Source organism: Vibrio aquaticus, assembly GCF_003970385.1.
Taxonomy (GTDB): domain Bacteria; phylum Pseudomonadota; class Gammaproteobacteria; order Enterobacterales; family Vibrionaceae; genus Vibrio; species Vibrio aquaticus.
This window is the reverse complement of the sequence record NZ_RXZH01000001.1, coordinates 115,344-230,686: the sequence shown is the minus strand read 5'-3', so window position 1 is coordinate 230,686 and position 115,343 is coordinate 115,344. Positions and strand designations below refer to the sequence as shown.

Below are 115,343 nucleotides of genomic sequence, written 5' to 3'. Positions count from 1 at the left end.
ATATCCAGGCACCTTCATGTTATATCGAACGCTCATTTCCGCTATTGTCACTGTTTCACTTTCACCAGTTTATGCTAGTGATGAGCTTAATGATCTTATGTCTATGAGTTTAGAAGAACTTTCTATGCTCGATGTAACAATGGAAACTGCGTCAAAGTTTTCACAAAAGTTGACCGATATTCCTGCCGCTGTCTATGTTCTGGAAGGTGAGCGAATTAAACGCAGCGGCGCAACGACAATTGCTGAAGCGTTGGCATTAGTACCTGGGCTAAGAGTGAGTAGTTTTTCCGCTGTAGAGCCCAACGTTTCAAGCCGCGGTTTTCACGGTGGCCTATTTAATAAGATGCTTGTTTTGCAAGATGGGCGCAGTTTATACAGCCCTGTCTACGGTGGGGTATATTGGGCGGACATCGACTACTTGCTCGAAGACATAGAACGTATAGAGGTATTACGTGGGCCCGCTGGCACGATCTGGGGTGGCAACGCTGAAAATGGCGTCATCAATATCGTGACCAAGTCCGCTGAAGAAACTCAGGGCGGGTTGGTGACAGGTACATACAAGCAGTTTGGTAACTATGAGCTTGGTGCGCGACAAGGGATTCACTTAGGTGATGATGTTTACGGCCGTGCATTCTACAAGTTTAAATCAACTAAACGAGACCCAGTCAATAACCCGGTTCGATGGAACGCGCACCATGCTGGGATCGTTATTGAGAAATCGGACGATTGGACACTCAGAGTCGGCGGTGAACAGTCTGGTTATGATGAAGATATCTACAAAGTTAAGTATGAGAATGGACTTTCAACCGACATAAGCTTCGAATCTACCAATATTGATAGCTACTCATACTATGCGCAGTTTGATAAAGCGATGTCGATTTCTGAACAAACAGATGGCCAATACCGATTGTGGTTTCAGAATAACTATGACAGTGCCTATGACGCACCCGGTAAATATTTGACCATAGATGGTGAGGCGAGCTTTGTTACTAGCTTTACCGACGAGCACAAAATAACTTATGGACTTGGCTACCGATTTGTTCATCTAGATTTCACTTATCAGTCACAGTCTTATGACTTTGATGATGTTCATTACTACGTGCGCCTTTACGACATACCTTCAGCTTCCGATAGTATCGTTAATGGATTCATTCAATATGAAGCAACGTGGGGTGAAAAGCTTTCGACAGTAGTTGGCGCCAAATTAGAGTATTTTGAACAAAATGATCATATAGAACTCTCTCCTCAGGCACGGGCTCTTTATTCATTAACCAACGCTCATACTCTTTGGGCAGGTATTGGGCGAAGTGCAATTGCACCTTCTTATATGGACACAAACTCTTCATATATCGCCAATGGAATCTACTGCCCACAAGGTTCTGACTGTAACGCCAATCCAAATGACTACGAGTATTTCTTCTCTTTGACTGAGCCTAGCCAAGCTGAAGAAGTCGAAAGCGTAGTGACATACGAACTTGGACATCGATACGCCTCTGCTCATGTAGAGCTCGATAGCACCATATTTTTTAGTCAGTACAGCCATATTTCTGGTCAAGAATTTGTCAGCTGGCATCCTGACTATTCTCAGATCGATCTTTATCAACGCACCTATGACTATGAAGTGGATTCATTTGGGGTCGAGATCGCGGCACATTGGCGTTTAGCAGATACCTTCACGCTATATGGTGCCTACAGTTATGTTCACCTTGATCAAGAGTGGGCTCCAAGTCATTCAGGTTCAAGTAATGGGAACGATCAAGACTACTATGATATTGATGGTCAACATCTAGCGTCGATACAAAGCCTTTGGAGTGTGACTGATGCCATTGAATTTGATTTCGTGGTGAAAGGTCAGGCAATCGACTATGGTAACTCATGGCAGCTAGATAACTTTTTTGCTGTTGATGCACGCTTAGGCTGGCAAACCTCAGAGAATGCGCCGCTTGTTGAGCTCCTGATAAAAAACATCGGTGAAACCAAAGGCTACTACGAAGACATTTATGGTGCATACAAGCAAGAACAAAATGTGGCGCTGAGGGCGAGCTATGCATATTAATATAAGTCGTGTCAGCAAAATCACTTCATTATTGTGGCTGTTAACCTTGTCACCAATGACGGCTCATGCCAAATACACTCCCGATCAAGTAAAAGCGGTCTATCTGTATCGAATTGCCACTTTCGTACAGTGGGAAAACGAAGCGCAGATGGATAGCATTAACATCTGTGTTCAAGATAATGAAAAAGTAAACACTATTCTGTCCAAACTCACTCAAGATAAGCTCATCCGCAATAAACCTCTTAAAGTTGTCTCGTCTGATTGTGATGTTCTTTACATTAGCCAAGAGCAAAACCTCAATAGAATTGAGAGTGTACCAACCAATACCGTGACGATTGGCGGTATGGAATCGTTTACTGAGAATGGTGGGGCGATTGAGTTAGTTGAGCACAAAGGCAAGATTCGACCAAAAGTGAATTTGGACAACATCAAAGGTTACCAACTATCTTCGAATTTCCTACGTGTCGCAGAAGTTGTAGGAGGACAGCAATGAAACTTCTCCGTGATTTATCCTTAAAAAGTAAATTGATTGTTCCAATCATTGTTTTTACAGGGATCATCTTTGTTGCGTCACAAGGTTACGTATTTTACAACTCGTTTGAAACGCAAAAAGGAAACCTTATCGACCGCGTAAGCGTGTTGGCAAAAGGGGTCGCCTACAACTTACAAGCCGCGATTCTCTTTGATGACAGCTTAGGGGCGACAGAGGTACTTGATGCGTTTGAGGCGGATGACGAAGTCTATCGAGTGAAGCTATATACCTCAGATGGCCAGCTCTTTGCGATGTATGAACGTCAAAATACGGTGGCACCTGTTCCTACAGAACTGCAACGAAAAGAAATTGCGAGTAGCCAGTATTCTATTGCGAACGATTACATCTTTTTGCTTGTTCCTGTTGAGGTCGAAAATGAAACCATTGCACACCTGCGAGTAACGATCTCTAAAGGATCGTTTGAAAAACTCTATACCAATGCATTAATGAACAGTCTGGTGTTCTTCTTGCTCCTTTCTGTCGCGGGTGTGGTTCTGTACATGACGGTGCAAAAATACATTGTTGGTCCCGTTTATAGCCTCAATCTAGGCATGCGTTCGTTTATTGACCGTAAACAGACCACGCTGAATGTTCAACCTGCGGCCAACGACGAGATTGGTGATCTTGTCAATGCGTTCAATACAATGTTGGAGCGTCTCAGTCAGCGCGATCAACAGGTGGCTTTCACCTTAGGGAAATTAGAAGAAGAAAAGTCATTCGCAAACGAAGTGGTTGAAACCGTAAAACATGCATTAATTGTTGTGAACGCGAAAGGAGAGATCATCCATTTCAACCCTGCATCCTGTGATGTGTTCCGCTGCACGGCCGCCTATTTGAAGGGGGCAACGCTGGTGGAGCTCATTCACGAGATCGACACATCAATCATTTCTCATGCTATCAACTCTTCCGAAGAATTTACCGATGAACAGGTCTGGGTCAAAGATGTGTTTGCGAGAAACCAACTGCTTAACATCACTTCAACGAAATTAAGCAAAGTTGGCCAAGTCTTATTTGCGATTCAAGATATTACTGAAGTTGAAGCCGCGTTAAGAAGGCAACGCTTAGCAGCGGGTGTTTTCGAAAATAGCCAAGACGGCTTAATGGTGACCAATGAAGACGATGTGATCACCATGGTGAACCCGGCGGTAACAAGGCTTCTTGGGTATAATCAAGAATCTCTACTTGGTAAAAAAGCGGAAAGTTCGTTCGCTTGGCAGCAGTTCAGCTCATTAATGCCTACGATTAAAGAGTCAGTGAATAATTACGGCCAGTGGCAAGGAGAGATTTGGGAACAGCATCTCTCCGGTCATAAAGTGCCTATGTTCGTCAAGGTCTCTCGAATCGCGAGTTCAGATGGCACTAATCGTTATGATTACGTCTATATCCTCTCTGATCTCTCTAGCTTAAAAGAGATGGAAAGATTGGAGTACCTTGCGCACCATGATTCTCTGACGGGGTTAGCAAATCGAGCGAAGCTCTATCGCGTGCTTGATGAAACGTTACTGCTTGAACGCGATGGAAAAGAGGGGATTGCTCTTCTTTATCTAGACCTTGATGGTTTTAAGGGTGTCAATGATACCTTTGGTCACGATGCCGGAGATGAAGTCCTCAAGCAAGTCGCTGAAAGGTTGCTTGCCATGTTTAGCAGTCATGATTTAGTGGCGCGACTGTCTGGTGATGAGTTTGTTGTGTTGGTCGAAAATACCACCGCCGAAGCGATTGCCAATACGGCCGAAAAACTGATTGAAGTGATACAGCGTGATATCGTTTACAAAGGTCGAGTGCTTAAAGTTGGTGCCAGCGTTGGTATTCAACATTCGGATGCAATAGAGAAAGATCTTGATCAATGGCTCAAAGCGGCAGATACGGCAATGTACCAAGCGAAAACACAAGGTAAAGGCCAATTTGTGCTCCATCAGAGCTAGGTTTGTATTCTGTCTCAAATATGCTCTATGTTTTGTAAAAGGTCTGCTTTACACTATGGGCAATGATTTCAGAAGGTTAGCAATATGAATGTTCTTGTAACAGGTGGCATGGGCTATATCGGCAGCCACACATGTATTCAAATGATCGAAGCAGGGATGACACCTGTTATCTTTGACAACTTATACAACAGCAAATCTAGCGTGCTTGATCGCATCGAGAAGGTATCCGGTGTGCGTCCTGCGTTTATCGAAGGTGATATCCGCAATAAACAAGCGTTGATTGAGGCACTTACATCTCACTCGATTGAGGCAGTTATCCATTTTGCTGGCCTAAAAGCGGTTGGAGAGTCAGTGGCGAAACCGCTTGAATATTACGATAACAACGTCAATGGTACCTTGGTATTGGTGGATGCAATGCGTCAGGCGGGCGTGAAGTCTATCGTCTTCTCTTCTTCAGCAACCGTTTATGGCGATCCTGCTTCTGTTCCAATTACAGAAGACTTCCCAACCAGTGCGACTAACCCTTATGGTCGTAGTAAGTTGATGGTGGAAGAGTGTCTGACTGATTTCCAAAAAGCGAATCCAGATTGGAGCATTACGCTACTTCGCTACTTTAACCCTGTGGGTTCACACCCTACTGGTGAGTTAGGTGAAGATCCACAAGGTATTCCTAATAACCTTATGCCGTTTGTTTCTCAAGTTGCTGTTGGTCGCCGCGAGTTTTTATCTGTGTTCGGCAACGATTACCCAACGCCAGATGGCACTGGTGTTCGTGATTACATTCACGTGATGGACCTATCTGATGGGCACATTGCGGCACTGCAAAAAGTAGGCAAGAAAGATGGCCTACATATCTATAACCTAGGCACAGGTAATGGTTCGAGTGTTCTTGATATGGTTAAGGCGTTCGAACAAGCATCTGGCAAACAAGTTCCATACCAGATCGTAGAGCGTCGTCCGGGCGATATCGCAGAGTGTTGGGCAGATCCGGCGAAAGCAGCGAATGAACTAGGTTGGAAGGCAACACGCTCACTGGAAGAAATGACAACCGATACTTGGCGTTGGCAGTCAAATAATCCTCAAGGTTACCCTGAGGCATAAACCCAGATAGGTAAAAAAAGCCACCTCGATTTGAGGTGGCTTTTTTAGTTACGCTAGATACAAAATAGGCAAAATTGTCTTAGCGTTTAAAGGAAAGATACTGGGCGGTATCTTAAACCTCTTTATCTTTACCAAGTGATAGAAGCCAAACTGAAACAGCTGCCACTAACGCAAAGCCAGATAAGATGATGAATGGCATCGCACCATAACCTAGGATGTGCCAAATTACTGATTCTAAAGTACTCATAACTTAGGTCTCCTTATTGCCAGCCTTCAATGCCATGCATATCAGGCAGTTTGTGAGCGATACCTTTGTGGCAGTCTACACAAGTCTTTTCACCAGATGCTAGGGCAGTAGAGTGTTGCTTCGCGCTACGTGTGCTTTGCTCTGAGAAATCCATGTACTCGAACTGGTGACAATTACGACACTCGAGAGAGTCATTCTTCTTCAAACGAGACCATTCACGTTCAGCTAAGTGAGCGCGACGCTCCTGGAATTTCTCAGGGGTGTCGATGGTCTTAGCGATAAAGTGCGCATAAAGCTCTTTAGACGCTTGTACTTTACGTACGATTTTATCTGTCCACTCATGAGGAACGTGACAATCTGAACAAATTGCACGAACACCAGAACGGTTAGAGTAGTGAATCGTTTCTTGGATCTCTTCGACGATAGGTGCGTGACAACCAGAACAGAATTCTTCTGTGTTGGTTGCTTCCATACCTGTGTTAAATGCGCCCCAGAATAGAAGACCACCGGCAAAGCCCATAAATAAAACCACACCAACGGCAGCTTTACTTGGACTAGCTAGTTTCTTCCAAAACGCTTTCAATAATTTCATAGGTAGCCTCTTATTTACTCACGTGTGCTTATTTAAGCGCATCGACACTCTTGTATTCATTTTCTACAAGCGGTTTCGCGTTTGCTTGAGGAACATGACACTGAAGACAGAAGTAACGGCGAGGTGATACGTCAGCAAGTACAGCATCTTCACGGTTTACATAGTGAGTCACACTGATTTTAGTTGCACCCATCTCTTTGGCGTTTTTCCAGCTATGACATGCTAGACATTTATTCGCATTTAGAGACACTTCGTAGCTACGAATGTTGTGCGGGATCAGTGGTGGCTGATATACAAAGCTGCTGTCTAGTACTTGTTCACGTGGGAACTTTTTAAAGTCGTCTGCAGCGCGAGTTGTTTCTAACTCACTTGCGCCGCGTAACGACTCAAGACCACCGATACCGCCTGGGTTGTCGATTTCAGCAACGGCCGCGCCGCTGATAAGAGCACCAACAGATAACAGTGCAATTAGAAATTTTTTCATTATTAATTCTCCGCCTAATGGCCAAATTCTTGATTCTGACTGCCCTAAAAAGAGCAGTCAGAGCATTCATATTTAAGCGATCTTAGTGATCTTAACTGGACACTTCTTGAAGTCTGTCTGTTTAGACAATGGATCAGTTGCGTCTAGAATGAGCTTGTTAATAAGAATGCGCGCGTCAAAGAACGGTACGAATACCAAGCCTTGAGGTGGACGGTTACGGCCGCGTGTTTCAACACGAACACGTACTTCACCACGTTTGTTAGCCATCAGGACTTCGTCACCACGACGAACGCCACGTGCTTTCGCATCTGCTGGGTGCATATAACAAACAGCATCAGGAACGGCTTTGTAAAGCTCAGGTACGCGACGAGTCATAGTACCTGTGTGCCAGTGTTCAAGAACACGGCCAGTACATAGCCACATATCAAACTCTGAATCAGGTGCTTCGGGTGGCGCTTCATATGGAGCTGAGATAATAAGAGCCTTACCATCTGGTTTACCGTAGAAGTCCCAACCAGAGCCAGCTTTCGCATATGGATCTGAGCCTTCTTTATAGCGCCACAATGTTTCTTTACCATCAACAACCGGCCAGCGTAGGCCACGTACTTCGTGGTAAACATCGTAAGGGGCTAAGTCGTGGCCATGACCGCGACCAAATTCAGCGTACTCTTCGAATAGGCCTTTTTGAACGTAATAACCGAAGTGGTGCGCATCGTCGTTTAGCTCACGAGATTCTTCGATAGGGAACTTGTTGATCACGCCGTTAGCAAATAGCATGTCATACATAGTTTTACCGCGGTATTGAGGCGCCGCAGCAAGTTGTTCTTCAGTCCAAACTTCTTCCATCTTGAAGCGTTTAGAGAACTCCATAACCTGCCACAAGTCAGATTTCGCTTCGCCAACCGTTTCAACTTGTTGGTACCAAGCTTGAGTACGACGCTCAGCGTTACCGTAAGCGCCTTCTTTTTCGATCCACATTGCTGTAGGTAGAACTAGGTCGGCTGCTTGCGCTGTTGCTGTTGGGTATGGGTCAGAACATACAATGAAGTTTTCTGGGTTACGGTAACCCGGTAAACGCTCACCGTTGATGTTTGGACCTGCTTGCATGTTGTTGTTACACATTACCCAGTAAGCGTTAAGCTTGCCGTCTTTTAGCATACGGTCTTGAAGAACCGCGTGGTAACCCGGTTTTGGTGGGATAACACCATCAGGAATATTCCAAATACCTTCGGCAATCTTACGGTGTTTAGGGTTAGCAACAACCATATCTGCAGGTAGACGGTGTGCGAACGTACCCACTTCACGTGCAGTACCACATGCTGAAGGCTGGCCTGTTAGTGAGAACGGGCTGTTACCAGGAGTCGCAATCTTACCTGTTAGTAGGTGGATGTTGTACACAAGGCTGTTCATCCATACACCACGAGTATGTTGGTTCATACCCATCGTCCAAAGTGACATTACTTTCGTGTTTGGATCGGCATATTGCTTAGCAAGATCAATAAGTTGCTCTTCAGAAACACCAGACATCTCAGATGCTTTTTCTACTGTGTAAGGTGCAACTGACTTCTTGTATTCCTCAAAAGAGATAGAAGACATTTTACCCGAGTTAGGGTTTGCTGCCGCTTTTTGTAGCGGGTCATCGTCACGCAGGCCGTAACCGATGTCGGTTGTCGCTTGCTTGAAGTTAGTGTGCTTGTTTACGAAATCCCAGTTCACAGCATCGTTTTCGATGATGTAGTTAGCGATGAAGTTCGCAATTGCAAGGTCTGTTTGTGGCTCAAAAATGTAGCCTTTGTCTGCTAGCTCAAAAGAACGGTGGTAGTAAGTAGACAGGACGTTTACTTTAACGTGTGGGTGGCTAAGGCGACGGTCGGTAATACGAGTCCATAGAACAGGGTGCATTTCTGCCATGTTCGAACCCCAAAGCACGAAAGAATCCGCAGCTTCGAAGTCATCGTAACAACCCATAGGCTCATCGATACCGAAAGTACGCATGAATGCACCTACCGCTGATGCCATACAGTGACGAGCGTTAGGGTCGATGTTGTTTGAGCGGAAACCTGCTTTCATCATTTTAGCCGCAGCGTAACCTTCCATTACCGTCCACTGACCAGAACCGAACATGCCAACGCCTGATGGGCCTTGCTTTTTAAGGGCTTGTTTCCACTTTTCAGCCATTGTGTCGAAAGCAACGTCCCATGAAACAGGAGCGAAGTCGCCGTCTTTATCATACTTGCCATCTTTCATACGAAGAAGTGGCTGAGTTAGACGGTCTTGGCCATACATGATCTTAGAAAGGAAGTAACCTTTAATACAGTTTAGGCCTTTGTTGACTGGTGCTTCTGGGTCGCCCTGAGTCGCAACAACTTTGCCGTTTTGCGTACCTACAAGAACAGAACAACCGGTACCACAGAAACGACAAGGCGCTTTATCCCATGTGATTTTAGTTTGGTCTGAGCTAGCGATCAGGTTAGTAGCTGAAGCTGGTAAGGTAATACCTGCAACCGCTGCTGCTGATGCTGCCGCGTTTGCTTTCACAAACGCTCGTCTTGTCATCTTCATACTTCGCCCTCGGTCTGGGAATGTTGAGTTCCAGTGTTTTTATTTTTTGATTCGTTTTCATCAAGCTCTGTTTCGATTTGGTGATAAACCAAAACCGTGCTCAAAACGTTTGGTAAGTTGTTGATTGCTTCGATATTGTCTGTAATGAACCCTTGATTTTCTGTTTCCATCACGACGACAATTTTGCCCTCTGGGCTGTCGCCATAAATCTCAGCATTTTCGACTTCGCTTATTTGAGCTTTGATTGTTTCTAAGTGCTCTGGAGCACAATGAACAACTAAACTCGAAATATGCACTTCATTCAGTGACATTGAACATTTCCGTTTTAAACTAATTTGCTCACATTGATGGACGAAGTAGGGCAGACTGCTACGCATGCACCACAACCTGTACATTCATCAAGGTTTAGATTTGGTTGCGCGACTTTACCGATCTCTAACTTAAATTGAATTGCCATGGTGTCGCACATATCTCCACAGCTTCGGCATTCGACATTTTGTGTTGCTAAACAACTTTCGAGGATTGTTGCTTTGGCTTCCCACGGGTTGTTTTCTTCTTTATCAAATAGTGATTCCGGACACGCGTTCGCGCATCCGTAACAAAAAGTGCATTCGCCTTTATTAAAGTCCACTTGAGGAAAGCCACCGTCACCATGAATGATGATATTGGTCTCGCAAGATTCAGCACATTTCCCACAACGGGTACATTGCTCAGTAAACTTAGAGGCATTTGCAAGCCAAGGTAATCGGATAGTAGTATCGTCAACGGTACGTTTTGAAAAAAAGCGTCTCTTGGATAGATCTATCAATATTTCACCTGAACTCGTTAATCATTGTTTCTATGGATAAAAGATTGTTCATAACTTTTCATTTATCCGTACACAAATTGTAGTTTTTGACACATTTGTATAAATACCTCTTAGGGGTTAATTCAGGGTTAAATTTGTTTTAGATCAATAAACTTACAGTGACTTGATCACATATTGTCGCGCCAATAATGATTAAGCTTAGTCTTTAACCAACGAATTTCTAGAAAGGCGGTAAGAATCGCATGTTAAAAAATGTGAAAAGGTCGGTAACCACAACGGTAGCAAAGGCGATGGTGTCTATCTTGCTGCTTTCTGTAGCGACCACCAGTTTTGCGATTTTGACCTTGGCTTCAAGCCTTAATGATGCCGAAGCCGTCAATGTAGCGGGCTCAATGAGAATGCAAAGTTACCGCTTAGCCTATGACATTCAGTCGGAATCGACGGACTATGCTGCGCATATAGAAATGTTTGAGCGATCTATTTACTCACCATCAATGAAAGCCCTGCAGCATTGGACGGTACCCGAAGACATTACCCACGATTACTACAATTTGATTGCACGTTGGCATGAACTTAAACAGGTGTTAAGAAGTGAAGATAAACAACGTTATCTTGTGCTAGTGGCAAAGTTTGTTAATCAAATTGATGGTTTTGTGTTTAAGCTTCAAGACTTCTCTGAGAAAAAGCTTATCTCACTAGCTTGGGTTGGTGGGTTAGGCTTAGGCGCGGTTCTGATTATCAGCATTTTTGTGGTTCACTACACACGCCGACATATCGTCAACCCACTCTCATCTTTAGTGACGGCGAGTGAGCAAATTCAGTCGCGCTCGTTTGACATTCAATTGAACGTAGACAGTGACAATGAGATGGGTATTCTCGCTAAAGCGTTTAACAATATGGCAAAAGATTTAGGTCAGCTTTATCGAGGGCTAGAGCAAGCAGTCAATGAGAAAACGCAAAAACTCCAAAATGCGAACGATTCATTACGAGTACTCTATCAATCATCCCAAGAGCTGACCGCGTCTCGTATCACCCAAGACAATTTTGAGGCGATTCTAAAGCACATTGTCAGTTTAGAGGGGATTGCGTCTGCGCGACTCGAAATCAATGAACCTAGCGAAAGAAAAATTGTGTTATCAGAAGGTGAAGAGTGCGTCGATTGTGAAGACCGTTGCCACAATCAAATCTTGTCATTGGACGGTGTAGAACTCGGTATACTTTACTGGAAAGTAGCCTTGCCGTGCCCAGATCAAGCTTTGATCGATAACTTTGTTCAGATCCTTTCACGGGCGATATACTATAACCAGGCACAGCGCCAAGCAGAGCAGCTTTTGGTGATGGAAGAGCGTGCAACTATCGCACGTGAGCTGCACGATTCTTTAGCGCAAGCTTTGTCGTATCTTAAGATTCAGGTGTCTCTACTAAAACGTGGCATGAGTAAATTGCCTGACTCTCCAGCATTAGACAAAACCACACCCGTTTTGACTGAGCTTGATACTGGGCTGTCAGCCGCTTACACCCAATTAAGAGAGCTTTTAACAACCTTTAGGCTCTCAATTCAAGAAGGGAGTTTTGGTAACGCATTACAGACCATGACAGAACAACTTTCTGATCAAACAGACGCTGAAATACGCCTACAAAATCAACTTTCTTCCATCGAGTTAGAAACGAATCAACAAGTGCATTTATTACAATTGATTCGAGAGGCAGTAACCAACGCGACCAAGCATGCAAATGCCACCTTAATCGAGGTTGATTGCGATGAAACTGATAGTTACGTTCGAGTTTCTGTCAAAGATAACGGGGCTGGTTTCGATCCCAAAATAGAAAAAGCCAACCACTACGGTCTGAGCATCATGCAAGAGCGTGCATCAAGGTTAAAAGGCGAATTATCCATTAAGACTGCGCCAAACAGCGGCTGCGAAGTCTATTTACAGTATGCAAAAAATTAAGGATCCCACATTGACAAAAATTAGAGTGTTATTGGTCGATGACCATCCATTAATGAGACGTGGCATTAACCAACTACTGAGCTTTGAAGATGAATTTGAAGTGGTTGCAGAAGCGAGTAACGGTGCAGACGCCGTGGCTCAAAACCATGAACTCAAACCAGATTTGATTTTACTTGATCTGAACATGAAGGGCATGTCAGGCCTTGATACGTTAAATGCGCTGCGTGCCGATGAGTGTGATGCAACAGTAGTGATACTCACGGTTTCAGACAGCCCTGCCGACATTGAAGCAATCGTGAAAGCAGGGGCAGATGGCTACCTGCTAAAAGATACCGAACCAGATGAATTGGTTGAGCTGCTAAAGGATTCGTTACGTGGTAACAAAGCGTACAGCAGAGAAGTCGCCAGCTACTTAGCAGAGCGTGAAAACAGCCCTAGTGTTTTTGACGAGCTAACCGACCGCGAAGTACAAATTTTAAAAGAAGTCGCGAAAGGGTTACGTAACAAGCAGATTGCTGATACCTTGTTTATTTCAGAGTCTACTGTAAAAGTACATATGAAGAGCCTGTTGAAGAAGCTACAAGTACCATCTCGTACGGCAGCTACAGTGCTGTACTTAGAACGTTACGGCGACATCAAGTAACAGTCTCTGTAGATAAACAAAAGGGCGCATCGTGCGCCCTTTTTTAGGTATATACGTTGAAATAGCCGTGATTATGCCGTCATCGGCACAAGAACTAACGTACCAATGATTACCGTCACAAGGCCACAAATGACTGGGACTGACGTACGTTTAACCACCTCAAATGGGCTGATCTTACCCATACCCGACGTAGCAACAACCACGCCTGACACTGGCGAAATTGTGCGTCCCAAGTTAGACGCTTGAAGCATTGGAATAATTAGGAACGCAGGGTTTAGGCCCATTTTCGCGGCTAGTGAAGGAGCCAGTTCTACAAACGCATAGAATGGTGCATTACCCGAACCTGTTGCAATTGCCGCCGCAACTGTAAGGCCCGTTAGAATTAGCATAAGAGCGATGCCGCCTGCGCCTGCTGTTTCTGCAAGGTGAAGTAGGTTATCGATAGCGCCGATAGACATTAGACCCTGTGCGAATACACCAGCAGCAACTAACAACATTACAACGCCTTTAAACGCGTCTGCCATGCCTTGGTAACAAGACTCTAAGTCAGCCAATGTCTTCTCGCCATCAAAGCGTTTCACGACGAAATCAACCACAGCACCGATGAAGATCGAAAGAACAACGATTGTGTAGATATCTAACTGTAGACCAGGAATCGTGCGGCCGTTAAACAAGAACACACCAATGATTGGTAGGAACGGGAGCACAGCGTAGAAAGCTGGGGCGTTCACTTCAATCTCAGACACATCAACACGTTCCATTGGTGAGTTGTCTTTTTTATCAAGGTACTTGTTCCAGAAGAATGCAGCCGCTGCCATCACGATGATTGCACTGATAGAAACAGGTAACACGGTTTGAACAGCAAACACGTCTAATGCTAAGCCTGATTTTTCGGCAGCGATAACCACGTCACCCGAGGTTGGTGAAAGGATAATTGCAGCAGGGGACGCACACACGGCAACGGCGGCAGGACGAGAAATACCCATTGCTGTCATCATTGGGAATAGCGTAGCCATTAACAGAACGCCTAAACCTGTCGCCGAGCTTACAGCTAAAGACATCAAACACGCTACGATGTAAGCCGCAACAAGCAAGACATAAGGTGATTTGATGACAGACAACGGCTTAGAAAACTGTTTTACCACAACATTGTTGGCGCCGATGTGAGTCATATAAGAAGCAAAACCACATAGAAGCATGATTTGCATACCTAAGCCGCCGCCACGATACTGCAGCATGTATTTCACGTACTCAAGAGCGTCTGTAAACATATTACCGGTTGATGCTACTTTCGCAGGCAACACAGTATGGCCAATGATACCGGTTAAAATCAGAAGTAGGACACCGGCAGTTAAAAGTACGCCCGCTGCTTTATAGCCTTTCACAATGAAGTAACCAACAGCTACTGTCACCGCCAACCCAATTAAGAGCTCCAGCATAGATATTTCCTCAACAAACAAGATTATAAGAAAGTGTTTCAAACTATGACAAAGAATGTACAGAATTCTATGTTGGGGTACGAGAGGAAGTTGAGAGTCTGATGATCTAGAACAATAAATGGACTTTTGTATTAATAATGGTGGAACATCATGTGTTTAATACGTTTTTTAGATGTTAAATAGTTTAAGAAAGGTGAGGCGAGAACTTTTAACTCGATCAATTTGTGAAAATTAAGGGTGAGGTCCTATGAAAGAGACAAATGCTTGTAGACCTGGCTTGGATCGCCAAGGGATTTGATATTATTGGATTCGCTTAAGTAAACCGCCTCAAGCGCTTCTGGCATTGCAAGGTAATAGCCTTGGTAGTAATCGATGTTCAGTGCTTGCATGGCGCTCAGTTGCTCAATGGTTTCAATTCCTTCCACAACCACTTTCGCATTAAGCGATCTTGCTACCTTGAGTCCTGATAGCAGTGGGAACTGATCACCTGCAACGTACGCGAGCATTAATGAGCGATCGATCTTAATGATGTGTGGTTTTATCGCTTCTGCGCGTTTACGGTTGGACGCATTAACACCGAAATCATCGACGGCGATATTAAACTTACACTCGTTGAGCTTTTCCATCGCTAATGCCAAGCTTTCTTCATTTTCTGCCGCAAGTTCAACCACTTCCATAACAATTTGACTGTTATCGATTTCCAATGCTTTTAGACGTTTAGAGAGTAAACTTGAATCGATGTTTTCTAATGCTAGGTATTCACCAGCAGAAGGCAAGACGTTTAGAAACAGGTGTAAGTGGCGTAGTTTTGAGCGGGCGAAGTTACGTATGTGAATCACACGGCTTAATCGCTCAACGTTGAGTTTGTCTTCAAATCCAACCTCATCAGAATGGAAAAACAGATCTGGACGAATTGCGCCATCGATTTCGTGTTGGATTCGCACCAATGCTTCTACACCAATCGGTTGGCCACGTAGATCAAAAATAGGCTGAAAGACACTGGTGAGAGTAAGCTCTTTATAAGTAGCGCAAAACTGCGATTGCTCGTTCATAAATAGGCAATCAACAAATTGTTGCTTTGTTGAGAGAATCATAACTACGACAGACCTCTTTCCTCAGGAGCTATATTTCACACATGGTTGTGAATGGCATTCGATATAATATTGGCGTCGACATAAAAGTGTCAATCTATATCTCTTACTTATAGTAGAGAGCATCAGTTCATCGACTTAAGCCAGTTTAGAATTTTAATGTGGAAATTGTAAATTAACACTAGTTGCAAATGAGAACTTCGTCTTTTCTGGACTAAGCTCTCATCATGAAATCAATTGTGTAGGGTCTTGCGGAGAAATATGTTGAATCGGTAGAAAAACGCTAGCTGAGCTGGATGACAGAGTAAAGCTGAATATACTTACGCACCAACTGCTTATCAGTCGCTCGTTTCAATGGGTGAGTGAACTTCACATAATACGGGCTTAGATTGAAGTGTTGTTCTAGAGACAGTGCCAACTGCGAGTCACTTTCATATAACGAAATCCCTTGAGTTCGATACTCATCTATCTCGTCCGGTAGCTCACCTGTCCACCAATGAAGCAGCTCTCGACTTTGTTTACTACGAGAAATCCAATGGTCGGTGAGAAGTAACAAGAGATCGTTAGGTTGAACAGCAAAACCGTATTCTTGCTGCCACTGTGCCACAGACTTAAACAGTTTTTTGCGGCAAGAGGGCCCAGCACTGACCAGGTGAGACGTTAATATCCAAACCGTACCAAGCTCAGAACTGACTCGATAATGGTGAGGTAACTCAGAAGATTGAGTGGTGTCGATGGGTTTGTAATCATAATCATGACCAAACTCATTTAGAGTGCGAGACAATCTGCGGGCAAACGCTAAACCCAAGTGGTGTTCACTCATTCCTTTGTTGTGAATGGTCGGATAGTGCTTCTCACACAAGGCCATACAGTCAGCTTGAAATTCATTAACGCTTTGAACCAGCACATCCAATAACAAGATCTATCTCTCCATAATGAACTAACCTGCATAGTTAGCGTACCATGCACGTGATAACTTTCGTTACACTTAATCGGCAAAAAGATACAGAGCTAGAGGGGTTTATGTCTAAGATTGAATTTACGTCACAACAAAAGCAGGCGATGTCTGCGGAACTTCAACGTTATCTAGAAGATGAATTAGACATTGAAATCGGGCAGTTCGACGCTGATTTTCTTTTAGAGTTTGTAACAAAGAAATTTGGCGCCACGTTTTACAATAAAGGCTTGTCCGATGCTCAAGCTATTTTTGATAGAAAGATCCTTGATGTAGCGGATGAACTCTATGAAATAGAACAGATCAGTGAGTTTTGAGTGTCAGGCGCGAAAGTAAAAATAAGTTCCTTCAAAATTTTTGAACGACTTAATCAAGTTAGCCCAATTTTTTCAATGTAAAGAATGGTAAATAATCTGTTGCATGAAAGGGGGCGCATGTACTCTAATTTTAACAACTGTGACTGAACGTTTAAGGCTAAAGATGGCAACGGAAGTAAAAAACTATAATCGACTATCACGGGCAATACATTGGATATCTGCGATTGTCATCATCGGCATGTTCGCAGTCGGTCTATGGATGGTTGACCTTTCTTACTACAGCGAATGGTACAGAACTGCGCCACATTGGCATAAGTCGTTAGGCATACTTTTAGCTGCGCTGACGCTGTTTAGAATTGTGTGGAAATTTGTTACCGCGTCACCAAAAGTAGAAGGCGTCGCTTATGAAGTCATTGGGGCAAAAGTCGGTCACGCAATTATGTATGGGCTGATGTTTGTCATATTTACTTCAGGTTACTTAATCTCTACTGAAGACGGCCGAGGAATCGATGTCTTCGAGTGGTTTACCGTACCAGCCTTAGGTGCATTGTTTGAGAACCAAGCAGATCTTTCAGGCGAAATCCATTTTTACGCAGCATGGGCGCTGATCCTGTTAGCCGGTGGTCATGCCGTTGCTGCTTTAAAACACCACTTTATTAATAAAGACAACACGCTACGCAAGATGATAGGAGCTTCAAAATGAAAAAAACGTTATTTGCTACCGGACTAGCAATGGTGATGGCATTACCATTTGGTGCAAGCGCGGCGGATTACATGATTGACACCAAAGGTGCTCATGCTTCAGTAAACTTTAAAGTAAGCCACCTAGGTTACAGCTTTATCCAAGGTCGTTTTAACAACTTTGATGGCCAATTTTCATACGACCCGGCAAATATTACAGCATCTAAGGTTTCAGTAACCGTTGATACAACGAGTTTGGACTCAAATCATGCTGAACGTGACAAGCACATTCGCAGTTCAGACTTCATTGATGCGTCTAAGTTTTCAACGGCAACGTTCAACAGTACAAGCGTTGTAGATAAAGGCAACGGTAAGCTTGAAGTGAACGGCGATCTTAACCTTCACGGCGTGACTAAACCAATTACTATCAACGCTGAGTTTGTAGGTGCAGGTCAAGACCCATGGGGCGGTGAGCGTGCTGGTTTCGTTGGTACGACTCGTCTAGAACTTGCTGACTTCAATATTCAAGTAATGGGTTCCTCTAGCTATGTAGATATGGATCTGCATGTAGAAGGTATTAAGAAGTAATCTAACGCAGATGACAAAGAAAGCCCCCGACACGAAAGTGTTGGGGGCTTTTTTGATCAAGCGACTTATTTCCTGACCAAAACCTAGCGACAACGTTGTTTTATTATTTGAATTTACGCTGTTTCAAGTTCTTTCTGTTCCACAACCGCTACACGCTCACCGTAGATAGGGCGAAGAGCAGACAAAACATTCTCACGAGTAATCACACCAACCAATTTGCCCTTATCCAATACCGGTAATACATGAGGTTTGTTAACCTTAATCGACTTAGCACGCTCTTCAAGTGATAGCGTTGTTAGCTGAGTCGCGATGCCCATGCTCGTTGTTGGGTAAAGCTGCTCTTTATCAACACAAAGGAACTCAGCAATATCGACAAGCTTATCGTTGATATCGATAGCGATAACGTCTCTCGCCATAATATCGACCACTTTTTGCTCTTTAGCAGGTAGGTAGTCTTGGCACCAAAGATCGACCATTACATCATGGGCAGAGAAGAAACCAACAAGACGACCTTCAATGTCACAAACAGGCGCACTCACTTGGTGTTGTTCAAGTAGGGTATCGATAGCAACTGGAGTCAGCATTTCTGCACTAAGTACAATTGCATTTGGGTTCATTACGTCTTTTGCTGTGATGTTGTTGTTCATAGTTGTTTCCTTAGCCGATTTAATTTGAGTTGTTGTAATAGATTGAACGTTTGCTGCTTTTAGTTGTGGTCTGCGATAGATTCCCCAGTTCGCGAGGCCAACAAGGACAGAACCGCCAACGATGTTGCCAAGAGTGACTGGAATAAGATTCGCAAATACAAACTGTTGAATGTTTAGGTCAGAGTATTGAGCAGCACTCACGCCGACCTGTTGCCAAAATGAATCTGGAGCAAAATTTTGAATAACAATACCTAGCGGCACCATAAACATATTGGCAACGCAGTGTTCAAAGCCACTTGAGACAAACATCGCGACTGGCATGATAGTCATCGCGGCTTTGGTTAGCGCGTTTGCACTACTGAACGTTAGCCAAATCGCTAAGCAGACCAGCAGATTACATAGAACGCCTAGCGCGAAAGCTTGAACCGGTGTGTGGTGCAATTTGTGCTGCGCAATATTCAGAGCGTTCAGTCCCCATTGACCCGCATCCATTTGGTACAAACCTGCTGCTGTGACAATCGCTAGCAAGAACATCGCACCGATAAAGTTACCGATATAAACCTTGCCCCATATCGACAACATCTTTGTGAAACTGATCTGTTTGTTGGCCCATGAGATGCTCGACAGCACCGAACTGGTGAACAACTCACCGCCACAAATGACGATTAAAATAAGTCCCATACTAAATGCGAGCCCGCCAGCTAAGCGGCTTAATCCCCAACTAGCGTCAGAACTACCGGTCGTGACAGTGATGTAAAACAAAAACGCCAACCCGATAAATGCCCCTGCCATGATGGCTAAACTGAGCGTCATACCACTGCTTTTCTTTGCTTTACTCAGGGCAAACTTTTCAGCTTCCGCCATCATCTCTATGGGTGAAAAGCACTGATTATTCGTTTGAGTTGCTGCCATACGCACTCCAGAACGTCACCTTCATATTCAAATCTCCTATGTTTATTTGCTGCCACTCGTTGGCTGCACATTCAGAATATGGGTCGTTCATCTACAGGTAAAATTGATAATTTTTAAAATCCTTATCAAAAATATTGATATAGCGTCGCGAGAGAGTAGAATGAAACGGCTTGCGTATATATTGGTGAAAACGTGAGCAAAATGAGTTTGTTATGGTGTCAAACTCTAATAATCAGCAAGGATAGGAGTGCTATGCGATATTCATTGAAACAGCTCACGGTATTTGATGCGGTAGCCGATACAGGCAGTGTGAGTCTGGCAGCAGATAAACTGGCGTTAACGCAATCCGCTACAAGTATGTCGCTAGCACAATTAGAAAAGATGCTGGGTCGCCCTCTATTTGAGCGTCAAGGTAAACAGATGGCGCTGACTCACTGGGGAATGTGGTTAAGACCGAAGGCCAAACGTCTGTTACAAGACGCTCAGCAAATTGAAATGGGGTTTTACGAACAACATCTACTCAGTGGTCACGTTAAACTCGGCGCGAGTCAAACGCCTGCAGAACACCTAGTTCCTGACCTTATCAGTATTATTGATAACTCATTTCCTGAGATGCGTATTTCGCTCAAAGTAAAAAGCACCGATAGCGTCATTCAGGGTGTACTCGACTATAAATATGACCTTGGCATCATTGAAGGGCGCTGTGATGATAATCGTCTTGATCAAGAGGTATGGTGTCGTGACCATTTAACCGTGGTTGCCGCGGCACATCACCCATTTGCAAGACAAGAAACGGTCAGCCTCGCCCAACTAGAGCAAGCCAAATGGGTACTGCGTGAGCATGGTAGTGGCACTCGCAAAATTTTTGATAGTTCAATTAACCATTTAATTGAAGATTTAGATGTTTGGCGCGAATACGAACACGTGCCTGTTCTTCGCAGCATGGTGGAACACGGTCAATACATTACTTGCTTGCCATATCTTGATGTCGAACGTTTCATTGAAAGTGGTCAATTGGTTGCACTGAACGTTCCTGAGTTGAATATGGAACGTACACTGTCGTTCATTTGGCGTGCCGATATGGTTGAAAACCCACTGGTTGAATGTATCAAACGAGAGGGAGCTAGGATGATGAAAGGTAAACCATCAGTACTCTAGCGAATTTTTGATATTTCCTATTTCTGTTGAAATAACGATTGCGTCACACAAATATGAAATATAAATACAATTGCATTCATTTTAGTGTGATCTGTGTTGTTTCTAAAAGTGCTTAACTTACCTAGTATGCGGACTTGAACTTTTGATGTGTGATTCACACACTGAGCGAGGCGTAATGAGCACTCTAGTCGCAATTTCATTAACAACCGGCATCTTATCTGGATTATGGGGATGGATAGCAGTCTCACTGGGATTACTATCATGGGCAGGCTTTTTAGGTTGTACCAGCTATTTTGCTTCTCCAAATGATGGCTTAAGAGGGTTATCAGAAAGTTTGATAACCAATATGAGCGGCGTATTTTGGGCGATGGTGATTATCCATGCTTCACAGTTCGCTTCTTTTGAAATTTTAGGCTACATCATTACTGCAGTTGTTGCATTTTTCATGTGCGTACAAGCGAAACAACAATGGCTAGGTTATATCCCTGGTACGTTCATTGGCTCATGCGCAACGTTTGCCGCTTCTGGTGATTGGAAGCTGGTTGTTCCTTCGTTAGTGCTTGGTGGCATCTTCGGATACCTAATGAAGAGCAGCGGTGTATGGTTGCACCAAAAGTCCAAACAATCACAAACTCGTGCGAATTTACAAACTCGCTAGTAGATTGTGTCAACCGAACCTCTTACCTGAAAGAGCGTAAGGTTACCCCCGATTGGTTTGTATCAGCAGTTTTTTTGATACGCGGCATCAAGTTTGATGCCGCTTTTTTATTCTCTAACGCTAGGTATTTCCGTTCGCCATGGTAACCACACGTTTTAGTGTCCATCGCAACAATAATGGAATCCCTTCAACACCACGCTCCTCACATTGAGAAACAATCGCCAGCGCAAGGTCTGGTTTAGCAAATTTCTTCAGTACACGTGCCACCACTTTTTTGGCAGGAATAGGATGATCGAGTGGTATTTTCAGCATGTCTTTAAAGAAACTTTCAAAGCCGTTGTTGTAGATATAATGCTCGATATCACGATCGGGCAGTTCAGTCAGTCTGTGCCTTTGCTGATCATTACCAAGCTGCGCCTTTACTGAAGCTGCGTACTTTTTACCTGCCGCATCACCATCGGTCACTACATGCCAATCAATACCAAATGCTTTCGCTACCTTAATTAAAGACTTCAACCCGGATTGGGCAAACTCAATAATCTGAACCCCTTCAGCGGCCAAGTTATAACCACATTGGTTAGCAAGTTCATTGAATAGCCAAACTTCCGTTTCACCTTCGACCAACAACCAACATCGAGCAAATAATGCCCCAGAGCGATGAAAACGGATATGAAAACCAATGCGCCGAAGTTCATCTTTCCCTAAGTTTTGGTCAGACAAATAGGTAGTGATGGTTCGATCAGACTGCCTGACAAGACGCCGGATGCTTCTAAGGGGAACTTGCCCGAGTAGTTGACCACTGTTAGTTGTGAGTACCTTTTGCATTGGCAGTAATTGCAGCAAACCCCAAGCGCGGGCAAGATGGGTAGGGTGCAAACGACCTTCTGGATCTTCAATGATCAAAAGCGGGCGAGCACATCGGCGCAGCGTCGTAGGGCCTTTTGCTTGCAAATACGCATTGAGAAGGCCCATAAAAAGTAGGCGAGTCGATTTATCATTGGTTTCTTCAACCACCTCGGTGATGCTTTTGTTACTTGGCGCACCACTAAAGAAAATACCATCTCTTTGCTTACGCAGGTCTTTACGAGAGTTGGGTTTAAATGAAAAGTAGTGTTCTACCAACGCATTCATTGAATTAAGGCTACTGCGCATCTCTCCTTTATTCACATGGCCAGGCACCGCCATCAACCGGCGACAGGTATTATTGATCCGTTTTTCGATTCGCGAATTGACATCACTACTGTTATTGATTGGGCGTTCAAAGCGGCGCGAGTCTTTGAGGCGGATCACTGGATGCAGAGACATCAGCTCTTGGGCTAACTTCTCAGAATGATGCAACATCATCGGGTTGCCCTCAATATCTAAGAAGGAATAGCGTGTGACGATGTCATAACCATCTCTAGAGGCACTCAAGCGATAAATGATTCGGTTTGTTCCTTGCTCATCTCGAATCCAAATCGGCTTTATTTTGCGATAACGCCCAGAATGGAGTTCATTTTTATCGGTTGAAACCATGCTCAAGATAATCTGAAGATGTTGAGTTTGAGGATGAGCGATGGAATAGTCCACATGAAAATCGGTCATCTCAAATTGATAAGGAATGCCTTCAGGTGGCAAGGCAACAGAAAGGGCATCGAGTAACGATGATTTGCCCCAGGTATTTTCACCAATCAAAGTGGTGAGTTCATCAAAAGCAATCGATAAGCGTTTGATTCCGCGAAAACCAGAAATTTCGATTCGCTCAAGCTTCATTGAATCACTCCATTACGCTGATACTGATTTAAGCATAATAGAAAAATCCAGTTATAGCAGACATTTAGCTCACAAAGTTGCACGGTTTACAGGGGAAGAATAGTTGCGTCAAATAGCGATCAAACTCAAAGATAGGATGTATATGAAACACTATGTTCAATAAAAGTGTGAAATATAATGAATCTGTCACATTGATTGCGGTACGATGACTCTGAAAAGAGAGATAAATATGACAAATAAAAAAAATAAAACGACACTACTACGAATCGCACATATCAACGATACCCACTCATACTTCGAGCCAACCTCACTACAACTCACGATTAATGTGGATGGCAAAGCGCTTTCACCCTTTGTCAGTGCCGGTGGTTTTGCTCGCATTGCCACGCGAGTGAAACAGCTTAGACACGAAGCACAATCGCAAGACAAAGGCTTTTTGTTTCTTCACGCTGGTGACTGTTTCCAAGGTACGCTTTACTTCTCGTTATTTAAGGGCGAAGCCAATGCCACTATGCTCAATTGCTTAAACATTGATGCGATGGCGCTCGGCAACCATGAACTAGACATGGGTAATGAACCTGTCGCGCACTTCGTTCAGAAAATCGATTTCCCACTGCTTGCCGGAAACTGGGATCTGTCCAACGAGCTTTTAACCAAACCAATCCGTTTATCCGACAGTCCGAATGTGGTCAGTTACAACCCTGACAGCCAAGCTGCAAAATGGATAGAGAAAGAGATTAACGGTGAAACCATCGCCATTTTTTCGTTAGCTCTCGACAAAATGGCTGACATATCAAACCCTGACTTCGATACGCCTTTTACTAATGCGATAGAAACGGCGAAGCAGACCGTAACAGCCATCAATGCAAAAGGCATCAACAAAATCGTTTTGCTCAGCCACATGGGCTATGACGCAGACCTCGACTTAGCCAATCACGTTTCTGGCATTGGCATTATTGTAGGAGGGCACAGTCATAGGTTACAAGGTAACTTTAGTGCGCTTGGGCTAGCCAAAGATGACGATTATGGCGTAAGAGTCAATGAAACCTATGTGGTTCAAGCGGGTTATCACGCGCTAAGCCTTGGACACTGTGACATTGAATTTAATCATGATGGTTCGATTCACTCCTTTAATGGTAAGAATGAGTTGTTGCTTGGCCGCCGATTATTTATTGATGCCAAGATGAGTGGAACGCACGATGAACTGCCATACCAACTTGCACGACAGTTCATCGATAATCACCCAAATGTTTGTGTTTGTAAAAAAGACCGCGAAACCCAGTCGATTTTGGAGCAGCGTTACATTTCTCGCGTTCGTGCACTGCAGAAAAAAATCATTGCGAATGCTAACCATAAGTTGCGCCATATACGTGTGCCTGATGAACAAGGGCCAAGCGATCTCGCGCCTATGGTGGCAGAGTCCTTTGCGTATGTGATGAACAAACAGGGCTATGAGGTTGAGTTTGCGATTCATAATGCCGGTGGCGTGAGAAACTCTCTGAACGCTGGCGATGTATCCGTTGCAGATGTTGCCGGTAAGCTCCTGCCATTTGCCGTTCCAATTGGGGTTTATCAGATAAAAGGACAATACCTGCCGCTTATTTTAGAAGGTGCAATCAATAATGCGCTTAATAATGGCGTAGAAGGCACTGGGGATGGCTCGTACCCATATACCTACAATTTAGACTTCGATTACCAGTTTGAGGCAGAGCAGGGTAAGCGAGTACAGAACCTTAAAGTTCGTAACCAACAAGGTGAATGGCAAATACTTGATCTTAATCGAGTTTACGTAGGTTCTTCTTCCGCATACACAATGAAAGGTAAAGAGGGATACGAAGCAATCCTCAATATGAAAGGCGAAGGTGTTGTCACTTGTGTCTCGATGGCCGATTGCTTTATAGAGCTACTTACAGATAAGCCAGAAGTACTAAATAGAAAGCAAGGCGGTCAAATATCAACCACTGGCATAAAGGTTGCTACTTCTTCTCCTGAGTAAACAAAATGTATGGATATACTCAGGGGAAACTATGTGGAGTCGAGACTGGATTGATGTGGTCGTGATCGTCAGCTGGATTGGCGTGTGGTCCGCACTGACTTACTTGGTGCCTATCAGCGGTGTTTAACCACCAGACAATAAGGCAAACGTAAAAAAGGAGCATTTATTTGCTCCTTTTTTGATTTTATTGCTAGACGAATCACGATTTCAGGAATAAAATCCGCCGTGTTTGGGGAGTAGTCGCCTCTGGTTTACTTATCGTCATCTCGTTAGACGTCGTTCTATCCGGTAAGTATAAGTATGACAACGATATTCATCGGTCATATTTCGACGAGACCAACGTAATCAACTGTTACTTTGCTTATATAGGCTGAGTAGTTTGTTTGTTTGCGGTAGGGATCGTCACACACATCTAAATCCTTCGATCCCTCCGCCTTTGGAGGAAACATGACCCCAGTTACTTATTTCAGCTTTGGTGTACTGACACTTGCGCTCGTTGCACTTGATATCTGGCAAACTCGTGGTGGTAACATCACTATCCGTAAAGCCGCTGTTTGGAGTGTATTCTGGTTCGCTTTGGCATTCTTGTTCGCTGCTACCATCTATCTATTTTGGGATGTATACGCGCCAGGAAGCGATTACACAGCAGAAAAAGCAACCTTGTCATTCATTACTGGTTATCTGTTAGAGAAATCGCTCAGCGTCGATAACTTATTCGTGTTTGCGATCATCTTCCATCAATATGCGGTCCCTGAGCATTTACGCCCACGAGCATTACTATGGGGTGTGATCGGTGCATTGATACTTCGTGGCATTATGATTGCGGTCGGCGCACAGCTTCTTGCAGAGTACCATTGGATCTTGTACGTATTTGCACTGTTCCTAATCTGGACGGGTATTCAGCTTGCTCGTGACAAAGGTGATGACGAAATCAACCCACTACCAGAACGTATCATTCGCAAGTTCGTTCCTGTGAGTGAGAGTTATGCAGGCAATGCATTAACGGTGGTAGAGCAGGGCAAACGTACCGTAACGCCTATGTTCATCGTGATCGCTGTTATTGCGTTCATGGACGTGATGTTTGCACTGGATTCGATTCCAGCTATTTTTGCGGTAACAAGAGAACCGTTCCTTGTGCTAGCAGCTAACGTATTTGCATTACTTGGCCTGCGTTCTTTGTACTTTGTACTGCAAGGAATGATGGATAAGTTTATCTACTTAAAACCTGCGCTGTCATTCATCATGGTGTTCATTGGTACTAAGATGATGCTAGTCGGCTCTGAGTGGGAAATCCCAACGGCAGTGTCATTACTTGTGCTATTGGCAACCATGACAGTGGCGGTGATTGCTTCAGTCATCAAACAGCGTAATGATTTAGAAGAAAGTAAGTTAACTATCGATAAATAAACTAATTAACTTGCGACACACATCCTGCTTTAGTTTGCTAATGTTTGTAAAAAACTTGTGATCTAAAGCAGGAGTTAAAACTAACGATAAAATATTTATTCGCTAAAATCGTGCGTATTTGAATATAAATTCAAATTAAATGAATTGAGCAAAAAAATAGACTGTTAATGCATTGTTTCATTAAAATAACTAATCCGAAAAGTCAAAAATAGTCATTTTTTGAGCCGATAATTATTGCCTATTATTAGCCCATCGAAACGAATTACACGAATTTATAGAGAGGCAATCATGGCAGCACAAGCAATGCAAATCGGTACTATCGAAGCACCTATCTCTATGGATAAAAAAACCTACTCGGTTTCTTTCAAAGGATTGATTGCACACTTATTAGATATTCTATTTACAGACAACAGCGAGCCACGTGCGTACTACGCAAATGACTTGTCTGGTCATATGCAAAAAGATATCGGTCTATATCGTTAATTTAAACGAACAGATTTTAAAAACGCCAGCTAGAGATAGCTGGTGTTTTTTTATGTCTCGCGAAAGTTGTCGGGTAGCAAGGCGGTCAATCTCTTCAAGAATGTAAAATTTGAAGAGGTGAAGAGTATGACTGCATTGTTAGCACTTTCTGTTGTGAGCAGCATATCGGCCGGGCAAATTTGGACTCATCAAGGTCAACCGGCACAAGTAGTGGAGCTGTTTACCTCTGAAGGTTGCTCAAGTTGTCCACCAGCCGATAAATACGTTTCTAAGCTGCAAACTCATAACGAGTTATGGAACGGTATTATTCCCATCGTTTATCACGTCGATTATTGGGATTACCTAGGCTGGCAAGATAAATTCGCAAAACCCGAGTTTTCGCAGCTTCAACGCTTGTATCAAGCGTATGACGTCGTATCGAGCGTTTATACACCCGGCTTCGTCGTTGACGGTAAAGAGTGGCGGGGGTATTTCAATTGGGTAAACCGAAACCTACCAGATAACCACCAAGCCGAAGCGAATCAGTTAACTTTGGTGAGAAAAGGACAAAAGTTTGAGCTTAAGTTTGCAAGCTCACAAACGTTAGACGCGACGATCGTTTTTCTTTCTAATGATCAAACTACCATCATCCGATCCGGTGAGAACAAAGGCAAAACGCTAGAGCATGACTTTATCGCGGTTGCACGCCAACAAGCCAGAAGCGACGATGGGCACTGGCAGTTTGAGTACTCAGGCGATCTCGAACACATTGATGCCGTTGCAGCATGGGTGACACCTGCAGGTAGGTTTGAGCGCATCCAAACGGTAGCGGGGAAGATTGAGTAACCCAAATAGCCATATCGTGCACGTAAATGAATAATGAGTCTGGATATTGCCATCACATCAATTCATGATGGGTTGAGTTTACAAAGCAACTGTTAATCTAATGAATATCATAAGACTTTTGGCTCCATTGACTTTACTCATTTCCTTCTCTTCATTGGCGAGTGAATGCGTACCTTTTTTCCAGCAAACGGCCAAGCAATCTTTGCAAGGCAGAATAGAGACGGAACTAGAGTCAATCAATGTTGAGCAACTCGCTGAACCGATTGATTACTACCTTGCGGCATTGAAATATCGTTATGGAATTGGTGTTAAGTTGGATTTTGAGAAATCGAACGACTTACTCGAAATGCTTGATGACAGCAGTTTTGAACAATACCCTGAGATGATCACATTCAAGTACTACTTTTTAGGCAGTTACTATTATGCTTGTGGGGACAAAAAACGCGGACTGAATCGCCTTTGGTATGCAGCAGAGCACGGTGACCCTAACGCTAAATTCCTCTATCTCTATATTTCATACAATGCTCCGATTGAAGATAAGCTTTCTTTTGATCAATATTTGCGAGGTTTGGCGCAACTTGCAGACGATGGGTATAAGGTTGCTGGGTTCGAGCACCTCTATCAAACACAAGTCAAAGAAATCGACAATTCTAAGTCTAAGATCTGGGCGAGTATGTTTTCTCGTTTCACGACTTTCGAAACATGTGACTTAATGAAATTCTATCAATTTGGGGCAGGGGTCGATGGCCTTGTTGTCGATTGGTCTAATAAGGCCAAACTCATTTATCACTTCTGGCCCGACTACTATATGAACTGTTTAAATAAGGGTTAAGGGTGCAGGGGTTCTTCCTAGACGTTAAAAACAACAAAGGCGCTCCAGTGAGCGCCTTTGTTATATCTGTCGAGAGTAACTGGTGATTACTTCTTACGGCAGTATTCAGCGATAACGTACATAGATTGGCCACCGTTCGCTTTACCAGAAACAAGCTTAGGATCGTCACCAATGCTGATGCCACGGATAACCGTGCCTTGCTTGATTACTTGGTTGGTGCCTTTAACTGGTAGGTCTTTGATAACCGTTACGTCGTCACCTTTTTTAAGTTCAACGCCGTTGCAATCGAATGGTTTGTCGTCTGCAGACATGCCAGTCATTGCCCAGTTCATTTGATCTTCTTCCATGTACATCATGTCTAGCGGGTTGTGCTGAATCCATAATTGTTTTCAACTTATCAATGGGTTGGAGATTTTTGTGAAATTTTTGGGGCAAGTTTGGGGCAACTTTTGGCTGAATTCTCAAAAATGCGTAATCTGTTTCATAAAACTAGGTCATAAGCCTTACGCTGTTCTGGAGAATTGTGTACTCTCTCGGAAAAATTATTACCAGCTAGGTTTTACATGGAAATCCTCAACGTAATTCTCCACAACGTTATCAAAAAAGAAAACAACACCAAAGTTGATTTAGATGATCGCAAGACAGAAAATGCAATCAATGACTCCGCCAATATGCTTAGTAAAGGAATTAATGAAAAGTTTAATTCGACGGGCCTAAATACCGGACACTTCGCCAAAGCAGAAAATAGCGATGATCCTACACCGCACTTTGAGTCCTTATTAAGCAAATATTTTGTAGAGTCTAAGTTCGATGACTTTGTTGCGTTTTCCGTGGCAGCTGCTCGTTGTCTTCAAAAGCAGCTTCAAGGCGCACCAAAAGCAAAAGGTGGCCATATTTGGTTTAACCACTACATCCATCAAGGCCAGCACTTCCTGAGCGTCGTACTACTTCGTCAAAAATCAGTAATGCGAATCGATGAATTAGAGTTAGCACAATTTGATAGTGTTGATTTAGATAAGCTACACATGGCAGCTCGAATCAACCTAAGTAAATGGTCTGATGAAAACGAACAGTCTGCACGCTATATCTCATTCAAGATTGGTAAAGAAGCAAAGAAGGTTACAGACTACTTTGCAAAATTTATCGGATGTGAAGAGTTCACAGAGTCAAGAGATGATACCCGAGCTCTAGTTAAATGTGTAAAAGCATATTGTGAACATCATGAGTTCGAAGATGACAAAACGGAAATAGTTAAGGCTGCTGTACACGAGCAGATTTCAGAGTGGAGTGCTGAGAACAGCGCTATAAAGCTCGACTCTTTATCGACTTACCTTGATACGAAGTATCTACAAGAGGACGACGAAAAAGATTGGTTATTGGCAATTAGTCAAGGTGAGCTCTATGGCCTTAACAATGAGATTACACCAGACAAAACTGAGCTTAATCGTCTAAAACGATATGTCGGAAAAAATAAAGACTTGTCAATAAGCTTTTCTAGTGATCTACTTAACAAATCAGTTTTCTATAAGAAAGGTGAACTAACTATTAAGAAGATTCCAGAGAACCTTGAAGCGCAGCTTGAAAGATAATGTGTAGCCCTGAAAAACTTGAACAGCTAGTTTATCTATTGCAGAACGAAAACACAGTAGTTACAGATGATGGTTTTTTTGAGCTCTTCATCGACGTAACTGCTGAGGTTAAGAGTTTACTTACATGTTTAGATGATGAGTCAGTTCCTTTCGACGTTAACGGAAGTTACTTTAAGGCCGATCAGCTCTTAGAAGGGCAAACATGTAAAGTTGAGCTGGATCCAAGCCAATTGATGCGAGCTGGCTATGAGATTTATTTAAAGTGGGAAGACTTTTTCTCATACCCTAAAAACCTTACTCAGGCACCGGTTTGTTTTTATGTTCACTCGTCTAAGTCAGTTTATCTTGGGGACAGTGAAAACATATCAGAGCCAACGCTCAAATGTTATCTAGATGTCTTGAAACTGATTAACTGCTTGAAAAAGGCGTCAGATCATTCGGAAGATTCTTCATCAGATAAAAAGACATTCATTTTTCTCCATAAAGCGCGAATGAATATAGAGTGTGATTATTCTTTAAAAGACATTGAGCACGGTATTGATGGTATTACTCAGGTAGATACGTGGTTTGGTCAAAAGACTCACAAAGACCAAAGGAAGGCGATTTTTAAAGCTGCACTGTATGATCAGTTGAAGTCAGTTGACTCTAACAAGCGCTTCCAACACCTCATTGCTAATTTTGGTGACATATCCGCTAAGCTCGTCGAAGACTATAACCTGTATGTTAGTGAATTTTCCTTTGATGATGTAAGGCTTGAATATCAAGAGAAAAAGCGCGAATTCATAGTCAAAATTAATGACACGTTTAATGACATTCAGACTAAAGCACTCGGTATTCCTGTATCTATTGGGTTAGTCGCCTTTAGGTTGTCATCGCAAAATATTGACGCTAACGCTAAAAATCTAGCGGCGGACTTCTTGTTGTATGCCGCCGCTATGATCTATGGCCTGATGATGTTTTTGCTTGTTTGTAACCAACTTCATACTCTAAAGTCGCTAAAAAAAGAATACAGAGATCAAGAGGCTCGATTAAAGCGCAAGTACCCAAAGCAACATGGGGCGATTCGGGGAGAATTTAAAGAGCTTGACCGTCGTCACCGCTTTCAAAAATTTCAGCTCTGCTTTTTTCTCTTTCTAGTTGGCGTATTAGTTTACTTGGTGGACCACTACATTCATTTCGATTTGTGGAATTATCTTGTAGATACGTTTCCAGCCTTCAAGACGATTGCAGAATTCCTTGAATTATCAGTTAGTCACGGCTAAGTGATCTAAGTCTGATTAATTGATCCAAGCATTGTGTTTTGTTTGCTCGCATTCCAATATATGAGAACCGTTTCATTTATTGAGGTGTTTTATGGATAGGGCTTTTAACAGAATCACAAATGAAATCTGGTATGCTGCAAAGCTTAAGAAGGAGGGTGATGAATACGTTAATCGACACAAACAAAATTTTGAATGTCCAAACGTATACTGTAATGGCAACGCAGAGCCTGTTGCCTGCCTTTCTATGCGACAAGTTGGCGTGAACAAGTTCCAACCGTATAAACAACCTCCACACTTTAGAATCAAGAACCATATTCCTAATTGTATTTACAGCGACGAGCATGGCGGTAAGGGAAGAATTGATACTAAAGGAAACTATACGTGGGTTCTACCTTACGTAGAAGAAATTACGACACCTCACAGTAAGAAAAAAGACAAACAGCATCAGACGAACCCGTCAAGCACGACTCTAAAAAACAAGCAGCTCTCAAAAAGTAATTCTGGAAGTAGTTCATCCGGTGGAAGTCATCCCCAACGCACTAATTATGTTTCGGGGGCAGCGCATTACTATATTCAAAGTACCGAGGAAGCCAAAGATAAAGACTTAACTATATTTGGTTACACGAGGAAGTATCATCAATATTTTCAAGAGCTTGGTTGGTTTAAAGATTCAAGGTATATAGACAATCATATCTTCTACAAAGCATTGAAATTTACCCAAGAGCCAGTAATTAAAGATGATCTAATTATCGTGACTTTGTATCAGATAGAACCGAACTCCCGTAAACAATTTGAAGTTCACTTAAATACATCTGAATGGAGTCCCAGAGATAAAGAAGGCTGTAAGCTAGAGATAAAGCTAGCTATTGAAGCTGCGAAGAATAAAAGTGCCTTTACGACGGCTTTCTTCATTGGATGCCAGGATCGAAATGAAAAACACATCTTCCACTGTGATTATTCTGAGTTTTTTTGCATTTATATGGGCGAAGAGTTTTCCTTACCTGCTAATAACCGGGGAGTGAAAAAAGATAAAAATAAGCTGAAAGGTCTTTCAGTAGTAAAGCCTGAAACGTTGTCTAGTACCTCGTTAAAGAGATCATATGATAGAGAGCCGACGGAATCAGAGCCTCTAGCTATCGACCCTTCCATAGCAGCCAATAATGATAGTTCATTTCAATCTCAGCAATCTGATCTGATGGTCAATGGTCACGAAAACACTCACTTTGCGAGTGTTATGGACGAGAAACCAGAACCATTTGAACCAATCGTTGATCAAACTGCGATGCTTAGTGAGCCAACAAACAAGCCCTTGACTACGGAGCGCAAGCAAACGCACGTTCTTAATGAGAGTAAACCAACCAGTCCGCAAAAACCTGGTAAACAAGGTGTGTTGTCTACGTTTACCTCCAAGATTAAAGCTATCCTTGGGTTCTCACAGTATTGAAAGCTAAGAACTTTATTCGATAGAATGCCGTGATAACTTCTAAAAGAGCTAGGTAGTTAAGTTGATAGAACACTTTAATAAAGTCTGTGAATTCAGAAGAATTAACCCACCTAAAAAAGGTGCGGGAATAAAAACAAACGATCCGATTACTGCGTCTGTTAAAGGCTCACTTTTGAGCCTCAAAAGCGAACTCGAAACAATGTTCCAGGGCTACCGCGGGCATACTTTTAGGTTCCAAGAATCAAGAGGTGCCACACTATTTCCGTTCGTTACTCACGTCTCGATACTTCCTAAGGGGCAAGAAGTATCAAATGGCATATACGTCGTGCTTTGTTTTGATAAGAATGGGAACGGTGCGCTTGTCGGATGTACAGAATCGAAGTCAAACCGCAAAGGGCTACCGACTATCGAGCGTAAAGTTCGAGGTAGTAAACTCAAAATAGACGTTGACGGAAGCAGTCAGAATACTAAGTACAATAATGTATTCGTAAACCCAAGAGAGTTCATGTACCCCCTAAAAGGGGACTTGCAAGATTTGGTGGAACACATTCGAGCTTCACTTGATCTGGCGCTTCATTATTTGGGTGAACTTACTGAGGAAGATATCCTCGGTGGTGATGAACATGACGGCTTTATACCTCCGAACAAGAAAGATGTAAGAGCAAGAACCCTCAGACAGATCGTTGCGCGAAGAGGCCAGAAAAAGTTTCGTGATAGCTTAATCAAGCAATATAAGCGTTGTGTTTTTACTGACTTTTGTGTGGTTGAAGCATTAGAGGCTGCCCACATCATGCCTTACAATGGTGATGAAACGAATCACGTTCAGAATGGCTTATTACTTCGTTCAGACATCCATACCTTGTTTGATTTAGGCCTTATTTCAGTGAACCCGGACACCATGAGGGTTGTGTTGAACTCGGGGTTACTTGAATCCGAATATGCTAACTTGGATGGTAAGGACGTTAGCAGTTTGATCGCGAATAAAGGGTGTCTTCGAGATCACTTTGATACGACCTTTAAAAAAGATTAATATATAGCCTCGCACTCGCGAGGCTTTTCTTTACCCACCAGAACTCGCCCCCTTCAACGCCTCCCACGCCTTTTCACTGTCTGACATATTCGTGTTCTTCATCCACTTGCCGTAGACATTGGCGATCATCAAAAAGTTACCTTGGTTAACTGATATGGGCAACGTGGCTGCCATGACGATATAGGGCACAAGAAAGTATGACACTGAGACAACACTATTACTCTAAACACCATTCTATATCTTTATTTGATAGTCTAAATCTGTTAGAACTAATTGATATAAACTTGTTGCAGGTAGAGCATGACTAAATTAAATAAAACGCTGAGGTATAAGCAGTTTACTGGAACCGTAAATATCATGCCTGATGGTTCACTGTCAGGTGAAGTTGAAGGCCTAAGAAAAAACCACAAATATGAAGGAAAAACACTTACGGAACTTAACTTGCAGTTTAAAAACCGGGTTGAGCTTTTTTATAATAAACACGCACATTATGGCATTAAAGCAAAATCAAAAAAACGTATAACAACAGTTATACTGCCCTCTGTCGCCGTAGTAACTATCATATTTTTGCTAGTAAACCTATGGCTTTTTTACTTAGAAGGCCTACCATTTAATGCACTTATTTCTGGTGAAATACAACCTATTAAGGAGCAAATGGAGTGGTGGGATAAAGCAAGCTCATTCTTTAATAACATATCATCTCCACTCTTGTCATTCATATCCTTTACAGCGCTCTTATATACTATTCACCAACAGACCGAAAGCCATAAACTTTCACTTAAAGAACTTGCCTTAACTCGTGAAGAGCTCGAAATGACAAGAACAGAGCTTGCGCAAAGTACTATTGCACACCAGAAGCAAGCCGATGCTCACGAGCAACAAGTTTTAGATGCACAAAAACTTGCCGAAGAACAAAGAGAACTAGCAAAGGAACAACAACGCTCAACTCAAGTTCAACAATTTGAAAACACTTTCTTTTCTTTATTAGCCAATCATGAGAAATCACTGAATAAAATTACTGAAAAGAATGATGGACTATCAATTGTTGATCGAGAATTATCTAAAGATAAATTAAAAAGGACAGAAAAAGTCAAGCATTACAACTTCTTTGAGTGTAATGAAATGACAAGTTATTTTATAGTTTTATATCAACTACTAAAGTTCATAAAAACTTACCCACATAACGATAATATACAAGAAGATAATAAGGTTTTAATTGAGAAAAAGTACACAAGTCTAGTTAGGGCTTATATACCCAATAATGTATTAGTATCAATTCTTTTGAATTGTATTATTGATAACAAAACAAGTGCTAAGTATAACAAGTTCGTTGCGTATAGAGATATCATTGAACGCTATTCATTTCTAGAACATGTTTCCATAGATTCTTATAGTGAAATTATAGATTTAAAACTTCTAGGTAACACATATTCAGTGGATAGAAATGCTTTTGGAGAGAATGTAGGATTAATTGAAGAATCAGTTAAATCTGAAGTTATTTTATTCTATAAAAATATTATTCAAAGTAAAATTGATAGTGAAAATCACCTTAAAGAGCATGAAGTAATAAAATTGAAAAAAATGTAACTATGTCGAACTAGTAGAGAACGAAGATCGATTAAATAGCTTGATTTTGTTGGTTCACAAAATAAAAGATAAAGCCAAATCTGCTCTTAATAAAAATAGCAGTGATAGAGGTTTGGAATATATGGAAATTAAGAAATTTGATGAAGAAATTAATAGCTATCGTGACATATTCACTTGTGATAGAGATATTTTATCAAAAGTTCAATTTCAGCATGAAGGTGGCTCTAATGAATTAGGAAATGAAGGTTTTGATAAAATTATTGAAAATGCAAATTATATTATTGGATTGGCGAACAAAGAGACAATGGATAGAAATGATTATCGTAGCTATAGCAATGAGATTAGACGTTTAAATAAAATACTCAGTGGGGCCATTAATGATGAGTTGAAGAAATGCGATGATGACTTCGGACTTAATAAAGACAGTATCTTTTTCTCTGAATTTAGAAAACATATCGATAATAGCTGATTTACCTCTTGCGCTGGAAACTTCAAACGTTACACCATGCTTATTGACCAAAACAACATAGGCGCTCAACTGAGCGCCTTTGTTATATCTGTCGAAAGTAACTTGTGATTACTTCTTACGGCAGTATTCAGCGATAACGTACATAGATTGGCCGCCGTTCGCTTTACCAGAAACAAGCTTAGGATCATCGCCAATGCTGATGCCACGGATAACCGTGCCTTGCTTGATTACTTGGTTAGTGCCTTTAACTGGAAGGTCTTTGATAACCGTTACGTCGTCACCTTTTTTAAGTTCAACGCCGTTGCAATCGAATGGTTTGTCGTCTGCAGACATGCCAGTCATTGCCCAGTTAATTTGATCTTCTTCCATGTACATCATGTCTAGCGCATCTTGCGCCCAGCTTTCAGTATTAAGACGAGTAAGTTGACGCCATGCCGTTACTTGAACAGCAGGAACTTGGCTCCACATACTGTCGCTTAGACAACGCCAGTGGTTAATATCTTTTGGTTCTTCGATTTCACCTAGGCACTTGTCACATACCATGATGCCGTAATCTACTGTTACGTGGCTATGAGGAGGCACAGCGTAAGCAGTTAGTGATGCGTCAGCAGCACATAGTTCACATTTAGATTCACAGCGTTCTAGCATTGTAGCTTCAGAAGACATAGTAGACTCACATTGTTAGGTGTTAATTACGGGCGCTATTATGCACTTTATCCGCAGAAAAGAAAGGGGCATCCGGTAAAGCAAAGGTTTAACCAAAAGAAAATCACCAAACGCTGACTTTTAAAATCCAATAGATAACAAAATTAGAACCATCAAAGGGTTATTGGTGGTGACGGTGTAACAAATTTAGCATTTACTTTAAGTTATTAGTCTTTATTGGCATAATCAGCGCAGTATTTATAGCGAATTAATAGGTCGATTACATTGGAACTGCTTTCCATCGAATTTTTAGGTAAGCCATTACGCTTAGAAGGCTCAATGGCTGGCTGGCAACAGCTGTTTTGGAACAACCAGTTGGTGTCACAATTGGATGCGGATTCGGAGCGTGGGGAATCTGCTCGTCACCAGTTTACGCTAATGAATGGTGAGCAAGAATTGCAATGCTCACTTGAAACCACATTAAAATGGCAGCCGTTCTTAATCGAATATCAAGCCGGTGTGAATGGTGAGACGATTCAACAAGGTAGCCGCGATACCAAAGATATCGAACAGCAAGTGCCTTTTACACCGCCAACGCCAGAAAAACGCTTTAGCTTAATCGGCATTATCTCTCTTGGGATGAAAGCGCTGAAAAGTGCCAAGCTGATCAAAGTGGTTTTAGCTTCAGCAAGTCTCGCGGCTTATTCTTGGCTGTTTTCCTTTCAGTTTGCGCTCGCATTAATCGCTTGTTTGGTCTTTCACGAGTATGGTCACGTAAAAGCGATGAAGTACTTCGGGATGAAGACCAAAGGTATCTACCTTGTCCCATTTTTAGGTGGCTTAGCCCTGAGCGATGAAAAGATAAACACACGTTGGCAAGATGTGGTTATTTCGATCATGGGGCCAATGTTTGGTTTGATATTATCCGTCATTCTTCTGATTGTTTACTTAATCACTGGCGAAATGTTCTTTGCTGGCCTTGCAGTATTTAACGCATTCTTAAACCTATTCAATCTTCTTCCAATCTTGCCACTGGACGGCGGTCATGTGCTGAAAAGCATCAGTTTCTCAATGAACAGTGTTGCGGGGATTGTTTTGTGTACGCTCGCTGCTGCCGGTGGTGTCGTGCTTAGCTACTCACTCGGGCTAACATTATTTGGCTTCTTGCTGATTATGGGGATGTTAGAGATTATCTTTGAATGGCGCGGCCGCCACCACAGTCATTTATTGCCACTCGATCGCTATGGTCAGATCATTTCGGCAGTTTGGTATGTTGGGTTAGTCGCAAGCTTAATTGGCATTATCTGGTTCTTTGCCTCTACTGGTGATCAGTTACTGCAATTGCCACTATTGATTCTAGGTACATAAAACAAAAGGGAGCATCGAGCTCCCTTTTTAATATCAGCCGCAGTTAGGGCTAGAAACATTATAGCTTGGCAGAGTGTTGATTTTCGCCTGCAAGTCTTGAATACGAGTGCTGTGAGAAGGGTGAGTCGATAACAATTCTGGAGGCTGCTGCCCACCTGACGCTTTCGCCATGTTTTTCCATAAATCGACGCTTTGACGAGGATCGAAGCCTGATTTGGCCATCAATTCTAGCCCGACGATATCCGCTTCAGACTCTTGCGTTCGTCCGTATGGCATGAGTACCCCATATTGAACACCCAGCCCTAGTGCTGCCATGGTCGCGCCACGATATTGCGCATATTCAGACGTGCCGAGCGCAATATTGGTGATTTGCAGCCCAGCGTTGGCAATCTGAGACTGTGATAAACGTTCGTTACTGTGGTCAGCCAACACATGCGCTATCTCGTGACCAATCACCGTCGCTAATTGATCTTGGTTTACTGCAACATCAAGCAGACCGGTATAAACACCAATTTTACCGCCTGGTAAAGCAAAGGCATTCACCTGTTTACTATCAAATACCACGACTTCCCATTTACTAAAGCCAGGTTGAGGAGGCACATGTTCGGTGATTGCATTCGTCACACACTGAACATACGCATTAGTTTTTGCATTGGTGCTGACTTTTTGGTCGGTCTTCATCTGCTCAAATGATTGAGCACCGAGGCTACTCATGTCTTGATCTGAAAACAGTAACAGTTGGTTACGCCCGGTAGGTGAGGCGCTACACGCAGCAATCGCTAACGTTGTTACTACGGTGGTACATTTTAACCAGTGTTGCATCGAATTCCCTATTTCAAACGCAATATATTATCGGCAAATCATAACATTAGGTTACAATCCTTGTTAACTGTAGTTCATGATGGATTGAATAATGAGTATTTGGAAGCGTCCAATAGACCTGGATTTACTAAACAAAACCTCACAAAACACGCTAATTGATCACTTAAATATCATCTATAGCGATGTTGGAGAAGACTTTATCAGCGCTACCATGCCGGTATGTTCTTTTACTCATCAACCTCTTGGAATGCTGCATGGCGGTGCTTCGGTTGTGTTAGCTGAGACATTAGGTTCTGTTGCAGCCAACTTCTGTGTTCCAGAAGGCAGTTACTGTGTCGGATTAGACATTAATGCAAATCATGTGCGATCTATGCGCAGTGGTGAAGTTACTGGCACCGCTAAACCCATTCACTTAGGCATCTCGACTCAGGTATGGCAAATCAATATCTGCGATGAAAGAGAGCGCTTAGTGTGTACCAGCCGACTAACCATTGCGGTTAAACATCGTAAACCAACCAAGCAAGAAGCGAGCTAACCACAATGGTGATACATTTTAGCAATGGAAAGATCATTGCCACACCTCATGAAGTTGTCATTAAGCTAGAAGGCAATGCGATGGTAACGCTGCAAGCTCAAGTTGATGCCATAACGTTGATAGGGCGAGGAGCGAATGTCATAGCCGCAAATGGCGTTGAAACTAAGTGGTCCGTTAAGTTAGATAATCAAGAACAACTTGAACAATTGTCACAACACGCAAGCATTGCGATTCAATAGAGTAAATATCTCTTGATCCTTCGGCACCAAATGAGGAAACTCTTTATCAAATAATGGTAAGTGAGATTTCCTCTTTATGAGTAGCCCGCGTTTAAGAGTTCAGTTTGAAACGCTATTTGAACACTATAAAGGACAAGATTCTGATGTTCAGTTAGAAGAGATCACCGAGATCCTTTTCTGTACCCGTCGAAATGCTCGAATTGTTCTCAACAAAATGGAAGAAGAGGGCTGGTTAGAGTGGCACCCAGCCCCTGGCCGTGGAAAGTTATCCCAGCTGAACTTCAAACGCAGCAGAGCCGATGTCAGCGAGAACCTTGCCAAGCGATACCTTGAAGAAGGAAAAATCAGCCAAGCTCTAAAAGTGCTGGATCACGATAGTTCGAAACTCGCTCAAGTCGTTGAAAAATATCTTGGACTTGTGCATCAAGAAGGGCAACAAGTCGTGAGGTTGCCTTATTATCGTCCGCTGTCCAATCTCGATCCTGCCGCCCCGATGCGTCGCTCAGAGCTGCATATTGTGCAACAAATCTTCAGTGGTTTAACCCGTATTGATGAGCATGAACAGCTGCAACCAGACCTAGCTCATACTTGGGAAATGATCACTCCGACACATTGGCGATTTTATATTCGACCGAGTGTTCGCTTTCATAATGGCGATCTTCTTACCGCGGCACATATTGCTGATTGTTTATCAGAACTCAAAGTGAAACGTCTATTCGCCCATATTGAATCTGCCGAGCCTGTAAGCAGTCTAATTGTTGATGTTCGCTTATCGCGTGATGATTATAAATTGCCGCTTTTACTCTCCGAGTCGTGCGCAAAAATAACGTTACCGAAAGAAAACCGTGCCGATAATTTTGACCTTTTTCCAATCGGAACAGGCCCTTATAAAGTCACGCAAAATGACAGCAAGCGCCTTATTTTGCAGGCGTTTGATGGCTACTTTGGGTTTAGGCCGCTACTTGATCGTGTTGAAGTTTGGGTAATAGACGAAGCGCATTCCTCAATGGTCTTCCCAAGTTTATCGAAACCCGTTAGACCTGAGATTGCTGAGTTTAGTGATGAAGTCGAGCTAGACCCAGGCTGCACACTGTTACTGCTCAACCGCAAAGATGGACTAGCCAAATCCAATGACTGGGCGAATTACTTCAGTCAGAGGCTTAACACGCTCAATTTGTTCCAACAGCTGCCTCAAGACAAAATTGTCGAATTAGGCGTATTGCCTGCCCATGGCTTAAAACCGGGTTGGTACCACCACACCAAACAAGGGTATGTTTCGCCACCATCTTACCGAAGCGTGACGATTGCGTATCACGGCCAGCACCCTATGTTCCCAACTTTAGTTAAGTGCATCGAAACACTGCTTAAACAGGATGGGCTTAGTGTGAATTTAGTGACCTACGATCTCACGGTAGAAAACACCGATGAAGTCGATATCTGGTTAAAACCGATGGGCATTTCGACCAATCGTGACGATGCATTGGCCGGTTGGCTGCTTAATTACAGTGACATTGCCGCTTTAAGTAAAGATACCGATTTCGCTCACTGGGCTGAGCTTATTGAACAATGGCAAGCAACGGACAGCCGTGCTTTCCCTGCAAAAGAACTCGGTAAGTCGTTAGTCGAAAAACTCCAGTTGATACCTATGTTCCACTGTTGGTTAGGGGTAAACAAGGACCAATGTGGTTCGCTTCAAAACGCGAAATGTAATGCTCTTGGCTGGTTTGACTTTAGTCAGGTGTGGGTGAAGCCAGAACTAGGCCAGGTTTCGGACGAGAACGCCGATGGCTAAACCCAACAAAAAGCAACCGAGTAAAACGGTCAATATCTATTGCGCGAAATGTAAAGCGCAACTCTTTAAGTACCGTAAAGGGGGAAAAGGGGCGTTAGTTAAATGTTTCAAAGAACGAATTGTTGAAGACTATACCAATACCCCATGCTTTTGTCCTGAATGTGGCGGTGAATTTGCCCGAGACACTTTGGTCAGGGGAACGCCTGCTTTCAAAATAATTGGTGGGAAAGTCACGATGAAATAGCGCGAAGACAGAACATTATGTCATTAAACGCATCGATTAAAAATGAATCTCAAACTGCGTAAAACGGGCCTTTCGAGGCCTTTTTTGATCTCAATTGAGAAAATGAACAAAAACCTCTGTAACTACTACCATTGTTTTTTAATACTGTTAGAATAGCCGCAGTTAATCTTCGGTTTTTCCAAATATAGAGTAAGGGTACACAATGGAACTAGGTCTTATCGTCACTTTCATCATCGCTGCAGCTGTAATGGTTAAGAAAGAGATGACAAGCGCTAAATAAGCCCTTCATTTGCTTCATTTTTAATCTTCTTTTTATGCAAATGAATCTGATAAAAGCTCCTTTAATAGGAGCTTTTTTGTTTTCAGTACACTGACAATCGACATATTCATGTACCAAAACGTAAAAAAGTCAGCATTGCGCTGACTTTTTGCTGTAAACGTTGAATTAGAACTCGTACTTCGCTGTAATTGCCCAGTTACGGCCAGCTTGAGTGTCATCTAGGTCAAGTTCTGTACGACCACGTACATCATCCCAAGCCCAGTACTTCTCGTCCGTTACGTTGAACAGACCTGCACGAAGCGTTAAGTCTTTAACTGGTACATAGTAAGCGGTGAGATCAACAACCGTTGCTGATGGGTTTTCAACTTGATCAGTCGTACCACCGTTATTTGAATCAAGGTTCAAATCGCTGTTTGATTTCTTAGCAATGTAGCTGAGTTGAATGCTTGTTCCCCAATTTTGCGTTGGGGCATCATAGTTTAAAGCAACAACCGCATTCCAAGGTTCAATACTGTTCAGTGCATTACCATTGCCATCTTCGCCCTCAGTGTATGCGATAGCGAAACGAGAGGTAATGCCTTCTTTAATACCAGCCATTGCACTGATATCTAATGTATTACCTAGTTCTACACCTTTAATGATGGCTTCGTCCACGTTCACGTATTGGTAGATGTCTGGGTTACTGCCAACACCTTCCTCAACCACTTTGTTGTCAATGAAGTTGGTAAAGTCGCTGTAGTAGAAGGCAATCTCAGACGAGCTAAATTCCGTGTTATGTCTAAAGCCAATTTCGTAAGTAATACTCTCTTCGGCTTCTAATTGCGGGTTAGGGCGGTTCTCATAAGATGATCCTCCATCATATGAGTAGTAAAGCTCATCAAAACTTGGCGCGCGGAAGCCTTGCGAAATTTGCGCGAATGTTTTCCAGCTTTCATTTAAGTCGTACACCGCACCTAAACGCGCTGTCACTGCCGAGCTTGAGTGCTTATCGTATGTTACGCTTGGGTCAATACCTTCGGTTTTCACATCTGGTGTCGTTTCAAAGCTGTCGAAACGTATTCCTGGTGTTAGGCGTAATGTCTCATTAAGAAGCAGCATTTCGTCTTGAACAAATGCACCGTAGCGTGTTTCTTCTGCATTCGGTTGGTAGAAGAAGAGTTTGTCTTCCGAGCTGTCGATTAAGTTACGTGTGTAGTTACGGTTCTCAATATCTTTCGTTTGATAGTTCGCACCATAAACAATTGTATGTTGAACACTTGCTGTTTCGATGTACTTAGTCGCTTGAATATCAACTTGGACAGACTTTTCATTGTATGTGTAATCTTTATGTTCTGCTCGAAGTGCGTCATCACCCGTCGGTAAATCAGGGGTAGGAGAGCCCGGTGCTATTGGACTAACAGAAGTAATCTCACCATTTCGGTGCGTATTGCCGTTTTCGTCTTTCTTAACGGTTGCGATGCCCCATTCGAGTTTGTCAGCAATCGTGAGGTCTTTTTCTAGAATATGCTTAAAGCCTAAACGTGTTTGCTCTGATTCATCATTACCGTAGTTTTGGTCCCAATCGATGTTACCTAGCCCCATGCGGAATGATGGTGGCATCCCACCAAAGTCAGATAAGAACGTTTGACCAGTCTTCTCTAATTGAGTCTCTGTTTGCTTTTGACCGTACTCACCGACTAACTCAATGCGGTTTTCATCGTTAACTTGATATTGAACCTTAACCAATAAGTTATCGCTCGAAGAGTCTTGCTCGTCTGGTGTACCAAAGTTGTCAACTTCATCACCATCTCGACGTGTATAAGCAACTAATGTTTCTAGATCACCAAACTTATTTGCTAGAGCAACAGACTCTGAAAATTCATTGGTATCAGAGGCATAGCCAAGTTTAACGTAACCACCAAGTTGCTTGTCGTCTGACACGAAATCAGAAGGGTCTTTAGTTTGGAATGCGGCGATACCAGCAATACCGTCACTGCCGTATAGGCTTGATGCTGAACCTTTAACAATTTCTACAGATTTGAACATTTCAGTATCGGTCATAACACGACTAGACTGTAGGAACGAATAGCCAGAATTGTAGCGCGCTGGTTGAGCAACGCCATCAACCAAAATATTAACTCGGTTTCCGCCAAGGCCGCGAATGTTAATGCCTTGAATACCATGTCTGCTATCGGTTTCTACTGAGACGCCAGGGGTGTATTTGAAAGCATCTGCCAAGTCTTTTGCTAGGTTTTTATCGATATCTTCTTCTGTCACGACCGACACCGAACCAGCCACATCTTCAAGCTGCTGCTCTGTACGAGTTGCGGAAACAACAACTTCATCAAAAAGTGCATATTCTTCGGCGTGTGCGGTTGACGTAAGAGCCAAAACGATTGAAGCTGACAGGAGAGTCTGTTTATACATTGTTTTTACTACCTTTAATCCATAATCGGTTTCTATTGAGCGAAACGGATTTTATTGGATCTAAATGATAATTACTATTGTTCTCATTGTTATCTTTGGTTTTTAGAAGCAATGTTTTGGCTTGGGTAATTAACTAAGTTGAAATAAAACAATCACTTAGTGTCTTTAGCCTCAATAATAAAGGTTCAATAGCAATTCAATCAATGTGACAGGTATCACAATATTTTATTCATTAGTGTTTAAGGAATGCGACAGTGCAGAGTCCAATTACATTAGAAGCGCTTCACATATTAGATGCGATAGAACGAAGAGGGAGTTTTGCTGCGGCTGCCAATGAACTTGATCGTGCACCATCTTCCTTGAGCTACCAAATTCAAAAGCTCGAACAAGATTTGGATATCATGATCTTTGACCGATCGGGCCATAAAGCGAACTTTACTGAGGCTGGGAAGCTCATTTTGGAACGCGGTCGACTGATACTCGAAGCGACTGAAAAATTGGTGAATGATGCCAATGTACTGGCTAACGGATGGGAACTTGATTTGACACTGGCCTTCGACGGTATCATTCCTGTTAGCAACTTTTTTGAGCTGGTTAATGAGCTAAGTAACGTCAGCTCAACAAGAGTCAGGCTACAAGAAGAGATATTGGCAGGATGCTGGGAGGCCTTGAACGTGGGTCGAGCCGATCTATTGGTCGCCCCAAAGATAGATACGTTACCTCAAGATGTCAAAGCGGAAACCATTGGTGAGATGGAGATGATTTGGGTTGCCGCGACCAGCCATTATGTCCATAAGCGCAGTGGTGAATTTGATGACAAAGCGCGAGAGAAATATCGTATCATTGCCATTGCGGATACTGCGAGAGAGCAACCGGCACTCAGCGTAAACATCACTCAACGTCAGCCTCGTTTAACCGTGACTAACTTTTCAGCGAAGGTCGACGCCTTGAAACAAGGTCTCGGCATTGGGACATTACCAAAACAGTTAGCCCTAGAGTTGATTGAAAAAGGGGAACTGACTCAAATCAAAGGAACAGAGACGTTTACTATTGATGTCATTCTCGCGTGGAAGCGCAATAAAATTGGTGAAGCGAAATCGTGGTGTATCCAATACTTAATGAAGCACTTTAAGCAGCATTCAAAGATCTAAACAAACAGGGGGAGATACGCTCCCCCGATCCCGTTAGCTCAGTGGCAAACGCATATCCGCTACACCATCTTCAAATTGAATGTCTAATTCGAAGCCCAGTTTTTGAGCTAGCATCAACATCCCTCTGTTGGTTGGCATTGTCATACCTGACATTTGTTTTGTGCCCTTATGGCGGCAATATTGAATGACCTTCTCCATTAACACTTTGCCTAGTCCATTACCTTTGAGATCTGAACGAATCAAAATCGCAAATTCGGCATCCGTATTTTCTGGATTAATTAGCGCGCGGGAGACACCAATAATCGGTGAGTCAGGTCGAGTTTGGCTAACCGCAACAAACGCCATCTCTCGGTCGTAATCAATTTGTGTAAGATTGGCGAGCGCTTCATGGTTAAATTCCCCAACATCAGTAAAGAAACGTTTGTAGAGGTCTTCTTTCGAGACGTTGTGAATAAAGTCAGCGTGATGAGGCTCGTCTTCGGGAAGAATAGGGCGCAATAGGACTTTCTCTCCATCCTTCAGCTCGATTCGCTCTTCATATTCTACCGGATAAGGTCGAATCGCCAATCGCTGTTGTGCATCCCCTTCGTAACGCTTTAACACGAGATCAGCATCAATGATGGTAAAGTTCGAACCATTTGCAAGTACTGGATGGATATCCAGCTCATGAACTTGTGGGCAATCAACCACCATTTGAGAGATACGAACCAGCAACTCCGATAGCCCTTGGATATCCATTGGCTCAGGCAATTTTTGAGGTCGAATCTTGCCATTTTTTATCGCTCTAACAATAAGATAGCGTGCTAACGCCATGTTAAGCGGTGGCAATGCCGAAGCCGCGTCTAACGCTTCATCCCACTCAGAGCCTCCTTGGCCTAATAGAATCACTGGGCCAAAGGTGTCATCATGCTTTACTTTGATACGAATCTCTTCACCTCCGGCGAGCTTTGCCATCCCTTGTACTAACAGGCCATGGATATTCGCTGACGGATAAGAGAGTTTAGTTCGATCTAAGATTGCATCAGAAGCGTTGGCCACTTCAGTGCTGTTTCTGAGGTTGAGCATGACCCCTTGGACATCTGACTTGTGAGCAATATCTGGAGAACGGAGTTTAACCGCAACCGGATAACCGATTTGTTCCGCAACATGCACCGCTTCACTTGAATCCGACGCGATCCATGTGGGAAGTACCTCAAAATCAAAACACTTCAAGAATGGCCCAATTTGATGGGTATCAAGTGATACTGTGTTTTTGTCCAGTAATTTATTTTCGATCCACTGATTCGCTTCTTGAAGTTCAGAAATATGGACAGGTTCAGCCGTTGTCGGTGTCTCCATTAGTTGCTTTTGATTTCTGCGATATTCCACCAAGTGCATGAAAGCAACGACCGCACTTTCTGGTGTCCGGTAGGTCGGAATCCCCGCTTGAGTAAAGATATCACGGGCAGGTTTTGCAGTGAGTTCACCGGACCAGTTGGTTAGAAAGTTAAACCGTTTGTGTCTAGGATGAGCTTTAATCGCCTCTACGACGGCAAGCGCTGTTTGCTCTGAATGTGCGACAGCAGAGGGGCTATGCATGATCAGGATAGCATCAGCGCAGTCAGTATCCATCAGCGCATTCAGTGTTTTGACATAACGAGAATGATCAGCATCTCCAACCATATCGATTGGGTTGTTATAGCTCCAACTTGTTGGCAACAAGCTATCTAATTGGGTGAGGGTATCACTGGATAATTCAGCCAACTTACCACCGCGTTCCAACAGCGTATCAACTGCCATAATAGCGGGGCCACCGCCATTAGTGATGATCGCAAGTCTTTCACCGCGCAATGGTACAGAGTGAGTCAAGGTTTCTACGGCTGCAAACAGTTCGTGGGAGTTGTTCACTCTCAACATACCAGTTCGGCGAATGGCTGAGTCATAGATGATGTCGAGCGTATCGTCTCCACCAGTATGGGCTTTTGCAGCTATCCGCCCTGCAGAAGTTTTGCCTCCTTTTAAGACAAGTATCCGACGGTTTCGAGAGGCCGCACGGGCAGCAGACATAAAGCGTCGCGCGTCTTTAATGGTATCGACATACAGTAAGATCGATTCTGTGTGCGTGTCGGTACTCAAATGATCCAAAAGATCTGAGAAGTCGATATCTAAAGCGTTACCGAGAGAGATAAAGGCAGAAAAGCCGATGTTCTTATCATTGGCCCAATCAAGAATAGTGGTACACATTGCTGCGGATTGAGAGATAAACGCAATTTTACCTTGCTTTGCCGTGACCGGAGAAAAAGAAGCGTTGAAGTTGATCCAAGGAAGAATCATACCAAGACTATTAGGACCAAGAACTCGCATGCCACTTTTCTTCGCGATATCCAAACAAACACTCTGAATACTTTGACCGTCATTGTTGGCGAGGTGCATATCTGCTGAAAGTACAATGACGGATTTTACTTGTTTATCCGCTAATTGTTGGAACAGGAGCTCGTTGTATTTTGCATGGGTGCATAAGATGGTAATATCGGGAACAATTGGTAACTTCTCGACGGAAGCGTAAGCTAGAACGCCACAAACCGAGGAGTACGTTGGCGTAACCGGCATAATTGCGCCATCGAAACCAGCCTGTAAAAGGTTTTTCATAACAATATTGCCTGCGCGCATCGGTTTAGTCGATGCGCCAATGACGGCAACAGAACGAGGTTTAAACAATTGGTTTAGTTGACTCATATCTAGCTCCGAATAGGCGACCACCTCATATTAGCGGACCTAACGGCTAAACTCTTAAAGATTTTGGTGTAGTTTTAGTCAGATCACCTTGGTGCAAGTGAAGATTGTGCCTTGCGTCACAGAGTATTGATATATAATTAAAATGTTGGGTTGATTCTCTGTCTATCTAACGGCATGATTTACAGTAATTTCTAGTTAAGGCATTTGAAAATTTCATGAAAAAAATTGCGATTGTTGGTTTATCAGTTTTGCTTTCTGCATGTGTATCGAGCGATTATGTCACAGACGTGAGCTCAGAAAGCTATCGTGAGGAATACCAAACAGCTAAGGTTGAACAACCGGTTGTTTCACAACAAGGAGTGACCAACGGCATTTCAGAAAACAACGTCCAGAGTGATGTTGTGAAAATGTCACCAGAACAACCTAAGCAAGTAGTGAAGGTTCAACCTCAAACTAAACCTGCAGTGGCAATTACTCCACCGACAGCCAAACAGAAAGCGATGAACCCACGCTACGGTTTCACTATTCAGGTTGTGGCTGTGGGCTCTCAAACTAAAGTTGACCAGTTCGCACGTAAACTTCCACGTGATAACCAGCCAATCTGGGAAAACTACAAAGTAGTGAATGGCACCAAATGGTATTCAGTGCTTTACGGTGATTACGCAACTCGTACTGATGCGAAAAAAGCAATCGGTGAGCTTCCAGCTGAGTTCCAATCACTTAAGCCATTCGTGAAGAGCATTGACGCAATTAAAAATTCTCAATATCCAACACTAAACAAACTGAACTAATCACATTTTAATGAAAAGGGGCGTCAGCCCCTTTTTTTATGACTAAATAAGCATCATTCAAACCGTAAATACCGGTTTTATTAGCTAAAACGATGTAACTCATTGCGCTTTTGATTATGATGTTTAAACCAATCCCTCTGTTGTGTCACGGAAAGAACGATAAATGACTAAAACGACAATTCTACTTCTTTGTGGTGGTGGTTCTTCTGAACACGAAGTATCGCTGGTTTCGGCAAATTATGTTCAGTCTCAGTTAGAGCAAACACCTGAATTCAATGTCATCCGAGTTGAGATGAAAACAGACGGTTGGTATACCGACAACGGTACATTGGTTTACCTCGATACGAACACAGGCATGCTTAACTGTGATGCAACCAGTACCAAACTGGATTTTGTGGTTCCATGTATTCACGGCTTCCCAGGCGAAACAGGCGACATTCAGTCAATGTTAGAGCTGACGGGTATCCCATATCTTGGCTGTGGCGCGGAAGCGAGCACGAACAGCTTTAACAAAATTACATCAAAGCTATGGTATGACGCGCTAGGCATCCCTAACACACCTTACGTTTTCTTGTCTGATAACAATGAAGCAGCATTAACTCAATGCCAAGACGCGTTAAACGAGTGGGGTGCAATTTTCATCAAAGCCGCGCGCCAGGGCTCGTCTGTGGGTTGTTACAAGGTAACGGAATCCTCACAAGTCAAACAAGCACTTAATGATGCTTTTGGCTATTCAGACCAAGTGTTGGTGGAAAAAGCGGTTAAACCTCGTGAATTAGAAGTCGCGGCTTATGAAATTGATGGGGTTCTTCATCTCTCAGCACCCGGCGAAGTCATTGCGCCAGAAGATGCGTTCTATTCATATGAAGAAAAGTACAGTTCAGACAGCCATTCAACGACGGAAGTTGTGGCGTCAAACTTGACTAACCAACAGCTAGAGCTGATTCGAACTAGTGCAGAGAAAGTCTTCACTCAAATGCGACTTCGTCACCTGTCACGCATCGATTTCTTTTTGACGCAAGACGGCGAAATTTACCTGAATGAAGTCAACACATTCCCGGGAATGACCCCGATTTCAATGTTCCCTAAAATGTTAGAGAACAACGGCCATAAATTTGCTGATTTCTTAGCGAACTGTGTACAAACGTCACTTTAATCAATTGGTTTTATCTTCTTAAAGACAACAAGATCTTCTTCAATGTATGCCTTATTGCTTAAATAGTAATAAGGCATAGCCACACTTTGCCATCTGCCTCGTTTTTGTATCTCTTTCACTTTTACACCCTGATTCACAAGCTTACTAAGACCACCAATACGCAGTGATTGCCCTGAAAACTTGACCTTTAGTCCGAGCTTGGTACTTGCTTTACGTAAAATTCGATAGATGGAAGAATCATCGAGCGGAGCCTGACCCAGTAAGCCATGTCGATCGATAGAGGTGAATAACGGCCCAGTGTGTCGAGCCGTTGCATCAATCCACCGAGATAGATATTGGGCAGTATGATAACTAAGTCGGTATTTGGATTGGCCCATTTTGAGGGAGATTTCCCCATTCAAACGGCAAATATCACCAACGTTGAGCTGTTTTAACTCTGAACGCTTTAACATGCACTCGAACATCAAATGATATATTGCTAAATCGCGTATATCTGACAAACGTTTTGAATGCTCCAGTAATTTGGTTATATCTTTAAGGTGTTTTGCGGTAAACGACTCTGCAGACCTAGCATCACTTTGCTTGTTCTGCCTAAACTGAGCCATCAATGTTGTGATGGTTGTAGACGAGCAGGGGTCGGACAAACTTAATGTGCGGTGAACAAGACCAATTGTGACCACGTAACGTTTAAGGGTTGCATACTTCCGACGCTTAGACTCCGACTCCAAAAACAACCTTAATGCAGTAACAGAAGCGGGGAGAGGCCTAACGCCTTTGCCTAAACAAAACTCCGTGAACAGATTCCAATCTTTGCGCATCGCCAAATTCGAATTATGTGAGTATCCGTTGTCGAGCAACGAAATAATATCTGAAATATCAATAGGTTTAGAAAACGCGTCGATATATATTTTTCGAGTCTCATCACATGTGACAACGCGAACGATTTTCTTCATTTATACGCACTATAACCAACAAATGTATGATAAATATACTTGATAAAGAGAGTATTACAATTATTATTAAACTAACTCAATACTAAAAAATTATAACTTATGGCTGCTGCTACTTATCGAGGTTTTACCCTCAAAACTGCTGGAACAACAACTGACGTTTGGCAAGTCCAAATAAAACAACATGTTCTTTCTGGGAGCATGGCTGCTGTTAAGAAGAGCATCGACTGGTTCTGTGATACAGCGACAATCATCGATCCTAAAGAGTTCAGTTCTTTGGCTGAAAAGAAAGCGCAACAAGGCAAACCGGCGCAAGAGAACTTTAACGGCTACACGTTGAAGAATGATACTGGCGACGCAAATAGTTGGTACTGTTTCTTTAATGGTAGGCTTATTAAGGGAGGAAAGCTTGCGATCCAGAAGCATATAGAGGCATACTTGCTTGCTAAGAAAAAAGCTGAACAGCAACAGAAGAAGTAATTTGTATGAGTCTTGTATATAGCACCGATGTAGGTCGAATCAAACCTGAAGAAGAAAAACCAGTACGCGAGAAAGGCGATGGAATTGTTCGAATTCAACGTCAAACTAAAGGCCGTAAAGGTAAAGGCGTTTCAATTGTCACTGGGTTAGATCTTGATGATGCACCTTTAAAACTATTAGCAGCAGAGCTTAAGAAAGTGTGTGGCTGTGGCGGCTCAGTGAAAGATGGCACAATTGAGATTCAAGGCGATGCTCGTGACAAGATTAAAGCGCATCTTGAAAAGAAAGGACACACCGTCAAATTCGCTGGAGGCTAAGCCTAAGAGCAAGTTTGCTAATCTTTGATTATCAAACTAGTTATTAGGTATTTTATGGTAAATCCAGTTATGTTGAATACTGACCACAATACCAAAGCGAGTTAGAGAGAATAGAGCACATAAGATAAGTGCTCTATTAATTACCAAACCTTATTTAACATAAGATACATAATGCGCACTTGGCTTGTAAGCGCAAAGTTGTAATGTCACTTTTTAGCAAAGTTAAAATGTCTCTTTGTTAGTTTCTATAGCTAACCTAACTCTTATGTGAACTTATTCAAGGGACATTGGGATGTTGGTAACTATGAGTGACAAAGACCTTTCACGTTCTTCGAATTTGCACATCAACATCGACATAAACATAAGTCCTCGACAAATTAGACGCTTAACAAATCAACCTAAGCTAGCATGGCGCGTCTTCCACAGAATCTGCGCCAGTCTATCGAGAAACTCCAAATGCATCTGGTTTGAAGGACGCGTCGACAAAGAAAAACCGAGTGTTTGTGCTCGGTCTTAATCAATACAGGGCAAATTAAGTGACGGCGTCACTCTATTTTAAGGCCTCTTTTACCGGTGCAAGCTGCCAATCGTTGTATGCGTATGAACGCGCGCCTGCCATGTATCTAAGATTTAGATTTCGGTTATTAAGCAAAATTTCTACAAACAGGCTGTTCTCACTGCGGCTAACTGGTTCAAAAGTGAGTAAGGCTCCCTTACAGGTGCGTGAGAACTCTAGTGGCGTTCCGTTAGCGAGAATGCTGACGCTTGGGTTATCTACAAAGTATTCATTTATCCCACACTCAACTCCATCCAAATACATTGAAAGCTGTTTAGATTGAGAAACGGCTAGCGTTGGTAATGCAATCGACTCTGCGATAGCGGGCTTTTGCTCTGCTAGAGCAGGAAATGCAGCGCAAGCACTCAATATAAGGCTCATAAAAAGATTATTTGATCGAAACATATCTACGTGTTTTCCGGTGTTCGTCCCATTGCTTAAGCGTATCAGTAGTTTAGTTGAAAACAACGTCTGTAAGCCAGAGTTGTGATTTCACCGTAAAACAAAAAGAGGAATGCAAAGTTACGCGATCACGATGTAGCGTAAATCACTGGCTGACAGTAAGCGCTTGCACTCAGCGCTTACAGACTTGTAAATAAATTACACCCATGCATTCAAATTATATACAGACAGGATAATAAACCAATATAAACCATTGATATTGAAGGCATAAGGCAAGCCCAAGGTTGAATTGGACCTGACTTACAGGAAGCTTACAGAAGTCATATTTGGGTGTGTAGAGGTTTAGAAAAGTACCATTGTGGTCAGGTAACGATTAGAAGCTTTGTCTATTATGGTTATAGTGCGCCAATTTGTTGAGATATAAAAAAAGAGCAGTTCCCTGCTCTTCTTCTCGTTAATCACTTTTTAATTCTTGGCGGCTTCAGCTCTAATTTCTTCCGCAACCACTTTGATTGCTTGCGCCGTACTCATTCCTTCAGCCATTAGCTTTTGGATTTGTTCTACAGCTTTTTGCTGTTCTTCGTGTGTGAGTGGTGGCAGATCATCAAACATAAAAAAGGCTCCCAATAAATTAGGAGCCGACTATATTATGAATTGCGGTTTTAGGCTAGTGTCACCTACTCTACTTCTTTTCTTCTTAATAACTGGTTAAGAAGTTAACGTAGGCACCCATAGAATTTTCATTGGTGTAACTCGCACCGATATCTAACTGGAAAAGGTTCAAAGGCGAAAGCCCGATACCAGCGGTAACCGTATCATCGAGATCGTCATACGCTAAGTTACGCTTCCAACCAGCGCGTAGTTTTAGCTGACGCATGATATCGATCTCACCACCAACTCGTAGCATTTGGGTATTATCATCAAAGTTGGTGTAACGCTCTTCTTCATTCAGATCGTAATCAACACTGATGGTCGCATAATCCGCCACTAAGCCAACACCAACGGTGTAAAGTGGACGCATTTGATAAGCGTAAGATACTGGATCAAAAGTTCGGCTTTGTGTTCCATCGATGCTTGATGTAACTGTCGAACCTGCTAGTTCCGTCGTTTTGATATCACGTGATACTAAGTTAGTTGCTGAAAAACCTACACGTAATGGTCCGTGGAACCAAAGGAAGCCGGCATCCATGTTAAACATGGTTTCACCCGTTCCGTTATCTCTTACATCTTTAATATCGTAGTTATTTAGATTTGCAGTATAAACGTAAGTGTATATACGTTGCAGTTTCGGCGTAATACCAAATGAAATGTGTTGGCCTAAAAAGGTTTGGTATTTCGCTAGTGATATACCAACTTCCGTCACACCGACACCTACTGCATTTACAGCGCTTAACTCAGCATTGATCGCAGGGTTTAGTGCAGGATCAACCGCACTATTAGCGCCATCGTAGATATCAGTTTGCGCAAATGACTCAGCGTAAGCTTTACCAAAAACGTTTGCCGCTATATAACGGTTTGGAATGGCAAATGCGACCACACCACCAAATTCCAATTTAGCTACATCACCTGATAGCGCATCAAGAGTGCCTTCAAGCTCACTAATATTTGAGTAATCACCACCAATAGCTTGGTCAATCAGCCCTGCCGCTTTATCAAGATCATCCACCATCATATGTTCGTCGCTGTAAGACAAACCAAAACTTGGCGTGATCATGCCAACATCATCATTACGACGATAGATTGCAGTTAACGCAGGGTTATAGAAAGGAGCAGTTAGGAAGTTTGCCGACACAACGCCGACACCGCCCATCGCATCGCCACGGGCTTCAATTGCGTAGTTTGCTGCAGAGGCTGAAGACGCAGCAAACATAATAGACAACGACAGAAGTTTTATTTTGTTTTTCATATCGGTATAAACTTTTTTCAATCCTTAGGTTTATATCGACCTATTGTGTATTAACTTGAATTATTCCTCCACTGAAACATCATACGTTTTACTAATTATTTGGGATTGCTCTACAATAATCGGTCCTTGCCAGCGTTGATGGTTCATTGAAACCGCTAATACGTATCGCCCTGGCTCAATTGGGATTGTATCTAACGAGGATGGGTAGTCGGAATCATGGCTTTCGCCCCAAACTTGAACATAGTTACCATCAACATAGTCATAGAGTGCAGTTTCAAGTTTTGGTAATGGGCAGTGGCGGTTAAGCAACGCGTTTTTTTCAACCTTCCACTGTGCTTTAGCATTCCAGCGGATTGATATCTCAGCTTTTGGTTCACCAAGAACAAGCCAAGAACTCCACGACGTTTCATCAGTGGCAGTGACATCTATTCGATATAAGCCCATCTTTACGCGACTGTTTAAATTGTAGCGCTTGATGTATCGAGTGGATTTACGATCATCGGTATTTTCCACGACCGTAAGCGTGTTATCAGTAGAAACGATTTTCGACACCCAACGAGTCAACGCAATGTCTTTAATTGCAACCGGAGAGTCAACTTCGACCAACGCACGATAAGAATCTCGACCTGGGCTTTGAATCTCAGTTCGGCGAACAACGACACTGGTAATCCAATCGGGTAACGATCGATTGTCGAGGCTTTTACCGCAGTCAACTTCGAGAGATTGTAAGAAAAGATCGTTGAGATGAGGAACGATGCTTTGATTTTTTTCGAGTTGCCAGACCTCGACCAAGGATGAAAACATTCCCGGTAAGTCATCATTCAGCAAGTGTTTATGGGCTTGCGTTAATGGAGAGTTGCTTTCAAACCATGGCACTTGTGTTGCAAAGGTTGAAAGAGGTGCGCTCATTAATAGCGCACCTAGTAAGGCTTTCGATTTCACCATTAGGCTTTCATTTTGTAGCCAACACCGCGAAGTGTTTCAATTTCTAAGCCCGGAAGCTTTTGACGAAGTTGAAGTACATGAGTATCAACCGTACGCGTTGTTGGGAAGTGGTTATAACCCCAAACATGGTCTAACAGCTCATCACGTGTAAATACTCGGCCTAAGTTACTTGCTAAGAACAGCAGTAGATCGAACTCGGTACGAGTTAGCGTGATCGATTCACCTTTGTACTCAACTTCACGCGTCGCTTTGTCGATGAGCAGATGCTCAGTGGTTACCTTGCTGTCATCGGCCATATCGCCTTCAGGGGCACGAAGCTGCGCGCGAATACGTGCGAACAATTCAGCTTCTGCAAAAGGCTTTGTTAAATAGTCATTCGCACCTGCATCTAAACCCATTACTTTATCTTTAACGGTCACTAAAGCCGTCAGTAGAATTACGGGTACTTCTTTAATCTTTTTCCACTCAGGCAATTGGCTTACAGAGTCACCATCCGGAAGTTGGCGATCGAGAATCACTAAATCTGCCTTGTCCCAGTACTGAGCCACATCAGCAATAGTTTCTGAATGAAAACATTCATATCCTGCTTGTTCTAGGCTTACTAATAGGCCGTCTGCTAGGTTCTTATCATCTTCAACGAGTAGCAGTGTCTGTTTCACAAGGTATCTCCAAAATAAACGTTGTCGGTGGGCCAGCTAAGGACATTTTTCCGCCCATGCGCCCTACCATTGATTCCACAATGGTTAAGCCTAAACCAAGGCCACTTTTACTTACAAACGGCTTTCTAAGGTGACGCCAATCCTTGGAAGAAAGTTCACCTTGGTCTATGACTTTTACCGTAATCTTTTGTTTCTCGGTCGTTACGTCAACAACCACGGGAGCAACGCCATATTTAACGGCATTACGTATTAAATTATCTATACAGGTGCCAAGCCAATATACATTCAGTTTAGCGGCAATATCTTCGTTGATAACAAAGTCGACACCACCATTAAATTCTTCTTCTACTTTAAACTCTAACCACTCTTGAACAGAAGGTACCCAGTCCGTCGCGAGCGGCTTATTGTCAGATTGTAGGTAATCTTTGCTCGCCTCTGCTAACTGCCTTAGTCGTCTAGAGTCTTCACACAAACGTCTAAACTCATCATAAACAGATTCAGGCAGACGCTCAAATTCACGTCGGAACCCTTCAACAGTTAAAGATAAACTTGCGATAGGTGTTCGTAGTTCGTGAGTCAGTATTTGCAGAATCAACATTCTGCTTTTCATTTCTTGTCGCTTAGTGTTCCAACGATATACTGACCAACCTAATACTAACAAGATATTGGCAATCACTAACGCAACCATACTGATGCGTAAGATATCGGAATGATCTTCGACATCCCAACACAGGTTACCTCTCTGAACAAAACAGCTGTTTGATTCGCTGCGGAGACTCACCGCTAAACCAGCTGTCTCAATATTTTGGCGCCAGATGTGTTCAGGAAAAATCAGGTAATTGTCGCTTTGTCTTAACCACAGTTCGTTACGTTCAACAAACATGCTTGAACCCGAGATGAGCGCAGTAATCGAATCTTCTTTCATGCGCTGCAGTCGGCCAAGTAGCGTTGAGTCTGGTGCTAATGAACGTTCTTTAATGTGCATGTATTGCTGCAAGTCTTCCGAACGCTCTGGAAAAATATCGACATAGCGGCTGGCATAAGTACCACCACCTGGGTGAACCAATGCACTTCTTGCAAACCACTTTTCACTGAGTGTATTGCCTTTACACATCGCTCGCGTGAAGACTAATGGTTCGGTGATTAAAGGGCTTAAAGGCAATTTTCCGGTACAGTGCTGCGCTAAGTAATAAAGCCTTTGAATATCACGCAATGGATAAGCAGAGGTCTGAGGCAGCATTGACTCCGGGGTTAATAACCGTGTTGGGTAGTCTGACTGCAAGCTTCGAATATCATAGGATGCAGTGGCTTTAGCTTGATCGAAAAGATCGACAAAACGGTCAATACGTTCAGGTAATGACTCTGCGTTTACATGACTGCTTAACAGCATCAAAGCCAATGATGCTGCTTTTATTGTCGATTTAATCAAGGCAAAAATTCAATAAATCAGATAGTTAGATTTAGAGTAAAGCATTATGGCAAAAATATAAAATTGAAATGTGATATCAATGTCAGAAATGTTACTCACAAAACAAAAGAAGCCAGCATTAGTGCTGGCTTCTTAGTCTTTTATAAAGCTTATAGTGCTTTAGATATCGCGTCTACACTCTCTTTTGCATCACCAAACAGCATTTGCGTGTTTTCTTTGAAGAAAAGTGGGTTTTGAACGCCCGCGTAGCCTGTGTTCATTGATCGCTTAAACACAATCACATTTTTCGCATTCCAAACTTCGAGTACAGGCATACCTGCAATAGGACTGTTTGGATCTTCTAATGCGGCTGGGTTAACCGTGTCGTTCGCACCAATCACAAGTACGGTATCGGTTTCGCTTAAATCATCATTGATTTCGTCCATTTCTAGCACGATATCGTAAGGGACCTTTGCTTCAGCGAGTAGCACGTTCATGTGTCCTGGGAGACGACCTGCAACTGGGTGAATACCAAAGCGAACGTTAACACCCTGAGCACGAAGTTTTTCTGTGATTTCATGCACCGGGTATTGCGCCTGAGCAACGGCCATACCATATCCAGGAGTAATGATGACTGACTTAGAATCTTTCAACATTTCCGCGACTTCTTCAGCCGATGTTTCACGATGTTCGCCCTGCTCTACGTCATCAGAAATCACCACTTCTTGACCAAATCCACCAGCGATGACACTGATAAACGATCGGTTCATGGCTTTACACATGATGTACGAAAGAATGGCACCTGAAGAACCCACCAATGCACCGGTTACGATCAACAAATCGTTCGCTAGCATAAAGCCCGCTGCCGCCGCTGCCCAACCAGAATATGAGTTAAGCATTGAAACAACAACCGGCATATCAGCCCCACCGATAGACGCAACTAAATGATAGCCAAATGCAAAAGCGATCAGCGTCATAAGGATAAGAGCAAACATGCTGCCGTCAGCTTTGACGAAGTAAATCATTAGCAACGTAGATACCACAACAGCCGCTAGGTTCAGCTTATGTTTGTGAGGTAAGTTTAAAGGCGAAGATGAGATGACACCACGCAATTTACCAAAGGCGACAACAGAGCCTGTAAAGGTTACCGCACCAATGAACACGCCTAAGAAAACTTCAACTAGGTGGATAACATGAGCCGCATGCGCTTCTTGAGGATTCAACGAAGCGATGACTGGTGCATCAATGTAGCTGTTATAACCGACTAACACGGCAGCCATACCTACAAAGCTGTGAAGGATAGCCACAAGTTCTGGCATTTCCGTCATTTCAACTTTTTTAGCGTAGTGAATACCAATACCACCACCGATCACCATCGCGATAATGATCCAAACAAAGCCTTCAGACTCTGGACCAAAGATCGTTGCGATCAAAGCGATCGTCATACCAGCAAGACCGTAGTAGTTACCCGATCTTGCTGACTCCTGCTTAGACAATCCTGCTAAGCTCAAAATAAAGAATAATGCAGCAACAATATAAGCTGCTTGTACTAATCCTGCAGACATTCCCTGTTACTCCTTAATCTTTACGAAACATTTCAAGCATGCGCTTGGTTACGGTGAAACCACCGAAGATGTTGATACTGGCAATCAATACCGCGATAAACGATAAAAACGAAACGACACCATTTCCTTGCCCGATCTGCAACAGAGCACCGACAACAATAATCCCCGAGATAGCATTAGTTACCGACATAAGCGGTGTGTGAAGGGCGTGAGTCACATTCCAAACAACGTAATAACCCACCACGCAGGCAAGCACAAACACAGTAAAATGAGATAAGAATGCCGCTGGCGCGACAGAAGCGACCCAAGCGAAAGCGCCGACACCAATTGCCAGTGCTGCGAACTTCTTAATTGGAGAGGTCGGTTCTTCAACTTTGGGTTCAGGTTTGACAGGTTGGGCTGCAGGCTTCTGCTCTGGCTGAGCGGATACTTGGATTGGTGGAGCTGGCCAAGTCACCTCACCTTCTTTAACGACTGTTACGCCGCGTAGAACGACATCTTCAAAGTCGATGTTGATGTTGCCATCTTTTTCTTTGGTCAGCAATTTTAGAAGGTTAACAATGTTCGTTGCGTAAAGCTGTGAAGACTGAGTCGGCAAACGGCCAACCATGTCTGTATAGCCAACAACTTTCACACCGTTCGCCGTCGTAATGACTTGATCAGCAACCGTGTACTCACAGTTACCGCCATTTGCCGCCGCTAAATCAACGATTACGCTGCCCGCTTTCATGCTGTCGACCATTTCTTTCGTGATCAGCGTAGGAGCAGGACGCCCCGGAATGAGCGCAGTCGTTACGATGATATCAACGTCTTTTGCTTGCTCAGCGTATAATTCAGCCGCTTTCTTGTTGAAGTCATCGGACATTTCTTTCGCATAGCCGTCACCAGAGCCCGAGTCTTCTTTGAAATCGACTTCTAAGAATTCTGCGCCCATTGATTGGACTTGCTCTTTGACTTCCGGACGAACATCAAATGCACGAACTATCGCGCCCAAACTGCCTGCAGCGCCAATCGCCGCTAAACCTGCAACACCAGCACCTGCAACAAGTACTTTCGCTGGTGGAACTTTACCCGCAGCGGTAATTTGACCCGTAAAGAAACGACCAAACTCATGAGCCGCTTCAACCACAGCGCGATAACCCGCAATATTGGCCATTGAAGACAGTGCATCAAGTGCTTGAGCACGCGATATACGAGGGACCGCATCCATTGCCATCACGTTGATATTTTTGCTTGAAAGTTTTTCCATTAACTCAGGGTTTTGAGCCGGCCAGATAAAACTGATAAGGCTCGTCCCTTCTTTAATGAGCGCAATTTCATCTTGATCTTCACTGTAGAGTGGTGCGTTCACTTTTAGGATTAAGTCTGATTGCCACACCTCTTCAGTGGAGACAACCTTTGCCCCTGACTGTTCAAACGCTGCGTTATCGAAACTTGCTAACTCGCCCGCTCCGGATTCAATAACAACATCGAAGCCTAATTTTAATAACTGCTCTACCGATTTCGGCGATGCAGCCACTCGCGTTTCTCCCGCGAGTATTTCTTTTGGCACACCAATTTGCATTAGCTATTCCTTGACTATTCGCAATAATGACTGTTCTTTTTTTATCCAACGATTTTAGATACTTCAAGCATTTTGTTACAAAAACACAAAATATCATTAGTTATAACCATCGGTAATGGAACGCTTGATTGATTCTTTGAGTTATCAGTCGATCATTCACCCTTATTCACAGGTCTTACCAGATTAAATAATATTTCGTTAAAACAACGAATTAGAGCTCAATAGAAACAAAAAGAGCCATCAGCATAACGGCTAATGGCTCTAAAATTTATGATGCTCATCAAGTTGAAAAGAATCTATTGGAAAATATTGTCGCCCATCTGATCAATGAACATCTGTGCCTTTTTCAACATAAATTCATTGGCATCAGTTTCGCTAGGCAAAACATCTGAACGAATAAATCGGTGCGTTTTCGTTTCTTCGCCAAACTGTTTAGTAATACGGCCAGCAATTCGATATTGCCCGCCTTCAGATTGCGCTTCTTGGTAGATCAAATACTCTTTGTATTCAATCGGCTCAACTTCTTGTTTAGGTTGTTCTTTCTTCGTTCCGAATAAGCGTGAAAACAGTCCCACTTAGCGCTCCTTTCTTATTACTTCTTATTTAAGATCGGCTTCTCGAACCACTCAAGCTCGACATCATCATCAAAACTCTGTTTGCTGAAAATGACCGGAATTTCATCTTGCCGATTCTTTCTGCGGTCGTCAACGATCATACTTACCGCAGCATCAACAGCACTCTCAGCGTACTCTTTGAGGGTCACTAAGCGCTCTTCTGGTAACGCTGATAAAAAGTCGATGTCATGTCGAATGTAAACCGGTCGTAATTGACTGAGTGCTAAACACGCGAGATCAGCGAGTTGTTCATGATCGAACTTCTCTACATATTCTTCATTGGCAAGCACTTGACCAACAAGAGTTTCCATATAGTTATGAACATCTACACTTATTTGCATATCATCTAGCTCCTTCTCAGATAGCATACCAAGCTTTACAGCCTATACAATGTGTTCACTTGATGCTACAGGTTGTATAGACAAGCATCAACAATTGAGCGTAATTTACTCATACACGCACTTTTCAATCATAAGTTTAGTAAAAAGCTTGGAAATTCATCAAATAAAAGTATTCTTAACATGCATTTGAACAATAAATTAAATTCCAACTAGGCTAGGTGCATGTCCTTTTCGATCGTCACTACAAATTGGTTCCGTGTTACGTTGCCTCTGCTGTTGTTGACGTTTATTGGAATAGGAATAGATAACGTTATCCTCCTGACCCAATCCAACTTAGGTGTGGTGACCAAGTTTCCTTATATTCTTTTCTGTTCCGCTATCATGTTAAGCCATGCGTTTAAACAGAGCCGAATCGCAATGGTCGCATCTGCCTTAATGCTCTGTTATTGGGTAATTCAAGAAAGGCTTCAGTCGCCGCTCTCCTCAGGTACAACCATATTAGAACTGTCGCTGTTGGCGGCGCTGTTACCCATCGCTCTGCTGCTTGTCTACTCCTATAAAGATTCCAAGCTATTTACCCGCTCATTTGCCAGTTATTTGGTGACACTGTCACTACTTGCGTTCTGGTGTTACCTGATTTTGATGCACTTTTATGATGGCGGGTTCGATAATATCAATGACACGTTCCTATTCGTCGTGCCCACGATATCTAAGCTGCCACTTATCTTAGTGGTCTATTTAACCGCAATGGTTCTGATATTTTCAATGTGCGTATTGAACATGAACCGTAACGTCGATGTGGTTATCTATTCAGCGACCCTGCTCACTTCGATTACCTTTGTATTTTTCCATGTCAGCTTCATATCCAGCACCATGTTCTCTCTCGCTGGGATCTTGCTTCTCGTCTACTTGCTGTCTGCAAGCTATGAACTGGCCTTTACCGATTCACTCACTGAAATTCCAGGACGCCTAGCATTAGAGTCAGATCTGAAAAACTTAGGGCGTACCTACACCATTGCGATGCTCGATATCGATCACTTCAAAGCGTTTAATGATACCTATGGCCATGACACAGGTGATGATGTGCTCAAGCTTGTCGCTTCAAAGATGACTCTCGTTGGAGGCCGAGCAAAGGTGTATCGCTACGGTGGTGAAGAGTTTACCGTTCTATTCAAAGGCAAGTTAGCAGATGATGCAAAAGATCACTTAGAGCTACTGAGAGCGTCTATCGAATCTTACGATATGGTCCTTAGGAATCAAGACTCTCGCCCGAAAGACGATAAAGCAGGTTCAAAAAAACGCGGCGGAAACAAAAGGAACGATGTGGTTAATGTTACGATCAGTATTGGCGTGGCTGACAGTAGCGAGATCAATAAGGTTTCTGAGGTGATGAAAGCAGCCGACAAAGCCTTATACAAAGCAAAGAAAGCCGGCCGCAATAAAGTTTGCTTAGCCTAGAGCATGATGTATTAGTCTGCTTGGTTAAAAAACAGCACGATACTCCCACCCTTTAAATTACTTCCATAGTTAATGTTCAAGCCCAAACCAACGTTATCGATCCAATCGGATTCAAACGGTGGGGTCATTAACCACCCAACAGAGCCTTCATAGTAATAAGGCGTTCCCATTGGTTTACTGGTGTCTCCACCAATGTCTATGCGCCTAAAGCTGGTATAGACAGACTGTAACGAGCGACCAAGCCTACTCACGTTATAGTAAGCTTCAATACCGTTAGCGAAGTACCACCCTTCTGGATTGCCCACATCTCCATAGTTGGCTTCTCCCCAACCTTGGCCAAAAAAGTAGTGGAACGCTGAGGTCACATTCCAACTGCCCCAATTGGTCGGCTCAATGTATTTGAGTTCAGCATGAGGTTCGACTGAAGCCGCCCAAGCATCTGTATTAAAAATCACGCCATCCAGTGCGGGCTTCACGACATCATTAGAAAAATCACTCTGGTATTCATGGTGATTTCTAAAATATTGAAGGTGAACACCGACACCTGGGGTTAACGTCCAATGATCTGACAGCTTGTATTGGTATCGATAAGCCGTAAATGCACCGAGGATGATTTCATGTTGATAGTCTTGAGGATCGTTACTTCTGATCTCATAGTCTTGCTTAGAACCTACGATAGAGAAACGAGTAAAGATTTGGTGCTTGTGCTGTGCGTCTTCATCGCTGAGATCAAACGTGTAAGGCAATGTCGACACACCAATCTGTTGCCTAAGCTTCACTGACTCTTGGGAGCCAATATCTTCATTGTCGAGGTTAAACCATTCATTGGGATCAAAGTCATGGATACCGACCGTGAACACGTCACTGTCGGTTAATACAATTGCGGTAGCAAACGCTTGTTCTAGATAAGATTCAAGGTTGGCATTGCCCTGCGCATTTACTGATGTCGCAGCACACGCACAAGATAAACCGAGATAACGAAATGTCTTCGACGTTACCATTCGCCCTAAGCCTTAAAATTATGGTGAGATTTGAATAAGTTACTTCAAATTAGCAGTGAATACCATTGCTATCCGTTATGGACAATGGAAACGTATTGATTCCTGCCTGACTGTTTTGCGAGATACAACTGTTTATCAACACGATCATAAAGTTCTGAGATCGTTTCTTTACCGGTGGGAACAAGCGTCAACACACCTTGTGACACTGTCACTACGCCTGACACATCGCTATAATCATGAGGAATTGCCAATCCCTCTAAAGCCGACTTAATTCTTTCAGCGTCGGTTTCAGCTTTCTCTTGGTCAGTATGGCCAAGAATAATCACAAACTCCTCACCGCCGTATCGCCCCACCACTTCACCACTGCGAACAAACAACTCTTTCAGCAAGCTGGCCAATTGAATTAGGCATTCGTCACCTTCCGTATGACCGTAGTTATCATTGAAAGGCTTAAACATATCGACATCTAGCAAGATCAAACTAAGTGATAAACGATGCCGACCATGAAGCGCAATCATCTCCGCGAGCTTATTGTCTATGCAGCGGCGGTTTTTTACTTTGGTTAAACCGTCTTCTTGTGCCAACTGTTCAAGCTCTCGGTTTGCTTCAGCCAACTGTGCTGACTTTTGCTTTAATTCACGCCTCATCTGAGCAATTCGCTGCATGGCTATAAGCTTAGAGTTAAGAACGATTTTATCGACAGGTTTCACTAAGTAATCATCCCCGCCGGCTTCAATGGCATTGGCGACCATCGTCGGTTCGTCATGGCTACTTAGGAAAATAATGGGTACCCACTCTGGGTATTGCTCGCGGATCTTAGATGAGACTTCAAAGCCATTCATCTCAGGCATCGAAATATCGAGTAGAATCAAATCAGGTTCGAAGGTGGGGTAAAGTTCCAAAGCCCGAACACCTGAATCAGCGACTTCAACCGTATGACCGAGCTGTTTTAGTCGTATCGCTAACTGAATACGTTCCATTTGCACATCATCGACGAGCAATATTTTCATTGAAGAACCCGTTACATCCACCCTGTACGCTCCGCTAGCAATCAGTTGTTAAGTTGTTTTAGTTTTATTCTGCTCAAAACTAACAGAAAATCACGCGCTTAGGCTAAAAATACTACATGATGAGATATTCCTCCATTCGAGGTTGACATTTAGCCCCAATTTTTTACGATATCGCCGTCATATACACTTATAAGAGAAGATAACCATGTCTGACGTTAATCAAACAGAACAACCGAAAGTAGACTTAGCAGAAGTTTCAGCAGAACTTCGTCAAGTTATTCAATTTGATGAAGTACCAGAAGCAATGCACTACATGGTAACGTCAATCCATGAAGTCTCTGAAGACGCAGTACGAGAAGCTTGGAACGAACTACCAAACAGTGCTCAGAACGTGCTAGATAACTTTGAGCAGTTTCACGCTCTGATTTCTGTCAGCCAAGCATTCGCTGGTATCAATGTAATGGAAGAGTTCCCAACACTTGACCTTCCAAAAGACATGACAGAAGAGCAGAAAGAAGAATACCGTGCTTCGCTACTTGACCAAGTTCTACACAACTGTGTAAAGGATATGGTTAAGCAGATTAAAAAAGCGCGCCGTGACCCAATTCTTAAACGTGATTTCACAGACGTGTTCGCGAAATAAAGAAACAAAAAACGCCGCATCTCGCGGCGTTTTTTAATGGGATAGCACCACGTCTTTTTGCGTAACACTGACCCCTTTCACCTGCACATAAACCGGCAAGCCAACGTCTAGTTCAAGTTCATCTTTTGCCCAAGCCGTAATGGTGGCATTTAGACAGCACTTCTCTGCCAACGCGATCTTAATTGACACACTTTGCCTTTCGTTCCCGTGGGTCTGAGTTTCGATGGCCTTGATTGAGCCCTTTAAAATATTTCGAATAGAGGTCCCTTTCGGCTCTTCGAGCATGATAGACACATCATTGGCCCGAACTTGAAGCCTAACCGATGAGCCCAACTCCCCTTCAACTTTTTGTACCCAAAGAGAAACTTTGTCGGCGAGTTCGATCTTTGACAATGCATACTGCTCGTTGTGCTGAACTAATTTTCCTTCAAATAACGAACTTTGTTCTGAAAATGATTGCCATGGTCGCATCGCCTTTGATGCCCAAACCTCTTCTATTGGCCCAGAAACAGCAATTTTACCGTGTTCTAAAACCGCTAAATGCGTTGATAACCTCAACACTTCGTTCAAGCTATGGGAAACATAGAGAATTGGAATTTCTATGCTTAATGCCAATTGTTCCAGAAAGGGCATCACTTCCCTTTTTCTTGGAAGGTCTAAAGAGGCCAACGGCTCATCCATTAAGAGAATATCCGGTTTTGATAACAACGCACGCCCGATTGCAACGCGTTGTTTCTCACCACCCGACAATTGATTCGGGTAACGCTCGAGCAATGAGCCCAGAGCCAATAATTCAACAATCTGCTTAAAGTGTGTTTCGTCAGGTGATTTCACACCATACTTGAGATTGGTTTTAACCTTACAGTGAGGGAACAAACGTGCGTCTTGAAATACATAGCCGACATTGCGTTTATACGTGGCGACATTAACGTTAGACGAAGAATCAAACAGCGTTTTGCCATTCACTTTGACATAACCTGAATCTGGCGCGGTTAATCCCGCAATGACGTTAATCAGTGACGTTTTACCTGCACCCGATCGACCAAAGATCGCGGTGATCCCCTTTTCAGGTAACACTAAGTCAATATCAAATTGAGTCTCGCCCAAGCGCTGTTTATAGCAAACTTCTATCTGACTCATTGGCGCGCTCCTAATCGACGTGTCGTTGCTTTGCTTAAGCGTTCGGAGATCACAAGCGAGCTCAAGGCAATCACGATCGAAATAATACAAAGGCGCATAGCCTCCGCTTCTGAACCGGGTGTCTCAATAAAATTGTACATCGCCAAAGGAATAGTTTGAGTCTCGCCTGGAATATTGGAAACGAAACTAATCGTGGCACCAAATTCACCCAAGCTGCGGGCAAACGCGAGCATTGTTCCAGTAATGATCCCTGGAATCGTTAGAGGCAGTGTAATAGTAAGAAAGATTTTAAAAGGCGACGCGCCAAGGGTTGCTGCTGCTTGCTCTAGCTTGGTATCGACAGATTCAAGGCTCAAACGGATAGAACGAACCATAAGTGGCAATGAAACGACAATACAGGCGAGTACCGCGCCTTTCCAATTGAATGAGAAGACCAGACCAAAATGTTCGTATAACCAACTGCCTAAAAAGCCTTGTCGTCCCATTGAGATCAACAGCAGGTAGCCGATAACGACCGGAGGAAGCACAAGCGGTAGATGAATGATGCTGTCAACAAGACTTTTTCCGGGAAATTGTTTTCGGGCCAATACCCAAGCAATCGCAATACCTAATGGAATCAGCCACACTATCGCGAAGAAGGCAACTTTGAGACTCAGCATTAACGCTTGATATTCGTACTCGGTTAAAACATCCATCAATTTTCGTGTACCTTTTTGAAACCATACTGCTGAAGAATCGCTTGCCCGTGTGGCGATCGTACAAATTGACTAAATGCTTGCGTTGCTTCTTTTTCGTTTAGTGTCGTCATTGGGTAGACGATAGCGTCATGGGTCGATTCGGGTAAGCGCCCAACAAGGTGAACCTTATCACTTGATAAGGCATCCGTGAGGTAAACGATGCCCAGAGGTGATTCATTACGTTCAACCAATGCCAAGACGGTACGTACATTTTTTGTTGGAGCGAGCTGCCCTGCCAGGTTTGACCAAACGCCTAGAGCTTGCAAAGACTGCTTAGCGTAAATGCCGGCAGGCACCGCATTTGTTTGCCCTAATGCCAGTCTTTGTCCATCTAATGTATCTAGCCAAGACTGAGCGTTAGCTGTCTCAAGATGAGTCGCTTGCTGCCCTACGACGACAAGTTGATTAGACGCAACAATTGTGACAGCGTCACTATCAATGGCCTCTTTACTCAGTAAATAGTCCATCCACTTCTGGTTCGCCGCGATGAAAATATCTGCTGGCGCCCCCTGTTCTATTTGCCTAGCGAGTGATGATGTTCCTGCGAAAATAAGGGTCACTTTCACATCATGCTCTCGTTCAAATTGTGTGCTCAATGCTTGAAGGGCCTGAGTCATTGAAGATGCTGCGTAAACACGAATAGACTCTTGACCAAAACTGGACGAGCTCATCAAAAGTAAAGTGAGAAATTGTATTAAATGACGACGTTTCATTACTGCCTATTTGTTATAAGTCGGGCCACAGTTTTGCTAGATCAACATGCTGCTCTATCGCGTCAGCTATCTGATCAATCGCTTTTTGTTGATTTTGTTTATGGTCAATGTGAGTCAACTCATCAACACCAAGCCAATGGGTAATTTCCCCAAGAGCAGCGGGCGTATCGAAGATACCATGCAAATAGGTACCAAACACTTGATTACAGTCACTGATTGCGCCATCAAGAATGCCCGTTTCCAAGCGAATAGCTTCAGAGCCTCGAACATTAGAAATACCAGCATGAATTTCATAACCACTCACAGGCACAGGTCGGCCGTTTAAGCTCAGCGTACCTGTTACATTCGTGAGGGTTTTACTCGGTTTCAGCTCGGTTTCTATATCAAGGTATCCAAGTCCTTGAGTTGAGCCTGCCTGCCCTTCAATACCCAGAGGGTCATCAATGCGATTACCGAGCATCTGATAGCCACCACAAATCCCCATCACTTTACCACCTAAACGTAAATGGCGTTGTATATCTTGGTCCCAACCTTGGCTTCTTAGGTACTCTAAGTCACTCCTTACTGCTTTAGAGCCCGGCAGAATGATTAAGTCTGCATTTTGAAGGCGCTCACCCTTACCTACATAACGTAAGTTAATATCGGGATTCTGTCTTAGCGCATCAAAATCGGTATGATTACTGATCCTAGGTAAGACAGGTACCACAACACTCAACTTACTTATCTCTCCATTGACTTGTTCAGCGTTGATCGCGTCTTCCGCTTCAAGATCAAAACCATGCAAATATGGAAGGACACCAAGTACCGGTATGTCGGTTTTCTCTTCAAGCCAATCTAACCCCGGTTGAAGCAATCCAATATCACCGCGAAAGCGATTAATGACAAAGCCGACAACACGCTGTTGCTCACTTTCAGATAATAGCGCTAGCGTGCCGTAAAGATGGGCAAAAACGCCACCACGATCGATATCTGCAACAATAATGACGGGCACATCCGCTTCTTCAGCAAATCCCATATTAGCAATGTCGTTTTCTCTAAGGTTGATCTCCGCTGGACTACCCGCCCCCTCAATGACTACAGTATCAAATTGCTGTTGGAGTATTTCGAAAGACTCTAAAACTACCGGTAAGGCTACTTTTTTGTATGACTGATAGCCAATCGCATCAACAGTTGTGGTTGCTTTGCCTTGAAAGATGACTTGAGCACCGGTATCGGTATGAGGTTTGAGTAATACTGGGTTCATGTGAACGCTAGATTCAATATTGCACGCGACCGCTTGAACCGCTTGAGCTCGACCAATTTCGCCACCATCCGCGGTGACGGCACTATTTAACGCCATATTTTGAGGTTTAAAAGGGGCAACATTCACACCCTTTCTCGCTAGTACGCGGCACAGACCTGCCACTAAAACACTTTTACCTGCATCTGACGTAGTCCCTTGAACCATCAGTGCTTTTAACGTCGACTGCATGTCGTATCAAATCCATTAGATTTCTTATTGTAAGCGCCATAATAACGGCTTTTACCAGTTTTACTCAATAAGATGAACGGAATATGAATTACCTGCTCAGCCTCGATTCAACTTCACTCTGTTTTAATAGCACCATCAAACAAACATTGACGAATTAATAAAGGAAATACCCATGAAGAAACTTCTTATCGCGACTGCTGCAACAATGATCCTAGCACCTACTTTCGCAATGGCTAAAGATGGTCATGACAAACATAGCGGCGTTCAATATACCGGCCCTGTTGAGATCGCTTCAGTAAGCTCTCTACTGGAAGACACAAGCATGTTTACAGAAAAAAATGTTGTTGTTGAAGGTGTGTTGGTACGCCAAGTAAAAGGTGACACATTTATCTTCTCAGACGGTAATTCGGAAATTCAGGTTGAACTAGACGATGACATTAATATGGCGAAATCTATTGACCACACGACAAAACTTCGTCTATTTGGTGAATACGAAGGCGGAAATACACCGGAAATTGAAGTAGATCGTATCCAAGTTCTATAATCTACCTGAATTAGTCTCTCGATTGAGTTATTATCTGGCTTGCTTATTGCAAGTCATTTTTATAACACCATTTTAATGTTAGTCGGAGACTACTTTTGAAAAAAATCATTTTGGCCAGTGCCCTAGCATTCGCAGGTATCAGTGGAAGTACTCAAGCGAATAACTTTAGCTACAACTATTTTGAAGTTCGTACCGCCATAGGGCCAGAAATGACAGGGGCAGAGTTTAGCACTCTGTTTACCGACAACTCTCACTTTATTGTTCGCGTAGATTCGCAATTCGACAATGACTACGACCTTGCTGGTGGTATCGGATTCAATGGTCCTGTAAACCAATTTGTTGACGTGTACGGACAACTGCTCATTCACCAAGTTAAACTGACTGAAGAAGCTGGTGGTGAAAGTAACACTCAAGCCGAAGTGAACATTGGTATGCGTGCGTGGTTAACCAACCAAGTTGAAGCAACGATGCGTTTAGGTCGTAACGATGACTCTTCAGTGTTCCATGGTGGTGTCCGTTTCCACTCGACTGAGCAACTCTCTCTTTCTGCTGAAACGCGCAATAACGGCTTGTACGGCCCTCAAGTCACCATGTCGGTTCGATTCCAATACTAAAACGATCCCTCAGGCTACTGACTTAGCAGTAGCCTCTTTATCTCCCTAAAAAGTTTTGACCCACTTAAAATAACCCGTTCCCTTGTAATAAATAGTACGCATGACCATTTAATTGTTTCATTATGTAACGTATAATGTGCGGGCATTTAAACCCCTGGGGATGAACAACGAAATGAACGCCATTTCAATAAAAAACAAACTCACGATTGCTTTCGTTATCGCCATTTTGGTTATGACAGCGATTCAAACCTATATGACCGGCCGTCAATTACTTGATGAAACCTACCGTTCAGTGAAACAGTATGGTACCACTCTGCTAGAAACGAACATTTCAGGCATGGATAAATGGATTCAAGGGCGAATTAACGTCGTAAACGCTGCGAAAGACGCGTTTAAATATTCAGATAACCCAACCAGCTATTTCACCCAAAGCACCAACGCAGGTCAATTCCAAATCGCTTATGCTGGCTTAAGTGATGGTACATTCATGCAGGGTGTTGATTTACCCGTTCCTCCAGGCTATGACCCGCGCCAACGCGATTGGTATACAAACGCCATGTCGAAAGGGACTTTCCATATCACTGAACCCTACATTGATGTCGCAACCAATGACCTCGTCGTAACGATTGCTACCCCGTTTTCAACTAACGGCTATAACGGGGTTATTGGTGCTGACATGAACATTAAGTCTCTGGTTGAAGATATCGTCAACCTGCACGAGACCGGCGTTTACGCATTCTTGGTAAACAGCCAAGGAAAGATTGTTGCACATAAAGACACCTCACTGGCGCTTAAACCTATCAGCCGCATCTCTGACAACTTAAACATTGGTACAATCCAGTCCATCGCTCAAAGTCATGAGATCAAGGAAATTCCAGTCGCCGGTGCTGAAGCCTTTGTCTCTTCACGACTGGTTCCGAATACTGATTGGTACTTTACCGTTGTGATCGATAAGGACAATGCATTCGCCTCATTCCGTTCTGTACTTCGCCAAGCGGCATTTATGGGTGTATTACAAACCATTATTATCGCCTTCATTGCTCTATTCTTCATTCAACGAGCCCTAGCACCTCTGCTAACTCTAAGCAAATCGATGGAAGCCTTGTCGAAAGGTGACGGCGACCTAACGCAACGCATCAAAGTTGAAACAAAAGACGAAATTGGCTTACTGGCAACCCATGTCAATGCGTTCATTAGTAAATTACAACAAATCGTCCAAGACATTGCTCAATCATCAACAGCGCTGGATGAACAGTCGAAAACCAGTACGGATGTTGCACGACAAACCAGTGAAGGCTTGGCTATTCAGCTTAATGAAATGTCACAAATCGCTACAGCTGTTCATGAAATGTCAGCAGCGGCGGAAGAAGTGGCAAACAATGCCCAACTGACGGCCAATTCTGCAATCGGTTCTACTGAGCATTGTAATGAAGGTAAAGAAGTGATTATTCGTAACCAGGAATCGATCACTAGCCTTGCACAGCAAGTAGAGAACGCTGCTAAGGTAATCCGCGAGCTTGAGAAGAATGCACTTGATATCAATATGATTCTTTCCACCATCAGTGACATCGCAGAGCAGACTAACTTGCTTGCGCTTAACGCTGCCATCGAAGCTGCCCGTGCAGGTGAACAAGGGCGTGGTTTTGCGGTTGTTGCGGATGAAGTACGTGTTCTTTCACAACGTACTCATAGCTCGACCAATGAAATTCGTGAAATGATTGAAAGCTTGCAGCAGAATAGTGTTGAAGCGGTAAATTCTATGCAACGTAGCCAAGATCTCGCGCAATCAAGTGTTGATGACGCAAGCAACGCGACCGAAGCTCTAGAGAAGATCGCCCTATCGATCCAAGATATCTCGGATATGGCTTCTCACATTTCAAATGCCGCTTCAGAGCAGCGCACCGTGACAGGCGAAGTGAGTAAGAACATTCAGCTAGCGAACGATGTTTCTGATCAGATGTCAGTACAAGCCGATAGCTCACGCGAACTTTCTGAGCACCTACAGACCATCGCGAAGCAACTTAACAACCAAGTTAAGCTGTTCCGCTACTAGATATACCCTGTCTCTAATACAAAGCCCCGCTACATGCGGGGCTTTCCATTTCTAACGTTCAATGATCTTTCTAGGGATTAACTCTATACCCGGCTGATATCGCTTGGCCGCAGCATTCAAGGCAAGCGCCATCGCACTGTCAGCGATAAGCTCAAATTGCTGAGGCAATGAGTTGATCTTCATCGGCAAAAAGTCCAATAGTCGATTATCACCGAAGGTCGCAAGCTTAACCTTCTTGGCGAGCTCTGGTTTTTCTAACATCACATCTAACACCCCTTCTAATAAGGTATAAGAGGTAGTGATAATCGCGTCTGGCATCGCGCCATTATCAAGCCAGCCCTCCAGTACTTGCTTACCATCAGTTCGATTAAAGTGCTCACCGTAGCCGACAATCAGTTGTTTACCTTTGTGCTTCACAGCCGACTGAAAGCCTAGTTCCCGTTCTTTGGAAACATTCAGTTCAGGCAGTGCACCAATTAACCCCACCGAAGCAACTTGCTCATCTAATACCGACTGAGTTAGCTCAAACGCACCACTAAAGTCTTCACTGATAACGCAAGAAAAGTGTTCATCATCTAGCGGGCGGTCAATGGCGATGACCGGAGTGCCACTCTTTTGTAATTCGAGATAATAATCGGTCGCTTCAGGGATAACACTTGCGACAAACAAGGCATCGACTTTGCGGCTCACTAGCGCCCTAACCACATTTTTTTCAGTGTCCGGCTCATCATCCGAACAGGCGATCAAGATCTGGTAACCTGCTGAACGTGAATTCTGCTCCAACAATTTTGCCAAGCGTGCGTAACTGGTGTTTTCAAGGTCTGGGATAATCAAACCAAAAGAACGACTGTGTCCAGCACGTAACGTACTTGCCGCTAAATCAGGTCGGTAGTTATGTGCATCAACAACTTCCATCACCTTACGCTGTGTCTTTTCGCTGATCCTATATTTTTGGGCTTTGCCATTAATCACATAGCTCGCAGTGGTTTTCGACACCCCAGCAAGCTTAGCAATTTCATCAAGTGTCATATCTAACGCCCCTTTATTGTGCACTGGATCATAATCCATCACGAATGATCAATCTCTAAGTTGAATTATAAGCTGAAACGATTCAGTATAAAAGCTGAAAGGATTCAGCAAGAGATAGAAAGTGACTTGAATCACGATGAATGACCTTTAAAGCCAACCTTTAGTTGAGCGACTTGCTGGATTCTAAAATTTTTCTTTTTTGCTGAATCGATTCAGTTGAATTTAGCAAATACACATTTGAGTATCTTCGACACGATTTGGAGATTCATTTTCAAGCTGGAGAGCCCCATGCTTACACTGTCCAATAAAGATATTACTCTTGCTCAACAGGCAAGTGACAAAATCGAAGCGATCAAAAATATTGCACAAAGCCTTGCTGAAAATGGCTTTGTCGATGGTGGCTATGTTAATGGCATGATTGATAGAGAGCATCAAAGTGCCACGTTTTTAGGTAATGGTATTGCCATCCCCCATGGCACTGTCGAAACCAAGTCACTGGTTAAGTCAACCGGTGTTGCCGTCCACCACTACCCTAAAGGCGTAGATTGGGGCAATGGAAATACGGTTTATGTTGCGATCGGTATTGCAGCAAAGTCTGACGAACACCTAGAGATTCTGAAGCAATTAACGAAAGTATTAGGCTCTGACGGCGTGGAAGAAGCGCTCAAATCAGCGAAGAAAGAACAAGACATCATTCAGCTTCTTTTAGGCCAGACCCAACTAGACGCGGATCTCGACGCGGCACACGTTCAGCTAAACTTCCCTGCCAGCGACATGCTGCAAATGGGCGCTGTCGCATCAGGACTACTCAAAAACAGTGGTTGCGCTGGCAATGAGTTTGTAGCCGATATCATCAATAAAAAGCCTACCCACTTAGGTCAAGGCCTATGGTTGGTAGGAAGCGACAAAGCTGTAACCCGTACCGGTGTTTCATTTGTTTCAACGGCAAATGATTGTCAATACGAAGGTTTGCCAGTGCGCGGACTTATTACCTTTTCAGCCTGTAATGCAGCACATAAAAGTATCTTATCCAATTTGTCGTCCCTTGTTTTTAACAACAAGCAAAACGACCTGCTTGAAGCGAACACCGAGCAACTCATTGCAATGCTAAAAGGCGAAAGTGCCGCACCATCACGCTCTGATGATCATAGTGCAGTATTCAAAATCAAGAATGCTCATGGCTTGCACGCTCGTCCGGGCGCAATGCTAGTTGCTGAAGCGAAGAAGTTTGAGTCAAACATTCGCGTGGCCAACCTTGATGGTGATTCCAAAGAAGTGAATGCGAAGAGCCTGATGAAAGTGATCGCTCTCGGTGTGAAACATGGCCACCAGCTTAAGTTTACGGCTGAAGGCCACGATGCGACTCAAGCCCTTGAGTCTATTGGTGCTGCGATCGCATCTGGCCTCGGTGAAGGTTAAGGAGTCAATATGAGTAAAACCAACAAAGTCGTTACCATCACGCTCAACCCTGCCCTTGACCTTACTGGTTCATTGAGCACATTAACTTCAGGTAGCGTCAATCTTGTCTCAAAAAGCAATCTCCATGCTGCGGGCAAAGGTGTAAACGTTGCCAAAGTACTGAGTGATTTAGGTGCTGATGTCACTGTGACAGGTTTTTTGGGCCGTGATAACACTGAACTGTTTTATCAACTGTTTAAACAAATTGGCGTTTCAAACCAGTTTGTCGAAGTCTCTGGTGCAACACGAATCAACGTTAAATTGGTTGAGCAGGACGAGAATGTTACTGATATCAACTTTCCTGGCGTTACCGTGTCACAGGGCGATATTGATAAATTTGAGCAACAGTTGTTTGAACTTGCGGAAACACATGAGTTCTTCGTATTTGCAGGCAGTCTACCTGGTGGTATCAGCCCAGAACTCTGTGCTCAGTGGATCCAGAAATTACGTCAGCAAGGTAAAAAAGTCCTATTTGATAGCAGTCGAGCGGCGCTTAAAGCAGGTATTGACGCTCAACCTTGGCTAATTAAGCCGAATGACGAAGAGCTCAGCGATTTTGTTGGTCAGCCACTCACTAGTCAAGAGCAGTGTAAAACAGCTGCACAAAATCTTGGTGATAAAGGCATCGAAAACATCGTTGTATCGATGGGTAAAGATGGCGTGATGTGGTTTCACGACAACCAATGGCTGAGTGCTAAACCACCCAAAATGTCCGTTGTCAGCACAGTAGGAGCCGGAGATACATTAGTAGCCGGTTTGTGTTGGGGCCACATGCAAATGTTTGATAAGCCGCAGACACTGCGTTTTGCGACTGCGTTATCGGCACTTGCCGTAAGCCAAATTGGCGTTGGATTAACCAGCCATAAAGAGCTGGAAAACATTATGGACCAAACGAGTGTTCAATCACTTGATTCAAATAGCACTCGAGACGAGAACTAAGGAACAAAAGGTTACCCTATTATGAAGATAGCAATCATTACTGCCTGCCCTAGTGGCGTAGCAAACAGCATTCTTGCTGCCGGTCTGTTAGAACAAGCGGCTCACTCTCTTGGTTGGGACGCTAAGATTGAATGCCAATCTAATGTTATCGAGCCATCGCTTCTGACAGACGCTGATATTGACCAATCCGATGCCATCATTATCGCCGCTGATCGCACCATCGACACAACTCGCTTTGTTGGCAAACCTGTTTACAGTGCGCCGATCAGTGAAGTAACTGTCGACCCTAAAGCATTCTTAACCACTGCATGCGAAAAAGCCTCTCTTTTAAGTCAAGATGAAGCGGTAGCGTCTGAACCGATTCAACAAACCACATCTAACAGCGCTCAGAAGATCGTTGCAATTACTGCATGCCCAACAGGTGTCGCACACACCTTCATGGCGGCAGAAGCCCTAGAGCAAGAAGGTGCTCAGCGTGGCCATCAAATCAAAGTTGAAACACGTGGTTCCGTAGGTGCAAAAAACCAACTTACTGCACAAGAAATACAAGATGCGGATTTGGTCATCATCGCTGCTGATATCGAAGTGCCATTAGATCGCTTCGATGGCAAGCTGATGTACCGCACTAAAACAGGTCCTGCGCTAAAGAAAACGGCTCAAGAGATGGATAACGCCTTTGAACAGGCGACGGTCTACCAACACTCTGGCGCCTCTTCAGCGCAAACTGAAGAAAAGAAAGGCGCTTATAAACACTTAATGACCGGTGTTTCACACATGCTTCCTGTTGTTGTAGCAGGTGGATTAATCATTGCACTGTCATTTGTATTCGGTATCGAAGCGTTCAAAGAAGAAGGCACGTTAGCCGCTGCGTTAATGACCATTGGTGGCGGCTCTGCGTTTGCACTGATGATTCCTGTTTTAGCTGGTTACATCGCATTTTCCATTGCTGACCGTCCAGGTCTCGCTCCGGGTTTAGTTGGCGGTATGCTAGCTAGCTCGACAGGTGCAGGTTTCTTAGGCGGTATTGCTGCTGGTTTCATTGCAGGTTATGCGGCTAAGTTCCTGGCAGACAAAGTCTCACTGCCACAGTCAATGGAAGCACTGAAGCCGATCCTTATCATTCCATTTGTTGCCACGCTATTTACTGGTCTAGCGATGATTTATGTTGTGGGTGGTCCGGTGGCTGGCATCATGACAGCATTAACTGATTTCCTTAACAACATGGGCTCAGACAGTGCCGTTCTACTTGGCTTGTTGCTTGGTGCAATGATGTGTTTCGATTTAGGTGGCCCTGTGAACAAGGCAGCTTACGCATTCGGGGTTGGCCTACTGGCTTCTGAAACGTATGCCCCGATGGCGGCTATTATGGCTGCAGGCATGGTTCCGGCTCTTGGTATGGGCTTAGCGACATTCATTGCGAAAAACAAGTTTGAGAAAAGTGAACAAGAAGCCGGTAAAGCCTCTTTCGTGCTTGGTTTATGCTTTATCTCCGAGGGTGCGATTCCATTTGCCGCGAAAGATCCAATGCGTGTTATTCCAGCATGTATGGCAGGTGGCGCATTGACGGGGGCTCTCTCTATGCTGTTTGGCGCGAAGCTTATGGCTCCTCATGGCGGTCTATTCGTACTACTGATTCCAAACGCCATCACTCCGGTATTTATGTACCTTATTGCGATTGCTGCTGGTACAGCGGTAACAGGCATTAGCTACGCATTACTTAAAGCAAAAGCAGAATCTAAACAGGCGGAAGTTACAACAGCGTAACGGCTAACCATTATTAGCCAAACAAAGCACCTTAAATAAGGTGCTTTGTTTTATTCTACCAGTACAAACTTCGCAACTTTGCCACTTCCACCAAATTAAAGCACGACATACCCATTGTTATTAATATTCAACCTTGCTCACAGCTAATCGCACTAGCTCTTGATATACTAATCAGCCCAAACTATCGATTTTTTGAACAAAGATGCACAAGCGAAACTCAAAACTCGTCTTACAATTTACCCTCGTGCTATGTGCACTTTCGTTTGTCCCGTTTTTATACTTTTACAACCAGCTGTCAATGCTCGAAGTTAAAACCGCGCAGAATGTTGAACAACTTAACCGCAATAAGCTTGAGTATGCAAAAGCCGAATTGAATTCTTCAATGGCGAAGATTTCTTCTTCGATTCGTTATCTCGCGCATAATAACATCCTGCTGCAAGCGATTAAGAACCCTACGCCATCAAACCTTGATGCACTTGAAGACTTTTGGCTTCTGATTGCAAGAACACAAGGCTATTACTCACAATTACGAATCCTCAGTCCAGAAGGGATGGAGCTCGTTCGAGTCAACAGTGGTGAGCATTTCATAGAAGTCGTCGATCAGAGTGACCTACAATTTAAAGGTGACCGTGATTACTTTAAATATGCAAAAACACTCAAGCCTCAGCAAATGGGTACGTTCGGTATTGACTTAGAAGTTGAGAACGGTGTTGTCGTTCGTCCCCTGACTCCAGCATATCGAATCCTCTTCCCTATTTCTTACAACAGCCAAACCATTGGCTATTTTGTCGTTAACCTTGATCTACTTAGGCTTTACAAAAACTTGGCTTATAAAGGACTGGCTGACAATTTACCCAATATAGCGACCGACCAAGGCTACTATCTGATGTCTTCACAAGGTAGCAATATAATGGGCCACCTTCTAAACGATAATTCTGAACAAAATTTAGCGATTCAGTACCCGAGCTTATGGCGTATTGTCCAACTGCGGGAATCAGGTACAGCAAAAGGCGATCATGGATGGTTCTCTTTCACTAAGTCCTCCATTGGCGATAGTGCACGAGAAAACAACCTAATCATCTTCTTAACCACTGACTTCTCTGAAGCTCAGGCGTTTAGTGACCATGAACGCCACGCAATCTACCAACAAGCTGCACTCATTTCGATCATTCTATTGCTCCTTACTTTTAGCTTTGTGACATGGAACTTCAATCACCGTAAAAACAGCCTTGATAGCAAAATTGCACGCGCTGCGATGAATGGTATGTCAGCAATGGTGATCACCGACAGAAACAACCGCATAGTTCAAGTGAATGAAGAGTTTACCCGTGCCAGTGGTTATAAGTTGGAAGATGTCAAAGGCAAGCCACCTTCGCTATTTTCATCAGGCAAACACTCTCAAGACTTTTACATTAAGATGTGGCGAGCCCTTAAAGAAGACGGTCTGTGGGAAGGTGAAGTGGTCAACAAGCGCCAAGACGGATCAGAAATAACGGAAATCCTCCGCATTCAAACCGTCAAAGATAAACAAGATACGATTCAATTTTATGTCGCTTCGTTTATTGATATTACGCAAAGGAAATCGCTTGAGAACCGTCTGCGTGAGCTGAGTTTAAAAGACCCACTCACGAGTTTGTGGAATCGCCGCAAGTTTGATTCTGAGATGCAGACCCATTCTGCCCGTTACCGCCGTTATCAATCGTCAGAGGGTTCTACTCTTGCCCTTATCGATATTGATCATTTCAAACGAATTAACGATCAATACGGGCACGATCAAGGTGATGAAGTCATTAAAGAAGTGGCTGACTCATTAACGGAACAATTGCGCGAAACCGACATCATCGCCCGGATAGGTGGTGAAGAGTTTGCTCTAATCATGCCTCATACCGAGCTAAAAGAGGCTGAGGTCGTTTTGAATCGTATACGCATTGCCGTAAACCTAAACAGCCAAAAAAATGTAACCGTAAGTGTTGGCATAACCGAAATATCGGATGTACCAGAAGAAACCTATAAACGAGCAGATATTGCACTGTATGAGTCAAAATCCCTCGGACGAAATCAGGTCTCAGTACTCTCAGTCGTGGAATCACAATCCTTTGCATAACTTTGGTGCAGCTGCATTGTGCACTGCACCAATTTATATCAAACTAGTTCCCCATCAAGTTAGTAACGGCCTGTTTTCAATAACTTATTCATTGGCTTAATTCTTGTACTATCCTAAGTGATTAAAACATAATAATGACTAGGGAAAGGTTCATGAAAGATACATTGACGATTATTTTGGCTGGTGGAATGGGCTCTAGGCTTAGCCCCCTAACCGATGATAGAGCAAAACCTGCAGTCCCCTTTGGCGGAAAGTACCGAATCATCGACTTTACTCTGACTAACTGTTTGCACTCCGGCCTTAGACAAATCCTCGTCCTCACTCAATATAAATCTCACTCTCTGCAAAAGCATCTCAGAGATGGGTGGTCTATCTTCAACCCTGAATTGGGTGAGTTTGTCACGGTTGTTCCTCCTCAAATGCGTGGCGGTGGTAAGTGGTATGAAGGGACTGCTGATGCCATCTATCACAACTTATGGCTTTTAGAACGCAGCGATGCAAAGCACATCATAGTATTGTCTGGCGACCACATTTATCGAATGGATTACGCAGAAATGCTCAAAGACCATATAGAGAATAACGCCAAACTGACGATTGCCGCTATGGATGTCCCTAGAGAGGAAGCGTCTGCCTTTGGCGTACTGTCGACAGAAGCCAATGGATTGGTTGATTCTTTTATTGAAAAGCCGTCTAACCCACCGAGCATGCCAGAAGATGAAAGTCGCAGTTTAGCCTCGATGGGGATCTATATTTTTGAAGCCGAAACTTTAAAAACCGCCCTTCTTCAAGATGCCGATGATCCAAGATCCTCGCATGATTTCGGTAAAGATATTATCCCTAAGCTTATCGATGAAAGACGCGTCTATGCCTACAATTTTTGCTCTGATCGCGGGCGAGTTGCTAAAGATTGCTACTGGCGCGACGTAGGAACAATAGACTCTTTTTATCGAGCGAATATGGATTTGCTCGAACCTGTCCCGCCTATGAACCTCTATCAAGAAAATTGGGGAGTAAGAACATACGAGCGACAACTGCCACCAGCACGAACGGTTTCTTCCGCTACCGGAAACGAGGGGATTTTCATTAACTCGATTATCGCCAACGGAGTGGTGAATTCTGGAGGCTCTGTTCAGCACTCGATCATTTCATCGGATGTTCGAATTGAAGACAGTGCCACCATTGTAGACAGTATTCTTTTTGATAGTGTTACCGTTGGTAAAGGGTGCAAGCTCGTCAACTGCATCATTGATAAGCACGTTGAGCTTCCTCCTTATACAGAAATCGGCTTAAACCCAGCACTCGACGCGGAGCGTTTTCATATATCGGAAGGCGGCATCGTTGTCGTGCCAGAAAGCTACAAGTTTTAGTCGTTATCAACCTCCCTCTAGAAAAAAGGCCTTGGAATCCCAAGGCCTTTGCTATTTTAGCTCATGATTATGGACAAGTTACTTCATCCCAGAACCAGTTGCTTTGGGTTGGGCTTTCCCATGATCCCGGATTGTTCTTCGCGACAAAACACTTGCTGTTGAATTGGTAGGTTTCGCCATTTTGTGCTTTTGTCACACCCGGCTCCCACGCAGTTACAGTGCCACTACCCGTGTTACCGCCGGTGTCTCCACCACCAGTATCACCGCCGCCAGTGTCTCCACCACCCGTATTGCCGTCACCGTTACCTGCATTTAGGTCTGCAAGTGGCAGATCCGGTTGCTCAAACTTAAACGCGTAATCTACGCCATTAATGTTCACTGTGTAGTTAGCCGGACCGGAAATTGGTAGGTAATACACCATATCTAACTCGTAAGTACCACCAGCTGGTAGCTCTTTCCAAGCCGGTAAGCTAAACGCTACACGGTGCATGGTGCCATCAAGACCACCGATATTGTTTGCACGTGTATGACCAGAAGCAATGACTGCTAGGCCACCACCAGACTGATCTTTCGCGTTATCTGGCGCAGAGACAGGAATATCAAACTGGAATTCCGTGCCACCTGGGATCGCTTGGCCCGTGTTATTAGTGAACGTTACTTTCGGGTTAATTGGGTAGTTTTGGTCACCCACTTTAAAGCCACCGATAGAAACGGTAATGTCTACAGCTTCTGTAGGGATAGCACCCGTTGCGATCTTATTACCGTAAGGAGTCGCAGACTTGAACTTCTCGTACATCGCTTTGGTCATGGTGTTACCCATGTGGTACTCACCATTACCTGTTTTACACGCTTGTTCAGTTGCATCGACCGTTGTGCGCTGACCATTTGCATCAAGCACGTAACAGTTGTAGTCACCCGCTAACTCCCAGAACATGATACCGCCGATTTCTTTATCGATAACGTAGTCCGCTTTCACGTTCACGGACGCTTCATCTTCAGTAGATAGGAATACGCCTTTCTCAGCGTTCCATAACCACGGCGCAACAGCTACGCTGTCGTAGTTGCGTTCATACGTTCCGACAAAACGATCTGTTGGATCGTTCACAGGATCAAGTTTGTATGCGTCTGAGTAAGTACCCCAAATACCATTTTCTAGGTTCTTCGCATGCCACATAGGACCTGAACCCGCACCCATTTCGTTACCTTTAGGGTCGGTATCGTGCCACATGTTGTCGATACCTACTGCGCCATTACCACAGTTGTTCTTCTCACCTTCACCCGTACCTTCTGGACACTGTGATTGGTTAGGCAGTGCTGCACGGCCCCAAAGACCATTTGTACCGCCCGTTACACCTTGCCAACCACGTGTATAGTAAGGAACACCAATGTTAATACGACCAGCTGGCATTGAGCCACGGAAGTAGTGGTAAGCCCAGTCAGTATTTAGGTAACCAATGCCACCATAAGCCGCTGTGCCATAAACGTTCCACTGTGCTAGCTCTGAATCTTCGCCAGTATCAAACAAGGCCGCATTGTGACCAACGTGGTCGTTCCATGCACCGTGCAAGTCGTAAGACATGATGTTGACGTAATCGAGGTACTTAGTCACATCAAATGTTTCCATACCACGCAGTAAGTAGCCTGAAGATGGCGCCGCGATGGTTAGCATGTAGTGATTACCATCTTGCGCTGACGCTGCATCAAGCTTCTCACGTAAGACTTTCATTAGAACTTGGTAAGAGGCCCATAGGTAAGCACGACGTGGCTCCATAAATGCTTTATCGTATGGGTTACCCGCACCCGCCATTGACGTTGGGTATTCGTAATCGATATCCAGACCGTCAAATTTGTAGGTACGCATCATTTCAACAGCAGATGTTGCGAACTTCTCGATACCTGCGTGGTTGATTGAGCCGTCTGCGTTAGTCGTCATCGTGTAGAAACCACCATCTGCGACTCGGTTACCGTCTGCACCAAAGTGACCGCCAGTCTCTGCCCAGCCACCGATCGAGATTAACGTCTTAACGCCGTAACGCTCTTTGTAGGTTGCTAACGCACCGAAGTGACCTTTGAATCCAAGTGCAGGATCGATATCAACGCCAGCCCACTCTTTGCCTGTTGCTGCATTGCTTGGATCGTTCACATCACCGAGGTTAACTTTACCGTCTGGGCCGATGCCGACAAACGCATAGTTAATGTGAGTCAGTTGCTCCCAAGGGATATCTTTAACGAGGTAAGCAGCTTGAGGATCATCACCTGCACGCCAACTTGTGAAGTAACCAATCACACGGCGAGGGTGATCAGCGCCCATTAGCTCACGACCTTCTTCATCATAAGCCGTACAGTAAGGAACATTAACGCCTTCTGTTTGGTAAAGGCCATCTGGGCGACAAGTTGCAACGGTAGGCGCACCATTAACGGTAAGAGAGCTAGAAGAAGAGTTAGTTACCGCACCGAGGTTATCTGTCGCTTTGGCATAAACAGCCAAAGTGCCAGCTTGAGTTGTTGTGTAGTCAAGCGTGTATGGCGCACTTGCTACCGTACCCACTAGGCTACCAGCAACATAGAAATCGACTTTATCAACGGTACCATCAGTATCAGCGGCGTTTGCCGTTAACGTTACTACGCCACCCACATCAACGGTCGTTGCTGATAGTGCAACATCAACACTTGGCGGAATATTGTCAGGGTTAGCCGAAGCAACTACGACACTGATCGCACTTGGTGTACTTTGTGCACCCGCATCATCATACGAAACAACACTGATTGAGTAGTTGCCGACAGAAGCAGTCCAAGCAGCACTGTACGGTGCAGAAGTCGCTTGTGCGACAACAGCGCCATCCACTAAGAATTCAACCTTAGTCACCGTGCCATCAATGTCTGCTGCATTGGCAGAGAGCACCACAACATCACCTTCAGTGATCGCGTCTGTGGCACTTGGTGATGTCAGTTCAGCTGTAGGCAGTTCATTCCCGCCGGTAACATCGCAACTGCCTAACTCTTTCCAATGGCCCCAAGGTCCTGAAGTTTGTTCTGGGTCATTTCCTTGAGTCCAGTAATTGGCTTGGTAACTTTGACCTAAATGTTCGACTTGATCGCCAGTGTTGTATACCGCGGTCGAGTCCCAACCATTTAGAGTGCTACAATCAACAGCCGCATAACTGTTGAATGCCATCAAACATGATGCGCTAATCGTACTGAGAGTAAACACTCTCTTTACCGCATTCCCTTTTGATAAGTGCATATCGCTCTATCCTTAAGTTATTGTTTACACGTATGAACAAGTGGTTTGTATTTACCACCTACTTAGATTCCGATGTAAAATAACCTTAGATTAGCCCCTCTAAATAACACGTCAAAATTCGTTACATTTCAAAACATCTCGCAATTCTTGCTGTCGACCGTGCAACAAACACAAACTTATTTTGCATCAATAACTAATATCTGATTAATTTTATAAATCAAAAAAATAAGCCCCTGATCATCGAATGATCAGGGGCTTATAGAAGAAGATTGACTAGATCTCCTATAGGGATTGTCGAGAATGATTCTCTTTATGCTCTTAGTATTACTCAAGATGATTCTAAGAAACACTGTAAAATTGTAATATCACTTTTCCCCTTTTATCACTTTGTTTCTATGTCGCTTCTGCAGGAGTTCGATTGAAGTGGCGTTTAAATTCGCGAGAAAATTGTGAGGTGCTGTTGTACCCGACTCGCCTTGCCGCATCGCCTACTTTCAGCCCCTCTAATTGAATAAGCTCACGGGCTTTATTCAAACGGACTTTTTTGATGTATTGAATCGGGGTTTCTAACGTGACACTTCTGAACGCTTGGTGGAACGCGGATATACTCATATTCGCTTTGTCGGCCAACTCTTGCACCGTGACGCTGTCGCGGTAATGTTGGTGTAGATGCTCAAGGGCCTTAGCAATACGCGCATAATGACCTTCGTGCCTTGCTAAATCAAACAGCACATGCCCCTCTGAACTCATGAGTGCTCGGTATGTCAACTCTTCCATTATGCTATCAGAAAGAATCGCCGCTTCTAATGGGTGACATAGCGCTGCCATCAAACGTTTGCACACATCCAGCATACCGTCATCCATTGCGACAGCTTTAAGCCCAGCGCAGTCATTATTCACCGTACAGGGTTGATAGCATTGCATCGATTCAAGTTTGTTAACGATTCGGTGCAGTACCTGAGGATCAATATCAATGCTTAAACCAAGCAACGGCTCATCGTTTTCCGCAAACGCTTCACACTCCAATGGCATTGGCACACCAACAACAAGATAGTCATCTGGACCGTACTGAACAGGCTGATTACCCAAGTAGATGTTCTTGCGCCCTTGGCCTAACACGATCACACCAGACTGATAAACAAACGGCTGACGCTGATTCCCCGTACTGCTTCGATAAAAGTACACACCAGGAATCTCTGTCTCAATGATACCTTCAAGGCTGTGTAACGCCTTTTGATCAACGTATTGCTGCATTAGCTTTGCTAGTGTCATCTTAGAGCCCTCACCAAAATTTGTAGAAATAGGCATAACAATTAGAGAAATTGACCTTTAATTAGCTCAATGTCAATACTAATATGCATAACATACTAAGAACGTTCCACACGAACACAAGAGGCAAGCCATGCAATTCACGTACGTAAACCCAACTCAAATTAACTTTGGGCAAGGTCAAATCGAAAGCATTAAATCTGTAATCCCTCAAAATAGTAAAGTTATCGTCATCTATGGTGGCGGCTCTATCAAACGCAACGGTGTGTATGACCAAGTTCAGTCTGCGCTTGAAGGCTACCAATGGATTGAATTTTCTGGCGTTGAGCCAAACCCAACCAAAGAGACGCTAGACAAAGCCGTTGCCCTAGTAAAAGAACAAGACGTAGACTTTATTCTCGCCGTTGGTGGTGGTTCAGTTATTGATGGCTCTAAATACGTTGCCGCTGCAGCGCATTACGATGGTGATGGCTGGGATATCATGGTCGGTAAACATCAGGTGACTTCTGCAGTTCCAGTTGGTGCTATTTTAACTCTGCCTGCAACTGGCTCAGAATCCAACATGGGTGCGGTGATCACGAAAGCCGAGACTCATGACAAACTTCCGTTCATGACTCCTCATGTTCAGCCGAAATTTGCGGTAATGGACCCGGACGTTATGAAAACATTGCCAGAGCGTCAACTGATCAACGGTGTAGTTGATGCATGGGTTCACGTATGTGAGCAATACCTGACCGTCACTCACGGTGCAATGGTTCAAGATGGTTACGCTGAAGCACTATTGAAAAACCTAAAATCATTAGGTGAGCAATTTGACCAGCGTGATAGCGATGCATGGCGTGCCAACCTAATGTGGAATGCAAACCAAGCCCTAAATGGCCTAATCGGTTCAGGTGTTCAGCATGACTGGGCGACTCACATGATTGGTCATGAGTTCACAGCACTTTGGGCTGTTGATCATGCACGTTCACTTGCGATCGTTCAGCCGTCACTGCTTCGCAATCAGTTTGCAGTGAAGAAAGAGAAGCTAGAGCAAATGGGTAAAAATGTATTCGGTTTAGCGGATTCAGACACACTTGCAGAGCAAACCATCCAAGCCATAGAAGCGTTCTATCATTCACTGGGTGTGGCAACGCAATTTGATGGCTACGAAGGTACAAAAGACCAAGCTGTAGAGTCTGTTATTAATCAACTAGAACAACACGGTATGGTGGCACTGGGTGAACACCAAGCCATTACTCTAGAGCAAAGCCGCCAGATTCTGGATTTAGCGATTACAGCGTAGATCCTTTACAGGTAAGACAAAAAAGCAGCGTAAGGCTGCTTTTTTATTGTTCGTTATACTAGTCAAACAAGCTTAGAGCTCTGACGCTGTTTCTTTTACATGGTACATGTAGATAAGATCATCATAGTACTTGCCACCAATCATATAGGCATCTTTTTCACGCTCAGTCAGTGTGAAGCCCGCTTTTTCTAACACCTTACATGAGGCGATATTGCCGTCAGTCACAATCGCATTCACACGTTCTAATGGGAAGTTTTCGCTCATAAAGTCTATTAAGCCGATCAATGACTCAGTTCCATACCCTTTCCCGTGAAACTCGGGTAAAAGCAAATAGCCTACCTCGGCATGGGTTGTTTGACCCTCTGACAAACATAATCCCGTGACTCCAATTGGTGTACCACTCTTCTTCTCACGGATAACAAGACACAACCAATGAGCGCTGGGCCAAGACCACGTCGGCAAACGTGATTCAAAGCGTTCACGTATTTCTTCTGTCGACGGCTTATCAAACGCGTAACGTATCACATCCTCTTCTTGGTTCAGCCGCTCAAAAAGCGCCCAATCTGCCTCAGTGATTTGTGTCATGCTCAGTTGGTTAGTTTCTATTGTGTACATGCAATCTCTCAGTTAGGTTAATCGAGAAGAATGGCCTCTAAGGCAGCTTTAGACTCTTCGACAAGGGTTAACAATGTCTCTTTTTGAGAAAAATAACAACTTAAGGAGTTAATATCTTTTTCGATAGTTTGGCAGCAGTCAAAGAGTGCATTCAAACCTAAGCTTCCTGATGAACCTTTAAGCTTATGCGCCAATGATTTAGCTTCACTGTCTGTTTCTGCGCCCTCTAACAAGCTAAGAATCTCATCGGCCCCAACTTTGAACATCTCCATGATATCGCGCATTTTCTCTTTTCCGAGTACGGACATATCGGCTTCGACCACACGCGCGTCTATAATATTGCGTTGTTCCATCTCGACTTTCTCCTCATTACACGGCACCTGCTCTAGCAGTAATGTCTTCCCATCCAGGCTGTTTTGTATCAACTGACACAGCGCATCTTTATCTAAAGGCTTAGGCAGATAACCATCAAAACCGGCAGAAAGGTAGCTTTGGACTTCTTCGTTATAAACGTGTGCGGAAACCGCCACCATTGGTGTTGGGTTTAACTCTGCTTCGATTTCTGCACGCTTAAATTCAGCTAAAAGATCAACACCGTTGCAATCTGGTAAGTTTATGTCCATTAAGACTATATCAAAGCACTGCTCAGCAAAAACTGCCTTTGCACTCTGCCCATCTATCGCGGTGAACACTTGGTGTCCCATGCTTTCTAGGAACCCTTCCGCAACCATGCAGTTCACTGGATTGTCTTCGATAAGCAGGACTTTGGCATTAATCGGGCACTCTTCGCTGGTCTCAACATTTTCAAACTCTTGACCAACCAAGAGCGGAATCGAGAACCAGAATCGGCTGCCTTCACCGAATGCAGAGTCTACTGATAACTCGCCACCCATGGCTTCGACAATACGTTTACTGATTGCCAGCCCAAGGCCCGTGCCACCTTTAGAGCTTAGCCCGCCTGACGCTTGGGTAAATGCATCAAACAGTGTGATTTGTTCTTGCTCTGAGATCCCCACACCCGTATCTGACACTTCAAACAGCACATGACCTTCATGATCGAGATCCAGCGAGACATAAATATCAACATGCCCCTCATCGGTAAACTTAATCGCATTGCCCACTAGGTTATTTAAGACCTGGCTGATTCGCGTAACATCGCCAAGCCAGAATTTTTCGACGTCACTCTCAATGATAACGTCTAGATCTAGCGATTTCTCTGTCGCTCGCCCGGCCGCAAGGTGCTTGGTGTCATCGACCATTGAGTAAAGATTGAAATCAACCGGACGAATCTCTAAATGACCCGCCTCAATTTTTGAGTAGTCTAAGACATCGTTTAAAATAGCCAACAAGGTGCTGCCACTTCGGTTAATCACATCAACGTAGTAGCCCTGCTTGTTATCAAGTTGGGTATCTTTAAGTAATCTAGCCGTCCCTAACACCCCATTCATCGGAGTGCGAATTTCGTGACTCATCGTTGCCAAGAAGGCTGACTTAGCACGACTCGCTTGTTCGGCTAATGAACGGGCTCGGGCATGGTTCTCAACCTCTTCGTTAAGTCGCACATTAGCGTCTTGGAGCTGATGGGTACGCTCAGCCACAAGGTCTTCTAGGTGGCCTTTATGTTCTTCAAGCTCGCGCTTTGCTTTCGCTTCACTTTCAGCAACAACTTTTAAGGCGTGTGCCGTATTACGGGCAGTAATAATAGCTTGCCCCATACGTGCAAGTTCATCATTCCCTTTGACCGTCACATCCACCTGCAGTTGACCTTTAGCAATCGACGATAAAGCAGACGAGTATTCCGCAAGTCGTTTAAGTACGGACACATACACCACCTTCCAAACAATCAGAACTACTATCACCATGCCTAGTACCGTGATAATGGTCAGCGTCAATTGGGCGTAATCCAGTGTCGTTTTAAGCTCAGCGACCGCGCGGGTTGTTGCAAAGTTCGATTCATCGACGAGTTTATTCACCGTTGTGTTCAGCGTCGAAAACTGCGTTAGCGTATCTTGCATCAATTGCTGAGCTAAAAGATCGTTCTCGTGGCGTTGGATCAAGACATCGAACACCACTTCTCTTTTCGCTAACTGACTCAGCAAATCCGACATTTGAATCGAACGCGTTGGGTCTTCTACTGCTTGAACACGACGTTTCATTATCGATAGATTGCTGGTGAATTCTTGGCGTATGGTATGGATACGTTCGAGATCAGAAATGGTGCGGGTTTCTTCAATGTGATTGAGAAGCTTGAACGCCAGAAGATGAAGTTCATGTAAACGTTCCGAGAGATCCAAATCTACTTCAACCAGTGCATCTAGTGCTCGATAGGCCTTCTGAATCTCATTTTTATCGAGTAGATCATAGACGTGAGTGACGTTCGCGACCGCAATTGTTGACGTATTGGCGACTTGAGTTCGCGTTAGCTGCTCCAATTCTTGCGCCAGCTTACGTAACTCTTCCGTACGTATAGACAGGTCTTGATCGAGCGATAAACGCTGTTCAACACTGATGCCAAGTTTGGCCAGAGTATCGATAACGACTTGTAAATCCGCTTCAAGCTTACTCAGTAGAGATGAATCAAACGAGTCTGACCCCAACTGTTTAATGTGTGTTAACAGTGATTCAAGCTGCGAAAACAGCGCTTTACCCGCTTGCTGACGCTCTGCTTCAGATTTTGCGTTAGACAGGGTTTGGACCGAAGAGATAATACGCGAGCTGAGCACGGAAACTTGCCTTGCCTCTATCATCGACGGAATAGCCGAGTTTACGACATTGCGCTCAGTTTTCGCGACAGAACTGAAACCTGATACGCCTATGAAAGCAGACAGCATAACCAGCAATGCCATGGCTAAAAAGGCAAACAACAACTTTCGGCCAATACTGGCTTTGGCAAGTAACACGATGAATCTTCACTTCTTTAGTCAGCGATAATGCGGTATATTTTGCAGTGTTTATTGAGCCTTTACCAATGAAATACGACATGTCTTTGATCTCTGCGACCAAAAAGCGAGCCCTATACTTCACAGCATTACTCTTTGCTGCCTTCGCTGGCCAAGCGAATGCGAACGATCCTTTGCGTGTTTGTGCAATTTATCCTCACCTCAAAGACTCTTATTGGCTCTCTGTTAACTACGGTATGGTTGATGAAGCGCGCAAACAAAATGTCGACTTACGCGTTCTCGAAGCTGGCGGCTATCTCAACTTAGAAAAGCAGAAAGAACACCTGTCGTTATGTTCGCTGTGGGGCGCTGACGCAATTATCATTGGAACAGTTGCCCCTGATCTTTTCTACGATTCACTCAAACAATACAGTGGCAGCATTCCTATTTTTGCTACGGTCAACAAGCTACTGGTGGACCAAAAAGATCAGTCACTTCTCAAAGGTGAAGTCGGCGTCGATTGGTATTGGATGGGCTACTACACTGGCGAATATCTCAAATCCAAGCACCCTAAAGGCTCAGGCATCGCCAACGTTGCTCTCTTGCCCGGCCCGAAGTCTAGTGGTGGTACAAAGCCTGTCTTGCAAGGTCTTTACTCAGCCATCAAAGAAAGTGATATCCGTATCATCGAAACACTCTGGGCCGACAATGACAAAGAGTTACAGCGTAACCTAGTGCAAGCAGCTATCGATAACCCTGACACGGATTACATCGTTGGCAGTGCAGTTGCCATTGAAGCAGCCATCAGTGAATTACGCAGCGCGAACAAAATTGATGACATTGGTTTGGTGTCGACCTATTTAAGTCATGGCGTCTATCGTGGACTGCTGCGTCACCGAGTGGAATTTGCGCCAACAGATAAGATGGTACTTCAAGGTCGTTTATCGATCCGCCAAGCGGTGAGCTATTTAGCAGGCAAAGAGTACGACAAGATTCAAGCGCCGATTATTGAATCTCTAACACCCAATTCGCTAAACCCAAAGGTGATCGAGCAGTCTCTGTCGCCTTCGGAATATCGCCCTACTTTTTACGTTTATAACAAAGAATAACAATTCAGGAAGTCTACATGGAAAAAACGACTCGAACCCTACCAGAAAATAAACACATTGCTTTAGTTGCGCACGACAACTGTAAACCTGAGTTACTGCGTTGGGTTACGGAAAACAAAGAAAAGCTACAAGGCCATTTTCTCTACGCAACAGGTACGACAGGTAACATGCTGAGCAAAGAGACCGGCCTGGCGATAAAGAGCTTGATCAGCGGCCCAATGGGTGGCGACCAACAATTAGGTGCGCTTATTTCCGAAGGGAAGATTGATGTACTGATCTTTTTCTGGGATCCACTTAATGCCGTCCCCCATGACCCAGATGTAAAAGCACTATTGCGTATTGCAAGCGTTTGGAACATCCCTGTTGCCACCAACCGCGCAACAGCAAAGTTCATTTTTGAATCAGAGCTCATGGCTAAAAAAGTGGATATTGAGATCCCTGACTACGACGCGTATCTTTCGAAACGTACTTAATTGAATTATTCGCTTTAATTATGAAACCAGTCCGATAATCACTATCGGACTTTTTTATTTACGACAATATTCCATACCGAGCACACACTTCCAACACATTTGGTTATTTAATTTAGCAAAAGTACGTAAAACGTTTGCGTAATCGCTAACCTTCTCCGAACCCTTTTTTGGGGCTTTCATCACACATTTAGCCCTGTTATAGTTCCTATCAGTTAATCAATTAGACCATTCGAGGCACGGAGCTTCCTCAGTTATCTCAAGAAGAGAAGAATTGGTACCGACAAATGTTCGGCAAAAATTAAGAGGGTCAAATTATGGATATGGTTGAAATCTTAGGTTATGCAGCGTCTATCATGGTTGCTATCTCACTAACGATGAAAGATATTGTAAGACTACGTGTTCTTAACTTCATCGGTTGTGCGCTATTTACTGCATACGGCCTAATGATTGACGCATGGCCTGTCGTGGTAACAAACGGATTCATCGCCTGTGTTAATGTTTACTTTCTTGCAAAAATGCAAAGCGAGAAGAAACAAGAACAAGCGAAAAGCGCCGCGTAACAACTCTTTATTCAAAAAAAGACGCGATTCAAAAAAGACGTGATTCAAAAAAGCCCCTGAACAGTTCGCTGCTCTGGGGCTTTCTTTTACCTGGAGGAAGAACCCACTAGTTGTTTGAGACTATGAAGCGTACTTCTACTCGGCGGTTACACGCTTTACCCGCTTTGGTTTTGTTGCTACATGCAGGCACGTACTCACCATAGCCACGGGTAAAAATAGAATCCATCGCGACATTGTGACGAACCAATTGTTGTTTAACTGCTTTCGCTCGTCTCATTGAAAGGCTGTCGTTAAACGTTGGCGCGCCCGTACTGTCGGCATGGCCATCGATCACAATATCTATCCCCGGCTGAGTCGATAAGTAGCTTGCCATCATATCAAGCCAATACTGGGAGTCTGACGAAACCAAAGAGGACCCGGTATTGAATTTAATGGTATCAGTCAGTTTTACCATGACATGATTACCCGGTAACAGCTCATAGTCGACGCCATTGCTGAGCAGGAAATTTTGTAGATTGCTGTAGCTTTGGGTACGTTGCTGACCCATAGGGCCTTTTACATCTGAAGGTGAAATGTTGGTTGGTGCACCCCACTCTGGGTATCTAACATCAAAGTCAGTACGTGGCGCTGTATCGAGCATATCGCTGCCGATCATCGCCATTTCATCCGTCATATTGCTACAACCTGACAATGCTAAAATTAGTGGTAATACCAAGCGCTTCATTCGTTCACCCGTGAATCCGTTTCTGTACTTTCTTTATATCGGCAAGTTCCAACAAACTTTAGCCCTTTTCTACAAAATATTGTGCTTGCGAGCTCAGAGTTGCTCAAAATTTCATCCACTTTAATCATTCGCAATACTTTAATTCGCAAATAGTGCATGCAAATGTTTCGAATCGCTCAAGGACAACGTAAAATTGTGCCACCATTAACTCGTCACGCTGCACCCGACCGTCGATGCAGAAGTGAAGCTAAGAGATATAATTATGAAAAAACTCATTACGTTGGCGTTTGTTGCCCTATCAGCGTTACTTGTTGGTTGCTCTGAAAGCTCAACACCTCAAGAAGGCACTCACTACAAACAACTTCCTGCCAATCTTTCCACTTTCCGTCTGCCAGTCGTGACCGAAGTGTTTTCTTTGAACTGTGGCCACTGCCGCAAAATGGAGAGTGAGATCCCTAAGATTGAAGAGCTGACTGGCGAAAGCATTGGTAAGGTTCACGTTACGTTTAATGAGAGTGCTCAAATTGGCGCAATGATTTACTACGCTGCAGAAATGCAACTGGGTAAAAAGCCTTCACATACCATGATGCTAGACTTATTTGCTGCAACTCAGATGGGTGACGGCGCAACACTGGGCGACAAGAAAGCGGCTATCGATCGAGCGTTCCAAAACCGCTCATTAGTAAGCCCATACGATTTCAATGATGAGCAACAGAAACAGTTATTCGCAGCAATGCAACTTGCTGACGACATCACAACCAAAGGTGAGATCAATTCAGTACCTACCTTTATCGTAAAAGGTAAATACGAGGTTATTACTCCTGCTCACCAAGATGTGGAAAGCATCGCAAACACCATCAACTTTCTTCTTACACAACCATAATTTAACGGTAAATACTTATGTCTAAGTTTATTTTTCCAATCGTCATTTTTATTCTGGCCGCTTTCTTCATCTACAGAACCTGGACCAATCACAAAGCTGGCGAAGTTAACTTCGCTGAAGGCCAAGCATTCTTGCTAGAAAACGGTAAGAAAGAAGGCGTGGTCACCACTGAGAGTGGCCTACAGTACGAAGTGCTTCACAAGGGCGAAGGTGAAGAAAAGCCAACAGCATCGAGTAAAGTAAAAGTGCACTACCACGGCACATTGATCGACGGCACTGTATTCGATAGCTCTGTAGAGCGTGGCGAGCCAATCAGCTTTAAGTTGGGCCAAGTAATCAAAGGCTGGCAAGAAGGTCTTACTTACATGAGCGTAGGTGATAAGTTCCGCCTATACATCCCTAGCCCATTAGCTTACGGCAAAGGTGGTTCTGGTCCAATTCCACCGGCTTCTGCGCTTATCTTTGAAGTTGAGCTTTTAGAGATTCAATAGCCACTTCTTCTCAATAAAAAAAGCCAATCAGACGATTGGCTTTTTTTTATTCATCAAGAACACACTGACTATTTGTGTTTATCTTGAACAAACTTTCTGCTGACATCAACAACGGCAACATCTTTAAAGAAGCTACGTCCTAGCAGTAGTGGGAACGAAAGATGAGTTCGATCTGTTAGGGTAAAGTCTGTTTTCTCTTTCAAATCGCCCACTTGAATCCAGGCTTCAACAACTGCACGTTTTTGTGTGCCGTCTGAACTTGATTGACGGATCTTAGCCCAGCGTTTGACAGGAAGTGCGATCTCTTTGCTCTTCACATCATCATGTTCAATTTTGAACTTAACCCAGTCTTTGCCATCTCGCTCAAATGCCACAACATCAACTGCACTGATAGAGGAAGTCGTTGCACCTGTATCAACACGTGCTTTAAAGCTTTCTTCTAAGCCAGGTACGTACACCCACTCTTCTTCACCAAGTAATAACTTGCCGTCTGAGGTCTTCTTCGGTTTGATTTCAACGACGGGTTCTTGCGGCTTAGGATCTGGTTTAACTTCTGGAGTCACCTCTTCCTTTGGCTCTTGAGGTTCAACCGGCTCTACTACTGGTTCTTCAATGACAGGCTTAGTTTCCGGCTCTACAGGCTCAGGACCTGTTGTTGAACATGCCACTAATCCACCACTTAACATCAGAGGAATCAGCGTTTTCCATGTTTTATTCATTCGACCACCTAATCTCAACAAAACAAATGAGGCGCACAAAGCGCCTCAAAACAATTAAGAAACTTTGATAATCGCTTCGGCTACGTAAGGAATGTCTTTTTCCGTTAAGCCCGCGATATTAATGCGACCATCCCCAACACCATAAATACCATATTGTTCACGGAGTTGCGTCATTTGGTCTTGGCTAAAGCCTAGCACAGTAAACATGCCTTTGTGGCTTTCGATAAAGTCGAATTGTGAAGTGTTGTGAGTATTTCTCAACTCATTACACAAAGTTTGACGTAGGTTTAACAAGCGTTGCTGCATTTCGCTTAACTCTTGTTTCCAAACGTTGGTCAGTGTTTGATCTTGCAGGATAGTTTTCACCAGCGCAGCACCGTGATCAGGCGGCATGGTGTATGTTGAACGAGCTAGCGTTAGTAACTTACCTTTTGCGTTGCCTACATCATGTTGCGATTTACCGATAACAATCGCAGCACCTGTACGCTCACGGTATAAACCGAAGTTCTTTGAACACGACGTGGTGATCAACATCTCTTCAACGTTGTCAGCCATAAAGCGAAGACCTTTTGCATCTTCTTCTAGACCGTCACCAAAGCCTTGGTATGCGATATCAACAAACGGTGTGAAGCCATTTTTCTGTGATAATTGCGTGATTGCCTGCCATGCATCGAAGTCGATGTCTGCACCCGTTGGGTTGTGACAACAGCCATGAAGCAGCACAACGTCTGATGGGCCAGCTGTAGACAAGTCTTCTAGCATTCTTGCCGTATCAACTTGCTTAGTCTCTGGAGAGAAGTAGTGGTAAAACTTAACTTTAAGCCCCGCCGCTTCCATTACTGGTTTGTGGTTTACGTAGCTTGGATTAGAAATCCAAACCGTCGTATCTGGTTGAGCTACCTTCATTAAGTCACCCAACATACGAAGTGCACCACTTGCGCCCGGTGTTTGAATAGCAGCAACGCGGTCCATTGCAGATGTGCCTGTTAACAACAGGTCTACCATGCTTTGGTTGAATTCTTCACACCCCGCAAGGCCAACGTAAGATTTGGTTTTTTGGTTTTCGATAACAACGTCTTGAGCCAGTTTAATGGCTTCCATTACCGGGGTTTCACCCGCGCTGTTTTTGTACACGCCAATACCAAGGTCAACCTTGTCGGTGCGTTCATCGTTACGGTATGCAACGGAAAGAGATAAAATAGGATCTAATACTGGAGTTGGTAGATTAGAAAACATGAAAGTCATAACCCTTTGAAATTCAAGTAACGGCCTTCAACTTATCACTTAATCTAGCAATCTAGAAATAAAATTTCAGTGTTTACATGCAAAACAGGACAAATCACGCTTTTGATTAACAAACCATTAACTTACCATTTTGCAACAGAGGATTATTCTAACGTAAAGCGATGGATGATTTGATTCGAGCTACCACGCCACTCTAAATTAAGATCCTTCTTCTCTTGCTCGAACTTGCCATCAATCAGTACATCTATGTAATTCGTGACTTCTCGCTGAGCATCATCTAATTCAGATAAGGTATACCCTGTCCAAACCCAAATGTCTTTATCAGGACATTCTGCTTTAACACGTTTAACAAGCGCTAAAATCTCTGGCACGTTAGCAGGGTGAAGTGGATCGCCTCCAGAAAGGGATAAACCTCTGCGTTTGATTCGCTCATCTTTAAGGTCAGCGATAATTTGATCCGCCGCTTGCCCAGTAAACGGTGTGCCTGAATCTAGTCTCTGTGTTGACTGGTTGTAACAGCCACGACATTGATGCACGCAACCCGATACGAACAGTGTACAACGTGTACCTGGACCATTTACAACGTCTACTGGGTAGTATTGGTGAAAGTTCATGTTAAAGCCCGTTTCGAGTTAAATGCATTGCGTCATAGAAAAAATAACCTGACACCATTGGTCAGGTTATTCAGAGATTAGATATCAACCATTAGGTATCAACACGTTAGCTTAAAGGTGCTTCACTCGGCGCTTAACTTCTTCTTGCTTACCGAAGTTAAATGGACGCGCATCTGGGCTACCTAAATAACCACACACTCGACGAGTAACAGACACTTTAGTTGAATCGTGGTTGCCACAGCTTGGGCAGGTAAAGCCTTTGCTCGTACAATCAAATTCGCCCATATAGCCACATTCGTAACACTCATCAATTGGCGTGTTTGTTCCGTAATATGGCACTCGGCTGTAACTGTAGTCCCACACGTTTTCTAGTGCTTCGATGTTACGCTGCATGTTCGGGAACTCACCGTAGCAGATAAAGCCACCGCTTGAAATCTCAGGATACGGCATTTCAAAGTCGATCTTGTCGTAAGGGTTCACCTTTTTCTCAACGTCCAAATGGAAGCTGTTGGTGTAGTAACCTTTATCAGTGACGCCTTTAATGACGCCAAACTCTTTGTTATCAATACGGCAGAAACGGCTACATAGGTTTTCACTTGGTGTGCCATACAGGCTAAATGCGTAACCCGTATCTTCTGTCCACTGATTCACGGCTTCTTTCATGTGTGAAATCACGTTAAGTGCTTTTTCACGTAGAACTGCATCATCGTAAACGTGCGCTTCAGTACCAAACAGTGCGTTCACGGTTTCATGAATGCCGATGTAGCCTAATGAGATGGATGCGCGGCCATTTTTAAAGATGTCTGCAATTGAATCATCAGCGTTCAGGCGAACACCACATGCCCCTTCCATGTATAGAATAGGTGCAACACGCGCTTTCACGTTTTCAAGGCGAGAGATACGCGTTTCTAGTGCACGTCTTGCCAGTTTGAGTTTTTCATCCAGCAATTCGTAGAACTTCGCTTCACTGCCTTTTGCTTGAATCGCAATACGAGGTAAGTTCAGGCTCACCACACCAAGGTTGTTACGACCTTCGTGAATAAGTTCGCCGTTCTCTTCATAAGTACCTAGGAATGAGCGACAGCCCATCGGCGTTTTGAATGAGCCCGTAATTTCAACCACTTTGTCGTAGTTAAGAATGTCTGGATACATACGCTTAGACGCACACTCAAGCGCTAGCTTCTTAATGTCGTAGTTAGGATCGTCAGATTTGTGGTTCAAACCATCTTTAATACCAAACACGAGTTTCGGGAACACGGCTGTTTTACGGTTCTTACCTAAGCCTGCAATACGGTTCTTAAGAATAGATTGCTGAATCAAACGAGATGCCCAGCTAGTACCAAGACCGAAGCCAAAAGTAACAAAAGGAGTTTGACCGTTTGCGGTGTGCAATGTGTTTACTTCGTACTCAAGCGATTGGAAAGCGTCATAACACTCTTTCTCTGTGCGTGAGGTAGCGAAGGCTTCTGCATCAGGAATGTCCCACTCTTTCGCGATCGCAAAATGCTTCTCGTAGCTGGTCATTACATACGGTGCAAGCACTTCATCAATACGGTTGATCGTCGTACCGCCGTAAATATGGCTCGCAACCTGCGCAATAATCTGTGCCGTTACCGCCGTTGCGGTTGAAATTGATTTCGGTGTATCAATTTCAGCATTGCCCATTTTGAAGCCACGTGTCAGCATGCCCTGTAAGTCGATCAACATACAGTTGAACATTGGGAAGAACGGTGCGTAGTCCAGATCGTGGTAGTGAATGTCACCCTGTTCGTGTGCTTGAACAATGTCACGAGGAAGAATGTGCGTCTTCGCATAGTGTTTAGCAACAATACCCGCTAGCAAGTCACGCTGAGTTGGGATCACTTTGCCATCTTTGTTGGCATTTTCGTTGATAAGATCAAGGTTGCTCTCTTCGATCAAACCTTCGATCTCTTGAGTTAACGCACTTTGCTTCTCACGGGCAATATCACGGTCATGACGGTATTCGATGTAAGCACGAGCTAGCTCTTTGTATGGCCCTTGCATCAGCTCATCTTCAACGAGTTTTTGTACTTCAGTGATTTCAACCTCATCGCGATCTTGTAACTTGAGTTCGACTGCTAACGCTACATTGAGTGCGTATAAGGCGATCTCTTTGTTACTGTGATCCGCTGCGGCTTCCACTGCTGCTTGGATACGGTCTCGACTAAAAGGTACTCTCGACCCATCACGCTTGATTACGATTGGTTTCACTGATTCTCCTTACCCTAAGCATACTCACAGAGTTATCCACAAAGCACACTATATAGGCGATTTATTATTTTGCTGACACAAGATGTTGTGGCGTATTTAACGAGATGACACAGTTGAAAGTATTGATTTTGATCAATAAAAAGAGAGCCTCGGCTAAGATCAAATCAATCTTAGTGGCGTAGGTCTAAGTTAGAAAGTAATTTGTGAAAATTGCAAAAATAGCGCTTTTGATGCTTGATTTTTTGCAATGACTTATAGGATAAAGGCTAGACTCTTACACAACGAATAACTTCATTAATGATGCGAAAATATTGTTCACTATTGAGCGTTTTACCACTAATCACTGCATTCAACGTTCAGTCTGAAACACTCTATTCCGCTTGGAACCTAGAATGGTTAAGTAATACACCGTCTGAACAATTTTCATCCTCTCAGCGCAGCAGTGACGACTATCAATCACTACAACGCCACTTTGAGTCAATGCAAAGTGATGTTGTGGCTTTTCAAGAAGTCAACGATAAGCAAGCTTTGCGTAAAGTCATTGGCAACGACTACACCATCTATATGTCCCAACGCGCCAAATCATCCAATAGCAGGCACCAATTTGATGACATCAACCAATACACCGGATTCGCTGTTAATAAAGGTGTTCCAGTCAAAGACATGCCTGATTTGAAACTTGATGGGAATAGAAACAGTAAACTTCGTTTCGCCAGTTATGTGGTAATAGAGCCTGACGGCAAACAGCCAGTTCACGCCCTTTCCGTTCATCTTAAGGCACGCTGCTCAGGTGCGTTTAATGGAAGCAAGTCATGCAAAACCCTTAAAGAACAAGGACAGCACTTGAACAAGTGGATTCTTGAACGGGAGAAACTTGGGGATGCGTATATCATTCTTGGCGATTTCAACCACAACATGGTGTATCGCGGTGATTGGTTATGGAAAGAAATCACTCAAGGTTCAAAGGCTGAACTAGCGACTCAGAAAACGAGAGCGCTGTGCAAGGTCAAGTCACGCAATAACCCAAGCCGCACTCACCAGTTTCGCTCTCTGATTGACCACATCATTGTCAGCCACCAGCTTGATTACCAAAAACCGAAGCAAGACGTTTACCCGGTTGATGATGTCCTAAAGTACCAACTGAGTGACCACTGCCCTGTCTCTATGTCGCTAAACTAAAGTTCCCTAATTTGAGTATTGAGTTAGATATACCTAGTTAGCTTTAGCAGCGATCAACGCCTGTTTCTTGTTGAGATATAATGAGCCAAGTAAAGAACCGATTACCATTGCGGCAAGAAACAGGATGATTGACGAACCACCAGCGGCGAGACTTGAAACCGCTGGCCCAGGGCAAATACCAGCGATGCCCCAACCAATACCAAATAATGCTGAGCCCACCACCAGATTGTTATCTATTTTTGAGCTTGTTGGCTTCGCAATCACATCACCATTAAGACTGGTTGATTTCGGTTTAATCAACATTATATAGCTAGGGATAAACACCAGTAGTGCACCACCCATAACGAATGCCAAGCTTGGATCCCACGTTCCCGCAACATCTAAGAAACCAATCACTTTGGTTGGATCCATCATGCCCGATACAGCCATTCCTAAACCAAACAACAAGCCACTGAACAAAGGTGTGATTTTCACTAGTACTTTCTTCATTTAACAATCCTTAAACGTGTAGACGCAGATAAACCGTCAACGCAGCAACGGCCATAAATATGCACGTTGCAATGATTGAACGAGGTGATAGTCGACCAATACCGCAAATACCATGACCACTGGTGCAGCCATTGCCAATTTTCGTTCCTAACCCGACTAATGCGCCAGCAGCGACAATGGTAATAACGGGTGTGGTCGTTAAATCTGGTGCTTGGAAGTGTCCATACGCCACGGCAACACCACCGCCAATCACCATGCCGACGACAAACAGAACCCGCCAAGCCCAATCTTTTGTGCGAGGTATAATGATGCCATTCACAATGCCGCTGATCCCAGCCGTTTTCCCATTGACTAGCATAAGCAGAACAGCAGAAACACCAAGTAAGATCCCGCCAAATAACGATGTCCAAGGTATCAGTTCAAGCATCTATTACTCCTCTTTGGCACAAAACGCTTGATGTAGCGTATCGATCAGTTGTTCAACTCGTGGATCTGACAACGAATAAAACACTTGTTGAGAGGATTTTCTCGCCTTAATCAGATCATGCTTACGTAGCACTGTCAGATGCTGTGAAAACGCAGACTGACTGAGCGTAGAGTTTTTTTGTAGCGCTCCAACGCCCATTTCACCTGACGTTAATTGGCACAAAACCATGAGACGCTCTGGATGAGCCATGATTCTCAGTAGTTCAGAAGCTTCGATGACATTGCTCTGCACTTTTTTTACTTGTTCTGCTTCCACTTCAATTCCTCAATACAGGACATAAATTAGAGCTTACTAATTAATATAATTTAGTCAAGCCTAATTTAGCAATCATAAATTTAGCCCAATTAACATTAGACTTTTCTAAAATAAGAATTTACAGTGATGCCATTGCCGATATGAAAAGTGAGAGGAAACCTCAAATGACAAAAATTTTAATCGTAGGTGGTGTTGCTGGTGGCGCATCAGCAGCAGCAAGAGCACGACGACTAAGTGAAGACGCTGAAATAATCATGTTTGAGCGAGGTCCGTTCGTTTCCTTCGCCAACTGTGGTCTTCCTTACCATATCGGCGGTGATATTCAAGAACGGGATAAGCTTCTGCTACAAACACCTGAAAGCTTTTTAGCGCGCTTTAACGTTAATGTGCGTGTGATGAATGAAGTGACGGCCATCAATCGTGATGCTAAATCTGTCACCGTCACTAACCTTCTCGATGGCAGCCAGTATAGCGAAAGCTACGACTTCCTTTTGCTTAGCCCTGGTGCCAGCCCTATCGTCCCTCCTATTGAGGGTATCGATGACCCTTTGGTCTCACCTCTGGTTCATTCACTGCGTAACATTCCTGATATGGACCGCATTCTTAGCGTCCTTCAAACCAAGCAAGTGAAGCATGCAACCGTCGTTGGTGGCGGTTTTATCGGTCTAGAAATGATGGAAGCGTTTCATCAGCGAGGCATTAACACCACCCTATTGGAACTTTCCGATCAAGTCATGGGGCCAGTGGACCGAGAAATGGCCGGTTTTGTACACGCAGAAATCAAACAAAAAGGCATCGATTTACGACTTGGAGTTGGACTTGTTGGCATCAGCGTATCAGAAAGCAACACGCTAAACTTGATGCTCAGCGATGACAGTCAATTCGAAACAGATCTGTTAATCATGGCGATTGGCGTCAAACCCGAGAATACACTCGCTAAAGAAGCAGGATTAACGCTTGGTGCTACAGGTGGTATTTGGACTTCCCCGACACTGCAAACGAGCGATCCGGCGATTTATGCAGTGGGCGATGCTATCGAAGAGGCCGACTTTGTCACTGGTCAGCCAACATTGGTTCCGCTTGCAGGGCCAGCCAACCGTCAAGGTCGCATGGCTGCCAATAACATGCTCGCAAACAGTGATGGCGAACTAGAAACCTATCAAGGCACACAAGGGACAGCGATTTGTAAGGTCTTTGACTTGGCGATTGCTTCTACGGGTAAGAACGAAAAGCAACTGAAGCGTGACAACATAGATTTTGAGAAGGTGTATGTTCATACAGCAAGTCATGCGAGCTACTACCCTGGCGCAGAGACAGTGTCACTCAAGCTTCTTTTTTCACCGAGCGATGGCAAGATCTTAGGCGCTCAAGCGGCGGGTAAAGACGGTGTAGACAAACGCATTGATGTACTCGCCGTTGCTCAACGTGCGGGAATGACAGTTGATCAATTGCAGCACTTAGAATTGACCTATGCACCCCCGTATGGCAGTGCCAAAGACGTGGTAAACCAAGCGGCGTTTGTGGCATCAAACCTGATTAAAGGCGATCTAAAAGCCATTCATTTTGATGAAATCACGAATCTAAGCGATGACCAGATCTTGCTTGATGTACGCAACCCGAACGAATTGACGAACAACGGATTCATCAAAGGCGCAATTAACATCCCAGTCGATCAACTGCGCCAACGTATGAGTGAGTTGCCGAAAGATAAAGAGATCATCATTTACTGCCAAGTTGGCCTACGAGGTAATGTGGCCTATCGCCAGCTGGTCAATAATGGCTATTCGGCGAAAAACCTTATTGGTGGGTATCGCACTTACCTATTTGCGAACGCTTAGTATCAACCATTCACTGCCATTGGGGAGCAAGTCGCTCCCCCTTTTTTTGGCTACTTAGATCTGAACACTACCACCTTAGTCTAGTAAGTAATCTTAATTGATCTAAATCAATTAACCACATCTCAAACAGGGCTATTGTTACTAATGTGTTAAATCACTTTAACAAAGGAATGTAGTATGGAACTAAAACAAGACCCACGTTGTTATACCGATGTTTGCATTGACGGAAAGTGGTTTCACCATGATCACGGTACGACAAGTGCTTACATGCTAAAAGGCGGAGCGTCGTGTGCCGTTGAGCTAAGCAAGATGCCTGAAACGGAAAACGAACTCATCGAACTCATTCAACACAATCTTAATTAACGTCTTTTCAGAATGAATTCATTAAAGGGCTGACACAATCAGCCCTTTATTTATTGTAGCTAGGCTCAACCCTATTTAGGCGATAGATTGCCGTGCTTTGTAGGTATTAATTCCAAATAATGTCAACACAGCTAGTACAAATGGTAGTACGTAGATATTCATCATCTCCCACCCGACTGTCGATTCCAACCAACCTGATAACAGCGCCGTGATGGTGACACAACTGAAGACAAAGAACTCGTTGAAGGCTTGAGCTTTAGACTTATTACGTGATGAATATGACTGACTAAATAGCCCAGTAGCGGCAATAAACATAAAGTTCCAACCAACACCGAGTAGGATCAAAGCGAGACTAAAATGCCAGATGGATTGGCCATGTATATTGATTGCGATACACACAACAAACAATAACCCGCCAGACAAAATCATGTTTCTTGCGCCAAACCGTTCGATCAAACGTCCAGTGAAGAATGCTGGGACAAACATTCCCAGTACATGCCATTCAATCACGCCAGCCGCTTTTTCAAAATCAAACCCACAACCAATCATCGCGAGCGGGGTTGCCGTCATTAGAATATTCATTACCGCATATGCCACCATCGCGGCAAACACAGACAACATGAAGTTGGGTGCCTTAATAATGTCTTTTATTGGCTCTGCTTTAGTATCAAGTTGGTTTTCGTGAATGGGTGGAAACTGAATAGTCTGTAATAAACACAAAGCTAAAACATTCAAACCGATTAGGGCCATAAACGCGCCAACGTACAAGCCATCACCCGACCACTGCTGTGAATAGATAGCCAGATTAGGGCCTAGCATTGCCGCTAACACACCACCCGCCATCGAAATTGAAATCGCTCTATGTCTTGCGCTTTCGTCACAAACTTCTATTGCTGCGAATCGATAAAGTGTGCCAAAGCCAATGCCAATCCCTAGCAGGAACGTGCCGACACAGAATAGATAGAACATTTCTTGAGACAGTGCGTAGGTCGAAACACTCGCCCCTGAAATACCAATTAGATTACCTATGCTAAAGCCTTTTTTTCGGCCAAGCTTACCCATAATTAAAGAAGCAGGGATCGTAGCACTCATTAATCCTAAAAATTGCAACGCCACTGGTAACGTAATGAGGCTTAAACTGGGTGCAATCGCTTTACCGACAAGGGCTATCACCGATATCAGCAGTATGTTGCCCGTCATTAATAACGCTTGGCATAGAGACAAAAGCCATACATTTCGGTTCATTAACTCACGGCCTCTTTGACCGCAGTATGCGCATGGATCTCAACCGTATCAAACAGTGATATCTCTGTTTCATCTTGCGAGACCAACAGGCCTATCTCAGTACAACCCAAGATCACGCCTTGTGCGCCGTTCATTGCAAGCTCACGAATGATGGTGTGGAAATCATCTTCTGATCTTCGCGAAATCACACCCATGCAGAGCTCGTTATAAATCACATCATGAACGAGCTTACGCTGAACACCGTTAGGCACGATGACCTCAATGCCGAACTTGTCAGTAAGGCGCTGCTTGTAAAACCCTTGCTCCATAGTAAATGCCGTACCCAGCAGTCCTACTTTGGTGATGCCCTGCCTCACCAATTCAGCTCCTGTCGCATCAGCGATATGAAGTAATGGGATAGAAATGGCTTCTTCAACTTGCTCCGCCACTTTGTGCATCGTATTGGTCGCGATCAAAACGAAATCGGCTCCCGCTCGCTCAACTGACTGAGCTGCATCACACAGTAATACGGCGCTTTTGTCCCATTCTCCACTTCGTTGCAGCGCTTCTACTTCTGCAAAGTCGACACTATTGAGGATGATCTTCGCCGAATGCAGTCCACCTTTGTACTGTTTTACGCCCTCATTGAGCTGTTTGTAATATTCAGCTGTGGACTCCCAACTCATTCCGCCAATGATCCCTATCGTTTTCATTACCTATCCTTCCCTTTGTTCATTACTTACAATAAAACAGATCACCTATTTCATTACAAATCAAAGCATAACCAAGGTTAAGCTATGACAGACGATTATTACCTCTAAGACAGTTACGGTTTACCAAACACACTAAATGCCGCCCACGAAGCAGGATCTGAGATTTCTCCTCCGCGCAAAATTAACGCCCTTTGTGCATTGGCTAACGCTGAAAAGTTGTTCACCTTGTCATTATCTAGCTCTAGATAAAAAGTTTTCATCAACTCGGCAGTCGCTCTATCATCTACTTGCCAATAGCTTGCAACGATTGTTGGCACTTTGGCGTGAGCAAATGCCCTAGCTAACGAAGCGTATTCAAGTCCTTTTTTACCAATACCCGACTCACAAGCTGAAAGCACAACAATGTCGGTTTCCGCTAAGTCCATCACCGAGATATCAATAATTCCAAGGCGTTCGTTGTTGGCCATCAATAAATAGCTTGCCGCTGGATCTTCACTATCAAGGACACCGTGTGTAGCAAAGTGGATGAATCGACTGTCGTATGCAGAGCTGTCGAGTTCATCTAAGGACGCCTCTTCGCCTTCTAGTACCAAGGTTTCGTGTTGTACACTTTGTTGAATGTAAGCGACTTCAGCCCGCGCTCCTGGCAACGAACCGTCTGGGTCAGAGATAAAGAGTGCCATCTCATTCAGTGATTCTTCCTTATCCATTACTAAGTTGAAATGATACATAGAGGGCAGAACTCCGATGTTATAGCGTTCCACAGCATATTCGAGTGCCGGAGTTTGAGTTCGGATTAAAGCCGAAAACGGCAAGTAGTTTAAGCTCCCTACTGGTGTCACAAATATTTGCTCATGTTGGTTGAGGTCAGCTTCTATTGGCCGTAACAATTTGTCATACAGCCATTCTAAGCTTTTATTGAGCGCTTGCTTCGGTTGAGGGTTTGATTTCTTGATGAAGCCTCTGTTAAGAGCAAACCCTTCAAAAGATGACGCCGCTTGTTCCACATTAAGGTTCATCGCTTTTAACCTTAAACCGACTGTCGCCGTCTTGATATGCTGCTCTAACTCTTCTTCGCTCACTTCAATTTGAACCACTTGGCTCCCCTCACTAGTGACTATTTGCGTGAGGAGCTTATCGGGTGTTGGAATGTATTGAACCAAAATTTGACTCTCGGTTAGTTTGTCATGCATCGCACCAATTTCACGGGGATCAAGACGCAGCATCTGATACAACGCCTGATGATCTCTTTCTAGCTCTGCCAATAGTTTTTGACGCTTTCTTTCTCGTTTTTTTATCTCTTTTACAAAGTTGATTTCACGGCCTTTACTATCCAGTTTGGTGTTAACTACCGCACCTTTTTCTTGTTGTTCAGCGATTTCTTGCTGTTCTGACTCAAGTGTATACAGTTCTGATTCAAGCGCTTGATAGGAGGCGATGAGCTGCCCTTGTTCGCTGTCTGCGGGAATTTTATCTAGAAACATCTTTGACAGTTCAGTTTGTACTTGTATGTTCTGAAAAGTGAACGCCTCTTCACCCCTTAAATGATCAGTAAGTAATGACGCTAAACTGCCCGCTTTGTAGATCAAAAGACCTAGGTCCGTGCTCACGTAGACTCGACCAGTTGGATCTGACGCAACGGAATGAATCACACGCGCCCCATATTGTCCCAGCGCTTGATCGTCTGGTAGCAATTGGTTGATACGATCTGGGTAAAACCACCTGCCTTTGTAATAGCCAACAACACCACCCGCTGAAGGGAACAGCCAAGCGTCCTCTTTTTGGATTTGAGCACCCGGCCCCCCAAGGAAAATCATGTTTCCTTGACGCAACATCTCTAAGTAGCTGACATCTTTTCTCTGTTTGTATGATGTCCATTTTGTTCCATCATCTAAAAGAAACTCCCCCGTTGTTGAGACAATGGCATCCGAGTCTGAGATCGGCGTGTAACCCACAGTGAACCACCTAGGGCGACCTTCCTCACTTACTCGGACGAAACCATTATCTGTGAGTTTCAACAAACCACCGACCAGATAAACACCACCGTGATTTAGGTGACCTTCGTCCGATGCCACTACATATAAATCGCCTTTTAAGTCACGGAAGATAGTTGCGAGCTGGTTACTCCTAGCAGGAAATTTAATCGGGTCCACATAATAGTTGTAACGCTCTAGATTATCTGGTGTCCAATGGAACAAATCAGCCCCTGCGGTCACCCATATAGAATCATCATGATCAACATATATGTCTGCAATTTGACCATTTTCGTCTTCGCTAACCGCATCAAACAACTCTGTTATGGTCGCTTCCGCTCCTTGAATTTTTACCACTTGGTTACGTGAGTGGCTAATGATGTCGCCTTCACTGTTGTGTCTCAGGATCTTCGCATTGACGTCACTGTAGAACGTAGGAACAAGTTGCTCCTTGCCTTCATCTAACAGCGCGATGATCTCATTACCGGTTGCAGCAAAAGTTACATCAACATCGGGTAAGTAGAGCAGGTCTCGAACTTCTCCATATTGAGTGATTCTTTGACTCCGTGTAGGTGAAAATTGATATAGCCCCTCTTCTGTCACCATTGACCAGGTACTAGAGCCATCCATTGCTATTCGATAAGGCCCAATATTCAAGCCCCCACGCTGCGATTCATAAGGGAGAGAAAGGGAAGTGAAATAGCCCTCATTCCAAATAGAGAAACCTTGATCGGTGAGAGCGACAAGCCTCTCTCCGACTTCAGGTATTGAAACCATACTCATCGAATGCAGACGCTCACTCAGGTTCAACTGAGATTTGTCTGCGACGGGTCGCGGAAGCGTAAATGCCCCATCTACCAATGTAGATTGCAGTAAGCGGTCTCCATCCCACAACCACAATGTATTTTCGCTCGCATGCCAAACAAGGTGTTCAATATCTTCGATTAGAGTCGTAAGTTCACCTTGCCCATTTTGATAAGCGATTTGGCCTTGGCTTTTTATCAACCACATATCACGCGCCACTGGGTAAACCTCATCAAGATGTTCTGATGGGGTGGCCAACCAATCAAATGCCTTGGTATCCGAGTTCCAATGGCCAATTTGATTGCCTGCTATCAAGGATGTACCTATCGGGCTCGAAGTAATATGTCTAATTACAGGATCAGGTAATTCTTCATCTATTCCACTCCACCGGGTGGTTTCTCCTGAGGCGTCGATACGGAAAAGGCCACCATCTGTAGCGACCCATACAGAATCATGGCTATCGACGGTGACTGCGTTGATGCGATGTCGGGGAGCAGGTTCTGGTTTTGTACCCACACGTACAAACTTACTTGCTACACCATCATAAACATACCAGCTCCAGAAGCTATCCCTCCTTAGTAAGAGCCCTTGTTCGGTGCCAAGTAATACATCACCTTTGTTCGTTGATACGAGCGAGGAGACGCTAGATTCTGCGAGTGATTCACCGAGTAAGGTGGGTAAATTTTCCCGATACCAATAACCACTGTTATTCAAGATATTGCTTTCGAGCCAATTGGATTTGGGCAGCTCTGCCATCTTTAAACGGTGAATTTGTTCTTGTATGTTATTCATCGGTGATGATCTATCTGACCCCGAATTTAACCATGTCATCATCGCCTGACTCATGGCAAAGTCTTCTGCTCCTAGACCATTAGGCTTAATACCACTTTGTACCCAATGCCACAGCCATACCGCTTCGGCAACCTGCTCTCTCGCGCTGACTTCATTATAATACTGTTGGAAAAGATCATGAGTGATTGATATTGCTTCGTTCGCGTACTTTGGACTCGATTTAGCATTGTCTGCAAGATACTGCGCCAGTGATAACGCTGTTGTGACTTCTTCCTCACTGCCGTACTCAGTTTCATTGTAACTTTGTCTAAGCTCCGCCAATTTTGGATCGTCCGATGCAATGTCAGGCAGTTCAAATTTAGAAATAGCTCTTTCTAACGACTGAGTGAGTGACAACAGTGATTGGAAATTTCGAGTCAGTTTTAGAGCAACTTGATGACCATCTTCACTGTGAACTTCGGTTATCTCCCCCTGATCGTCATACCGAATCAGTAAAGTCCCAACCCCCTCTAGTTCTATGACGATTGGCTTGCCATTTTGATTGTATGAAAAGTGGGTAACTTCGTTCTTTGAGACCATCTTTTTAATTTGACCTAGTCGGTCATAAGTAAGATCCACATAGGCACCAGATGAATCTTCAACTCTCGTGAGGTTACTTTCTTCGTTGTAGTTCGCTTTTACAAAGGCTTGCCCACGCGAGAGGTAAATCACTTTACCTAATTGAATATCATCTCGGCGGGTTATGATCTCTCCATTCGGCAATTGTATGTCGACTTCAGCTAACCCATCAGCAAATCGATATCTTATCTGGTTACCTTCTTCGTCTAGTGCATCATGACGAGCTCGCTCAAACCAACCTATATAGCGCAACGACTGAGAGATACCACTGTCGTTACGGTATGCCAAAAACTCGGCAATATTGTCTCCAAGTCGACTTCTAGCTTGCCCTTCAAACTCTTTGTTAATCACTAAACCGTTACGTTTTGCTGCGTCAATTTTTGCTAACGCTATGACAGGCGTCCCTTTCCCCCATTTAAGGGCATAGTGCAAAAAGGTCGACAGTTTTTCGCTGCTGTAAGGATCTCTCTCGATCATGCGAAGGCCATATCGATATATTTTGCCAAATGGCAACGTACCGCTTTGCTTTTGAACTAAGTGCGCGTATATCTTTCGATTGTCACGAATCAGCTGAGCATAATCGTAAGCAACTTGGCTGGATTGCTCCTTCTTACCAAGTGCGTACAGTATGTCTCGTTGATAATAGAGATAATTACTTAGGCTGCCATAACTCGATTGATACCACTCCCATTCACTCAGTATTCGTTCAAGTAGCACCGCTTCCTGTGCATTATCACCCGACATCCCAGACAGAACCCAGACTTTCGTCAGTAAATAGTCCTGTCGACTTTCAGTTGGCAGAGATTGCCAATCAATATTCTCTAGTCGTTGTACCGCTTTTTGATCATCCTTGGCGATGAAATCCACCTCCACTAGCTTGATCATTGCAATATAACTATCTGGGTCAACCTCAAGTAAATTAAGCCAAACTTGCTGGCTTTGAGACTTGTCTACGTCCGCGATATACCCCCATAGTTTCTCATTCCATGTTTGGTTTTGAGCGACGTTCAGCAGCTTGTTATAAGCTTCTTCAGCACTGTGTTTTTTAGTCAGTGATAGATAATATTTTGCAATGACCTGCTTATTATCAGGCCACCAAAGCCGTAGACGCTCGACAAGAGATAATGCTTTTTCAGGCTGATTTTGATCAAGATAAGCCGAAGCCAGTGACAAATTTAGTGACACAACTTGCGGATAGTCTGCAACAGCCGATTTCAGCAGAGCCTTATATGCCTTATGCATAGAAGCGCTATCGTAAAGAGATAGTCCGGCGTTGTAGAGATCAATAGATGGAGTGTCATTCGACTCAAGCGCTTGCTTCAATACACTGATAGCTTTTGCGGTTTCGCCAATATTATCGAGACTTGTTATGTAGTCTGCCCAATTGTCACTATCAAAATAGTCCGATTCGAGCACGGGCTCCATCACCTTAGCCATGCTGATATATCGCTTATCCTTTTCATATAAATGGGCTTTGTGAATCGCCAAATAGGCTGATGAGTTTTCGCCAATTGTTTGATAGATCTGATACGCTTTTCCTCGATTTCCGCTGTCTACATAGGCACGAGCGAAATAGCGCAAAGAGCGAACTGAGGGTGATTCGTCATTCAAAACGTACCATTTACTCCTCACATCACTTAAGTGCTTGAGCCGAGTTTCTTGGTCGGTCGCAGCGAGCAACTCAGCAATCTTGTTCATATTGGCGTAGAACGGAAAACGAATCGAAGCCTGACTCAGTGAGTCAATCGCATCCTCTCTGTAATAACGGCCGGAATAAAAGTAAGCGATGTCAGTCAATAATCTCGAATCTTGGGTCTCTTGAGCCCACTTTATCTTGGTTGTTAGCAGTTCTGAATTGTAGACGCTTCTTCGTTTCAAGACTTGCTGAGCTATCTCTTCAAACAACGTTCCTGCTAGGCTTTGTTCTTCAAGAATCTTTGTTACCCTGTGACGGAAATCATCGCCATTAATCCATGAGCTGTCTAAATATCGCCATATCAGCTGCCAGTGATTTGGCGCAAGTCGAATGCCGTCTTCCAATGTCGACCAAGCCTTATCGAGCTGATCATTGTCAATGTAATAACCTGCTAAACTGTTGATCAACCATAGGTCAGTGGCTGTAGGTTGCATTGAGTTATACAAAGCGACAGCAGTAGACCAGTCCTCGTTTAAGATCGCCATTTGGACATGATATCCCGCACCGAGTACCTGCTTTAACTCATTACTAAGCCGTGTATCACCTTCATTCACTCGCTTAAGGTTATCTCTTACAGTCAGCCATATATAACGAGCAAACGGATGTGGGTTAGAAGAAAGTAGGTGGGACTCTAGATGTGAAAGTAACGTATCAAATTCATGCTGATAGTAGAGCCAAGACCAATACCGAATATGGTCACTGTCATAGAGTTGATGCCGATTGTCCGTTTCTGTTGGAACAACATAGTGAGGCTTAAGTAGCTCAATGATCGGTCTATCACCGTTACTAATTGCAGCTTCAAACGCGGTCATTCCTCTTGAATTAACGGTATAAGGGTCGACACCTTTATCAATCACCATCGACAACAAGTTGCGGTTGTTAAGAGTAATCGAAAAATGCAGCAATCGAGCTAACTGCGGTGAGTCTAACTTGCTAACATACGTTTCCATAAAACGTTCATCGGTCGAACGTCCCAAGCTCTCCAGCATCGTATCGTCCAATGTAAGCGTGAGACTCAGAACCCAACTTAGCGTCTCTCTGTCCCCTCTCTCCGCTACGTAATCAAGTAGCGACTTCCCCATACCATCTTGATGCAAGAGATCCGTTGATAAGGAGCCCGGCTCCTTGCTGAGCCAATCGGTAATAGTAACCGTCGGTGTGCGGTGGTAGAGTGCCGTCAACAACGTATAGCCATCTCCATTAAGGTTGCGGCTTCGAGCTCCACGCTCCCAAAGGGCTTTGGTCAGTTCTAGTTGGTTTGTCATATACGCTTGCCAAACCAGCACGTCCCAGTCTTCGCTTAGAAGTAATCGATCTGAGCCTATCAATCTTATTAGAATCTCTGGCGCTTTATTGAGCAACTTAAGTTCGAGGTCAGAGCGCGTCTTCTCTGACATAGCTTTGAAGTCAACACCAACACTTTGTGCCTGCCAGTATTCGTCCGTCACCTTACCGACGAGATGGTGTAACGGCAACGCGTCGTCTTTGTCGGCTACATCTAACTTTGCGCCTAACTCGACTAAGTGGTTAACAAGTGCTTGATAACTGGTTTGTAGATTTGGATCGACCTCACTGTGCATGAGTGTATAAAGATGCAACTGTGGATCAGTCAATGTGTGCTCTTTTAATAAGGTCAAAGCAAGATCAAAAAAGCCGTATTCGAGCAATCGAGTATAGAGTTTTCGCTTTTGCTCAACATTCATTAAAGGCAAAGCGTTGACTGCGTATTGGTTGAGCAAAGCCTGACCGTCCTGCGCTGAAATTTCACTTGAATCCACTTCGGCAAGACGAAAGATCACAGGAACAAGCAACGCCCCGGGGATCATCTCTTGCGGAATCCTTGTCACTATCTCTACTACACTCACATCATCATAAGCACGAGGTACGTAGCTCACTATTCCATTGAGTAGAGCCTGATTGCTTGTCTTTAACGCCTCTTCCACCCACGCTATTATTCGCTGCTCATTGTTTTCAAAATAATCGTTGAGTTGTTCCTGCAATTGACTAACTTGTCCTGCACTAAAACGTTCAGCATGGGTCAGAAATAACTCGCCTAATTCATAATCAAATATCAGTTCTGCGATCAACATTATCTGAGGATCAGAAGCCTGCATAAACGCAGCATCAACATAGTGATTCACGATCTCGCTTCTCGCCTCTAGAACAAAATCCAACGGCGTGTATTCATCGATGTTTCTGCTCAACGGGTCGACACCGTTTTCAAGCAAGAACAGCGCACTTTGAGCACTCTCAAAATAGGCCGCCAGATGAAGTAAGTTCCACTGTTCTTGATCAACGTGGTTTCGCCATTGAGCTTTAAACAACGCTTCAACCTGCGCTTCGTTGTCCCGGCGAATCGCAAATTTAAGTTGGGCGATCTCCAATTCTGGGTTGTTGTCGACTTCTACGCTTACAAGCTGAGTGATCAAATCGACAATTGCCTCATCATCGCTAAATAAAGCCAGTTCAGTGAGCAAGAGTACATCAGAACGAGAAGGTTGTTGTTTAGTGAGCAAAAAACTCAGTAACTCTGCGTTCTCTATTGAGATGGCCCAGTGTAAGAGGGAAAAGCCATCGTGTGTACGAAGGTTTAGGTCTAAGCCTTGCTCAACCAAGAGGTAAGCGGTGTCCGGTGATACCCTGCGCTCAC

Annotated in this window: 100 protein-coding genes and 1 pseudogene (1 of these 101 only partly in view); 51 read left to right on the top strand and 50 right to left on the bottom strand. The window is 43.9% G+C overall.

Annotation, left to right across the window (positions count from 1 at the left end; translation table 11 throughout):
* The first annotated feature begins 103 nt into the window (after positions 1-103).
* The 4 genes from EJ063_RS00945 (at position 104) to galE (ending at position 5,614) form a co-directional block, all read left to right on the top strand.
* Positions 104-2,056 (top strand): TonB-dependent receptor plug domain-containing protein, encoded by a 1,953-nt coding sequence (locus tag EJ063_RS00945; RefSeq protein ID WP_244225125.1) that lies wholly within the window; start codon positions 104-106, stop codon positions 2,054-2,056.
* Positions 2,046-2,549, top strand: a complete 504-nt coding sequence (locus EJ063_RS00940) for a YfiR family protein (RefSeq protein ID WP_126572134.1) — start codon at positions 2,046-2,048, stop codon at positions 2,547-2,549. Before EJ063_RS00945 ends, EJ063_RS00940 begins: the two co-directional genes overlap by 11 nt.
* Positions 2,546-4,513, top strand: coding sequence for a sensor domain-containing diguanylate cyclase (locus tag EJ063_RS00935; protein ID WP_126572133.1), 1,968 nt, complete (start codon positions 2,546-2,548; stop codon positions 4,511-4,513). Before EJ063_RS00940 ends, EJ063_RS00935 begins: the two co-directional genes overlap by 4 nt.
* Positions 4,514-4,597: 84 nt before the next feature.
* The gene (galE, locus tag EJ063_RS00930) at positions 4,598-5,614 is read left to right on the top strand and encodes a UDP-glucose 4-epimerase GalE (protein ID WP_126572132.1); all 1,017 of its coding nucleotides are present in this window, start codon (positions 4,598-4,600) and stop codon (positions 5,612-5,614) included.
* A gap of 112 nt (positions 5,615-5,726) precedes the next feature.
* Here galE and EJ063_RS00925 read toward each other — a convergent pair whose 3' ends face one another.
* From EJ063_RS00925 to napF, 6 genes are all read right to left on the bottom strand, one after another.
* Complete coding sequence (locus EJ063_RS00925; protein ID WP_126572131.1) at positions 5,727-5,861, bottom strand: TIGR02808 family protein; 135 nt, start codon at positions 5,859-5,861, stop codon at positions 5,727-5,729.
* Positions 5,862-5,874: 13 nt separating this feature from the next.
* Positions 5,875-6,453 carry a NapC/NirT family cytochrome c gene (locus tag EJ063_RS00920; protein ID WP_126572130.1) on the bottom strand — a complete coding sequence of 193 codons (579 nt, stop codon included), beginning with the start codon at positions 6,451-6,453 and terminating at the stop codon, positions 5,875-5,877.
* A gap of 28 nt (positions 6,454-6,481) precedes the next feature.
* Positions 6,482-6,937, bottom strand: coding sequence for a nitrate reductase cytochrome c-type subunit (locus EJ063_RS00915; RefSeq protein WP_126572129.1), 456 nt, complete (start codon positions 6,935-6,937; stop codon positions 6,482-6,484).
* A gap of 72 nt (positions 6,938-7,009) precedes the next feature.
* Entirely contained in the window at positions 7,010-9,499 is a 2,490-nt protein-coding gene (gene napA, locus EJ063_RS00910; protein WP_126572128.1) for a periplasmic nitrate reductase subunit alpha, read from the bottom strand.
* Positions 9,496-9,810: a chaperone NapD gene (locus EJ063_RS00905; RefSeq protein ID WP_126572127.1), complete on the bottom strand. Its 315-nt coding sequence runs from the start codon at positions 9,808-9,810 to the stop codon at positions 9,496-9,498. Before EJ063_RS00905 ends, napA begins: the two co-directional genes overlap by 4 nt.
* Positions 9,811-9,824: 14 nt before the next feature.
* Positions 9,825-10,307, bottom strand: coding sequence for a ferredoxin-type protein NapF (gene napF, locus EJ063_RS00900; RefSeq protein WP_126572126.1), 483 nt, complete (start codon positions 10,305-10,307; stop codon positions 9,825-9,827).
* Positions 10,308-10,549: 242 nt separating this feature from the next.
* Between napF and narQ the strand changes: the two genes are divergently transcribed.
* Positions 10,550-12,259 carry a nitrate/nitrite two-component system sensor histidine kinase NarQ gene (gene narQ, locus EJ063_RS00895; RefSeq protein ID WP_126572125.1) on the top strand — a complete coding sequence of 570 codons (1,710 nt, stop codon included), beginning with the start codon at positions 10,550-10,552 and terminating at the stop codon, positions 12,257-12,259.
* Between the two features lie 10 nt (positions 12,260-12,269).
* Positions 12,270-12,902 (top strand): response regulator, encoded by a 633-nt coding sequence (locus EJ063_RS00890; protein WP_167469853.1) that lies wholly within the window; start codon positions 12,270-12,272, stop codon positions 12,900-12,902.
* Between the two features lie 71 nt (positions 12,903-12,973).
* Here the strand turns inward: EJ063_RS00890 and dcuC are convergent, their stop codons facing one another.
* From dcuC to EJ063_RS00875, 3 genes are all read right to left on the bottom strand, one after another.
* The gene (gene dcuC, locus EJ063_RS00885; protein WP_126572123.1) at positions 12,974-14,341 is read right to left on the bottom strand and encodes an anaerobic C4-dicarboxylate transporter DcuC; all 1,368 of its coding nucleotides are present in this window, start codon (positions 14,339-14,341) and stop codon (positions 12,974-12,976) included.
* A 245-nt stretch (positions 14,342-14,586) separates the two neighbouring features.
* Positions 14,587-15,435, bottom strand: a complete 849-nt coding sequence (locus EJ063_RS00880) for an EAL domain-containing protein (protein WP_126572122.1) — start codon at positions 15,433-15,435, stop codon at positions 14,587-14,589.
* A 280-nt stretch (positions 15,436-15,715) separates the two neighbouring features.
* Complete coding sequence (locus tag EJ063_RS00875) at positions 15,716-16,351, bottom strand: hypothetical protein (protein WP_126572121.1); 636 nt, start codon at positions 16,349-16,351, stop codon at positions 15,716-15,718.
* 104 nt (positions 16,352-16,455) lie between these two features.
* Here EJ063_RS00875 and EJ063_RS00870 point away from each other — a divergent pair, with 104 nt between their 5' ends.
* From EJ063_RS00870 to EJ063_RS00860, 3 genes are all read left to right on the top strand, one after another.
* Complete coding sequence (locus EJ063_RS00870; RefSeq protein ID WP_126572120.1) at positions 16,456-16,704, top strand: DUF2164 domain-containing protein; 249 nt, start codon at positions 16,456-16,458, stop codon at positions 16,702-16,704.
* 163 nt (positions 16,705-16,867) lie between these two features.
* Positions 16,868-17,407 carry a cytochrome b gene (locus EJ063_RS00865; RefSeq protein WP_126572119.1) on the top strand — a complete coding sequence of 180 codons (540 nt, stop codon included), beginning with the start codon at positions 16,868-16,870 and terminating at the stop codon, positions 17,405-17,407.
* Positions 17,404-17,973: a YceI family protein gene (locus tag EJ063_RS00860; protein WP_126572118.1), complete on the top strand. Its 570-nt coding sequence runs from the start codon at positions 17,404-17,406 to the stop codon at positions 17,971-17,973. Before EJ063_RS00865 ends, EJ063_RS00860 begins: the two co-directional genes overlap by 4 nt.
* 113 nt (positions 17,974-18,086) lie before the next feature.
* Here the strand turns inward: EJ063_RS00860 and focA are convergent, their stop codons facing one another.
* Positions 18,087-19,532, bottom strand: a complete 1,446-nt coding sequence (gene focA, locus EJ063_RS00855; protein WP_126572117.1) for a formate transporter FocA — start codon at positions 19,530-19,532, stop codon at positions 18,087-18,089.
* A gap of 252 nt (positions 19,533-19,784) precedes the next feature.
* On the opposite strand from focA, the gene EJ063_RS00850 reads away from it, so the two are divergent.
* A complete protein-coding gene (locus tag EJ063_RS00850; protein ID WP_126572116.1) occupies positions 19,785-20,690 on the top strand; it encodes a LysR substrate-binding domain-containing protein in 906 nt (301 codons plus the stop codon).
* 175 nt (positions 20,691-20,865) lie between these two features.
* Positions 20,866-21,348 (top strand): DUF1097 domain-containing protein, encoded by a 483-nt coding sequence (locus EJ063_RS00845; protein WP_126572115.1) that lies wholly within the window; start codon positions 20,866-20,868, stop codon positions 21,346-21,348.
* A gap of 120 nt (positions 21,349-21,468) precedes the next feature.
* On the opposite strand, the gene EJ063_RS00840 is transcribed toward EJ063_RS00845, so the two are convergent.
* Positions 21,469-23,100 carry an ATP-dependent endonuclease gene (locus tag EJ063_RS00840; protein ID WP_126572114.1) on the bottom strand — a complete coding sequence of 544 codons (1,632 nt, stop codon included), beginning with the start codon at positions 23,098-23,100 and terminating at the stop codon, positions 21,469-21,471.
* Positions 23,101-23,329: 229 nt separating this feature from the next.
* Between EJ063_RS00840 and EJ063_RS00835 the strand changes: the two genes are divergently transcribed.
* The 5 genes from EJ063_RS00835 (at position 23,330) to EJ063_RS00815 (ending at position 28,643) form a co-directional block, all read left to right on the top strand.
* A complete protein-coding gene (locus tag EJ063_RS00835; protein WP_126572113.1) occupies positions 23,330-25,096 on the top strand; it encodes a bifunctional metallophosphatase/5'-nucleotidase in 1,767 nt (588 codons plus the stop codon).
* 447 nt (positions 25,097-25,543) lie between these two features.
* The gene (locus tag EJ063_RS00830; protein ID WP_126572112.1) at positions 25,544-26,503 is read left to right on the top strand and encodes a TerC/Alx family metal homeostasis membrane protein; all 960 of its coding nucleotides are present in this window, start codon (positions 25,544-25,546) and stop codon (positions 26,501-26,503) included.
* A 288-nt stretch (positions 26,504-26,791) separates the two neighbouring features.
* Positions 26,792-26,986 (top strand): hypothetical protein, encoded by a 195-nt coding sequence (locus EJ063_RS00825; RefSeq protein WP_126572111.1) that lies wholly within the window; start codon positions 26,792-26,794, stop codon positions 26,984-26,986.
* Between the two features lie 126 nt (positions 26,987-27,112).
* On the top strand, positions 27,113-27,811 hold the full coding sequence (locus EJ063_RS00820; RefSeq protein ID WP_126572110.1) for a DUF1223 domain-containing protein: 699 nt from the start codon (positions 27,113-27,115) through the stop codon (positions 27,809-27,811).
* A gap of 100 nt (positions 27,812-27,911) precedes the next feature.
* Positions 27,912-28,643: a hypothetical protein gene (locus EJ063_RS00815; RefSeq protein WP_126572109.1), complete on the top strand. Its 732-nt coding sequence runs from the start codon at positions 27,912-27,914 to the stop codon at positions 28,641-28,643.
* 86 nt (positions 28,644-28,729) lie between these two features.
* Here the strand turns inward: EJ063_RS00815 and EJ063_RS00810 are convergent.
* Positions 28,730-29,023: pseudogene (locus EJ063_RS00810) on the bottom strand (alkylphosphonate utilization protein); the annotation flags it as partial.
* Positions 29,024-29,206: 183 nt separating this feature from the next.
* On the opposite strand from EJ063_RS00810, the gene EJ063_RS00805 reads away from it, so the two are divergent.
* From EJ063_RS00805 to EJ063_RS20955, 4 genes are all read left to right on the top strand, one after another.
* Positions 29,207-30,232: a nucleoid-associated protein gene (locus EJ063_RS00805; protein WP_126572108.1), complete on the top strand. Its 1,026-nt coding sequence runs from the start codon at positions 29,207-29,209 to the stop codon at positions 30,230-30,232.
* Complete coding sequence (locus EJ063_RS00800; protein ID WP_126572107.1) at positions 30,232-31,494, top strand: hypothetical protein; 1,263 nt, start codon at positions 30,232-30,234, stop codon at positions 31,492-31,494. Before EJ063_RS00805 ends, EJ063_RS00800 begins: the two co-directional genes overlap by 1 nt.
* 91 nt (positions 31,495-31,585) lie before the next feature.
* Positions 31,586-32,938, top strand: coding sequence for a hypothetical protein (locus tag EJ063_RS00795; protein ID WP_126572106.1), 1,353 nt, complete (start codon positions 31,586-31,588; stop codon positions 32,936-32,938).
* Between the two features lie 61 nt (positions 32,939-32,999).
* Positions 33,000-33,968 carry an HNH endonuclease gene (locus tag EJ063_RS20955; protein ID WP_208640330.1) on the top strand — a complete coding sequence of 323 codons (969 nt, stop codon included), beginning with the start codon at positions 33,000-33,002 and terminating at the stop codon, positions 33,966-33,968.
* A gap of 30 nt (positions 33,969-33,998) precedes the next feature.
* Here EJ063_RS20955 and EJ063_RS20870 read toward each other — a convergent pair whose 3' ends face one another.
* Complete coding sequence (locus EJ063_RS20870; RefSeq protein ID WP_158675981.1) at positions 33,999-34,172, bottom strand: hypothetical protein; 174 nt, start codon at positions 34,170-34,172, stop codon at positions 33,999-34,001.
* A 96-nt stretch (positions 34,173-34,268) separates the two neighbouring features.
* Here EJ063_RS20870 and EJ063_RS00785 point away from each other — a divergent pair, with 96 nt between their 5' ends.
* Both EJ063_RS00785 and EJ063_RS00780 read left to right on the top strand, forming a co-directional pair.
* Complete coding sequence (locus EJ063_RS00785; protein ID WP_126572105.1) at positions 34,269-35,555, top strand: putative phage abortive infection protein; 1,287 nt, start codon at positions 34,269-34,271, stop codon at positions 35,553-35,555.
* A 46-nt stretch (positions 35,556-35,601) separates the two neighbouring features.
* Positions 35,602-36,024 (top strand): hypothetical protein, encoded by a 423-nt coding sequence (locus tag EJ063_RS00780; RefSeq protein WP_158675980.1) that lies wholly within the window; start codon positions 35,602-35,604, stop codon positions 36,022-36,024.
* A gap of 108 nt (positions 36,025-36,132) precedes the next feature.
* Here the strand turns inward: EJ063_RS00780 and EJ063_RS00775 are convergent, their stop codons facing one another.
* Positions 36,133-36,690: a PhnA domain-containing protein gene (locus EJ063_RS00775; RefSeq protein ID WP_126572103.1), complete on the bottom strand. Its 558-nt coding sequence runs from the start codon at positions 36,688-36,690 to the stop codon at positions 36,133-36,135.
* A 264-nt stretch (positions 36,691-36,954) separates the two neighbouring features.
* On the opposite strand from EJ063_RS00775, the gene EJ063_RS00770 reads away from it, so the two are divergent.
* On the top strand, positions 36,955-38,037 hold the full coding sequence (locus EJ063_RS00770; protein ID WP_126572102.1) for a site-2 protease family protein: 1,083 nt from the start codon (positions 36,955-36,957) through the stop codon (positions 38,035-38,037).
* A gap of 33 nt (positions 38,038-38,070) precedes the next feature.
* On the opposite strand, the gene EJ063_RS00765 is transcribed toward EJ063_RS00770, so the two are convergent.
* Positions 38,071-38,859 carry a M48 family metallopeptidase gene (locus EJ063_RS00765; protein WP_126572101.1) on the bottom strand — a complete coding sequence of 263 codons (789 nt, stop codon included), beginning with the start codon at positions 38,857-38,859 and terminating at the stop codon, positions 38,071-38,073.
* A 91-nt stretch (positions 38,860-38,950) separates the two neighbouring features.
* Here EJ063_RS00765 and EJ063_RS00760 point away from each other — a divergent pair, with 91 nt between their 5' ends.
* From EJ063_RS00760 to EJ063_RS00745, 4 genes are all read left to right on the top strand, one after another.
* The gene (locus EJ063_RS00760; RefSeq protein WP_126572100.1) at positions 38,951-39,394 is read left to right on the top strand and encodes a hotdog fold thioesterase; all 444 of its coding nucleotides are present in this window, start codon (positions 38,951-38,953) and stop codon (positions 39,392-39,394) included.
* 5 nt (positions 39,395-39,399) lie between these two features.
* Positions 39,400-39,633 (top strand): DUF3389 domain-containing protein, encoded by a 234-nt coding sequence (locus tag EJ063_RS00755; RefSeq protein ID WP_126572099.1) that lies wholly within the window; start codon positions 39,400-39,402, stop codon positions 39,631-39,633.
* Positions 39,634-39,709: 76 nt separating this feature from the next.
* Positions 39,710-41,425, top strand: coding sequence for an SgrR family transcriptional regulator (locus EJ063_RS00750; protein WP_126572098.1), 1,716 nt, complete (start codon positions 39,710-39,712; stop codon positions 41,423-41,425).
* The gene (locus tag EJ063_RS00745; RefSeq protein ID WP_126572097.1) at positions 41,418-41,669 is read left to right on the top strand and encodes a hypothetical protein; all 252 of its coding nucleotides are present in this window, start codon (positions 41,418-41,420) and stop codon (positions 41,667-41,669) included. Before EJ063_RS00750 ends, EJ063_RS00745 begins: the two co-directional genes overlap by 8 nt.
* A 445-nt stretch (positions 41,670-42,114) precedes the next feature.
* Here the strand turns inward: EJ063_RS00745 and EJ063_RS00740 are convergent, their stop codons facing one another.
* Complete coding sequence (locus EJ063_RS00740; protein ID WP_126572096.1) at positions 42,115-44,355, bottom strand: TonB-dependent hemoglobin/transferrin/lactoferrin family receptor; 2,241 nt, start codon at positions 44,353-44,355, stop codon at positions 42,115-42,117.
* A 254-nt stretch (positions 44,356-44,609) separates the two neighbouring features.
* Here EJ063_RS00740 and EJ063_RS00735 point away from each other — a divergent pair, with 254 nt between their 5' ends.
* The gene (locus EJ063_RS00735; protein WP_126572095.1) at positions 44,610-45,506 is read left to right on the top strand and encodes a LysR family transcriptional regulator; all 897 of its coding nucleotides are present in this window, start codon (positions 44,610-44,612) and stop codon (positions 45,504-45,506) included.
* 33 nt (positions 45,507-45,539) lie between these two features.
* Here EJ063_RS00735 and EJ063_RS00730 read toward each other — a convergent pair whose 3' ends face one another.
* Complete coding sequence (locus tag EJ063_RS00730) at positions 45,540-48,221, bottom strand: bifunctional acetate--CoA ligase family protein/GNAT family N-acetyltransferase (RefSeq protein WP_126572094.1); 2,682 nt, start codon at positions 48,219-48,221, stop codon at positions 45,540-45,542.
* A gap of 215 nt (positions 48,222-48,436) precedes the next feature.
* Between EJ063_RS00730 and EJ063_RS00725 the strand changes: the two genes are divergently transcribed.
* On the top strand, positions 48,437-49,012 hold the full coding sequence (locus tag EJ063_RS00725; RefSeq protein ID WP_126572093.1) for an SPOR domain-containing protein: 576 nt from the start codon (positions 48,437-48,439) through the stop codon (positions 49,010-49,012).
* Between the two features lie 163 nt (positions 49,013-49,175).
* Positions 49,176-50,168 (top strand): D-alanine--D-alanine ligase, encoded by a 993-nt coding sequence (locus EJ063_RS00720; protein ID WP_126572092.1) that lies wholly within the window; start codon positions 49,176-49,178, stop codon positions 50,166-50,168.
* On the opposite strand, the gene EJ063_RS00715 is transcribed toward EJ063_RS00720, so the two are convergent.
* Positions 50,165-51,121 (bottom strand): tyrosine-type recombinase/integrase, encoded by a 957-nt coding sequence (locus tag EJ063_RS00715; RefSeq protein WP_126572091.1) that lies wholly within the window; start codon positions 51,119-51,121, stop codon positions 50,165-50,167. The genes EJ063_RS00720 and EJ063_RS00715 overlap by 4 nt on opposite strands.
* 99 nt (positions 51,122-51,220) lie before the next feature.
* On the opposite strand from EJ063_RS00715, the gene EJ063_RS00710 reads away from it, so the two are divergent.
* Together EJ063_RS00710 and yciH are read left to right on the top strand one after the other, a co-directional pair.
* Entirely contained in the window at positions 51,221-51,598 is a 378-nt protein-coding gene (locus tag EJ063_RS00710) for a DUF3319 domain-containing protein (protein ID WP_126572090.1), read from the top strand.
* 5 nt (positions 51,599-51,603) lie between these two features.
* Entirely contained in the window at positions 51,604-51,915 is a 312-nt protein-coding gene (gene yciH, locus EJ063_RS00705; RefSeq protein ID WP_126572089.1) for a stress response translation initiation inhibitor YciH, read from the top strand.
* A gap of 550 nt (positions 51,916-52,465) precedes the next feature.
* Here yciH and EJ063_RS00700 read toward each other — a convergent pair.
* The 10 genes from EJ063_RS00700 to EJ063_RS00655 form a co-directional block, all read right to left on the bottom strand.
* Positions 52,466-52,852 carry a hypothetical protein gene (locus tag EJ063_RS00700; RefSeq protein ID WP_244225124.1) on the bottom strand — a complete coding sequence of 129 codons (387 nt, stop codon included), beginning with the start codon at positions 52,850-52,852 and terminating at the stop codon, positions 52,466-52,468.
* A gap of 486 nt (positions 52,853-53,338) precedes the next feature.
* Complete coding sequence (locus EJ063_RS00695; protein ID WP_126572087.1) at positions 53,339-53,485, bottom strand: YoaH family protein; 147 nt, start codon at positions 53,483-53,485, stop codon at positions 53,339-53,341.
* A gap of 85 nt (positions 53,486-53,570) precedes the next feature.
* The gene (locus EJ063_RS00690; RefSeq protein ID WP_126572086.1) at positions 53,571-54,779 is read right to left on the bottom strand and encodes a conjugal transfer protein TraF; all 1,209 of its coding nucleotides are present in this window, start codon (positions 54,777-54,779) and stop codon (positions 53,571-53,573) included.
* Positions 54,780-54,839: 60 nt separating this feature from the next.
* Entirely contained in the window at positions 54,840-55,724 is an 885-nt protein-coding gene (locus EJ063_RS00685) for a DUF2861 family protein (RefSeq protein ID WP_126572085.1), read from the bottom strand.
* Positions 55,724-56,383 carry a response regulator transcription factor VxrB gene (gene vxrB / locus EJ063_RS00680; RefSeq protein WP_126572084.1) on the bottom strand — a complete coding sequence of 220 codons (660 nt, stop codon included), beginning with the start codon at positions 56,381-56,383 and terminating at the stop codon, positions 55,724-55,726. Before vxrB ends, EJ063_RS00685 begins: the two co-directional genes overlap by 1 nt.
* The gene (gene vxrA / locus EJ063_RS00675; RefSeq protein ID WP_126573081.1) at positions 56,358-57,773 is read right to left on the bottom strand and encodes a sensor histidine kinase VxrA; all 1,416 of its coding nucleotides are present in this window, start codon (positions 57,771-57,773) and stop codon (positions 56,358-56,360) included. The genes vxrB and vxrA overlap by 26 nt, the downstream gene beginning before the upstream one ends.
* A gap of 188 nt (positions 57,774-57,961) precedes the next feature.
* Complete coding sequence (pntB, locus tag EJ063_RS00670) at positions 57,962-59,356, bottom strand: Re/Si-specific NAD(P)(+) transhydrogenase subunit beta (RefSeq protein WP_126572083.1); 1,395 nt, start codon at positions 59,354-59,356, stop codon at positions 57,962-57,964.
* A gap of 13 nt (positions 59,357-59,369) precedes the next feature.
* The gene (gene pntA, locus EJ063_RS00665; RefSeq protein WP_126572082.1) at positions 59,370-60,920 is read right to left on the bottom strand and encodes a Re/Si-specific NAD(P)(+) transhydrogenase subunit alpha; all 1,551 of its coding nucleotides are present in this window, start codon (positions 60,918-60,920) and stop codon (positions 59,370-59,372) included.
* Positions 60,921-61,216: 296 nt separating this feature from the next.
* Positions 61,217-61,495: an HlyU family transcriptional regulator gene (locus EJ063_RS00660; RefSeq protein ID WP_126572081.1), complete on the bottom strand. Its 279-nt coding sequence runs from the start codon at positions 61,493-61,495 to the stop codon at positions 61,217-61,219.
* A 17-nt stretch (positions 61,496-61,512) separates the two neighbouring features.
* A complete protein-coding gene (locus EJ063_RS00655) occupies positions 61,513-61,875 on the bottom strand; it encodes a late competence development ComFB family protein (RefSeq protein WP_126572080.1) in 363 nt (120 codons plus the stop codon).
* Positions 61,876-62,097: 222 nt separating this feature from the next.
* On the opposite strand from EJ063_RS00655, the gene EJ063_RS00650 reads away from it, so the two are divergent.
* Positions 62,098-63,333, top strand: a complete 1,236-nt coding sequence (locus EJ063_RS00650; protein ID WP_126572079.1) for a GGDEF domain-containing protein — start codon at positions 62,098-62,100, stop codon at positions 63,331-63,333.
* Between the two features lie 11 nt (positions 63,334-63,344).
* Here the strand turns inward: EJ063_RS00650 and EJ063_RS00645 are convergent, their stop codons facing one another.
* Positions 63,345-64,334 carry a Solitary outer membrane autotransporter beta-barrel domain gene (locus EJ063_RS00645; RefSeq protein ID WP_126572078.1) on the bottom strand — a complete coding sequence of 330 codons (990 nt, stop codon included), beginning with the start codon at positions 64,332-64,334 and terminating at the stop codon, positions 63,345-63,347.
* 68 nt (positions 64,335-64,402) lie between these two features.
* The gene (locus EJ063_RS00640; protein ID WP_126572077.1) at positions 64,403-65,344 is read right to left on the bottom strand and encodes a GGDEF domain-containing protein; all 942 of its coding nucleotides are present in this window, start codon (positions 65,342-65,344) and stop codon (positions 64,403-64,405) included.
* A gap of 205 nt (positions 65,345-65,549) precedes the next feature.
* Between EJ063_RS00640 and EJ063_RS00635 the strand changes: the two genes are divergently transcribed.
* Positions 65,550-65,987: a DUF3069 domain-containing protein gene (locus EJ063_RS00635; protein ID WP_126572076.1), complete on the top strand. Its 438-nt coding sequence runs from the start codon at positions 65,550-65,552 to the stop codon at positions 65,985-65,987.
* Between the two features lie 33 nt (positions 65,988-66,020).
* Here the strand turns inward: EJ063_RS00635 and modC are convergent, their stop codons facing one another.
* The 4 genes from modC to EJ063_RS00615 are packed head-to-tail and all read right to left on the bottom strand — an operon-like array spanning position 66,021 to position 70,048.
* A complete protein-coding gene (gene modC / locus EJ063_RS00630) occupies positions 66,021-67,127 on the bottom strand; it encodes a molybdenum ABC transporter ATP-binding protein ModC (RefSeq protein ID WP_126572075.1) in 1,107 nt (368 codons plus the stop codon).
* The gene (gene modB / locus EJ063_RS00625) at positions 67,124-67,822 is read right to left on the bottom strand and encodes a molybdate ABC transporter permease subunit (protein ID WP_126572074.1); all 699 of its coding nucleotides are present in this window, start codon (positions 67,820-67,822) and stop codon (positions 67,124-67,126) included. The genes modC and modB overlap by 4 nt, the downstream gene beginning before the upstream one ends.
* The gene (gene modA / locus EJ063_RS00620; protein ID WP_126572073.1) at positions 67,822-68,577 is read right to left on the bottom strand and encodes a molybdate ABC transporter substrate-binding protein; all 756 of its coding nucleotides are present in this window, start codon (positions 68,575-68,577) and stop codon (positions 67,822-67,824) included. The genes modB and modA overlap by 1 nt, the downstream gene beginning before the upstream one ends.
* Before the next feature lie 13 nt (positions 68,578-68,590).
* Positions 68,591-70,048, bottom strand: a complete 1,458-nt coding sequence (locus EJ063_RS00615; protein WP_126572072.1) for a cobyric acid synthase — start codon at positions 70,046-70,048, stop codon at positions 68,591-68,593.
* A gap of 172 nt (positions 70,049-70,220) precedes the next feature.
* On the opposite strand from EJ063_RS00615, the gene EJ063_RS00610 reads away from it, so the two are divergent.
* The 3 genes from EJ063_RS00610 (at position 70,221) to EJ063_RS00600 (ending at position 73,259) form a co-directional block, all read left to right on the top strand.
* Positions 70,221-70,592, top strand: a complete 372-nt coding sequence (locus EJ063_RS00610) for a YgiW/YdeI family stress tolerance OB fold protein (RefSeq protein ID WP_126572071.1) — start codon at positions 70,221-70,223, stop codon at positions 70,590-70,592.
* 95 nt (positions 70,593-70,687) lie between these two features.
* Positions 70,688-71,206 carry a hypothetical protein gene (locus EJ063_RS00605; protein ID WP_126572070.1) on the top strand — a complete coding sequence of 173 codons (519 nt, stop codon included), beginning with the start codon at positions 70,688-70,690 and terminating at the stop codon, positions 71,204-71,206.
* Positions 71,207-71,378: 172 nt separating this feature from the next.
* On the top strand, positions 71,379-73,259 hold the full coding sequence (locus EJ063_RS00600; RefSeq protein WP_126572069.1) for a methyl-accepting chemotaxis protein: 1,881 nt from the start codon (positions 71,379-71,381) through the stop codon (positions 73,257-73,259).
* 51 nt (positions 73,260-73,310) lie between these two features.
* Here EJ063_RS00600 and cra read toward each other — a convergent pair whose 3' ends face one another.
* Positions 73,311-74,288, bottom strand: a complete 978-nt coding sequence (gene cra / locus EJ063_RS00595) for a catabolite repressor/activator (protein WP_126572068.1) — start codon at positions 74,286-74,288, stop codon at positions 73,311-73,313.
* A 288-nt stretch (positions 74,289-74,576) separates the two neighbouring features.
* Between cra and fruB the strand changes: the two genes are divergently transcribed.
* From fruB to glgC, 5 genes are all read left to right on the top strand, one after another.
* Positions 74,577-75,707, top strand: coding sequence for a fused PTS fructose transporter subunit IIA/HPr protein (gene fruB / locus EJ063_RS00590; protein WP_126572067.1), 1,131 nt, complete (start codon positions 74,577-74,579; stop codon positions 75,705-75,707).
* 9 nt (positions 75,708-75,716) lie between these two features.
* Positions 75,717-76,685: a 1-phosphofructokinase gene (gene pfkB / locus EJ063_RS00585; protein WP_126572066.1), complete on the top strand. Its 969-nt coding sequence runs from the start codon at positions 75,717-75,719 to the stop codon at positions 76,683-76,685.
* A 21-nt stretch (positions 76,686-76,706) separates the two neighbouring features.
* A complete protein-coding gene (gene fruA, locus EJ063_RS00580; protein WP_126572065.1) occupies positions 76,707-78,449 on the top strand; it encodes a PTS fructose transporter subunit IIBC in 1,743 nt (580 codons plus the stop codon).
* Between the two features lie 202 nt (positions 78,450-78,651).
* Complete coding sequence (locus EJ063_RS00575; RefSeq protein WP_126572064.1) at positions 78,652-80,553, top strand: sensor domain-containing diguanylate cyclase; 1,902 nt, start codon at positions 78,652-78,654, stop codon at positions 80,551-80,553.
* Positions 80,554-80,687: 134 nt separating this feature from the next.
* Positions 80,688-81,920 (top strand): glucose-1-phosphate adenylyltransferase, encoded by a 1,233-nt coding sequence (glgC, locus tag EJ063_RS00570; protein WP_126572063.1) that lies wholly within the window; start codon positions 80,688-80,690, stop codon positions 81,918-81,920.
* A 67-nt stretch (positions 81,921-81,987) separates the two neighbouring features.
* Here the strand turns inward: glgC and EJ063_RS00565 are convergent, their stop codons facing one another.
* Both EJ063_RS00565 and EJ063_RS00560 read right to left on the bottom strand, forming a co-directional pair.
* Positions 81,988-85,164 carry a chitinase C-terminal domain-containing protein gene (locus EJ063_RS00565; RefSeq protein WP_126572062.1) on the bottom strand — a complete coding sequence of 1,059 codons (3,177 nt, stop codon included), beginning with the start codon at positions 85,162-85,164 and terminating at the stop codon, positions 81,988-81,990.
* A gap of 393 nt (positions 85,165-85,557) precedes the next feature.
* Complete coding sequence (locus EJ063_RS00560; RefSeq protein WP_126572061.1) at positions 85,558-86,436, bottom strand: AraC family transcriptional regulator; 879 nt, start codon at positions 86,434-86,436, stop codon at positions 85,558-85,560.
* Between the two features lie 130 nt (positions 86,437-86,566).
* On the opposite strand from EJ063_RS00560, the gene EJ063_RS00555 reads away from it, so the two are divergent.
* Positions 86,567-87,718, top strand: a complete 1,152-nt coding sequence (locus tag EJ063_RS00555) for an iron-containing alcohol dehydrogenase (protein ID WP_126572060.1) — start codon at positions 86,567-86,569, stop codon at positions 87,716-87,718.
* A 72-nt stretch (positions 87,719-87,790) separates the two neighbouring features.
* Here EJ063_RS00555 and EJ063_RS00550 read toward each other — a convergent pair whose 3' ends face one another.
* A complete protein-coding gene (locus EJ063_RS00550) occupies positions 87,791-88,333 on the bottom strand; it encodes a GNAT family N-acetyltransferase (RefSeq protein ID WP_126572059.1) in 543 nt (180 codons plus the stop codon).
* A 17-nt stretch (positions 88,334-88,350) separates the two neighbouring features.
* Positions 88,351-91,233: a TMAO reductase system sensor histidine kinase/response regulator TorS gene (torS, locus tag EJ063_RS00545; protein WP_126572058.1), complete on the bottom strand. Its 2,883-nt coding sequence runs from the start codon at positions 91,231-91,233 to the stop codon at positions 88,351-88,353.
* Between the two features lie 80 nt (positions 91,234-91,313).
* On the opposite strand from torS, the gene torT reads away from it, so the two are divergent.
* The 3 genes from torT to EJ063_RS00530 all read left to right on the top strand — a co-directional run bounded on the left by torT (position 91,314) and on the right by EJ063_RS00530 (position 93,354).
* Positions 91,314-92,321, top strand: coding sequence for a TMAO reductase system periplasmic protein TorT (torT, locus tag EJ063_RS00540; protein ID WP_126573080.1), 1,008 nt, complete (start codon positions 91,314-91,316; stop codon positions 92,319-92,321).
* Positions 92,322-92,338: 17 nt separating this feature from the next.
* Complete coding sequence (locus EJ063_RS00535) at positions 92,339-92,794, top strand: methylglyoxal synthase (RefSeq protein WP_126572057.1); 456 nt, start codon at positions 92,339-92,341, stop codon at positions 92,792-92,794.
* 314 nt (positions 92,795-93,108) lie between these two features.
* The gene (locus EJ063_RS00530; RefSeq protein WP_126572056.1) at positions 93,109-93,354 is read left to right on the top strand and encodes a YgjV family protein; all 246 of its coding nucleotides are present in this window, start codon (positions 93,109-93,111) and stop codon (positions 93,352-93,354) included.
* 106 nt (positions 93,355-93,460) lie between these two features.
* Here EJ063_RS00530 and EJ063_RS00525 read toward each other — a convergent pair whose 3' ends face one another.
* Positions 93,461-94,078 (bottom strand): OmpA family protein, encoded by a 618-nt coding sequence (locus tag EJ063_RS00525; RefSeq protein WP_126572055.1) that lies wholly within the window; start codon positions 94,076-94,078, stop codon positions 93,461-93,463.
* A 262-nt stretch (positions 94,079-94,340) separates the two neighbouring features.
* On the opposite strand from EJ063_RS00525, the gene EJ063_RS00520 reads away from it, so the two are divergent.
* Both EJ063_RS00520 and bamJ read left to right on the top strand, forming a co-directional pair.
* Entirely contained in the window at positions 94,341-94,961 is a 621-nt protein-coding gene (locus EJ063_RS00520) for a thioredoxin domain-containing protein (RefSeq protein WP_126572054.1), read from the top strand.
* A 17-nt stretch (positions 94,962-94,978) separates the two neighbouring features.
* Positions 94,979-95,452 (top strand): BamJ family beta-barrel-assembly machinery protein, encoded by a 474-nt coding sequence (gene bamJ / locus EJ063_RS00515; protein ID WP_126572053.1) that lies wholly within the window; start codon positions 94,979-94,981, stop codon positions 95,450-95,452.
* A gap of 68 nt (positions 95,453-95,520) precedes the next feature.
* Here bamJ and EJ063_RS00510 read toward each other — a convergent pair whose 3' ends face one another.
* The 4 genes from EJ063_RS00510 to nrdD form a co-directional block, all read right to left on the bottom strand.
* Complete coding sequence (locus EJ063_RS00510; RefSeq protein ID WP_126572052.1) at positions 95,521-96,171, bottom strand: ATP-dependent zinc protease family protein; 651 nt, start codon at positions 96,169-96,171, stop codon at positions 95,521-95,523.
* Positions 96,172-96,225: 54 nt separating this feature from the next.
* Positions 96,226-97,407, bottom strand: a complete 1,182-nt coding sequence (locus EJ063_RS00505; protein WP_167469851.1) for an amino acid aminotransferase — start codon at positions 97,405-97,407, stop codon at positions 96,226-96,228.
* Between the two features lie 152 nt (positions 97,408-97,559).
* A complete protein-coding gene (gene nrdG / locus EJ063_RS00500; protein WP_126572050.1) occupies positions 97,560-98,030 on the bottom strand; it encodes an anaerobic ribonucleoside-triphosphate reductase-activating protein in 471 nt (156 codons plus the stop codon).
* A gap of 111 nt (positions 98,031-98,141) precedes the next feature.
* On the bottom strand, positions 98,142-100,262 hold the full coding sequence (gene nrdD, locus EJ063_RS00495) for an anaerobic ribonucleoside-triphosphate reductase (RefSeq protein WP_126572049.1): 2,121 nt from the start codon (positions 100,260-100,262) through the stop codon (positions 98,142-98,144).
* Positions 100,263-100,562: 300 nt separating this feature from the next.
* Between nrdD and EJ063_RS00490 the strand changes: the two genes are divergently transcribed.
* A complete protein-coding gene (locus EJ063_RS00490; protein WP_126573079.1) occupies positions 100,563-101,441 on the top strand; it encodes an endonuclease/exonuclease/phosphatase family protein in 879 nt (292 codons plus the stop codon).
* Positions 101,442-101,474: 33 nt separating this feature from the next.
* On the opposite strand, the gene EJ063_RS00485 is transcribed toward EJ063_RS00490, so the two are convergent.
* The 3 genes from EJ063_RS00485 to EJ063_RS00475 are packed head-to-tail and all read right to left on the bottom strand — an operon-like array spanning position 101,475 to position 102,672.
* Complete coding sequence (locus tag EJ063_RS00485) at positions 101,475-101,930, bottom strand: YeeE/YedE family protein (RefSeq protein ID WP_126572048.1); 456 nt, start codon at positions 101,928-101,930, stop codon at positions 101,475-101,477.
* A 10-nt stretch (positions 101,931-101,940) separates the two neighbouring features.
* Complete coding sequence (locus EJ063_RS00480; RefSeq protein ID WP_126572047.1) at positions 101,941-102,357, bottom strand: YeeE/YedE family protein; 417 nt, start codon at positions 102,355-102,357, stop codon at positions 101,941-101,943.
* 3 nt (positions 102,358-102,360) lie between these two features.
* A complete protein-coding gene (locus EJ063_RS00475; protein WP_279630355.1) occupies positions 102,361-102,672 on the bottom strand; it encodes an ArsR/SmtB family transcription factor in 312 nt (103 codons plus the stop codon).
* Positions 102,673-102,836: 164 nt separating this feature from the next.
* Between EJ063_RS00475 and EJ063_RS00470 the strand changes: the two genes are divergently transcribed.
* Entirely contained in the window at positions 102,837-104,510 is a 1,674-nt protein-coding gene (locus tag EJ063_RS00470; RefSeq protein WP_126572046.1) for an FAD-dependent oxidoreductase, read from the top strand.
* 177 nt (positions 104,511-104,687) lie between these two features.
* Complete coding sequence (locus EJ063_RS00465; RefSeq protein WP_126572045.1) at positions 104,688-104,873, top strand: hypothetical protein; 186 nt, start codon at positions 104,688-104,690, stop codon at positions 104,871-104,873.
* Between the two features lie 75 nt (positions 104,874-104,948).
* On the opposite strand, the gene EJ063_RS00460 is transcribed toward EJ063_RS00465, so the two are convergent.
* From EJ063_RS00460 to EJ063_RS00450, 3 genes are all read right to left on the bottom strand, one after another.
* Positions 104,949-106,118, bottom strand: a complete 1,170-nt coding sequence (locus EJ063_RS00460) for an MFS transporter (protein WP_126572044.1) — start codon at positions 106,116-106,118, stop codon at positions 104,949-104,951.
* On the bottom strand, positions 106,118-106,810 hold the full coding sequence (locus EJ063_RS00455; RefSeq protein WP_126572043.1) for an aspartate/glutamate racemase family protein: 693 nt from the start codon (positions 106,808-106,810) through the stop codon (positions 106,118-106,120). The genes EJ063_RS00460 and EJ063_RS00455 overlap by 1 nt, the downstream gene beginning before the upstream one ends.
* 113 nt (positions 106,811-106,923) lie before the next feature.
* A protein-coding gene (locus tag EJ063_RS00450) for a CHAT domain-containing protein (RefSeq protein WP_126572042.1) crosses the window boundary here: on the bottom strand, positions 106,924-115,343 show its 3' portion. The gene runs 499 nt beyond the window's last position; 8,420 of the gene's 8,919 nt are visible here — the last part of the coding sequence; its start codon lies off the right edge, out of view; the stop codon is at positions 106,924-106,926.

Coding starts and splice junctions, on each gene's coding strand:
- EJ063_RS00945 (WP_244225125.1), top strand. CDS start 104: ATGAGTTTAGAAGAACTTTCTATGCTCGATGTAACAATGGAAACTGCG.
- EJ063_RS00940 (WP_126572134.1), top strand. CDS start 2,046: ATGCATATTAATATAAGTCGTGTCAGCAAAATCACTTCATTATTGTGG.
- EJ063_RS00935 (WP_126572133.1), top strand. CDS start 2,546: ATGAAACTTCTCCGTGATTTATCCTTAAAAAGTAAATTGATTGTTCCA.
- galE (WP_126572132.1), top strand. CDS start 4,598: ATGAATGTTCTTGTAACAGGTGGCATGGGCTATATCGGCAGCCACACA.
- EJ063_RS00925 (WP_126572131.1), bottom strand. CDS start 5,861: ATGAGTACTTTAGAATCAGTAATTTGGCACATCCTAGGTTATGGTGCG.
- EJ063_RS00920 (WP_126572130.1), bottom strand. CDS start 6,453: ATGAAATTATTGAAAGCGTTTTGGAAGAAACTAGCTAGTCCAAGTAAA.
- EJ063_RS00915 (WP_126572129.1), bottom strand. CDS start 6,937: ATGAAAAAATTTCTAATTGCACTGTTATCTGTTGGTGCTCTTATCAGC.
- napA (WP_126572128.1), bottom strand. CDS start 9,499: ATGAAGATGACAAGACGAGCGTTTGTGAAAGCAAACGCGGCAGCATCA.
- EJ063_RS00905 (WP_126572127.1), bottom strand. CDS start 9,810: ATGTCACTGAATGAAGTGCATATTTCGAGTTTAGTTGTTCATTGTGCT.
- narQ (WP_126572125.1), top strand. CDS start 10,550: ATGTTAAAAAATGTGAAAAGGTCGGTAACCACAACGGTAGCAAAGGCG.
- dcuC (WP_126572123.1), bottom strand. CDS start 14,341: ATGCTGGAGCTCTTAATTGGGTTGGCGGTGACAGTAGCTGTTGGTTAC.
- EJ063_RS00880 (WP_126572122.1), bottom strand. CDS start 15,435: ATGATTCTCTCAACAAAGCAACAATTTGTTGATTGCCTATTTATGAAC.
- EJ063_RS00870 (WP_126572120.1), top strand. CDS start 16,456: ATGTCTAAGATTGAATTTACGTCACAACAAAAGCAGGCGATGTCTGCG.
- EJ063_RS00865 (WP_126572119.1), top strand. CDS start 16,868: ATGGCAACGGAAGTAAAAAACTATAATCGACTATCACGGGCAATACAT.
- EJ063_RS00860 (WP_126572118.1), top strand. CDS start 17,404: ATGAAAAAAACGTTATTTGCTACCGGACTAGCAATGGTGATGGCATTA.
- focA (WP_126572117.1), bottom strand. CDS start 19,532: ATGGCAGCAACTCAAACGAATAATCAGTGCTTTTCACCCATAGAGATG.
- EJ063_RS00850 (WP_126572116.1), top strand. CDS start 19,785: ATGCGATATTCATTGAAACAGCTCACGGTATTTGATGCGGTAGCCGAT.
- EJ063_RS00845 (WP_126572115.1), top strand. CDS start 20,866: ATGAGCACTCTAGTCGCAATTTCATTAACAACCGGCATCTTATCTGGA.
- EJ063_RS00840 (WP_126572114.1), bottom strand. CDS start 23,100: ATGAAGCTTGAGCGAATCGAAATTTCTGGTTTTCGCGGAATCAAACGC.
- EJ063_RS00835 (WP_126572113.1), top strand. CDS start 23,330: ATGACAAATAAAAAAAATAAAACGACACTACTACGAATCGCACATATC.
- EJ063_RS00830 (WP_126572112.1), top strand. CDS start 25,544: ATGACCCCAGTTACTTATTTCAGCTTTGGTGTACTGACACTTGCGCTC.
- EJ063_RS00825 (WP_126572111.1), top strand. CDS start 26,792: ATGGCAGCACAAGCAATGCAAATCGGTACTATCGAAGCACCTATCTCT.
- EJ063_RS00820 (WP_126572110.1), top strand. CDS start 27,113: ATGACTGCATTGTTAGCACTTTCTGTTGTGAGCAGCATATCGGCCGGG.
- EJ063_RS00815 (WP_126572109.1), top strand. CDS start 27,912: ATGAATATCATAAGACTTTTGGCTCCATTGACTTTACTCATTTCCTTC.
- EJ063_RS00805 (WP_126572108.1), top strand. CDS start 29,207: ATGGAAATCCTCAACGTAATTCTCCACAACGTTATCAAAAAAGAAAAC.
- EJ063_RS00800 (WP_126572107.1), top strand. CDS start 30,232: ATGTGTAGCCCTGAAAAACTTGAACAGCTAGTTTATCTATTGCAGAAC.
- EJ063_RS00795 (WP_126572106.1), top strand. CDS start 31,586: ATGGATAGGGCTTTTAACAGAATCACAAATGAAATCTGGTATGCTGCA.
- EJ063_RS00785 (WP_126572105.1), top strand. CDS start 34,269: ATGACTAAATTAAATAAAACGCTGAGGTATAAGCAGTTTACTGGAACC.
- EJ063_RS00775 (WP_126572103.1), bottom strand. CDS start 36,690: ATGTCTTCTGAAGCTACAATGCTAGAACGCTGTGAATCTAAATGTGAA.
- EJ063_RS00765 (WP_126572101.1), bottom strand. CDS start 38,859: ATGCAACACTGGTTAAAATGTACCACCGTAGTAACAACGTTAGCGATT.
- EJ063_RS00760 (WP_126572100.1), top strand. CDS start 38,951: ATGAGTATTTGGAAGCGTCCAATAGACCTGGATTTACTAAACAAAACC.
- EJ063_RS00755 (WP_126572099.1), top strand. CDS start 39,400: ATGGTGATACATTTTAGCAATGGAAAGATCATTGCCACACCTCATGAA.
- EJ063_RS00750 (WP_126572098.1), top strand. CDS start 39,710: ATGAGTAGCCCGCGTTTAAGAGTTCAGTTTGAAACGCTATTTGAACAC.
- EJ063_RS00745 (WP_126572097.1), top strand. CDS start 41,418: ATGGCTAAACCCAACAAAAAGCAACCGAGTAAAACGGTCAATATCTAT.
- EJ063_RS00740 (WP_126572096.1), bottom strand. CDS start 44,355: ATGTATAAACAGACTCTCCTGTCAGCTTCAATCGTTTTGGCTCTTACG.
- EJ063_RS00730 (WP_126572094.1), bottom strand. CDS start 48,221: ATGAGTCAACTAAACCAATTGTTTAAACCTCGTTCTGTTGCCGTCATT.
- EJ063_RS00725 (WP_126572093.1), top strand. CDS start 48,437: ATGAAAAAAATTGCGATTGTTGGTTTATCAGTTTTGCTTTCTGCATGT.
- EJ063_RS00720 (WP_126572092.1), top strand. CDS start 49,176: ATGACTAAAACGACAATTCTACTTCTTTGTGGTGGTGGTTCTTCTGAA.
- EJ063_RS00715 (WP_126572091.1), bottom strand. CDS start 51,121: ATGAAGAAAATCGTTCGCGTTGTCACATGTGATGAGACTCGAAAAATA.
- EJ063_RS00710 (WP_126572090.1), top strand. CDS start 51,221: ATGGCTGCTGCTACTTATCGAGGTTTTACCCTCAAAACTGCTGGAACA.
- yciH (WP_126572089.1), top strand. CDS start 51,604: ATGAGTCTTGTATATAGCACCGATGTAGGTCGAATCAAACCTGAAGAA.
- EJ063_RS00700 (WP_244225124.1), bottom strand. CDS start 52,852: ATGAGCCTTATATTGAGTGCTTGCGCTGCATTTCCTGCTCTAGCAGAG.
- EJ063_RS00695 (WP_126572087.1), bottom strand. CDS start 53,485: ATGTTTGATGATCTGCCACCACTCACACACGAAGAACAGCAAAAAGCT.
- EJ063_RS00690 (WP_126572086.1), bottom strand. CDS start 54,779: ATGAAAAACAAAATAAAACTTCTGTCGTTGTCTATTATGTTTGCTGCG.
- EJ063_RS00685 (WP_126572085.1), bottom strand. CDS start 55,724: ATGGTGAAATCGAAAGCCTTACTAGGTGCGCTATTAATGAGCGCACCT.
- vxrA (WP_126573081.1), bottom strand. CDS start 57,773: ATGCTGTTAAGCAGTCATGTAAACGCAGAGTCATTACCTGAACGTATT.
- pntB (WP_126572083.1), bottom strand. CDS start 59,356: ATGTCTGCAGGATTAGTACAAGCAGCTTATATTGTTGCTGCATTATTC.
- pntA (WP_126572082.1), bottom strand. CDS start 60,920: ATGCAAATTGGTGTGCCAAAAGAAATACTCGCGGGAGAAACGCGAGTG.
- EJ063_RS00655 (WP_126572080.1), bottom strand. CDS start 61,875: ATGCAAATAAGTGTAGATGTTCATAACTATATGGAAACTCTTGTTGGT.
- EJ063_RS00650 (WP_126572079.1), top strand. CDS start 62,098: ATGTCCTTTTCGATCGTCACTACAAATTGGTTCCGTGTTACGTTGCCT.
- EJ063_RS00645 (WP_126572078.1), bottom strand. CDS start 64,334: ATGGTAACGTCGAAGACATTTCGTTATCTCGGTTTATCTTGTGCGTGT.
- EJ063_RS00640 (WP_126572077.1), bottom strand. CDS start 65,344: ATGAAAATATTGCTCGTCGATGATGTGCAAATGGAACGTATTCAGTTA.
- EJ063_RS00635 (WP_126572076.1), top strand. CDS start 65,550: ATGTCTGACGTTAATCAAACAGAACAACCGAAAGTAGACTTAGCAGAA.
- modC (WP_126572075.1), bottom strand. CDS start 67,127: ATGAGTCAGATAGAAGTTTGCTATAAACAGCGCTTGGGCGAGACTCAA.
- modB (WP_126572074.1), bottom strand. CDS start 67,822: ATGGATGTTTTAACCGAGTACGAATATCAAGCGTTAATGCTGAGTCTC.
- modA (WP_126572073.1), bottom strand. CDS start 68,577: ATGAAACGTCGTCATTTAATACAATTTCTCACTTTACTTTTGATGAGC.
- EJ063_RS00615 (WP_126572072.1), bottom strand. CDS start 70,048: ATGCAGTCGACGTTAAAAGCACTGATGGTTCAAGGGACTACGTCAGAT.
- EJ063_RS00610 (WP_126572071.1), top strand. CDS start 70,221: ATGAAGAAACTTCTTATCGCGACTGCTGCAACAATGATCCTAGCACCT.
- EJ063_RS00600 (WP_126572069.1), top strand. CDS start 71,379: ATGAACGCCATTTCAATAAAAAACAAACTCACGATTGCTTTCGTTATC.
- cra (WP_126572068.1), bottom strand. CDS start 74,288: ATGACACTTGATGAAATTGCTAAGCTTGCTGGGGTGTCGAAAACCACT.
- fruB (WP_126572067.1), top strand. CDS start 74,577: ATGCTTACACTGTCCAATAAAGATATTACTCTTGCTCAACAGGCAAGT.
- pfkB (WP_126572066.1), top strand. CDS start 75,717: ATGAGTAAAACCAACAAAGTCGTTACCATCACGCTCAACCCTGCCCTT.
- fruA (WP_126572065.1), top strand. CDS start 76,707: ATGAAGATAGCAATCATTACTGCCTGCCCTAGTGGCGTAGCAAACAGC.
- EJ063_RS00575 (WP_126572064.1), top strand. CDS start 78,652: ATGCACAAGCGAAACTCAAAACTCGTCTTACAATTTACCCTCGTGCTA.
- glgC (WP_126572063.1), top strand. CDS start 80,688: ATGACTAGGGAAAGGTTCATGAAAGATACATTGACGATTATTTTGGCT.
- EJ063_RS00565 (WP_126572062.1), bottom strand. CDS start 85,164: ATGCACTTATCAAAAGGGAATGCGGTAAAGAGAGTGTTTACTCTCAGT.
- EJ063_RS00560 (WP_126572061.1), bottom strand. CDS start 86,436: ATGACACTAGCAAAGCTAATGCAGCAATACGTTGATCAAAAGGCGTTA.
- EJ063_RS00555 (WP_126572060.1), top strand. CDS start 86,567: ATGCAATTCACGTACGTAAACCCAACTCAAATTAACTTTGGGCAAGGT.
- EJ063_RS00550 (WP_126572059.1), bottom strand. CDS start 88,333: ATGTACACAATAGAAACTAACCAACTGAGCATGACACAAATCACTGAG.
- torT (WP_126573080.1), top strand. CDS start 91,314: ATGTCTTTGATCTCTGCGACCAAAAAGCGAGCCCTATACTTCACAGCA.
- EJ063_RS00535 (WP_126572057.1), top strand. CDS start 92,339: ATGGAAAAAACGACTCGAACCCTACCAGAAAATAAACACATTGCTTTA.
- EJ063_RS00530 (WP_126572056.1), top strand. CDS start 93,109: ATGGATATGGTTGAAATCTTAGGTTATGCAGCGTCTATCATGGTTGCT.
- EJ063_RS00525 (WP_126572055.1), bottom strand. CDS start 94,078: ATGAAGCGCTTGGTATTACCACTAATTTTAGCATTGTCAGGTTGTAGC.
- EJ063_RS00520 (WP_126572054.1), top strand. CDS start 94,341: ATGAAAAAACTCATTACGTTGGCGTTTGTTGCCCTATCAGCGTTACTT.
- bamJ (WP_126572053.1), top strand. CDS start 94,979: ATGTCTAAGTTTATTTTTCCAATCGTCATTTTTATTCTGGCCGCTTTC.
- EJ063_RS00510 (WP_126572052.1), bottom strand. CDS start 96,171: ATGAATAAAACATGGAAAACGCTGATTCCTCTGATGTTAAGTGGTGGA.
- EJ063_RS00505 (WP_167469851.1), bottom strand. CDS start 97,407: ATGTTTTCTAATCTACCAACTCCAGTATTAGATCCTATTTTATCTCTT.
- nrdG (WP_126572050.1), bottom strand. CDS start 98,030: ATGAACTTTCACCAATACTACCCAGTAGACGTTGTAAATGGTCCAGGT.
- EJ063_RS00490 (WP_126573079.1), top strand. CDS start 100,563: ATGCGAAAATATTGTTCACTATTGAGCGTTTTACCACTAATCACTGCA.
- EJ063_RS00485 (WP_126572048.1), bottom strand. CDS start 101,930: ATGAAGAAAGTACTAGTGAAAATCACACCTTTGTTCAGTGGCTTGTTG.
- EJ063_RS00480 (WP_126572047.1), bottom strand. CDS start 102,357: ATGCTTGAACTGATACCTTGGACATCGTTATTTGGCGGGATCTTACTT.
- EJ063_RS00470 (WP_126572046.1), top strand. CDS start 102,837: ATGACAAAAATTTTAATCGTAGGTGGTGTTGCTGGTGGCGCATCAGCA.
- EJ063_RS00465 (WP_126572045.1), top strand. CDS start 104,688: ATGGAACTAAAACAAGACCCACGTTGTTATACCGATGTTTGCATTGAC.
- EJ063_RS00460 (WP_126572044.1), bottom strand. CDS start 106,118: ATGAACCGAAATGTATGGCTTTTGTCTCTATGCCAAGCGTTATTAATG.
- EJ063_RS00455 (WP_126572043.1), bottom strand. CDS start 106,810: ATGAAAACGATAGGGATCATTGGCGGAATGAGTTGGGAGTCCACAGCT.